We start from the raw sequence: 108660 nt of genomic DNA on the forward strand, positions 1-108660 counted from the left end.
GCGCCCGCGTCCGACATGTTCGGGCAGGCAATGGCGGCCGGCGGGCGGGCGCCGGTACGATAGGGCCTGTTTTCAGCACGACCGGACTGCCTTTGACCACCTCCATCTCGCCAGGCGCTTCTGCCGGCGCGCGGCTGCCGCGCCAGATTCCTTTCATCATCGGCAACGAGGCCTGCGAGCGTTTCAGCTTCTACGGCATGCGCAACATCCTGGTGCAGTTCCTGATCACCTCGCTGTTGCTGCAGGAAATCAGCGGGCCAGGGCGCGAAGCCGAGGCCAAGCACATCCTGCACAGTTTCATGATCGGGGTGTATTTCTTCCCGTTGCTGGGCGGTTGGCTGGCCGACCGCTTTTTCGGCAAGTACAACACCATCCTGTGGTTCAGCCTGGTGTATTGCGCCGGGCATGCCTGCCTTGCGCTGTTTGAGGGCAGCCGCGACGGATTTTTTCTGGGTCTGGGCCTGATCGCGCTGGGCGCAGGTGGCATCAAGCCGCTGGTGGCCTCGTTCATGGGCGACCAGTTCGACCAGTCCAACAAGCACCTGGCCAAGGTGGTGTTCGACGCCTTCTACTGGATCATCAACTTCGGCTCGCTGTTCGCCTCGCTGCTGATTCCGCTGGCGCTGAAGAATCTTGGCCCGGCCTGGGCATTCGGCATTCCAGGGATCCTGATGTTCGTGGCGACGCTGGTGTTCTGGCTGGGGCGCAAGCGCTATGTCCTGGTGCCGCTGCCGCCGAAGGACCCGCATGGGTTCGGCGCGGTGGTGCGCACTGCGTTATTGACGCACGCGCCCGGGCAGGGCCGTCCGGGCTTGATGCTGGCGGTCGTCTCGGTGTTGCTGGCGCTGGCCGGCTTCGCGCTGGTCGAGCAATTGGGCATCGTCGTGTGCCTGTGCATTGCGCTGGTACTGCTGCTGGCCGGAATCGGCGGCGGGACCTGGTGGCAGCTGGAACGTGCGCGTGGCACCCATCCGGATGTTGCGGTGGAAGGCGTGCGTGCGCTGTTGCGGGTGTTGGTGATCTTTGCGCTGGTGACGCCGTTCTTTTCGTTGTTCGACCAGAAGGCCTCGACCTGGGTGCTGCAGGGGCGCGAAATGACCATGCCAGCCTGGTTCACCGCTTCCCAGATGCAGGCGCTCAATCCGCTGCTGGTGATGCTGCTGATCCCCTTCAACAACCTGGTGCTGTACCCGCTGTTACGCCGTGGCGGCTGGGAGCCGACTCCGCTGCGCCGCATGACCAGCGGCATCGCCTTCAGTGGCGTGGCTTGGGTGGCGGTAGGCGCGATCCAGATGGTGATGGACGGTGGCGAGCCGATGCACATCGCCTGGCAGATCCTGCCGTACGCACTGCTCACCTTCGGCGAGGTGCTGGTGTCGGCCACCGGCATCGAGTTCGCCTACAGCCAGGCGCCGACGTCGATGAAGGGCGTGGTGATGAGTTTCTGGTATCTCACTACCACCGTCGGCAATCTATGGGTGCTGCTGTCCAACGTGGCGGTGCGCAATGCGACGGTGACTGCGCATATCGCCGATACTGGGCTCAGTGAAGCGGCCTTCTTGATGTTCTTCTTCGCGGCCTTCGCGTTCCTGGCGGCACTTGCCTTCGGCTTGTACGCACGCCGGTATCGCATGGTCGACAATTACCGTACTGCCTGAGGTCTGCATGATTACCCTGATCCTGATCGCCATCACCGGCATCGTCTCGTGGATGGCGTTCAACAATCGCAAGTTGAGCGACCGGCTGATCCTGTGGCCGCCGGCGGTAGACAAGCACAAGCAATACGATCGCCTGGTGACCTATGGCTTCATCCACGCCGATCTGGGGCACCTGATCTTCAACATGATCACGCTGTTCTTCTTCGGCCGGGTGATCGAGAACGTGATGGCCCAGCTCACCGGCAGCGTGCTGACCTATCCGCTGTTCTATCTGGCCGCACTGGTGGTCTCGATCCTGCCGAGCTACCTGAAGAACCAGAAGAATCCGAATTACCTCAGCCTGGGCGCATCCGGTGCGGTGTCGGCTGTGCTGTTTGCCTTCATCCTGCTGCAACCGTGGACGATCATCCTGGTGCTGTTCATTCCGGCCCCGGCGATTCTCTACGCGGTGTTCTATGTGGGCTACAGCCTGTGGATGGACCGCCGCGGCGGCGATCGCATCAACCACAGCGCGCATCTGGCTGGCGCTGCGTTCGGCGTGATGTTCATGCTGATCATGGAACCGCGCGTGTGGCAGGTGTTCCTGGAGCAGCTGTCCAACCCGCGCTTCGGCTGAGCGCGGCCGGCGATGGTGACGCTCGCCCAAGCTCAACGCGCTGGACGCTGCCGCGGTTAGAAAGTGAACTTTTGTGCGCGGCCAGCGTGTCCCTTCTGCAGGCCGAACGCGTGGTTGCCAGCTAGCGCGATGGGATGCCCGACGACTGCCGGCGTGTACGGACCGGAGCGTTGCGGGAAGCGGGTAAGAAGCCGGCCCGATACGGCCGAGCCATGTCAGACACGCGCGATGGCACGGTCTCGACAGACGTATTGGATGGGATCAACGACTGCACAGCGGATGAGGCCGCTGCGCAGCGATGCGCCAGCTCAGGCCGCGTTGCGTTCCTGATCGGCGCTGGATGCCACGCCGTAGGCCTGCTGCAGGCGCTCGTACACCGTATCGTTGAGCTGCGTGAAATCCGGATTGTGGGTGTCGCCCTTGAGAGCGAACTGGAACAAGCCCTCCAGCAACGAGCTGTCGCTGTCTGCGCTGTGTCCTGCCGAATCGTTGTTCATGCGGTGGCTCCTCGTAGGTAAGGCGAAGACGTCGCTGCTTCCGCACACCGGTTGCCGCGATTGCCTTCGGGTCAGCTATCGGCGCTCCCCGGGCGAACTTGAGGGCGCGTTGCGCAAGCTGCGCAGCCGATCACAGCATCGATCCACTTTCACGCAGGCGCGGCATCGCGCTGGTCACACTGCGCCTTACTTCTTGCTGGCGCAGAACTTGAGAGAGGCGTCGACAGTGCACGCAGAACACGATCCGGACCGGCAGCGTTTCAACATAGACACCGATGGACATCGCGCCGAGCTGGCCTATCGGCGCGAGGGTGAGATCATGACCATCACGCACACGCAGGTGCCGGACGCGATCAGCGGACACGGCGTTGCCGCGGCATTGGTCGAGGACGCTTTGACATTCGCACGGCAGCACGGTTTGAAGGTGATTCCGGCGTGCAGCTATGCCGATGCATATCTGCGGCGACATCCGCAGTATCACGATCTGCTGGCCTGACCAGCAGCGGTTCTTTTCGTAACACGATGCATATCAGGGGAGCGGGTGGTAATGGGGCGGTTGCTTGGATTCAAGGCAGTGCAGGGCTTGCTGGTGCTGGCCGTGTTGGCAGGGTGTACGCAGCGCGCACCGACAACGGCAGAGCCAAGTGCGCCAGCAGCCGATGCGGCGCCCGCGGCGGCGGCGCCTGCAGAGCCGACTGTCGTACAGAGCGGCCCGCTGGAAGATGTGATCGAACATGCACCGGCCTACATGGTGGGCATCAGCTATCCGCGCGGGCTGGATGCATATCCGGAACTCACTGCGCTCATTCGCGGCTATGCGCAGGATGCGCGTGCCGAACTGATGCAGGCGGTCTCCGGCCTGGGCAACGACAAGCCGCCGGCGCCGTATGAGCTGTCGTTGGCATTCGAAACCGTGTTGCAAACCCCCGATCTGATCGTGATTTCCGCCGACGGCAGCAGGTACACCGGCGGTGCGCATGGCGAGCCGCTGGTGGCGCGCTTCGTCTGGTTGGTCAAGGAGCGCAAGCAATTGACCGCACAGGCACTGATTCCGGATCCGGCAGGCTGGGAAAAGATCGGCCGGGAGGTCGCGGCGCAATTGCATGCAGCAGCGACCCAGCGTGTCCAGCAAGATCGCGTGCCGGTAGAAGAGCAGGCTGAGCAGGTGGCTTCGGCCGATCGCATGATTGCCGAAGGCACCGCAGCGCAGGCGGAGAATTTTGCGCAGTTCGTACCGGTATTGAATGCAAATGGGCAGATCACTGCCGTGCGCTTTGTATTTGCGCCCTATCAGGTTGGTCCCTACTCGGATGGCACGCAGATGGCAGAGGTCGCTGCCTCCACATTATTGCCTTCGGTCGCACCGGAATATGTACATCTCTTCGCGCGCTGAGGTGTCGCATCGCGCATGATGTGATTGAATGGCCCGGCCATTCAGCAACGTACTCCAACGGGTGATATGAGTAGTTTCGATCCAACCGCAAGTCGCGTGGACCACACCTGCGTGCGTTATCCGGCGTTCCCGCGGGAGCCGGCAATATTGGTGAGACTGATCAAGCATCTCTACAAGCGCCTGCATACGCTCGGGTGCGTGCGACTCAAGCCTTATGGCCTCAGTCCGCCGGAATACGAGATCTTGATGATGCTCTATGGCACACCGGAGCAATCGATCACTCCGACCGAGGTGGCCGAAGCCGCCAGCGAAAAGCCGGCCAACATCACCCGGCTGACCGATCAACTGTGCGAGAAAGGCCTGATCTCGCGCACCAGCAGCCCCGAGGATCGGCGCAAGATCGTACTGACGCTGCAGCCCGCAGGCTCGGCCTTGATCGAAAGCCTGTTGCCCGATGCCTGCACGCTGTTGCATGCAGAGACCGCCAGCATGAGCGAGGCCGAGCAGTTGCGTCTGGAGAAGCTGCTGAAAAAGCTGCTGGATGGCGTGGACGCGGTCGAACTCTAAGCACTGCGCGTTGCGCGTTGCGCGTGCGATAAGGCGTTGCAAACGCAGCCAGCAAAAGGCCGCCCTGATCGCTCAGGGCGGCGTGTCGGCTCATCGGTCCTCAAACAAGCACTTGCCGATACCATCGCGAGCAGCTGGATGTCGCGTCTGGTGTGCGAGATCGGCATGCCCGCAGGGGACATGCCGATCCTGTTGCCAAGCACGCGGCCCGATGACCGCGCGCGGATCGTGCAGCCGATCTACGGCTTGGACTGCGGCGATTCCGCAGTGGCACCATCGCCGCCTTGCGCGCTGAGGCCGCGCTTTTCGAGCAGCGGCTCGATCTGCGGCGCATGCCCGGCAAAGTTCTGGAACAGCTCCATCGCATCCACGCTACCGCCGCGCGAAAGCAGGGTCTTGCGGAAACGATCGCCATTGGCGCGGCTCAGGCCACCGTGCTGCTTGAACCACTGCTGGGTGTTGGCGTCCAGCACTTCCGACCAGATGTAGGCGTAGTAGCCTGCCGCGTAACCGCCCATGATGTGGCTGAAATACGGGGTCTTGTAGCGCGGCGGCACCGGCGCGTAGGCAATGCCGTCCTGCTGCAGCGCCTTGGCTTCGAATGCCATCACGCCGGCGGCGTCCGGTACCTGGCTGGCGCTGACCTGGTGCCAGTTCTGATCCAGCATCGCCGCACCCAGGTATTCGGTGGTGGCAAAGCCCTGGTTGAACTTGGATGCGGCAATCACCTTGTCCAGCAATGCCTGCGGCATCGGGGTGCCGTTCTGGTAATGCTTGGCGTAGTTCTTCAGGATGGATGGTTCGTCGGCCCACATTTCGTTGACCTGCGAGGGGAACTCGACGAAGTCGCGCGGCACGCTGGTACCGGAGAAATACGGGTATTTGACGTCGGAGAACATGCCGTGCAGCGCATGCCCGAACTCATGGAACATGGTGGTCACCTCATCCCAGGTCAGCAGCGTCGGCTGGCCGGCCGGCGGCTTGGGAATGTTGAGGTGATTGGCCACCACCGGCTTGAAGCCGGTCAGCTCCGACTGCGAGACGTACGAGTTCATCCATGCGCCGCCGCGCTTGGATTCGCGCGCATACATGTCGGCAATGAAGATCGCCAGCTGCTTGCCGTCCGCGTCGAACACGTCGTAGACGGTGATGTCGTCGCGGTAGGTCGGCAGGTCGGTGCGCTGTTTGAAGGTCAGGCCATATTCCTGATTGGCCGCATAGAACACGCCGTTTTCCAGCACGTTCTTCAGTTCGAAGTACGGCTTGAGCTGGGATTCGTCGAAGTTGTACTTGGCCTGGCGCACCTTCTCGCTGTAGTAGGCCCAATCCCAAGCTTCCAGTTTGAACGTCGGCTTGCGCGCGGCCTTTTGTTCCTTGTCGATCATGGCCTGCAGATCAGCGGCTTCGCGCTTGGCATTGGCCACCGCAGCCGGCGCCAGTTTGCCCAGCATCGCGTTCACCGCTTCGGGCGTCTTGGCGGTCTGGTTTTCCAGCGAGTAGGCGGCATAGGTGGGGAAGCCCAGCAGCTTGGCCTTGTCGGCGCGCAGCTTCATGATGCGCGACACCAGCGCGGTGTTGTCGTACTGGCCGCCGTGGCTGCCGCGCGACACCGAGGCGTCATAGATCTTCTTGCGCAGCTCGCGATTTTTCAGCTGGGTCAGCGGCGGCTGGCCGGTGGTGTTGAGCAAGGCGATGACGTACTTGCCATCGAGCTTGCGCGCCTTGGCCGCTTCGGCGGCGGCGGCAATCTGCTCCTGCGACAAACCGTCCAGCTGCTTGACGTCGTCCACGACCACAGCGGCAGCATTCACTTCGGCCAGCACGTTCTGGCTGAAGGTGGTGCCCAGGTTGGCCAGCTCGGCATTCATGGCCTTGAGCGTGGTCTTGTCGGCGTCGGAGAGCTTGGCGCCGTCGCGCACGAAGTCGCTGTAGTACTTCTCGACCAGGCGCACGCCTTGCGCATCCAGCCCCAGGGTGGCGCGTTGGTCGTACAAGGTCTGGATGCGTGCGAACAGCTTGCCGTTGAGCGAAATCGCATCGCGGTGCGCTGCGAACTTCGCCGAATAGTCGGCCTGCAACTTCTTGCGTGCGTCGTTGGTGTCTGCGCCCACCAGATTGAAGAACACCGTGGTGGCGCGGTCGAGCGTGGCGCCGCTCTTTTCCAGCGCGATGATGGTGTTGTCGAAGCTGGGCTTGGCTTTCTGGTTGGCGATTTTTTCCACTTCCTTCAACTGTTCGGCCATGCCGGCATCGAAGGCAGGTGCGAAATCGCTGTCCTTAATTTTGTCGAACTGTGGGTAATGCAGCGGCAGCGTGCTGTCGGCAAAAAAGGGATTGGCTTGGGTGGCGGCCTGCGTGGCAGCGGGGGCGGCGATGCTGTAGGACGGCATGGCAAGTCCCAGGGAGGCGGCCAGGGCAAAAGCGAGACGGGTGGTCAAGAGAGTTGCTCCAAAGTGCGAACCGCCGAGGCTAACCCAGCCCGTCGGGACAGGCGTGTGACAAAAGGCATGGCTGCCAAGCCAAGGCGACGCGATCAGGCGGGCACAACCGTTGCTCGCCCTGCAATCGCGCGAGTCGATGCAAGCTGGGCCTGTACCGCCGCCGGCAGTGTGCCCGTCGCACTTTGTGGCAGTACGCGCTAGCGGTCTTCGGGCGACCTCGGCGAGCTGCCGGGGCGTCTGCTTGACGATCCCGGCGTGTCGCGCGGCAGGCGATCTGCCGCACGACTGCCCTTCGCAATCTTTCCCCGCCGCATGGCCGTCGTGCAGGCGGCTACGGTACGCTGCCCGTCTCGCACACTGCAGGGCAACCATGAGCGACATCTCCACCTTCGCCTTCACCGACCTGGAAGGTCGCACCCAGTCGATGCGCGATTACGCCGGCAACGTCCTGCTGGTGGTCAATGTTGCCTCCAAGTGCGGGTTTACGCCGCAATACGCGGGGCTGCAGGCGCTGTGGCAGCGTTATCGCGAACGTGGGCTGGTGGTGATCGGCTTTCCGTGCGATCAGTTCGGCCATCAGGAGCCGGGCGATGCGGCGCAGATCCGCCAGTTCTGCTCGCTCGACTATGCGGTGGATTTTCCGCTGGCAGCAAAAATCGAGGTCAACGGCAACGGCGCGCATCCGCTGTGGCAATGGCTCAAGCACGAACAACGCGGTGTGCTCGGATCCGAAGCGATCAAGTGGAACTTCACCAAGTTCCTGGTCGGCCGCGACGGCCGCGTACTGGAACGTTATGCGCCCACCACCAAGCCGGAAGCGTTGGCCGCCGACATCGAGCGCGCGCTGGGCGCATGATCCGGCAGGGCATGGGAGTGGAACCGTAGGAGCGCACCCGCGCGCGACGAAGCTTTCCCGGTAACGCCTGGTCGCGCCCGGGGGCGCTCCTACGATCTCGGGTTCTTCAGATGAAACGCCGCGCCGCGCGGGTCTTGCACGCGTCGCATCACTTTTCGACGAATGCACGCTCAAACACGTAATGCCCCGGCGTGCCGATGCGCGGCGAGGTCTGGAAACCGCGGCTATCGAGCAGGGTGCGCAGGTCGGCCAGCATCTGCGGGCTGCCGCAGATCATGAAGCGGTCGTTGGCCGGATCCAGTGTCGGCAACCCGAGCGTCTGCTGCATGCGCCCATCGGCCATCAGCTCGGTCAAACGGCCTTGGTTGGCGAAGGCTTCGCGCGTGACCGCCGGGTAGTACAGCAATTTCTCGCGCAGCAGGTCGCCGAGGAATTCATGCTGCGGCAATTCGCGTTCGAAGTAATCGCGGTAGGCCAGATCCTGCACGAACCGCACACCCTGGGTGAGAATCACCTTGTCGAAACGCTCGTAGGTTTCCGGGTCCTTGATGATCGACAGCCACGGCGCCAGGCCGGTACCGGTGCCCAGCAGATACAGGTTGCGCCCGGGGTGCAGGTCGCTGATCAGCAGCGTGCCGGTGGGTTTCTTGCCGACCAGCACCTTGTCGCCGGGCTGGATGTGCTGCAGCCGCGAGGTCAGCGGGCCGTCCGGCACCTTGATGCTGAAGAACTCCAGATGTTCTTCCCAATTGGCGCTGGCGATCGAATACGCACGCAGCAACGGACGCGTTTCGGTTTCCAGCCCGATCATCACGAACTGCCCGTTTTCGAAACGGAAGCCGGCATCACGGGTCGTGGTGAAGCTGAAGTAGGCATCGGTCCAATGACGGACCTCAAGCACCGTTTCGGCGCCAAAAGCGGAAGACATACCGGTCGTGTCGTGGGAGGAGTACGCGCCAATTCTACCTCAAGCTGGCCAAATGAGATGAACTCTCATTTGGGTGCGGGGATTCGGGAGTCGGGATTGGGGATTCGCAATTCGCAAGAGCAGATCCTGGATCCTGAGCGCGCCGGGCTCGCGGATGAGCCGGCAGCTTTTACCAATCCCCAATCCCGAATCCCTGCCTCACCGATACCCCGCCGCCTGCAATTCGAACAATTCCGCATACCGGCCGCCCTGCGCCATCAGCTCTTCGTGGGTGCCGTTGGCCTCGATGCGGCCAGCAGCCAGCACCAGAATGCGGTCGGCCATGCGCACGCTGGAGAAGCGGTGCGAGATCAGCACGGCGGTGCGGTTGTCCGACAGCTCCTTGAAGCGCTGGAACACCTCGAATTCGCTGCGCGCATCCAGCGCGGCGGTAGGTTCGTCCAGGATCATCAGCTGCGCATCGCGCATGTAGGCGCGGGCGATGGCGATCTTCTGCCATTGCCCGCCGGACAGATCCACGCTGTTCTTGAAACGCCGCCCGATCAGCTGGTTGTAACCGTCGGGCAGGCTGTCGATCAGCTCGCCGGCCATCGCGCGTTGCGCGGCGGCGCGGATACGTGGCGTGTCGTCCATCGCGTCTACCTGGCCCACGCCGATGTTTTCGCCAACGCTCAGGTGATAGCGCACGAAGTCCTGGAAGATCACGCCGAGGTTGGCGCGCAGGTCGTCCAGGTCGTAGTCGCGCAGGTCGTGGCCATCGAGCAGGATGCGGCCTTCGTCGGGGTCGTAGAGCCGGGCCAGCAGCTTGACCAGGGTGGTCTTGCCGGCGCCGTTTTCGCCGACCAGCGCCAGCACTTCACCGGCGCGCAGTTCGAAATCCAGGTGCCGCACCGTCCACTGTTCCGCGTCCGGGTAGCGGAAGCCGACGTCTTCGAACACGAAGCCCTGGCGGATCGGGCGTGGCACCGGCAGTGCGTTCGGGCGCGAGCGGATTTCCGGCACGATGTTGAAGAACGAATACAGATCGTCCAGATACAGCGCCTGGCCTGCGACCTGCGAAAAGCCGATCAGCAAGCCTTCCAGCAATTGCCGCAGGCGCAGGAAACTACCGGCCAGGAAGGTCAGGTCGCCGATGCTGAAGTCGCCGCGCACCGTGCGCCAGGCGATGTAGCCGTAGGCCATGTAGTAGCCCAATGTGCCGAGCGCGGCCAGCAGCGCTCCCCACATTGCGCGCTTGCGTGCCAGCGCACGGTTGGCCTGGAAGAACTTGTCGGCCAGCCGGCGGTAGCGCGCGATCAGGAAGCGGTGCAGGTTGAGGATCTTGACTTCCTTGGCCGTCTCCACGCTGGCGCCGACCTGGCGCAGGTAATCGAGCTGGCGCCGTTCCGGCGTCCACTGGAAGTTGAGCGAATAGCCGAGCGCATTGAAATGCGCCTCGCCGATGAAGGCCGGAATCAACGCGACCGCCAGCAGCACGATCAACCAGGGTGCATAGACCACCAGGCCCACCGCCAGGCTGACCACGGTAATGGCGTCCTGCACCTGGCCGAACAGCTGGCTCATCAGGTTCATGCGGTTCATGGTCTGGCGTCGCGCGCGATCCAGCTTGTCCTGCCGGTCCGGGTCTTCGAAATCCTCCAGATCCAGCTGCGCGGCATGTTCCATCAGACGCACGCTGGCAGCGTTGTTGAACAACTCCGACAGCAGCGCATCGGCATAGCCGACCAGCCGGCCGAGCAGGTCCGAGCCGATCGCCAGCGCCAGTTCCAGCGCCAGCAGTTCCAGTAGCCGGTTCAGGCGGCCGCTGCCCAGGGCCTGCGCAAACGAGTCGAATGCCGACGGCTGGCCGACCAGGTGGATCGCCTCGTCGATGATCAATTTGCCGATGTACAGCGTCGCCACCGGCATCAGCGCGCGCAGCACGCGCAAGCCGATGCTGCTGGCACTCAGCCAGCGGCTGGTCTGCCAGATCTGCTGCAGGAACGGCGGTAGATTGCGCAGCGCATCCAGGCGCTCGCGCAGGGTAGGGCCGGTACGGGGAGCGGCAGGCGCAGTGGCGCCGGAACGGGAAGCTGACATCGCGCTAGTGTGCCGCGCCCGGCGTGGGCGCGGGGTGTTGGCTGGCGGCAGGAAAGGCCAGGGCCCGCGCGCAGGCGCGGGCTCGCCTTGGCGCACAGGGCTCACCGCCAGCCGGTGCGCCGGCAACGGTCCGTGGACTCGTCGCTTGCCATCACCGCAGCACGGCCGCAGCGCTGCGCCGACGACGACCGGCCAAAGGCCGCATCGGTCAATCGTAGCGATAGACGCCGCCGGACGCGCCTGCGGTTTGCTCTAAAATGCCCGGATTGCACCCCCGCCAGCCGTAGAGCCAGCCGTGACCTCGATCAAGCAGGAAGACCTCATCCAGTCCGTCGCCGATGCGCTGCAGTACATCAGCTACTACCACCCGGTCGACTACATCAAGAATTTGTCCGCCGCCTACGAGCGCGAAGAATCGCCGGCCGCCAAGGACGCCATTGCGCAGATCCTGATCAATTCGCGCATGTGCGCCGAGGGCCACCGCCCGATCTGCCAGGACACCGGCATCGTCACCGTGTTCCTGGAAATCGGCATGCACGTGCGCTGGGACGACGCCACCATGGGCGTGGAAGACATGGTCAACGAAGGCGTGCGCCGTGCCTACAACCATCCCGACAACAAGCTGCGCGCCAGCGTGCTGGCCGACCCGGCCGGCAAACGCACCAACACCCGCGACAACACGCCGGCAGTGGTCAACACCAAGATCGTGCCCGGCCACCATGTGGAAGTGATCGTCGCGGCCAAGGGCGGCGGTTCGGAGGCCAAGAGCAAGTTCGCCATGCTCAATCCGTCCGATTCCATCGTCGATTGGGTGCTCAAGACCGTGCCGACCATGGGCGCCGGCTGGTGCCCGCCGGGCATGCTCGGTATCGGTATCGGTGGCACCGCCGAAAAGGCGATGCTGCTGGCCAAGGAAGCGTTGATGGAACCGATCGACATCGTCGACCTGCAGGCGCGCGGCGCCTCCAACCGTGCCGAAGAGCTGCGGCTTGAGCTGTACGAAAAGGTCAACGCGCTGGGCATCGGCGCGCAGGGCCTGGGCGGCCTGACCACCGTGCTGGACATCAAGGTCAAGGATTATCCGACCCATGCCGCCAACTTGCCGGTGGCGTTGATTCCCAACTGCGCGGCCACTCGCCACGCGCACTTCACCCTGGACGGCAGCGGCCCGGTGATGTTGGATCCGCCGTCGCTGGAAGACTGGCCCAAGCTCACCTACAACCCGACCAATGCGCGCCGGGTGAATCTTGACACCATCAGCAAGGAAGAAGTGGCCAGCTTCAAGCCGGGCGAGACGATCCTGCTCAACGGCAAGCTGCTGACCGGCCGCGATGCCGCGCACAAGCGCATGATCGACATGCTCAACCGCGGCGAAACCCTGCCGGTGGATTTCACCAATCGCTTCATCTACTACGTCGGCCCGGTCGATCCGGTGCGCGACGAAGTCGTCGGCCCGGCTGGCCCGACCACCGCCACGCGCATGGACAAATTCACCCGGCAGATGCTGGAGCAGACCGGCCTGCTCGGCATGGTCGGCAAGTCCGAGCGTGGCGATGCGGCGATCGAGGCGATCCGCGACAACAAGGCCGTCTACCTGATGGCGGTCGGTGGTTCTGCGTATCTGGTGTCCAAGGCGATCAAGGCCGCCCGCGTGCTGGCGTTCGAGGACCTCGGCATGGAGGCGATCTACGAATTCGAGGTCAAGGACATGCCGGTGACGGTCGCGGTGGATTCCACCGGCGAATCGGTGCACAAGACCGGCCCGCGGCAATGGCAGTCGCGCATCGGCAAGATTCCGGTGGTGGTGGAGTAACGGCGGCGATCGAGCCGGCTGCACCGCCGTTGCGCGGGTGTGGCCGGTGCCGGTGAGCTGCAGGGACGATGCGCGCATGCGGCATCGTGTGGAGGGCGTCGTGATGTCGGTGCGCGCGCCGGCGCAGCGGTGATTGCACCACACAGGTCTTCGACAGCCCGGTAAAAACAACCACAATCGCCGTGAGCCGCGCAGGCTTTGCCCGCCTCGCGCGCCTGTTCCTACGGATCCCGGAGCCCGCATGGTCGCCACGCTGTACCACTCCCCCAGCACCGCAGCGTTGGTGGTGCATTGGCTGCTGATCGAACTGGATATTCCGCACGCACTGCACCCGCTGGATTTCGAACGCGGCGAGCACAAATCGCCGCAGTATCTGGCGCTCAACCCCGCCGGCGTGGTGCCCACGCTGGTGCTCGATGGTCAAGTGCTCACGGAAGCCGCAGCCATCGTGCTGCAGCTGGCCGATCTGCATCCGCAGGCCGGGCTGGCCCCGGCAGTCGGCACGCCGGAGCGTGCGGCGTACTACAAGTGGATGTTCTTCTGCGCCAACACCCTGCAGCCGGCGTACCGCGCCTGGTTCTACCCGAGCGAGCCGGCCGGGGCCGGGCAGACCGAGGCGGCGCAGATGCACGCCCGCCGCAAGCTCGAAGCGGCCTGGACCCAGGTCGATGCGCATCTGCAGGCCCACGGCCCATATCTGCTCGGCAAAACCGTGTCGGCGGCCGACTTCATGCTGACCATGCTGATGCGCTGGTCGCGCAACATGCCGCGGCCAACCGATACCTGGCCTGCGCTGCGGGCGCATGCAATGCGGATGAAGGCGCGCCCAGCGTTCCAGGAAACCTATCGCCGGGAGGGCCTGACGGACTGGACCTGAACCTGCGCTCGCGGACTGCGTCTTTTGATCGCAGACGCTCCATCCGGCCCGTTTGGTCGCGTCCGCCACATAGTACGATCGCGCCACCAACCACAGAGTAGGGGGCTCGTCCATGTCGCATTCCGCATCGCGTCGAAAATTGCTTCAGTGCGCCTGTTGCGCGCCGATCGCGGCCGCTGCCGCATCCCTGCCGTTCGCCTTGCGCGCGGCGCCGTCCAAGAAAACCGATTTGAATGCCGAGCAGGCGCTGCAGATTCTGCGTGACGGCAACAACGCGTTCGTCGAAAACCGCCCCAAGAAAGTGATCTCCGACAGCAAGCGCCGCCTGGAGCTTGCGCTGGGCCAGACCCCGTTCGTCATCCTGGTGTCGTGCTCGGATTCGCGCGTGCCGCCGGAGTTGCTGTTCGGCCGCGGCCTGGGCGAAATGTTCATCGTCCGCAACGCCGGCAATACTGTCGATACCACCGCGCTCGGTTCGATCGAATATGCGGTCAGCCAGCTCGGCGTGCCGCTGGTGGTGGTGATGGGCCACGAAAGCTGCGGTGCGGTGGCGGCGGCAGTGTCGGTCGTGGAGAACAACACGTTCTTCCCGGGCGCAATCGGCTCGATGATCGAGCCGATCGTTCCGGCGGTGCTGACCGCCAAGGCCAAGGGCGGTACCGACCTGCTGGCCGACTCGGTCAAGGCCAACGTCAAACGTACCGTCGACCGCTTGCGCGCGGCATCGGAGCCTGCGTTGCTCGAACCATTGCGTGCCGGCAACGTGCGCGTGGTCGGTGCGTACTACACCTTGCAGGACGGCAAGGTGGACTTTTTCGACGTCTGAGTCGATTGCAAGAAAGCTGCGGCAACAGCGGTGTTGCCGCAGCTGTGGGGAGTCCCAAGTGTCTTGCAAACAGGGTTTGTAAGAACAGGAAAGCCGGCATGCACGCATGCCGGCTTTTTGATTGGATTGACTCGGTGCGGCGTGTCGATTAACTCCGGCGCATGATGCGACGGGACCGCGACGTACGCGAATTCAGCTGACATCAGCGCCGGTCATGAGTTGCCGCAACTAGTCGCCGCGCCGACAGCGGCTCACAAAACGTAGTGGAGTCGCCAGCCACGAGGATGGCGCACAGGAATGGCAGTGTACGAGTTGTACATGCCATTCCGCGCACCGGCCGCATGCGGCCGGCGGTGAACGCAGTAGTTTTGTGAGCTGCGCTTTTAGAACCACTCCAGCAACGACACGCCCACACCGATATAGGTTGCCTTGTGGTTGTAGTCGATCATGCTTTCGCCGTAGCCATCGAATACCTGCACATGGCCGCGCAACAGGTTGGTGATGGGAAAGCCGTAGTCCAGCTGCACCGAACCGTGCGAGCGGTCGCCGCCACGCAGCGAATGGCGTGCGATCAGCGCGAATTCGTGACCATCCTTGTTGTACACCAGCGTCGCATCGCCGCGGCCCATGTAATCCTCGATATCAGGATTGTTGTCGTCGGCGCGGTCTTCCTTGATACGGAACCACGGGCGCAGTGTCAGCGCCCAGTTCTCCCGATCCAGTCCGAAGTTCAGGATCACCCGATTCCACGAGCGCGACAGCGGGTCGGCGCGCCCGTTGGACATGTGATTGAGGCTGATGCCGCTCATGCGGCCCTTCCAGCCGAAGATGCTGTAGTTGTTGCGAGAGACCAGCATCGCTTCGGGCTCGTAATTGGTCTCGCGGAACGGACGCGACGCATCGGCGTTGTAGGCCTGCCAGCGCGAGCTCTGGGTGTAGCCCATCCAGATATCGCCGTTGTCGCCGAACAGGTCTTCCACCACCTTGGTCTTGAAGCTGAGCTGGAACTTGAGCTCGGTGCTGTCCAGCTGCTGCGGCGTGTTGACCGAGTTGGCCGGATTGGGCGACTGCGGGGTGCGGTTGGTGTCGCTGGTCCAGAATGCCGGCAACAGGTATACCGGCTTGTAGCCGCGCAGTTGGAAGGTGCCCAGCTTGGAGTCCTTGGCCAGTTCCCAGCGTCGGTCCAGCAAGGAGCCACGGCCGGCATTGGCCACGGCTTCTTCTTTCGGTTGGTCCTGGCCGTCGGCGCGGAAGAAGTCGCCGACCCGGCTGATGGTGCGCGTATCGTCGGGCTTGGCCTCCTTCTGCTTGGCCAATTGCGCGGCGGCATCTGCCTCCGCGGTTTGCTGCGGCGTGTAGCCCAGTGCCTTGTCGTAGCAGGCCAGGCGAGCGGCATCGGACGTCACCGAGGTGCAGGCTTGCGGCGAGGCCGGCTGCGGTGCGATTTCCTGCGCATGGGCCAATGGCGCGGCGGCCAGTGCGATCAGCATCAGGGGGCGGGTGTGGTGCTTGGACATGGGCAGTCTGGCCGAGGGAAAGGCGCCAGGCAGGCGCAGAGATGCGCAGCTTAACGGTCGCGTCTGCATACGCCGTGTGTACACGGCGACATAACATTCGATCGAATCCGGTCGCTCAGTCTGTGCCTGCGACGTGTTGCCGTAGAGCGGGTATGCGCATGGAATGTGGCTGCCACGCGTCAGCGGAGTGAGCGCATGTGGCTGTTACGCGCGTCCTGGACTAGGAGCGCGTCACCGCCGTGGAGCCGTTCCAGAGCCCTAGAAAAACCAGCCGATGGCGAACACGCCCAGCATGCACAGGCCAAGCGCCAGTTTGGTGGCGGTGCCGAGCATGATGCCCACCCAGGTCCCGAGACCGACCTTGGTGGCCTGGCCGGACTTGCGTGTCTGGTAATACTCGCCAAGCCAGGCGCCAGCGAACGGACCGACGAACAGCCCGATCGGCATGAAGAAAATGCCTGCAATGCCCCCGATGACCGAACCCCATAACGCCAGCTTGCTGGCACCTACCTGCTGCGCCCCGTACAGCGTGGCCAGGAAGTCCACCAGGTACGACAGCGCGGTGATCAACCCCAGCACGACCAGCGTCACCCAGCCGATGTGGGTGAAATGGTCGGCCCAGGCGGCGACCAGCAGGCCGGCGAACACAAGGGGCAGGCCCGGCAGGGCCGGCAGGATGACCCCAGCCAGGCCGATCAGCACCAGCGCTGTGGCCAAGACGTAGTAAACGACGGCAGTGTCCATGAGGGTTACGCAGGTCCTAATTCAGGCTTGACAAAAAGGCGCAAGAGGTGCTTGAAAATTCATTTTGTGCGGGTTAAGTTGCAGCCGCTGCTGTTTGCAAAGGTCACCGTGAATCGTGGCCTGATGCGGTAGATCGCCTGATCCGCTACATCCTTGTACCTCGCTTCCTCCTTGCAATCACAGCCACCACCGCTAGTCCATCACAGTGTCGTAGGGAGTCAGTCGAGATGTCCAACATCGAACGCGAAAATGGTGTCGTGAAGTGGTTCAACGATGCCAAGGGCTTTGGATTCATCAGCCGCGAAAATGGCGAAGACGTCTTCGTGCATTTCCGCGCGATCCAGATCCAGGGCTTCAAGAGTCTCAAGGAAGGTCAGAAGGTCAGCTTCACGGTCGTGCAAGGCCAGAAGGGCTTGCAGGCCGATGCAGTGCAGGTGGTCTGAGCCGGTTGCCCGGAGCGCATCGGCCACGCAACAAAAAGGCCCGTCACCGGGCCTTTTTGTTGTCTGCAACCGTGTTGTCCGCGGCCCTTGCCAACTGGCGACGCATTGGCGCTGCGTCTGTGCCGCCGAGCCGATGGATCAGCGCAACACGACCTTGCCGTTGACCACGCGCACGTACGCATTCTCGCGCACGCCAGCCAGGTCGCGCTGGTTGACCACGATCACGCGGCCGTCGTCCATGCGCACCTGCACGTCGAAGCTGGAACTGGTGACATTGTTCTGGATGGCGTTACCTGCCAGCGCGCCGGCAGCGGCACCGGCGACGGCCGAAACATTCTTGTTGCCCGTGCTGCCGCCGGTTTCCTTGGAAATCTGGCGGCCGGCCACCGCGCCCACGATGCCGCCCAGCACGGCGCCAGTGCCGGTCGGCGCGGTGCGGGTCGGGCCGACTTCGTCGATCCGGGTCACGATGCCGCAATCCACGCAACGCTGCGTCTGCGAGTAGCCCTGGTCATAACCGCGGTCGCCGCGATAGCTGCCGTACTGGGGCTGTGAGGTGGCGCAGCCAACCAGGGTCGCGGTTGCAGCCAGGCCAATGACGAGCAGTCGGGTTTTCATGAGATCTCTCCGGGGTGGTTCGAAAAGGCGGCCGGGGCCGCGGCGACGCCATCCTGTGATGGTCCAGGTGAACGGCCTGCCAACTGCGACACTGCAGGCTTAACGAAACCCGAGCGTCGTATTCATCCAACCTCAGCGAAAGTCGCGATGGCAGGCCTCGCAGGCATCGGAGATGCGGGTGTGGAGTTGGCCCAGTTGACTGCAATCGGTCAGCGTTACGCCCTGGGCCTGATCCAGCGCGGCACGCAATGCCTGTGCGTGCTCGCCGAAGCGGCGGTCCTCGCCAATCGCAGGGAAGGCCGGCTCGACTTCGTCGGCCAGCAGGCGCAACGATTGCAGCCGTCGCTGTAGCTGCGCCGGCGCGCAGGCGACGCCTTCGCCCGGTCGCAATGCGCGTAATTGGTAGGCCATGATCTGCATCAGGCTGTCGGGCACCGGGTCGCGTCGCGCCTGTAGTGCGTTGGCCACCATGACCGTGGCGACCAGGCCGATCAGCAGGCCCAGCACCAGCATGAAGGCGTAGCGGGCCGCGCGGGATTGGGTGGGAGGCGGGGCGTGCATAAGGTGGCTCCTGGGACGCAACGTTCGTTGCGGCAGCGTGGGCGCGCCCTGGACGGGGCGCGTAAAATAGGCCGATGAAAGCACAATGGCGTGAACGCTTTGCCGGTATCGACCGGCTGTATGGGGTCGGCACCGTCGAGCGCCTGTCGGCGTGCCGCGTGGCGGTGGTCGGCATGGGTGGGGTGGGCTCGTGGGTGGTCGAGGCGCTGGCACGCACCGGGGTGGGGCACATTCGCCTGATCGATGCCGATGACGTGTGCGTGTCCAACACCAACCGGCAGTTGCCGGCGCTGGCTGGTCAGTACGGTCGCAGCAAGGCCCGCGCGATGGCCGAACGCTGCGTGGCGATCAACCCGGACATCGAAGCCGACGCGGTCGAGGCTTTCCTGACCTCGGGCAATATCGAGACCTTGCTGGGTGAGGACTTCGATCTGGTGATCGATGCCTGCGACAGCTTTCGGGTCAAGGTGGAAACCATCGCCTGGTGCCGTCGGCGCAAGTTGCCGCTGCTGACCGTGGGCGCGGCGGGCGGGCGCACCGACCCAACGCTGGTGCGCGTGCGCGATGTCTCGCGCACCGAGCACGATGCGATGCTGGCGCTGATCCGCAAGAAGCTGCGCAGCGAATTCAATTTTCCCAAGAACCCGCAGCGCTACTTTGGCGTGCCCGCGGTGTATTCGCTGGAAAACGTCAAATACCCGCAGGCCGATGGCAGCGTTTGCGGCATCCGTCCGCAGCTCGATGCCGATGCCACGCTCAAGCTGGATTGCGGGGCAGGGCTGGGCGCGGCCACGCATATCACCGGCACCTTTGCATTCGTGGCAGTGGGCAAGGCGCTGGAGATGTTGCTCAAGCCCAAGCCCAAGGCCGCGGCGCCGGCAGCCGAGGCGGTTGCGGCGTCGTGATGTTGCCTGCGCGCTGTCGTGCTGACCGGGCGCTCGCGCTGATGCGCACGCTGCGCTCAGCGCCGTAGGCCGAACAGGTTGCGTGCGTTGGCCGACGTGAGCGCGGCAATGTGCGCAGGGTCTTGCGCGCGGAGCTGGGCGATGCAGTCCAATACCGTGCGCAGATACGCCGGCTCGTTGCGTTGGCCGCGGTTGCCGGCGTCGGGCTGATCCGGCGCGTCGGTTTCCAGCAGCAGGTGCTGCAGCGGCATGCTGGCGACCAGCCTTCGCAAGCGATTGGCACGCGGGTAGGTCACCGGGCCGCCCAGACCGATCATGAAATCCAGTTTCCACAACTGCTGCGCCTGCTCGGGGCTGCCGGCAAAGCTGTGCACCACGCCGCGCAGGCCACCTATCGCCTTGATGCGGGCGATGACTTCTTCGGTGGCGCGGCGGGCATGCACGATCAGCGGCAGGTCGAAGCGCTTGGCCAACTGCAGCTGAGCATCGAAATAGGCGCGCTGCGCCTGCGCATCCAATCCGTCGACGAAAAAGTCCAGGCCGCATTCGCCGATCGCGCAGGGCCGCTCGCGTTCGATCCACTCGGCCAGCAGCTCCAGGTGTTCGGGGCGGTGCTGGTCCAGAAACAGTGGGTGCAGGCCATAAGCGGGGTAGAGACCAGGCGCCTGATCGCAGACCGCACGCAGGCCCGGCCAGCTGGCAGCAGTGATCGCCGGTACCACTTGCTGCATGACGCCCGCGGCGCGCGCGCGCGCGATCACCGCCGCGCGGTCGTGGTCGAATTCGCCTGCATCCAGATGGCAATGGCTGTCGATCAACTGCATCAGTCGCGGCGCGCCGGTGCCGGCATTGGCGACTTGCGGGTTTTCCAGTTGGCCAGCAGCAGCGTGGTCAGGCCGAACAGCACTTCGTCCAGGAACGGGATCGGGTCCGGCGCCACCACGTCGATCAGAAACAGGGCGGCAGCCAGCTTGAACAAGGTGGGATAGCGCAGCGTGCTGGCCCAGTCCAGCGCGCGTGCGGTCAAGGGATTTCGCATGCGAATGCTCCGGCTGTTAGAGATGCATGAAGTAACCGCTAGCTGAACTTAACCGTCGTGTTCATGAGCGAGCGCCTTTTCGTTCAGGGTTCCCATGCTGGAATCACGGCCGTCAACAACGCGGTGCGTCCGCAGGGAGCTGGTTATGAAGAGCAATACGACAACTATACTGGTCGCTGCTGGTGCCTTGCTGGTCGGAGGCGTCGCCACTGCCGCCTTCATGAATAACCGCCCATCGTCCGGCGATTTTGTCGCCAACGGCCAGCCGGCGCCGCGCGGCCTGGAATATGCCGATGTGGTCAAGGTTGCTCCCATCACCCAGCGCGAGCCGCAGTACGCGCAGGTGATCAATAGCAACGCCATTCGCGAAACCACCACCAGTACCTCGCCACGTGAGGTGTGCCGCGATGTCGTGGTGCAGGAGCGTCTGCCCGAGCGCGACGGTAACGTCGGCGGCACCGTGGCCGGTGCGGTCATCGGCGGCCTGATCGGCAATCAGGTCGGTGGCGGCAACGGCCGCAAGCTGGCGACTGCCGCAGGCGCGGTGGGTGGCGGCTTCATCGGTAACCGCATCGACCGCAACCACGTCGGTGGCCGGGTCGTCGATCGCACCGAGCGTCAATGCCATACCGAAAATGCCAACTCGCAGTCCTCGCGCGTGGTGGGCTACGACGTGACCTATCGCAATGCCGACGGCACCACCGGCACCATGCGCATGGACAGCAAGCCGGGCGAACGCATCTCGCTGGGCGACGCCGACAACGTGGTGGCCTATGACGTCACCTACCGCTACGACGGGTTTGAAAAGACCGTGCGCATGAACGACAAGCCCACCAGCGACCGGCTGCCGGTGGTCGATGGCCAACTGGTGACCCAGATGGCATCGACGGCGGGCGATTCCAACGTGCGCCAGGACGGTTTGAGCACCCGGCAGTAACGTGTAAGCCGCCGCGCCGCGCAGTCAGCGCAGCAGTGAGAAAAGAGCCGGCAATGCCGGCTCTTTTCGTTTGCGCCATTGCCGCACGGGTGCACTGCCATGTTCGGCCGGCAACTGGCAGATAATCGAGCTTTCAGCTTGCGATGGAAGCCAACATGCCGGTGCGCCCCGATGACCTGTTCGATGTACGCGCGCTGCTCACCGACGAAGAGCGGGCGGTGCAGGACGCTGTCGCGCGCTTTACCGACACGCGGGTAGTGCCGGCCATCGGCGATGCCTTCGATGCCGGACGCTTTCCGCGCGAGTGGATCCCGGAACTGGCGGAACTGGGGTTGCTGGGTGCCAGCTTGCCGCCGCGCGACGGCGGTGCGGGCCTGGGCGCGGTGTGCTACGGACTGATCTGCCAGGAACTGGAGCGCGGCGACAGCGGCCTGCGCAGCTTCGTCAGCGTGCAATCGTCGTTGTGCATGTACCCCATCCACGCCTACGGCAGCGACGAACAGCGGCAGCGCTGGCTGCCGGAAATGGCCGCCGGCCGGGTCATCGGTTGTTTCGGCCTCAGTGAGGCGCAGGGCGGGTCGGACCCGGCTGCGATGACCACCCGCGCGGTGCGCGAGGGCGATGGCTGGCGCTTGAATGGCGCCAAGCTGTGGATCACCAACGGCAGCATCGCGGGGCTGGCAATCATCTGGGCGCATACCGACGATGGCGTGCGCGGCTTTCTGGTCGAAACCGACAGCGCCGGTTTCAGCGCGCACGACATCAGCCACAAGATGAGCCTGCGTGCGTCGGTCACCTCGGGCCTGTTCCTGGACAATGTGTTCGTGCCCGAGCAGATGCGGTTGCCGCGGGCGGCCGGTTTGAAGGCGCCACTGAGTTGCCTCAACCAGGCACGCTACGGCATTGCCTGGGGGGCGATCGGGGCGGCGGTGGCCTGCCTGCGCGAGGCGCTGGCCTATGCCGGCGAGCGCATCCTGTTCGGCCGGCCGCTGGCCGCCACGCAAAGCGCGCAGATCAAACTGGCCGACATGGCGCGGCGGATTTCCACCGCCCAGCTGCTCGCCTTGCAGCTCGGGCGCTTGAAGGACGCCGGGACGCTGCAGCCGGAGCAGATCTCGCTGGCAAAATGGAATAATTGCCGCATGGCGCTGGATGTGGCGCGCGAATGCCGCGACCTGCTGGGCGCGGCCGGCATCACCACCGAGCATGTGGCGATCCGGCATGCGCTGAACCTGGAATCGGTGATCACCTACGAAGGCACCGAAACCGTGCATCAGCTGGTGGTGGGCCGTGCGCTGACAGGACTCAATGCGTTTTGACGAGGAGTGGGGCTTGATCAGCAGGGATGTGATGCGACGCCTGTGCGGCGTCTTCTGCACGATGTGGTTGTTGGCCGGCGCCGGGATCGTGCCAGCACGGGCCAATGAGGCGCCACGTATGGCGCCGACGCCGGGCTGGGTGGTGGCCGACGCCGTTCCCGATAGCGTGCCTGGCGCTGCCGGGCTGCGCTATGAACTGGTGTCCGACCAGATCGATCTGACCGGCCGCGTGCCGCAGGCTTACCGCCGGCTCAGCTACACCGTGCAACGGGCCAAAAGCCTGGAGGAAGCCGGGCAGATTTCCATCGACTACCAGCCGCAGTACCAGCAGCTGGAACTCAACAGCCTGGAGGTCTGGCGCGCCGGCAAGCGTATCGATATGCGCACGCAGGCGCACTACGCCAGATTGCGGCGCGAAAGCGGGCTGGAGAACGGCCTGATCGATGGTGCGCTGACGCTGTCGATCACCTTGCCGGATCTGCGCGTGGGCGATCGCGTTGACTATGGCGTGACCATCAGTGGCAGCAATCCGGTGTTCGGCAAGGGCTATTACGACGTGTTCGAAGCGCGCTACGGCGTGCCGCTGGGCGAGCGCCGGGTACGTGTGCGCTATCGGGCCGACATGCCGCTGCAGTGGCGCATCAGCGCGCCGGGGTTTGGCCGGAACGTGCGCACGCTCGATGGGGTGACGCAACTGGATATCGGGGCCAGCAATATCGCCGCGGTGCAGGAAGAAAAAGACGCGCCGGACGATGTGGACCCGTATGGCGTGATCGAAGTGTCCACCGCCGGCAGTTGGGATGAGGTGGCGGCCTGGGCGGCGCAGCTGTATCCGCGTGCATTCAACCAGACGCAGGTAGCCGCCAAGATGGCGCAGAGCCTGGGGTTGCGCAGCGACGACCCGCAGGGCGCGTTGTTGCGCGCCGTGGCGTTCGTGCAGGGCGAAATCCGTTACGTCGGCCTGGACATGGGCGAAAACTCGCACGCCCCGCACGCGCCCGAAGTAACGCTGCGCAACCGCTACGGCGACTGCAAGGACAAGGCGACGCTGCTGATCGCACTCTTGCAGCTGGCCGGCATCCGCGCCGAGCCGGTGCTGGTCAACAGCGACAATGGGCATGGGCTGGAGAAGCGGTTGCCCAGTCCGTACGCCTTCGATCATGTGGTGGTGCGGGCGCATCTGCCGCAGGGCGAGGTGTGGGTGGATGCCACGCGCGATCGCGAAGAGGGCCCGTTGGCCCAGCGGCGGCCACTGCCGTTCGTGCGCGGATTGCCCGTGATTGCAGGGCAGGACACGTTGGTTGAAGTGCCTGCGCCGATGCCTGCGTTGCCGCAGATCGAAGTGAACGAAGAAATCTCCATTTCGCTGCGCAAGCCGCAGCGCTGGGCAAGCTTCACGGTGGACACCATCTATCGCCAGGGCCGCGGCGAGCGTGTCGCCAGCAGCTTCGACGACGATGGTGCGCAGACGGTGGGCGAGCACTATCTGGAATTCATGCAGCAGTACTACACCGCGCTGACCCAGGTGAGCGTGCCAAGCATCGACGCTGCCGACCCGCTGAATGTGCGCACGCACGAAGCCTACCGGCTGGAGTGGCCAGCGAAGGAGGGCGATGAGCTGGGTTTCCCGTTGTTCCAGCTTGGCGAATGGATGGATGCGTTACCGAAAGAGCCGCGCAAGAGCCCGCTGGCACTGCGCGGACCGCGGCTGGCGCGGCAGACCGTGCGCGTGCACAGCGACCCGGCGACCAAGGTGGAGGCAGATACCCAAGTGGTCGCCAATCCGTGGTTCCGCTTTTCGCGCAGCATCGCGATGCGCGAGGGAAAGCTGGTCATCGTGGGCGAGTGGCAGCGCTTCACCGACCGTATTCCGGCCAATGGCGTGGCGCGCGCGGCTGCCGACATGGAACGCGCGCGCGACCTGCTGTACTTCAATCACGATCTCCGGCCGCAGCGGCGCACGCAGCCTCCCGACTGGCGTGCGCTCGGCTACCCGCTGGCCGGCTTGGTGGCCCTGGTGTCGTTGCTGGTGGCGTGCTTTTTCTGGTGGCGCGGCGGTGGCCTGGGCGGAATCATGTTCGATCCACATGCCACCGTGGCCCGGATGCCGCAGCATGCTCGGTTGCGCTGGAGCGCCTGGGCGGTGTTTGCGGCGACCACGCTGCTGTCGGCGTGGGTGTGGCTGCACGCGCTGCCGCTATGGGCCAAGGCCGGTGGGGTCATTGTTGTGGTTGCAATCGCCTTGCTGGGATGCGTGCTGCTCACGCAGATCCTGCGGTGGATGGGCAGCGGCGCCCAGCTTGGGCAGGTGTTGCCGGCGATGGCCGGCTGCGCCTTGCCGTGGCTGGTATGCCTGCTGGCGGCCGTGGTCGCGCTCAAGGGCCAGGTTGCATTGCTGCGCACCGGCGCGACCGATCCGGCCGGCATGGCGCAACTGGCGACATGCATCTTGCTGCTGATGCTGGGGGCGCTGTGGTGGTCGGTCTGCTCGGTGCAGGCCGTTGCCGCCGCTGCCGGCTGTGCGCGCACGCGTGCGTTCGGCGCCTGGGCGCTGACGGTGGCGGCACTGGGCATCCTGATCGCGGTGTTGAGTGTGCCGGTGGCGGTGGTGGCCTTGGCCTGACGCAGGTCGGCGCGGCAGTGCACGCAACCCTGGCATCGGTGCGCCGCTGCTGCGTGCAGGGCTTTGCAAAGGCACGCGGGGCTGTGACACTGCCAGCCCCCTCGTTGCTGCCGCGGAGCCAGCCAGATGTCGAGCGTGCGTCCCCCGTTGACCGTCCATGGCATGTCCAGTTCCGGCAATTGCTACAAGGTGCGCCTGCTGCTGGAACAGTTGGGCAGCCGCTATCACTGGGTCGAGGTGGACAGCGTGGCCGGGCAGACCCGCACGCCCGAATATCTGGCCAAGAACCCCAACGGCAAGGTGCCGATGGTCGAGCGCGACGATGGCCGCGTGTTGACCGAATCCAACGCGATCCTGTTCTGGCTGGCCGAAGGCACGCCGTATCTGCCCACCGATGCGTGGCAGCGCGCGCAGGCATTGAGCTGGATGTTCTTCGAGCAATACAGCCATGAGCCATATGTGGCAGTGGCGCGGTTCATCAGCCTGTGGACGCCGCGCGATGCCGCACGCCGCGCCGAGTTGCCGCAGCTGCGCGCGCGGGGCGAGCAGGCGCTGGCGGTGATGGAGCAGCATCTGCAGCAGCACACCTGGTTCACCGGCAGCGACTACGGCATCGCCGATATCGCACTGTTTGCCTACACCCATTGCGCCGAAGACGGCGGTTTCGATCTGGAGCGCTTGCCCGCGATTGGTGCGTGGATACAACGCGTGCAGGGCTTACCGCGTTTCGTGCCGATGCCGGCAGCTGCATCGGTGGCGGCATGAGCTGTCTGCGCGATCTGCACGTGGCTGATGGCCATACCGCTGCGTGCCGGGCAGACGCTTGTCTCTGCTCTCTTGCATCGCCATCGCCATCGTCATCGTCATCGCCATTCGCCGTGCGCCTGCTTGCGCGGATCCAAGGCGTCACGCGTGCCTGCGCCGCCCGTTTACCCGTGGCCGGCCGGCAGGAGCGCTGACGATGTGCGGATTGGCAGGAATGTTGCTGGCCTCGCCGCGCCTGCATGGCGAACAGCTCGATGCGCTGGTGCGGCCGATGGGGGCCGCCTTGCGCCACCGCGGCCCCGACGATGCCGGCACCTGGTGCGATGCACAGGCCGGCGTAGCGCTGGCGCATCAGCGCTTGAGCATTCTGGACCTGTCGCCGCTCGGCCATCAGCCGATGCGCTCGGCAGACGGCCGCTACGTGCTGGCCTACAACGGCGAGGTCTATAACTTCGCGCAGTTGCGCGCAGCGCTGTCCGCGCTTGGGCATCGCTTCCGCGGCCACTCCGATACCGAAGTGCTGCTGGCGGCCGTGGTGGAGTGGGGCCTGGACGAGACATTGACCCGCTGCAACGGCATGTTCGCCATTGCGTTGTGGGACGAGCGCGACAACTGCCTGTTCCTGGCCCGCGACCGCGTCGGCAAGAAGCCGCTGTACTACGGATGGGCTGGCGACACGCTGGTATTCGGTTCCGAACTCAAGGCCTTGTGGCAGCATCCGGATTTCGACAACGGCGTGGATCGCGATGCGCTCACGCTGCTGCTGCGGCTGGGCTATATCCCGGCGCCGGCCTGCATCCACGAGCACACCTTCAAGCTGATGCCCGGCCGCGTGCTGCGCATGGATGCACAAGCCGTTGCAGCCGGCGCGGCCGCGCATCGTCCCGATCAGGCGCAGCAACCGTTCTGGAACGCCCGCGAGGCGATGCAGCGCGCGCTGGCGACGCCGTTCACCGGTACCGACGCGCAGGCCGAAGAGCAGTTGGATAGCGTGCTGCGCGATGCGGTGGCTTTGCGCATGGTGGCCGATGTGCCGGTAGGCGTGTTTCTCTCCGGCGGCACCGACTCGTCCATCATCACTGCGATGATGCAGGCACAAAGCGCGCAGCCGGTGCACACCTTCAGCATCGGCTTCGAAGGCTCGCATCACGACGAAGCGCCGCTGGCGCGCGAAGTGGCCACGCATCTGCGCACCGACCACACCGAACTGTATGTCAGCGGCGCCGATGCGCTGGCGGTGGTGCCGGGCCTGCCGGACATGTTCGACGAACCCTTCGCCGATGCCTCGCAAGTGCCGACGGCGTTGGTCGCACGGCTGGCGCGCGGCGGGGTCACGGTGGCGCTGTCCGGCGATGGTGGCGACGAATTGTTCTTCGGCTATGGCCGGTATCAGCGCGCACTGCGCAATTGGCGCATGCATGGCCTGGTGCCGGGCCCGCTGCGTCGCCTGATGGCGGTGGCAGCGCGTCGCAATGGCGAATCTTCGCGCACCGGCGGCCTGGCCGCGCTGGTGGCCGAGGCCGGTGCACGTGGCATCGGCGACATCTACCGCAACCGCATTTCGCGCTGGCGCGATCCGGCCGCGGTGGTGCTGGGCGCCACCGAACCCGACAGTTTCTACAGCCTGGCCGACCCGCTGCATGGGTCCGGCACCCCGGCCGATGCGATGATGCTGGCCGATTTTGCCGCCTACCTGCCGGACGATCTGCTGTGCAAGGTGGACCGCACCACCATGGCGGTGGGGCTGGAAGCGCGCGCGCCGCTGCTGGACTGGCGCGTGGCCGAATTCGCCTGGTCGCTGCCGCTGTCGCTGAAATATCGCGATGGAGTGAGCAAGTATCTGCTCAAGCGCGTGCTGTGCCGCTACCTGCCGGACGCAATGGTGTACCGCGGCAAGCGCGGCTTCGGCGCCCCGGTCAGCGCATGGCTGCGTGGCGACCTGCACGGCTGGGCGGACGATCTGCTGGCGCACGGCGCCCTGCAGCGCGAAGGCGTGTTCGCCGCCGACAGCGTGGCCCGCCTGTGGCGCGACTTCAACGGTGGCGAGCGCAAATGGCATACGCATCTATGGACGGTGCTGATGTTCCAGGCATGGCAGGCACACTGGCGCGAACAGCGTGCGGCCGTGGTGCGCTGACACCTGTAGGTTGTGGTCTGCACACGGGCCGGCGTGGGCGAAATCCCCTCTGGACGGTGCCGCGCTCGCGTGCACGCACCGCCGCTTGCGCTACAGACGCCGGCGGCGTTTCACCGGCCCTGAGCATCCGGCTGGGTAGGGTGGGGCCCTGTTTCCACGGAGCATTCCCCATGAGCAAGCTCACCATTGCCGTGCTGGTCGGCAGCCTGCGCGCCGAGTCGTATAACCGCCAGCTGGCACGCGCGCTGGAGCACCTGGCCGGCGACAAGGCCGTGTTCGAGTACCTGGAGATCGGCGATATCCCGCTCTACAACCAGGACCGCGACGGCGATTATCCCGCCGAAGGCACGCGGCTGAAGCAGCAGATCCGCGCTGCCGATGCGGTGCTGTTTGTCACCCCCGAATACAACCGCTCCATTCCCGGCGTGCTCAAGAACGCCATCGACACCGGCTCGCGTCCCTACGGCGATAGCGCGTTTGCCGGCAAGCCGGCGGCGGTGGTGGGCATCTCGGTCGGCGCGATCGGTACTGCCACCGCGCAGCAGCATTTGCGTAACGTGCTGGCGTATCTGGATATGCAGGTGCTCGGCCAGCCGGAAGTGTTCCTGCAATACAAGGACGGCCTGTTCGGGCCCGACGACCAGATCGCCAACGCCGACAGCCGCAAGTTCCTGCAGGGCTTCATCGACCAGTTCCTGGGCCTGATCGGGCACCTTAAGCGCTGAGTTGACCACAGCGGCGCCGCGCGTCAATGCGGCGCTCCGTTGTGCCTTGGGCGAGGGCGGAAACCCAAGCGGCGCAAGGGTCTCGGCATCTGCGACGGCCGGCGCGTAGCACGTGGATGCACCGGCTATACACCAGTTATCCACAGAGTTGTGCATGGTCGCCGGCCGCGCCGATGACTATGCTTCCTGCCCTCGTCTCCCTGCGTCAGGTTTGTTTGTCCATGTCCGCTCGTCCTGGTTTCCGTTCCAAGCGCAGTCGCGATCGCGACGACGACGATTACGATCGTCCCGAGCCGCGTCTGGACCAGTTGCGGGTACCGCCGCATTCGGTCGAGGCCGAGCAGGCGGTGTTGGGTGGCCTGATGCTGGCGCCGGACGCGTTCGACCGCGTCAACGACCAGCTCACCGAAAACGACTTCTACCGGCGCGACCATCGGCTGATCTACCGCGCGATTCGCGAACTTAACGAGAAGGACCGCCCGTTCGATGCAGTGACCCTGGGCGAATGGTTCGAGTCGCAGGGCAAGCTGGAGCAGGTGGGCGATGGTGCGTACCTGATCGAGCTGGCCAGCACCACACCGTCGGCGGCCAACATCGCCGCGTATGCGGAAATCGTGCGCGACAAGGCAGTGCTGCGGCAGTTGATCGAAGTGGGCACCACCATCGTCAACGACGGCTTTCAGCCGGAAGGGCGCGACAGCGTCGAGTTGCTGTCCTCGGCCGAGAAGGCCGTGTTCAAGATCGCCGAGGCAGGCGCGCGTGGGCGCACCGACTTCGTGGCCATGCCCGGGGCATTGAAGGATGCCTTCGAAGAGCTGCGCAACCGCTTCGAAAACGGCGGCAACATCACTGGCCTGCCGACCGGCTACACCGATTTCGATGCGATGACCGCCGGCCTGCAGCCGACCGACCTGATCATCCTGGCGGCGCGTCCGGCGATGGGCAAGACCACCTTTGCGCTGAACATTGCCGAATACGCCGCGATCAAGTCCAAGAAGGGCGTGGCGGTGTTTTCGATGGAAATGTCGGCCTCGCAGTTGGCCATGCGCCTGATTTCCTCCAATGGCCGCATCAATGCGCAGCGCCTGCGTACCGGTGCGCTGGAAGACGAGGACTGGGCGCGCGTGACCGGCGCGATCAAGATGCTCAAGGAAACCAAGATCTTCATCGACGACACCCCGGGCGTGTCGCCGGAAGTGCTGCGTTCCAAGTGCCGCCGGCTCAAGCGCGAACACGACCTGGGCCTGATCGTCATCGACTACCTGCAGCTGATGTCGGTGCCGGGCAACAGCGAAAACCGCGCGACCGAAATTTCGGAAATCTCGCGCTCGCTGAAAGGCCTGGCCAAGGAGCTCAACGTGCCGGTGATTGCGTTGTCGCAGCTCAACCGCTCGTTGGAAACGCGCACCGACAAGCGCCCGGTGATGGCGGACTTGCGCGAGTCGGGCGCTATCGAGCAGGACGCGGACATGATCGTCTTCATCTACCGCGACGATTACTACAACAAGGAAAATTCGCCGGACAAGGGCCTGGCCGAAATCATCATCGGCAAGCACCGCGGCGGACCGACCGGCTCGTGCAAGCTGAAGTTCTTCGGCGAGTACACCCGCTTCGACAACCTGGCGCACGACTCGGTGGGCAGTTTCGAGTAAGCGCTGCCGGGGAACGGCCGGGTGGTCATCCACCGCCCGGCATCGCGCCATCGTTGCGCCCGCTGGCTTATGCTGCGCAGCCTCACCGTTTGCTGCCGAGCTCGTATGTCATACGCCATCGTCTGGTTCCGTCGCGATCTGCGTCTGGAAGACAACCCGGCCTTGCGCGCCGCACTCGATGCGGGGCATCACCCGATTCCGTTGTACATCGATGCGCCGCACGAAGAGGGCGAATGGACGCCTGGCGCCGCGTCGCGCACCTGGCGGCATCGTTCGCTTGCAGCGCTGGACGGTGCCCTGCGCGCGCTCGGCAGCGGCCTGGTCATTCGCTCCGGCAACAGCGCGCAGGTGCTCGATGAGGTGATCGCGCAGACCGGTGCGGTGGCGGTGTACTGGAACCGCAAGTACGAGCCGGCCACGCAGCCGCGCGATGCGCAGATCAAGCGCGATTTGCGCGAGCGCGGCATCGAGGTGCAGAGCTGCAATTGCGCATTGCTGTTCGAACCGTGGCAGTTGTCCACGCAGCAGGGCGGCCCCTACAAGGTGTTTACCCCGTTCTGGCGCAACGCGCTGACGCAGCTGCAATTGCCCGCCGCGATAGGTGCGCCGCGCAGTCTGCCGCCGCTGCCTGCGAGCTTGAAGACCGATGCGCTCGACACGCTGCAGTTGGTACCAGGCTTGCAGTGGGACCAGGGCTTCTGGGAGCACTGGCAGCCCGGCGAAGCCGGCGCGCACGAAATGCTGGAGATCTTTATCGACGGCGCGTTGTCGGGATATCGCGAAAACCGCGATCGCCCCGATCGCGTCGGCACCTCGCAACTGTCGCCGCATCTGCACTTCGGCGAGATTGCGCCGTGGCGGATTGCCAGTACCCTGGAGGCGCATCGCACTGCGCGCAATGGCGCGGAAATCGATGGCTATATCCGGCAGCTGGGCTGGCGCGACTTTGCGTATCACCTGCTGCATCACTTCCCGGACACCACCAACCAGAATCTCAACCCGCGCTTTGCAGGATTCGATTGGGCAACGGTCGATCCGGTTGCATTGCAGGCCTGGCAACGCGGCCGCACCGGCATTCCGATCGTCGATGCCGGCATGCGTCAGCTCTGGCATACCGGCTGGATGCACAACCGCGTGCGCATGATCGTCGCCAGTTTTTTGTGCAAGCATCTGCGTATCCACTGGATCGAAGGCGCGCGCTGGTTCTGGGACACGCTGGTCGATGCGGACCTGGCCAACAACACGCTGGGCTGGCAGTGGGTGGCCGGTACCGGCGCCGATGCGGCGCCCTATTTCCGCGTGTTCAATCCGGTGACGCAGGCAGAAAAATTCGACCCGCATGCGGCATACATCACGCGCTGGGTGCCCGAGCTGGGCAAGCTCGCGGTGAAGGAACGCTTCGCGCCATGGTTGCATCCATTGGCGCTGGCTCGCTTTGCACCGGAGTATCCGCGCAATCCGATCATTGGCTTGGCCGAGGGCCGCGATGCGGCGTTGGCCGCGTATGCGAAATCGCGCGCCTAGTCGCTGCTGATCGATGCGCGTGTGCCTGTTTCTGGACGGTGCTCGCAACGCTGTAGGATGAGCGAAACAGGGCATGGAATGCGCGCTGTGTACTGGCGTGCGCTGGCTCATGTGGCGGCGCACGTGTACGCGTCATCGCCGAAAACGTTTTCCTGAATGGCACACCCGTTACACGTGGGTTGCGGCAGTTTTCATCATGCGCCAGTCGCGTGGGCCTGTTTATCCTCGCGCACACGATTGAGCGCCGGATGGTCCGGCCATAGGAGAGCACCATGTCCCCAGCAGCCACCAAGAGTCTTGCCGTTGCATTGGCCAGCGTCATTGCGCTGTCCGCGTGTGCCACCGGCGGCTCGTATGTGCAGCGCGACCAATACGGCGAGCAGACGCAACAGCAGAATCGGACCGGCCGCAATGCGCTGATCGGTACCGCCATTGGTGTGGCTGCAGGCCTGCTCACCGGCGACAGCGCCACCGAGCGTCGTCAGCACGCAATGGTCGGCGCTGGCATCGGTGCACTGAGCGGCGCAGCAATTGGCCAGTACCAGGACCGCCAGGAGCGCGCGCTGCGTGAGCGCACCGCCAACACCGGTATCGAAGTACAACGCCAGGGCGACAACATCAGCCTGAACCTGCCCGACGGCATCACCTTCGACTTCGGCAAGTCGGCATTGAAGCCGCAGTTCTACACCGCGCTCAACGGCGTGGCCTCCACCCTGCGCGAGTACAACCAGACCATGGTGGAAGTGGTGGGGCATACCGATAGCGTCGGTAGCGATGCGGTGAATCAGCGCCTGTCCGAAGAGCGCGCCAGCGCGGTAGCGCAATACCTGACCGCGCAAGGTGTGCAGCGCGAGCGCATGGAAACCATGGGCGCCGGCAAGCGTTATCCGATTGCCGACAATACCACCGATGCCGGCCGCGCCAAGAACCGTCGCGTCGAAATCCGCCTGATTCCGTTGCGTGCCGAAGGCGCGGCCAGCAACACCGGCATGCGTTGAGGAGATGCAGTGAATCGTGGCGGGTCGGATGACTCACCTGCGATGTGCTGATGTACGCAACACAGGCCGCGAAAGCGGCCTGTTTTTTTGCTGCATGGTGGATCAAGAGCAGCGAACCAATCGCTTGGATTTAGAACGGCTGGTCTGCACGGCTTTGAGGTCTCGATCTTTCTCACGTCATCGGCGCGAATGTGTCGGCGTAACTGTGGAACTTCAAAGCGCGGATCTGGGTGTTATTGCAGGGCCCTTGCCCCCCACCATCGCGGGACATGCTGCAAGTAGGTCCATGTTAGCTCCGTGGCGGCATCCATGCCGCCAAGGGTCCCGCGACGGTGAGCGGGCAAGGGTCAGTCGAGTTGGTCGCTGTATTTGTGCAAGCGCTAGATGCGTTCGCTAGCGATTCAAGGAGGCGTGGCTAGCTCGCAATGCTCAGGCGAGAAGGTATCTCCACCCCTTTCCTACGATGGGCCGCTTTCCGCGCGACCGACCAACGTGCTGGTGCGGTGTTCTCGCCGGTTGCGGGAACGACGGCGGCATGGATGCCGCCATCGAGCCCCCATGGATGGGTTGACGGCGTGTCCCGCGAGCGGCGAGGGCACCGCGCGCGACCGAGTCGGCTTTGCGCTCATCGGGTGATCGCATCCGACGACGCCACGACGGACGTCTCGATCTTTTCCAACTCACCGCTGACGGCAATGAGATCATTTGCAAAGCGACCGAGCTATCGTCGGCTGTACGCGTGTGGTGACAGAGATGCATTCACTGGGTTGCATCGATGAACTTATGGACTGCGCCAGACGGCAACCACCGCCGGCGCAGTCGATCCGGCACTACGCCGTGACGTTTTCCAAGATTCGCTTGCCTTCGGCACGCAACTCCGCGTCTGCGCCCACTTCGACTTTCGCATCGTTGTCGGCCTTTTGTGCGGCCAGGCGGGCAGGGCACTGCGCCATCATGTAATCCGCATCGAAATTCATGCGCGTCACCAAAAAGTCCACGAACGCCCGCACTTTCGGCGACACCAATCGGCCGCCGGCGAACACCGCGTTGAAGTCCACCTCAGGCCCGGTCCAACCGGCCAGTACGCGACGCACCAGGCCCGATTGCACGAACGGTTTGGCCATCACATCGCCAGTCAGCAACAGGCCTTCGCCGCACAACACCGCACCGTTGAGCGCGGCCGGATCGTTGGCCACCATCAGCGGATTGACCGGGAAATCGCGTACATCGCTGCCGTCGCTGAGCGACCAGAAAAAGCGGTTGTTGTGCACGTTGCGGTTCTTGCGCAAGGCGAGCGTGCGATGGAATTGCAATTCGTCCGGATGCAGCGGCTCGCCATAGCGCTCGATGTAGGAGGGGCTGGCGAACACCTGGGTGCGCAAGCTGCCGAGCTTGCGCGCCACCAGATTGGAGTCGGGCAGCGCGCCAACGCGCAATGCCAGATCGGCTTCACCGCCGATCAGGTCCAGCTTCTCGTTGCCCAGATGCATGTCCAGCTGGATTTCCGGGTATTGCGCGTGGAATTCGCCCAGCAACGGCGCGATCCAGGTAATGCCCAGCGAATACGGCACGGTAAAACGCAGCCAGCCACGCGGGCCCGATTGCAGCTGTCCCACCGCGCTTTCGGCTTCTTCCAGTTCGCGCGCGATGCGCTGGCAATGTTCGTGGTACACCGAGCCGGCTTCGGTCAGGCCGATGCGGCGGGTAGTTCGATGCAATAGGCGCGCACCCAACCGGGTTTCCAGTTCCTGCACCTTGCGGCTGACGGTGGTCTTGGGCAGGCCAAGCGCATTGGCGGCGGCGATGAAGCTACCTTGTTCGACCACCTTGACGAAGATCAAGGTGTCGTTGAGATCGTGAGTCATGGGATGCCTTCCGGGGGTCAGGAGGGATTAGACCGCTTGCGGGACGATTATTCCCCTAAATCCGGACTAATCAAGTGCTGCTTTGAAGCCTAACTTATGCGGCATCCCCTCCATGCAGGAGCACGGCCATGTGGTTGTGCAACGTTTTCGGCGTGTCTTCCAGTCAGCGCAGTGCAATCGAAAGCGCCTTCGATCCGGTCGTTTCCACGGAAAAACGGTCGTACGACAGTGCCTTGCGCGAATTCTCCAGCTCGCCACGGCGGCAGGCTGGCGGCGCGCCTGCGCAGCGGACTGGACTGCAGGCGCGCTGGGCGCGCCGTGGAATTATCCCGATCTCGGGAGCGAAAATCCCATGAGCGGGATGGTTCAATCCGAGACGGCCGTCATTGGCGGCGCGGGCAACGTGGGCATGGGCATCGTCTCTGCATTGCTGGACGCCGGTATGCCAACGGTGGTGATTGGGCGCGACGCCGCCAAGCTGGATGCACTGCGTGCGCAGCACGGTCATTCCCCGCTGCTGGACATCGTGCAGGGATCGGTGGCCGACGATGCATCTGCGCAGCGCCTGGCCACCGAACTGGCCCAGCGGCAACGACCGCTGGGCGCGGTGATCGCCAGCCTGGGCAGCCCGCCCAAGGCTGGGCGGCTGGTGGATCGGCCGGTGGCCGCCCTGCGTCGTCGCCTGGAGCGCGACGTGCTGCCGCATCTGGCTGCCGCCCGTCACCTGCTGCCGCTGCTGGCCGAGGCCGACGGCGGCGGCCGCTATCTGCTGCTTGGTAGTCCGTGCGCGCTGCGCGCCTGGTCGGCGCATGGCGATCGTTCTGTTGCGGCCTCAGCCACCCGCATGCTTGCCCAGGTGTTGCACGAGGAAGCCAAGCCGTTGGGCGTCCGCGTGCAGTTGCTCTCGGTCGAGCAGCCGGTCTGCACGCCCGGCCGCGCCAAGGACGCCTGTCCGGAATGGATCCGCGCCGTGGACGTCGGCCGCGCCGCTGTTTCCCTGATTGCCGGGCCTGGCCAACCCGGACAAGCCATCGTGACCGTGAGTCGTCGCCCGCCGGCCGCACCGTCGGCCAGCCGGCTGGCCGGTCTGCAATTTCCCATCCCCACCCGAGAGATTTCCCCATGACCACGAACGCCACCCCGTTCCGTTTTCCCTTGCGTACCGTGTTGGCGGGCGCCGTGCTTGCGGTCGTGCTCGCCGGCTGCGGCAGCAAAGCCGCCGAGACCGGCGCACCGCCGCCGCCCAGCGTCAGCGTCGCGCCGGTGTTGATGAAGCAGATCAGCCAATGGGACGAATTCAGCGGCCGCATCGAGCCGGTGGAAAGCGTGGAACTGCGTCCGCGCGTGTCCGGCTATATCGACAAGGTCAACTACACCGAAGGTGCAGAGGTGAAGAAGGGCGATGTGCTCTTCACCATCGATGAGCGCAGCTACCGCGCCGAGTTCGCGCGTGCCAACGCGTCGCTGGTGCGTGCCCGCACCCAGGCCACGCTGGCACGTAGCGAAGCCACGCGTGCACGCAAATTGTCCGAGCAGCAGGCCATCTCCACCGAAACCTGGGAGCAGCGCCGCGCCGCCGCCGATCAGGCCGATGCCGACCTGCAGGCCGCCCAGGCCGCGGTGGACACCGCCAGGCTCAACCTGGATTGGACGCGCGTGCGCGCTCCCATCGATGGCCGCGCCGGGCGTGCGATGGTCACCGCCGGCAACCTGGTCACGGCCGGCGACAGCGCCAGCGTGCTGACCACCCTGGTGTCGCTGGACAAGGTATTCGTCTACTTCGATGCCGACGAAGGCACCTTCCTGCGCTATTCGCAGATGGCCCGCAACGGCGAGCGCCCGGACGAACGTGGCGGCGAGTTGCCGGTGCGGATCGGGCTGGTCGGCGAGCAGGGCTTCCCGCACACCGGTCGCGTGGATTTCCTGGACAACCAGGTGACCCGCAGCACTGGCACCATCCGCGTCCGCGCGGTACTGGACAACGCGCAACGGCAATTCACGCCGGGGTTGTATGCGCACGTGCAGTTGCTGGGCAGCGGCCAGTTCAAGGCCATGCTGGTCGACGAAAAGGCCGTGCTCACCGACCAGGACCGCAAGTATGTGTACGTGGTGGACAAGGACGGCAAGGCGCAGCGCCGCGATGTGGAGCTCGGCCGCAGTGCCGATGGTCTGCGCATCGTGCGTAGCGGCCTGGCCGCCGGCGACCGCGTGGTGGTCGATGGCGTGCAGAAGATCTTCATGCCCGGCATGCCGGTGGACGCCAAGACCGTGGCCATGGCGCCGGCGGCGGACAAGCGCACCGCTTCCAACTAGGGATCGCCAACGCGCGTTGCGCGCTGTCGCGCCTGCCTGGCGACAGCGCACCACCTGCAATGGCTGTACTGCTGTATCGCTGCATCACAGCTCATGACTGCCGGCCTCGTCATCAGGCCGGCCCGGGGCCGCTGTGCCGCGCCGCCATCCGGCGGCAACCTCTTTCAGGACCATCCCAATGGACTTTTCCCGTTTTTTCATCGACCGGCCGATCTTTGCCGCGGTGCTGTCGATCATCATCTTCGCGGCCGGCCTGATCGCCATGCCGCTGCTGCCGATCAGCGAATACCCAGAAGTGGTGCCGCCGAGCGTGCAGGTGCGCGCGGTGTATCCGGGCGCCAACCCCAAGGTCATCGCCGAGACCGTTGCCACGCCGCTTGAGGAAGCCATCAACGGCGTGGAAAACATGATGTACATGAAGTCGGTGGCCGGCTCGGACGGCGTGCTGGTGGTCACCGTGACCTTCAAGCCCGGCACCGATCCGGACCAGGCGCAGGTGCAGGTGCAGAACCGCGTCAGCCAGGCGCAGGCGCGTCTGCCCGAGGACGTGCGTCGCCAGGGCGTGACCACACAGAAGCAATCGCCGACGCTGACCATGGTCGTGCATCTGACCTCGCCCAAGGGCAAGTACAACTCGCTGTACCTGAGCAACTACGCCACCTTGAAGGTCAAGGACGAGCTGTCGCGCCTGCCGGGCGTGGGACAGATCCAGATCTTCGGTGCCGGCGACTACGCCATGCGCATCTGGTTGAACCCGGACAAGGTGGCCGCACGCGGGCTCACCGCCAGCGATGTGGTCGCCGCCATCCGCGAGCAGAACGTGCAGGTCTCCGCCGGCCAGCTCGGCGCGGAACCCATGCCCAACAAGAGCGATTTCCTGCTCTCGATCAATGCGCAGGGCCGCCTCACCACCGAAGAAGAGTTCGGCAACATCGTCATCCGCAGCGGCAACAGCGGCGAGATCGTGCGCCTGAGCGACGTGGCGCGCCTGGAGCTGGGCGCCGGCAACTACACCCTGCGGTCGCAGCTGGACAACCAGAACGCGGTGGGCATGGGCGTGTTCCAGTCGCCCGGTGCCAACGCGATCGAATTGTCCGATGCGGTGCGCGCCAAGATGGCCGAACTGGAAAAGCAGTTCCCGCAGGACATGGCATGGTCGGCCGCGTACGACCCAACCGTGTTCGTGCGCGATTCGATCAGCGCGGTGGTGCACACGCTGCTGGAAGCGGTGCTGCTGGTGGTGCTGGTGGTGATCCTGTTCCTGCAGACCTGGCGCGCTTCGATCATTCCGTTGCTGGCGGTGCCGGTGTCGGTGGTCGGTACGTTCGCTGCGTTGTACCTGCTGGGCTTTTCGATCAATACGCTGAGCCTGTTCGGTTTGGTGCTGGCGATCGGCATCGTGGTCGACGATGCGATCGTGGTGGTGGAAAACGTCGAGCGCAACATCGAAGAAGGCCTGAGCCCATTGGCGGCTGCCCATCAGGCCATGCGCGAAGTGTCCGGGCCGATCATCGCCATCGCGCTGGTGCTGTGCGCGGTGTTCGTGCCGATGGCGTTCCTGTCGGGCGTGACCGGCCAGTTCTACAAGCAGTTCGCGGTGACCATCGCCATTTCCACGGTGATTTCGGCGATCAACTCGCTGACCTTGTCGCCGGCGCTGGCGGCAATGCTGCTGAAGTCGCACGACGCGCCCAAGGATGGTCCGTCGCGGTTGATCGACCGTTTGTTCGGCTGGTTGTTCCGCCCGTTCAATCGTTTCTTCAACACCAGCTCGCACAAGTACCAAGGCGCGGTGTCGCGTGCGCTGGGCAAGCGGGGTGCGGTGTTCGTGGTCTACCTGCTGCTGTTGGTCGGTACCGGTTTCATGTTCAAGCTGGTGCCGGGCGGCTTCATTCCGACCCAGGACAAGCTGTATCTGATTGCGGGCACCAAACTGCCGGAAGGATCGTCGCTGGAGCGCACCAATGAGGTGATCCGCCAGATCACCCAGATCGCGCTGCAGACCGACGGTGTGGATCACGCAATCGCGTTCCCGGGCCTGAACCCGCTGCAGTTCACCAATACGCCCAATACCGGCACGGTGTTCCTGACGCTCAAGCCGTTCAGTCAGCGCAGCCGCACCGCCGCGCAGATCAATGCGGAAATCAACGCACGCATCAGCCAGATCCAGCAGGGCTTCGCGTTCGCCTTCATGCCGCCACCGATTCTTGGCTTGGGCCAGGGCTCGGGCTACTCGCTGTACATCCAGGACCGTGCCGGCCTGGGCTATGGCCAGTTGCAGAGTGCGGTGAATGCGATGTCCGGTGCGATCTCGCAAACGCCGGGCATGCAGTTCCCGATCGGTACCTACCAGGCCAACGTGCCGCAGCTCGATGCCAAGGTCGACCGCGACAAGGCCAAGGCGCAGGGCGTGCCGCTGACCAATCTGTTCGATACGCTGCAGACCTATCTGGGTTCGTCCTACATCAACGACTTCAATCGCTTCGGTCGCACCTATCAGGTGATCGCCCAGGCCGATGGACAGTTCCGCGATAGCGTGGAAGACATCGCCAACCTGCGCACGCGCAACGCCAACGGCGACATGGTGCCGATCGGCAGCATGGTCACGCTGGGCCAGACCTACGGCCCGGACCCGGTGATCCGCTACAACGGCTACCCGGCCGCCGACCTCATCGGCGAAGCGGACCCGCGCGTGCTGTCGTCCACCGAGGCCATGCAGAAGCTGTCCAGCATGGCGCCGCAGGTGCTGCCCAACGGCATGAACATCGAGTGGACCGACCTGAGTTATCAGCAGTCCACGCAAGGCAACTCGGCGTTGATCGTGTTCCCGATGGCGGTGTTGCTGGCGTTCCTGGTATTGGCTGCGTTGTACGAAAGCTGGACCCTGCCGCTGGCAGTGATCCTGATCGTGCCGATGACCTTGCTGTCTGCGCTGTTCGGTGTGTGGCTCACCAATGGCGACAACAACGTGTTCGTGCAGGTGGGTCTGGTGGTGTTGATGGGCCTGGCGTGCAAGAACGCGATCCTGATCGTGGAGTTCGCCCGCGAACTGGAAATGCACGGCAAGGGCATTGTCGAAGCCGCACTGGAAGCCTGCCGCCTGCGCCTGCGTCCGATCGTGATGACCTCCATCGCCTTCATCGCCGGCACGGTGCCGCTGGTGTTCGGCCATGGTGCCGGCGCCGAAGTGCGCTCGGTCACCGGCATCACGGTGTTCGCCGGCATGCTGGGTGTGACCTTGTTCGGCCTGTTCCTGACTCCGGTGTTCTACGTGGCGCTGCGCAAGTGGGTGACCCGTCGCGGTCCCGCAACACCGCCCGCGGTTGCGCACGATCACGCGCACGTCAACGCCTAAGCACGCGTCACTTCCCCCCTACATACATTCGAAGGATTTACACATGAGCAACACCAAGATCGCATTGGTCACCGGCGCAACCCGCGGCATCGGCCTGGAGACCGTTCGGCAATTGGCCACCGCCGGCGTGCACACGCTGCTGGCCGGCCGCAAGCGCGACGACGCCGTGGCCGCGGCCCTCAAGTTGCAGGCCGAAGGCCTGCCGGTGGAGGCCATCCAGCTCGACGTCAACGACGACATCAGCATTGCTGCGGCGGTGGGCACGGTGGAGCAGCGCCATGGTCATCTGGACATCCTGATCAACAACGCCGGCATCATGATCGAGGACATGCAGCGCACCCCGTCGCAGCAGAGCCTGGAGGTGTGGAAGCGTACCTTCGACACCAATCTGTTCGCGGTGGTCGAGGTGACCAAGGCCTTCCTGCCGCTGCTGCGTCGTTCGCTGGCCGGGCGTATCGTCAACGTGTCGAGCATCCTCGGTTCGCTGACCTTGCACAGCCAGCCCGGCTCGCCGATCTACGACTTCAAGATTCCTGCTTACGACGCGTCCAAGAGCGCGTTGAACAGCTGGACGGTGCATCTGGCCTACGAATTGCGCGACACAGCCATCAAGGTCAACACGGTGCATCCGGGTTACGTCAAAACCGACATGAACGGTGGCGGCGGCGAAATCGAAGTGGAGCAGGGCGCGCATAGCAGCGTGCAAATGGCGCTATTGGATGCCCACGGTGCCACCGGCAGCTTTACCCATCTGGGAGAGGTGTTGCCATGGTAAGAAACTTCCTGAGCGTGGCACTGGCTGCACTGGTGCTCAGCGGTTGCGCGGTCGGGCCGGATTACCGCCCCGATCCGCCGGCGGCGGTGACGCTGCAAGGCGTGCAAGACCCGGCATACAGCGCGCAGTCGCCGGTGGGCAACTGGTGGTCGCAGTTCGACGACCCGGTGCTGGAGCAATTGGTGCGCGACGCCTTGTTCGCCAACCACGACCTGCGCATCGCGGTGGCGCGCGTCAAGCAGGCGCGCGCGGTGTTCGTCGAGCGCCGCCTGGATCAGGCGCCGCATATCGCCGCGCAAGGCAGCTTCGATCGTCGCGAGCAGCAGCAGGTGATCGCCGGCAATCAGCGCTTTCTGACCGAGCAGACCACGCTCGGTCTGGATGCGGCCTGGGAGCTGGACCTGTTCGGCCGTCAGCGGCGTGCATCGGAGGCCGCGCGTGCCGACCTGGATGCCGAGCAGGCCAACCTGCAGGACGTGCAGGTCACCGTTGCTGCCGAAGTGGCGCGCAATTATTTCGAATTGCGCGGCACCCAGAAGCGCTTGGACGTCTCCAAGCGCACGCTCACCAACCTGCGCGACACCCAGAAGCTGACCCAGACCCGATGGGATCTGGGTGCCGGCAGCGAGCTGGACGTGCAGAGCAGCCTGGCGCGGTTGAAGGCGATCGAGGCGGATATTCCGCTGCTGGAAACCGCCGAGGCGCAATACCGCCACCGTCTGGCTGTGTTGCTGGGCCAGCAACCGGATGCGTTGGATGCCACCTTGGCCGCGCGCGAGATGCCGGCGTTCGCGCGCCCGCTGCCGCTGGGCGATACCGCCGGCTTGCTGCGTCAGCGTCCGGATGTGCGCGGCGCCGAGCGCCGGCTGGCGGCAGCCACCGCGCAAGTGGGCGTGGCCACTGCCGACCTGTTTCCGCGCATCAGCGTGAGCGGATTCGTCGGCTTCCTCACCGGCGACGCAGCCAGGTTGACCGAGGGCAACGCCAAGGCCTGGTCGGTGACCCCGTCGATCAGCTGGGCCGCCTTCGATTTCGGCACCGTGCGTGCGCGCTTGCGTGCCAGCAAGGCGCAGGCCGAAGGTGCGTTGGCCCAGTATCAGCAAACCGTATTGCTGGCGCTGGAAGACACCGAAAACGCGTTGATCGGCTATGGCCGCCAGCAGGCGCGCCTGGCCATCGTGGTGGAGCAGGCCAATGCCGCGCGGCGTGCCGAGCAGCTGGCGCAGATCCGCTACCGCGAGGGCTCGGAAGACTTCCTCACCCTGCTGGATGCGCAGCGCACCCAGCTGGCGGCCGACGATGCGTTGGCGCAGGCCGAAGCGGCGGTGAATGTCGGCGTGGTCGGCGTGTACAAGGCGCTCGGTGGCTGGAAGCAGGACCAAGCGCCTGCGGCACCGGTGGCCGTGGTCAATCGTTGAACGATGCGCGCGGGGCGGCCAGTGGGTCGCCCCGCAGTTCTGGCTGCAGCGTCAGAGCTAACGAGGCGGTCGAACGTGTGCGGGTGATGGTTGGCGATACCGGCCATGCATCCGACGCCATCGGTTCGGTCGCCTCTGACAGGTGCGCTACCGCCGCTTCATCAGCAACATTGCATTCGTGACCAATGCGATTACCCAGCTGCCAGCTGCGTGTGCCCAGGCGGACCCCTGCGCAGCAGGCATGCCGCCAGGCGCTTATTCGGCGACCCGCACGCTGTCGCGTCCGCCGTTCTTGGCCAGATACAGCGCTGCATCGGCACGCGAAAACCAGTCCTGCCAATGCGTTTCGCCATCGTGGCGCGCCGCACCCAGCGAGACTGTGATACGCCCACCGGGTCCGCGCAAGCCGTTGCGTATCACCTTGCGCAAGCGTTCGGTGGCCGCTTCCAGTTCGGCCAGCGAGCCGGCACGCAGCAGCACCACGAATTCTTCGCCGCCAAAACGGAACACCTGGTGCGGTTCGCGGACTTCGAAGCGCAGGATGGTGGCCAGATCCGAGAGCGCCGCATCGCCGGCGGCGTGTCCGTAGAGATCGTTGACCTCCTTGAAGTGATCCAGATCCAGGATGATCAGGCTGTTGAGCCGGTCGTGCGGTTGGCGTTGATCGATCTGGTGGGTCAGCGCACGTTCCAGCATGCGACGGTTGGGCAAGCCGGTCAGCGCGTCCAGCGAGGCCAGTTCTTCCAGATGCACGCGGTCGTCCTGCATCCGCAGCGAAAACGCGTAGCCCACCGCCAGCGTCACCAGCGTCACCACGATCGTCGACACACCCTGGCCGGGGCTGGTGATCAAGCCGGGCAAGAACAACAAGGCGGCCAGCAGCGGCAAGCTCAACAACACCGCACGTCGCGGCCCGCACAAGAAATAATTGGTGGCCAGCACCGGGAACAGCCACGGCAGGGCGCCATCGCCACCAGTCCAGCACGCCACCAGGCACCCGCCAACATTGATCGACGCCAGCCACACGCCGCCGGCGCCGGTGTCTTCGGCACTGCGCATCTGCCAGCCGCGCCATACCGCAAGCACGCCCAGCGCCGCGGTGACCAGGCACGCAACTACCTGACCGGTCATGGCCAAATACACCGCATAGAGGCAAAGCAACAGCGCGGTGATTGGCCCGAGCATCTTGACGATGCCGAGTCGAAAATCCCGCCGCAGGTGGAGGATCACAGGGAAGGTTCGATAGGAGTCGGCATCATTATCGGCGGAGTGCGGTCAAAGTTGAGCGTGTCTTCATCGCCGCAACGGGTAGGAAAGTGAAGCGTTGCAGCGCAAGGCTTCGCACATCCTTGACGGCGCTGCCGCAAACGTATCGTTTTGGTTGTCGGAGTCTGCCATGCCCACCCGCGAAGAACTGGCCACGCGCCTGGACGCGTTGCAGGAAGAGTTGCCCAAGTTGTCGGCAGATGAAGATGCGGATTTCGACTACCTGGATTTTCAGGCGCGTGCCGAAGCGATCCTGAGTAGTGCCGCGCAGGACGATGCCGACTATGTGCGCACGCGTATCGACGGCATGCTGGCCGGTGCGGGCCTGATCCCCACCGACGACGCGGGCCACGCCTGCGGCTGAGGCCTGGTCTTGGCATGAGCGCATGTGCCTGAGCGTTCGTCGCTGCAATGCGCGCGCCGGCGAATGATCCGAGCATCTTCGTTCAGGCGCTCGCACCCGGGTTCGCCAAGCGCGCGCGATGTGGATCTGAGCGTCGACCGCGCGACACAGGCCTCTGCGACAGACCGCAGCAGCACGCCCGGCTGCTTGCGTTCAGGCCACGGATGCAAGCACATCCGCGCTCACGACCTGATTGCGGCCACCCTGCTTTGCGCGATACAGCGCCGCGTCCGCCCGTTGCAGTAACGAGGCCACGGTGCTGGCGTGAGCGGGAAAGCTGGCCGCGCCGAACGAGGCGGTGACCTTCGGCAGACAGACGCCATCGCCCATGACCTGCAGGGCCTCGATGCCGGCGCGCAATTTCTCCGCCATCATGCACGCGGTTGGCAGATCGACTTCGGGCAGGATGATCGTCAATTCTTCGCCGCCGTACCGGCAGCAGATGTCCTCGCCACGCGTCTGCGCCAGCAACAATTCGCCAATGGCCGCCAGCACGCGGTCGCCGCCGCTGTGCCCGTGCAGGTCGTTGAACCGCTTGAAGTGATCCACATCCAGCATCAGCACCGACAAGGGCAGCTCGCGGCGCGTGCAGCGCGCCAACTCGTGACTGAGGGTTTCTTCCAGATAGCGGCGGTTGTACAGGCCTGTCAGCGGGTCGCGGATCGATTGCTGGCGCAGCGTTTCGCGCAGGCGCAGGTTGTGCAGCGCCAAGGAGAGTTGTTCTGCTGCCGCCTCGGCCACGGTCAGCGAGGCAAGATCGTCAGGGTCTTCGCTACGCAATGCCAGCATCCCCAGCTGCGTGCCCTGCGCCGATAGCGGAATACAGGCGGTGGCCGCATGCGCCGGGAGGTTGACGCCGGCATGCTGGCACAGCATGCCCTGGCCGGCGTCCATCACCACATGGGTGCGGTCGCGGCGCAGCGCCCAGCAGTTGTCCGGCGCGATGCTGGCACTGGCGTCGTCTGCCATCTCGCCCCAGGCGACCACCTGTTCGGCGCGATCGCGCGAGGCGCGTAGCAAGTAGACCGCGCCGGCGGCACCGGGAATCAGCGGTGCAATCGTGCGTGCAGTGATTTCCAGCGCTTCTTCGGCATCGCGGCAGTTCTGCAGCAACCCGGAGTAGCGTGCCAGCGCCTCCAGGCCAGCGGAGGTGCGTTCGAGTGCGGCAAACGACTCGATCAGGCGCTCGCTGGTCCGGCTGGCGTCGTTTTCGGCACGCGTACGCCGTTCCAGCTCGCGCGACAACAAGCGGTACGCCAACAGCATCACCAGCAAGCCACTGGCAATGCCGATCACGGTCACCCACAGCACCCACTGTGCGCTGCGGGTGGTGGCTGCATTGCGCCTGATCAGTTGCTGCCGCTCCAGCTCCGTCATGGTCTGCACCTGGCGGCGCAGCGATGAAGAGGTCTGGAACACCCCGCGCGCGATGGCAGCACGCGCGCCATCCAGGCCTTGCTTGCGATAGCTATGCAATAACTCGTCGATCTGCACCAGGCGCGCGTCCACCAAACGGCTCAGCACGACCACATTGCGCCGCTGCGTCGGGTTGTCCTGCACCAGGGCGTCCAGCCGCACGATGCGCTCGGGCAGGCGGCCGATCGCATCGGCATACACGCCCAGAAAGGCCTCGTTGTCGGTCAAGACATAGCCGCGCGCCGACGATTCCGCCGACAGCATGCCCGCCTGGATTTCGTCGATGCTGGCAATCACTTCCTGGGTGTGCGTCACCCAGCCGGCGTCCGACAGCGAACGCTGCGTCGTGAGGTACCCGCCCACGCCGATCAGGACAAAGATCAGCCCACCCACCAGCAAGGCCCCGGCAGCACGACGTTTGGTTCTTTTGGTCAACACCGCGTTCCCCCGGCACGATTGTCTGGTCGAGGCCGATGCAAGCCGCGTGCCTACGCTCCACTTCGCTTGCCGAGTCAGCTGGCAGACGGCACATTGCCCCCGGAAGCAGCGTCGTGGCGGTATGCTGGCAAGCAGTCACCGAAAAGGGCGCCCGTTGGTCATTTTTCTAGGCAATTACCAACTCACCTGTCATGCCGTCAAAGGCGATACCCCCGCCCATGGCTGGGTGGCAGGCTGGGATATTGCGCAGATCGGCATCGGCCGCGGCGCGAACCTGGCAGGCGCCGCGCTGTCGTCGACCTTTCCCGACCATCGCAGCGCCATGGCAGCCGCCCGGATTGCCGGCATGGTCACGCTGGAAGCCATGCACGCCAAGGCGCAAGAGCAGCGCGAGTACGCCTGAGCGGGAAGCCCTGACGGCTGGCACGCGATTTGCTCGGGTTTGATCAGGGCGCCGTCGAGCGTCTCTGGAGCAAGTGCAATGGAAGAGCCCAATAAAAGCGCACTGGCGTTGCTGCAACACGAAGCCAGCGCGTTGCTGGCCTTGTTCGATCAACTCCGCGGCGATGCCGCCCCGCGGTGTGCAGCTGCCGACGACCGGGCAGGGGCCCTCGTTCGTCGCGATGAGCCCGAACATGCCGCGCGCGTCACTAACTGACGCAGCGCGCGCAGTCTGCTTCGTCCTTCGCAATGGCCAACGTCTGACCTCTGCATCGGGAAATCCCGGCCTTGTCCGTTTATCTCTGGGGCGAGGTTGAAGCGGGTGGGCAGGGCCCCGGCACGCACTGACGCATGTCGGCGACGCGCAAGTGCCTTCGGTGACCTCGCTGTCAAACGAACGCCTCAATGGTGAGGCGGCTTATACCTTCTGGATCGCGATGGCACGCCTCGTCCACACAAAAGGAGGGCCGCTGCTGCCAGCGTTGCTGCCAAGCCTGGAACATGAGGATGGGCCAAAGATGCGTGTGCCACTTTCGTTGACCTGCGATGAACGCTTGCCAGAGATGCGTCACCACCCCGACGTCGAAGACGCCTTGCTCTTCGAGTTTTGAAGGTGTCAACAAGTCTTCAGCCCACTCGCGTAAGGGGCCGCGTAGCCAGCGGCCGACAGGCGCACCGAAGCCTCGCTTGGGTCGGTAGATAAGCTCCTGCGGCAGATACAGTTCGAGCAGGCGCTTCAAAATGTATTTTTGCTCCCCACGAACCATTTTGAGCTTGAGCGGAATCTGCCAGGCCAGCTGAAATACCTGCTGATCCAGGAAGGGGGAAGACGTGTTCAGGCCATGCAGCATGCACGCGCGGTCGACTTTGGTCATGAGTCCTTCCCCAAGTTCCATGGCAATGTCCATAAAGAGAACGCGCTCGCCTGGGGATCCGACGGTCAGCTGCTCCATGGGGGTGTCATAGATCGTGGGGTACTCCATGGAGCCAAGCACGGCGCAATGGGGGTTGCGCCAACGCGAGACCCTGAGCAGGTAGCTCTCTTCCACCGAGCGGCTGATCGTCTCCCCCACGGCCGCTCGCCATCCGCCCAAACGGGCCGACTCCTTCGTGTAGACGCCCCGGCGACGCAGCGAACAGCGCAGCGTGTCCGGGATCATGGAGGCCAGGCGCGCATTGCGCAGTGCACGCGCATACGCGGCATGGCCGAAGAACAATTCGTCGCCTCCATCGCCTGTCAGCATGTGACTGACTTGGCGGCGCGCGGAGCCTGCTGCAAGCAGTGTCGGAATCTGGGACGAGTCCGCAAAAGGTTCGCAAAACGCCTCCGATATCTCCGGCAGAATGGCCACGGCCTGCTGATCGCTGATGCGTTGTTGGAAATGCCGCGTACCTAAATGGCTTGCGACCTTTTGTGCCCAATCCATTTCGTCGTGGTCGGCATCCTCAAATCCGATAGTGACGGTATCGACAGGTGTTGAGCGTTGCGACTGCAGGAGGGACGTGATGAGGCTGGAATCGGTTCCTCCCGACAGGAATGAACCAGTCTTGCGATCGCTGACGCGGTCAACCGCCATCGAGAGCGCATCCTGCAGGCGGCTGATCGCACGCTCTTCGGTCACATGCTCTCTTGCTTGGATTAAGTTGCTGACATTTCTTTTCGGATGCCAGTAGCGCGCCCCCTCGCTGGGGTCGTGATGGGGCGCACCGCGTTCCACATCCAGCGTGCTGAAAACTTGAATGGTTCCTGCCGCTAGTTTGAAGATGCCTCGATGAATGCTATATGGCGATGGAATGTAGCCGTATCGCAGCAGGAGCGTCAGCGCATTCCGATCGAGCGAGTTACTGAAGCCGTGAGAGGAAGCGATTGCTTTGAGTTCAGAAGCAAACACAAGACCCTGATGTGTCCAGCCGTAGTACAGGCTGCATTGACCGATGCGGTCGCGCACTAGCGACAGCGTGTGTAATCGACGATCTAGAATGGCCAGGCAGAAGCTGCCATCGATGAGCGCTAGGGTTCGCTGCAGCCCCAACGACTGAATGCTTTGCGCGATCCTTGCGGCAGAGGTGTTGCTCTCACAAGCCTCTGGTGTGCTGTAAAGCGGCGAGAGGCCATTGGCGCGTCCAGCCAAAGCGACAAGATAACGACCATCGGCAGAAAAGCCCATGCGAGACCCCGGGGTGCCAGAGCTCCCGCATGCTGCAAGTACCAGGGGCGTGTCAACGACGGTTGCCACACACGCTTTATCTCCACGGTGCTTCATCACAGCAACCATCGCACTTCCACGCCGTCCTAGCGTGCTGCTGTCTTTGTGAGAATTTGGTTCCAACCACAATCCACAGATACCCGACATCTGACCCGTCCGCCCTTGACCATATAGAGAGGTGCACTGGGCCGGGCAACGCGACTTGCTGGCGACGTCGTTCCCGATCCGGTGCGGCGCGCATGGTGGGCTGGTCGTATGGGGATTCCGCCTGGAAATGATCAAGGAACGGTTGAGATGGCGCTGTTTTTTTGAGCGCTTTGCATCGATGTCGCTCCGGTGCGCTGCGTCATGTCGAGCGCGTGGATGGCCGCGTGCAACCAGGCGCAGCGATGACTCGAACAGGTGACAGATGGCGTTTGCCTGATCGCTCTCTCGCCCGCCACGTCGCCGGCAACCAATGACTGCGCCTGCGGAGATCGTGGCCGACAAGGCGCCCCGGCATCGGCTGATCGAGGTCGATATCGGGATGCCGGACCGCTTGCCGGTGCTGGCGGAATCCGAGCGCAGCTTTGGCGCGGCATATCGCAAGGTGGGCGAGGGCATCGTGGGGGTATCGACGTTGGCCATTGGCTGCATGCCCCCAGATGTCCCCAGCGTCGCATGGCGTGATACGTTCACCTGCGCACTGCGTCGCACATGAAAAAGGCCGAGAACCCTTGTTTTACGGGGGTTCCCGGCCTTCTCAGGACCTTGTGGGTCCGCTCATTGGTGGAGGTGGGCTCTACCGCCGATTCGCCGTAAGGCATTGAAGGGAAAGGTGTTGGCCTATCCCATCGCGGCAAGATGCCCCCACAGATACCCCCAGCTCAAGCCGCCTTGTCCCGCTGGGCGATTTGCTGGTTGATCCAGTCGGCGACCTCGGACTCCACCCATACCGACGATGTACCCAGGTGGAGAGGCTGCGGGAAGGTCTTATCCCGGATGCGGCTATAGAGGGTGGACTTCGACATGCCGACGCGCTCAAGCACATCGCGCAGCCGGAGCAGCCGCTGGGTGGCGGTCGGGGTGTTGCTCATCGCTTGGTCTCCTGTTGGTATGCCTGCCAGGCGGACTGCACCCGCTGGAAGGTATCGGCGTTGCCGCGATTGTCGGGATGGTGCTGCGAACGCAGCCGTCGGTAGCTGCCCTCCGGGTCGGCCGGGTCCAGGACATCGCGCCAGGACAGCGCAACCGGCGCGGGCAGGGCAGCGAAGCCGGTGAATGCCCGCTCCATCATGTCGGAACTGCCCCAGCGCTCGATGCCGCGAATAGCACCGATCGTCAGGGTGATAGCGCGCAGATTGGCCTCGCGCTTGGCGAACTTGTCGCAGGCCAGAACCATCTCCACACCCTTGCGGGTGAAGTAGACGGCGATGCCCTCGTCATCGTTGCGCGGCTGCTGGCTGTACGGCATTCCGTCCTGGCGCAGCTTGAGGTTGCTGCTGACGATGATGTTGCGCGCGCCGAGCCGGCCAAGCTCGTCTACCAGGTCGCGGAATGCGCGGTCGGTGGTCTGCGCCTTGAACGGACTGTGCGCGCGGAGGTGGCCGGGCGTGCGCGGCCAGCCTGCCGGCCAGGTCAGCGGGTAGCGTTGGTCGGGGCGCTCAGCCATTGCAGCCTCCCAGCACGCCGCGCTCGGCACTGCGCAGTGCTCGCGCCAGCTTTGGCGCCCACCAGGCCGGCTTGCCGATGATGGTGCCGGGGGGCATCTCGCGCTCCAGCCACTGGACGAACAATTCCGGCACGCCCGCGGCAGCAGGGGCTGCCTGCAGCTCGGAGAGGGCTTCCAGCATCTCGATCCAGTTGCGGATGGCGACCGGCGCATGGCCTTGCGTGACTTCGCAATCCTCTGCGACGCCAGCATAGTTGCGCATCGACGCGATGATGTCGGACAGAGTCGGCGTCTCGGGGGTGATGGTCGGGGTCATGCTGCTTTCTCCTGTTTCGCCAGCGCGGCGCGAAGCTGCTCGGCCTGGCCCTGGCATGTGTTGATGGCTTCTGCGCAGATGGCGCGCAGAGCCTGGTTCTCGGCGGTGACCCGCTCGATGTGGTCGGCGGCCATGGCCAGCTGCTGCCGGAGCAGATCCTTGGCCGGCTGTTTCATCCGGCGCGGCTCGCGCGGGAAGAGCTGGGGCTTCATGCGGCCTTGTCCGCGGCCGGTGCCGAGGCATCGAGAGCGTCGAACAGCCCGGGCATGCCGCGGTCCCGTGCAGCCGCCGCGCAGTAGGCTGCCGCGTCCAAGAAGTACTTTGAGTTGAGCTCAACGCCGTAGCCACGCCTACCGGCCTTCAGCGCCATGTACGGCACGGTGCCGATGCCTCCAAACGGATCAAGCACCAGCTCGCCGGCCATGCTGTGTTGCTCGATGCAGCGTTCAACGATGTCGAACTGGAGTGGGCAGAGGTGTTGCTCTTTGCCCTTGGCCGCCTGGCTGCTGTTGAGCGTGCGCATGCGGGTGATATCGGTCCAAACCTCGGGGTGCCAGGATTGAGGCTGCAGCAGCATGAAGGTGGTCGGCAGCCAGCCGGATCGGTCGACATGCTCGGCAATGCGCACGTCGTGGCGGAAGTCGTAGACGTCGGCCAGGCTGTGCTGTTTGAACAACTTGAAGACCGCCGACTGATCCAGGCCTTCCAGCTCCGCAGGCTGCAGCGGGCGGTCGCCGCTGCTGCGCCAGAAACCGTGCGCGTCATACTGCCAGCGCGGGCGGGTGTAGGTAGCTTTGTCCTTGGCCACGGGCAGGTCGGCGTAGCCGTTGCTGCGGTCGGTTGGGGGCTTCCGAAACTTCAGCACGTACTCGGGCATGCCGTTGCCCATGCGCGAGCCGTCCTTGCATTGCTCGGTCCAGCCCAAGCGATAGGTCTGGTTGTTCTCGCGCACCACGTCGGTCACCACCGTGACGCGCGAGAGGAATGCGAAGCCGTGCTTCTGGAAAGCCGCGATGCACTCGTCGGAGAACGGTTGCACCGTCTGGAAGCCGAAGCCATTGATGCCGCCGGGGGTGATCCGGTCCTTCACGTGGATGCACGCCACGCGGCCCGGCTTTAAGGCGCGGAGCAGGGCGGGGATCAGGAAGTCCATCTGCGCCCAGAAGTGCGCGTTGTCGTCCGTATGGCCGAAGTCGTTGTAGCTGGGCGTGTACTCGTATTGGGTGGCGAACGGGATGCTGGTCACGACCAGGTCGACGCTCTCGGGCTCCATACCGGTGACTTCCAGCACGCAGTCGTTGTTCACCATCGTGTAGCCGTCGCCGGCGGCCTGGACGCGCTCGACGCCCAGGGATCGCGCCAACATGCCGGCCATGGCTGCGTGCGACAGCCCAAACTCGCGGATGATCGCGGTCATTTTCTGCACCTGCTCCTCGTGTTGGCGCCACTTCCGTTCCAGCTGCCGGCGCACGTCGCGCTCGGCCTCGGTGTAGATCAGATCGATGCGGACCTCTTCGGTCTGCAGGAATCGGTAGAGGCGATGGATGGCCTGGATGAAGTCGGCGAATTTGAAGCCGATGCCCAGGAAGATTGCCCAGTGGCAGTGCCGCTGGAAGTTGCAGCCGGAGCCGAGCATCACCGGCTTGCCGGCCAACTCGGGGATGCTGCCGTCGGAGAACCCGATCACCAGCTGCTCGCGGTCATCGAGCTCCTGGGATCCGTAGACCGTGGCCAAGCCCGGGATCGCGCCCTCGAGCGCGCGCCGCTCGTCCTCGAGGTCGTGCCAAAGAATCCGGTGTGCGGCCGGGTCGTCCTGCCGTAACTCCAGAAGCTTGGCAACCCGTGCCGGCAGGCTGTCCCGCTTCTCGCGTGCAGCATCCTGCAGCCCCAGCGCGGTCGAACGGAACAGCTTGGCCTGGCCGTCCTTCTCGGTACCGGCCGCGGTGTGGTCGGTCGGAATCTCATGCCAGCGCACGTCCAGCGGCGGCAGCTCGTAGCCTTCGTCGCTGAACGACGGATCGAGATCGGACGGCTTCTGGACGAACAGCGCCCAGCTCGCGACCCACAACCAGAACTCTCGTTCCTTATGGGCATGCAGCGTCAGTTGATCGGCCTTCTCGCTGTTGCGGCGGAAGAACCGGGTCTTCGCCTGGCCGACATCCATCACGCCCAGGAAAGCCGCATAGGCCAGCAGCTCGATGTATTCGTTTGGGCTGGGCGTGGCCGTGGCCACGAACCGGTAGGGAATGCCAGCAGTCTTGACCCCTGTCGCGCGGTCGTCGCCTGCGATCGTGGCCATGAACTCGCGGAAGGTCTTCGTGCCGCCGAAACCGCGGAGGATCGCCGCTTCGTCCAGGCTGACGGCCACGAAGGCGCGCGGATCAAGCTTCCGATCGCGCACAGTCTCGTAGTTGGTCAGGTAGATGCCGCGCGGGTCGGTCGCTTCCTCGATCGCCCGGATGAACGTCACCGGCACGCCCAGCATTGCCGCGTCGCGCACGAACTCCTGCCGCACACCAAGCGGGATCACGATTAGCCCCATGCCGCCCGCGCGCTCGGAACCGATGCGCACGGCCTCGATCTGCATAACCGACTTACCCAGGCCGAATGCCGCGAACAGCGCACGCCGGCCTCCATCGAGAGCCCATTGCACTGCTGCGCGTTGGTGAGGCTTGAGGATCGCGCTGATCGCTGCCGGCTCGACCTGTACGCCGGTGCGCGGGGCCACGGCGGCCTTCGCGCGGAGAAAGCGGTCATAGGCGTCGAGGTTGGTCATGCGGCCGCCTGCATCAGCTGCGGCTGCTTATCGAGGTTGACGCTGGCAAGTGCGAACAGCGGTGGCGGGCTGACGCTGTTGCCGCACATGCGCACGGCAGCGCTCGTGCTGATCGCCCGGCCGTCAGCGGTGTGCGTGATCCGGTAACCGGTAGGGAAGCCCTGCGCGCGGAACAATTCGTGCGGCTTGAGCATGCGCAGGCCGATATCGACGATGACGTAGGGCGTGCCCTGGATCGTTACCGTGACCAGTGCCATGCGATCGCGTGTCGTCGCGGTATCCAGCGGCTCGCGTAGGTCGACCGCGATGCCGCTGCCGTAGTACTTCACCAGGAACGCGGCGACCTGCAGCGCGCCGGCCTGCTGCTCTGCGCTGAGCGTGCACTCGATCATCCCGTGGTGCACGGTACTGGCGCACACGGTGCCCAGCGGCTCGTCTGCTGCGTGCCCATGGGTGTTGTTGCGCAGTGTCACCACGTGCGCGGTCGCGAGCTGCTGCTGACTGCCTGTCGCGGTGATGGTGCTCATCGGGTCGCGTGCATCACGGCCGCCGCCTTCGTAGAAGCCGCCGTTCGCCTGCTCGAGGAATGCGCATGCGGCCGCGTGCTTTACGCCGCCGGCAACGACAGTGCCAAGCGGCTGCTGAAGGTCTAGGGCGCGTGGTGCCTGCCCCTGGCGTTCGCCGTAGCCGGTCTGCACCAGCACCGGTGCCACAAGCGCGGTGTCCGCCTTCGTGGTCATCGTGTAAAGCGGTTCGGCACCTGAGCGCGGCTCGGACTGGCCGGCGCGGCCGCCGACACCGGCGAGGATCGGCGCCACTGCCGAGAAATGGCCGCCCTTCACCCCGGCGCAGATCGTGCGCAGCGGTTCGTCGGCGCGCATGGTGCGCTGGTTGCTGGCGTTCGAGTGCTCGGTGATGAAGGGCGCCAGCTCTGGCGCAACCAGCATTAGCTCGCCGCGGTTGGCGGCGGTGATCGTGGGCAGTGGCGCCTGCACGTCGTTGACCCGGTCAGAGCCCTGGTGCGTGGCCGGCACGATGAAGGGGTCGGCCGACTGCAGCACGTGGCGCATGACGCCCTTGGCGATGCGGCGCAGCGTTGCGTCAGCGAGCGGCCGCTTCCGGGTGAAGATCGACGGGCAGGGGATGGAGAAGTCGAGGCAGTCGGCGGCGCGCACGCGCGGCTGCTGGCTGGGCGCGGTGCCGTGCGTCGGCGCCGGCCACACGATCGGCTCGCCATCGCGGCGCGCGAGCAGGAACAGTCGCTCGCGGCTGGTGCCGGCGCCGTAGTCGCTGGCGGTCAGCTTGCGCCACTCGACGCGGTAGCCCTTCGACTCCAGGGCAGCCACGAACTGACGCCAGGTGCGGCCGCTGTGGCGCTTGTCCGGCACCAGCTGCTGATTCGCCACCGGCACGCGCTCGCCACGTGCCGCCACCGTGCCGTCCATCTTCAGGACGCGGCCGGTCACCTTGCAGCGTTTGGCCACCAGCGGACCCCAGGTCAGGATCTGCCACACGTTTTCCAGCGACAGAATGCGCGGCGCGGTGTTCGTGCCGTCTCGCAAGTCGGCACGTAGCAGCTGGCCGATCCACTTCAGCGCGACCCATGAGAGCGCTCGCGTCTTGTGGCTGCGCGGCTGGCCGCCCTTGGCCTGGCTGAAGTGCGTGCAGTCCGGCGAGGCATGGAACCAGCCGATTGGACGGCCGGCGACGTCCTTGCGCGGGTCGGCGTGCCAGATATCTTCGCGGTGGTGGATCGTCAGCGGGTGGTTGGCCGCGTGCATGCCGATCGCCCACTCATCGTGGTTATAGGCCAGCGCCGGATCGATGCCCAACGCTTGCTTCAGCGCCTCGCTGGCGCCGCCGCCGCCCGCGAACAGGTCGACCACGATCTCGCCCGGGCGCAGGCACGACACCTGCGGAGCGGGGAAGTTGAAGGAGTGCGAGCCGTCAGCCACCGCGAGCCTCCCGCTGCGCTTCGTCGCGCAGTTCCTGCAGGGCGGGCACGTGCGTCAGCCGCACCAGCTCGTCGGTCTTGCCGGCATCGCGGGCACGGGCCAGCGCCCATTCCAGAGCAGCGAGGCGGTCATTCGGATGCATGGTCATGCTTCCTCCCACTTCCAGCCAAGCACGACGCGAACCGCGATGCGGTGCAACCAGCTTGGCTTCTTGAGCAGTGCAATTTTGAAGTTGATGCCAATGACGTAGTAGCCAGCGTGGCGCACCGGCTCCACTAGTTTGATAGTGCTCATGCGGTAACTCCCATTGCGGCCAGGTCGATCTCGTCCACGCGGTCGCGCAGTTGCCGGCGAGCGCGGCGCAGCTGCTTCGCGACATAGGCCGCATCGTCACTGCCGGTGAAGGTGAGCGCATGCATATGCAACGCGCTGCTGTGATCGCGGCGGAACATGCGCCAGGTGATGAAGGCGCCGTCGCTGGTGGGGAAGCGTCCCCAGGAAAAGGCGCCGTTACGCTTCGGCGCGCGGCGGGTGAGTTGGCGGGTCACAACGCTTCTTCCACGGGATTCGCGCAGCCGACACGCATATCCCAATTCGTCCAGAAGTAAATGCCACTGACGCGGACATAACCCAGCGCCTCGATCGGCGCAGCGATCTCAGTAGCGCGTACGCGCAAACCAGGTTTGTTCGGCTGAATCTCGGAATTCAACTCTGCGGGTCCAAGATTTCCCCATTCCTCACACACGAGACGGATCGGGGTTCGATCTTCTGGCGGCAGCCAACTCTCGCCACCGATCATGTACTTAAGTCCCTCCGGTGGCTGAGGTTCGATCTTGCTGATGATCTTCATGCTGCATTCCTCAGCAGGTGAGTGCGCTGCACCGGGCCATGCCACAGCGCAGCGACGTTGTTGAGCCGGATCTGCTCGGGATCACGGCGGATTGGTGCGAGCCTGGTCTGCGCCCGCTTGATGTCGTTCCGGCAGAGCACGCACACGTTGACGACGCGCCCGTTCTGCACCGGGAACTCGGAATCGCTGAGCGACCTTTCACAGCTGGAGCAGACGCGCGGCATCAGGCGGCCTGCTGATAGCTGCTGGTGGCGGCGCGCGCGAACACCTGCTGCATCGCGCTGAACATGGCCGGCATCTGGGCGGCGTCGTACAGCTTGGATGCACGCTCGGTGGTCACCGGCTGGAAGCCGAGCTGCGCCAGGCCGTCGGCGGTGATCGTCAGCGGGGCGATCTTGGCGTTGATGTCGCCGAGCTTGATGCGCACGACCTGGGCCGGTGCCGGCGCGGCCAGTGACTTGGCTGCCTGCGAGAGAGCGGGGGCCGCCGCCACCGGTGCCGACGCGACCACCGGCGCGGGCGCAGCAACAGCGGCTGGCGCCGGCGCAGCAACAATACGCGCTGCCTCGGCCTGGGCGTCGGCGCGACGCTGCGCTTCCTCGCGCTCCTGCTGCTCGCGCGCCAGCTTGGCCGCTTCCTCCTGACGGATCTTCTCGCGCTGCGCTTCCAGGCGCTGCTCGTCCACACGCTTCTGCTCCGTGATGCGCGCGGTGACCAGGTTGCGCAGATCCTCCGGCGACTTCGTGGCGCACAGCTGCACGCGGTCATGGAACAGGCCGGCGAACGTGCCCATCTCCATTTCCAGCACGCGCACGTTGGCGCGCACGCGCTCGGCCTGCTGGCTGGCGGCGATCTTGGCGTTGGCGGCAGCGGTGCCGACGGCATCCTGCATGCTGCTGATCGACTTCTTGCCCTTGATCACCGCGCCGATATCGGCCTGCAGCGAAGCCGGTACCGTCAGCGCATGCGCATCGAGTCCTGCGTTGATGGACGCATAGTGATCCCGCACCGCCTGCACGCCGTTGGCGACGATCTGGTTGCGGCGGTTGTCCTTCTCGACCTTGACCAGCTTGTCCAGCTCCAGGCGGACGCGGCGCGCTTCGGCGGCCACCTCGTCCATCGTCCGGAACACCGCGTCGATGTCGGCGGTCTGGCCGAGGATCTGCTGCTTCGTCGCTTCCAGCCGATCCTCAACGCCCTTGCACCACTTCACCGTCTGCTCGGCATTGGCAAAGTCATCGTCGGTCTGCAGGTCGCGGTTAATGCCGCTCAGCACAGCCATCGCCGATGCTTTGAACTCGGCGAGGTTGGACGCGGTCACCATGCCGGTCACGGCGATGTGCAGCGAGGGCAGCGTGTCCGGCGCGCGGCCGCTGATCACCGGTGCCGTTTTTTCGACATGTTCGTAGGCGGCTACGTCAGCCTCGAACTGCTCCCAGCCGGCGACGATGCGCGCGCGCAGCTCCGCACTCGGCGTGTACCAACAGTGGCGCTGCTCAACCAGCTCATCGCCGCGCCACTTCGACGCCATGAAGAGCACGCGCAGCGCGCCGGACACCATAGCCTGCTGCTCCATCTGCACCTGGTAGACCAGCGGCAGATCGGCGCCTTTACAGCCGTCGACCATCACACGGCGCAGGTCATCGTTGAGGCTCTTGTGCTCGAACGCGGTCTCCTCGAGCAGCGTCAGGCCGTCGAAGCTGGCCGAGTACTTCCCCTCGGTGCCGACGCACGGGTACAGGTCCTCGCCGATGATCTGCTCTGCGATCGGGCGTGCCAGCGCTTCGTAGCGGTGGCCATCGGCAAAGCGCTGCAGGGTGGCGTCGTCGTGTTCCTCACCAATGCCGGTGGCGACTTCGCGCACCAGCTGCGCGCGTGTCTTGTATGGGCTGCAGCCAAGCATCGCCGGCGCGTCGCTGGCGTTGAGGTGCGTGGCACGATGCTGGTGCCACGCATCGGTTCCTTGCTGAATGTTGATGGTCTTCATGCTGCCCTCGCGAAGTCTTGGTAGTAGTGACGCGCGGCGTCGGCATAGGCCTGCTGCGCTTGCTCGGCCGTATCGAAAGTGCCGAGGTGGTGGAGTTGCTTGTTCACAGAGATCCGCGCTTGATACCGGCCGCTGGGCAGGACTCGGACTCCTTTCGGGGTTTCCTTGCCACGGTCCCTGCGCCGATTGGCCTGGTTCTGTGGATTCGTGGCGATGCGGAGGTTCGAGATTCGGTTGTCAAGCGGACAGCCGTTGATGTGGTCAAGGTCGCCGGCCGGCCACTCGCCATGGACGTACAGCCATGCCAAGCGGTGGGCTTTGTATTTGCGGCCGTCAATCTTGATCAGCACGTAGCCCGTGGTGATCCCGCCAGCGATGTAGGCCTTCAACCCAGGGTGATACTTCGGAGGGTCGGCTCACTCGAAGAGGCCGCTCACTTCGTCGTAGGTGAGCAGTTCCTTCAGTCGCTGGCAGGTCAGCTCACTCACTGCTGGCCGTCCTCCGCAGCGGCTTCGTTCTGTGCCTCATCCACATCGGTTGGCGGATTGCGGATTTCCTTCAGCTGCTCGGCGGTGAACGTCGCCTTCGTCTGCAGCATTGCGATGAGGTCATCGGCGGTCTTCTTGCCGCTGGCGACGATGTCCCACCACTTCGGCAGGTTCGCGGCGAAGTCTGTTTCCGAGTAGGCGGGCAGCTGCTTTTCGGCCTGGCCCTCGATCGCGGCGCGGCCATGCTCAGCAGCCACTGCGCCTGCCTGCGGGATGTCCATGATTTCCTCGGCAATCGCCATGCCGCGCAGCACGTCAGTGAACACGTCACGGAGCGCGAACGCGCGGGCCCGCATCTGGCGCATACGCTTCGGGTACTGCGTCCAGGGACCTTGCTTGCCGACCAGGCCAGCCTTCTTTGCGTCCTCCATGCTGAAGGTCACCAGAGCTTCCTTCTCGCCCTTCCGCTTCACCTTGCAGTGAGCCGTGTCGTTGACGTCCCATTCCTCCACGAACTCACACACCGGCGAGTTCCGAACCAGCGCAAGCACCGCATCGCCCCAGAGCGCTGCACGGCCGTTGATGACAGCGATGTTTTGCAGCGCCTGGAGCGGCTTCAAACCCAGTTCCGCGCCCCACTGCATCGCGATCAGGCAATTCGCCGGCTTGCCTTTGAAGTCCTTCGGCACGAGGTCACTTTCTGCGAGGTAATCGGCAAAGGTGAGCGCCTGCTCGAACGTTTGTGGGCTGAGATCAAACTGCTGGCGCGGCTGGGCGACAAGCGCACCCTGTTGGTTCTGCGGAATCACGGCTACGTTGGTCACTGCAATCTCCTGCCGGCGGCGCCGGCGTGTTGTCGATGGGTGGAGGGGCCGGTGCTGATCTCCGGCGTGAACTATTTCCGGCCTAGTTGCACCCGTTGGGCTGGGGTCGTCGTCCGGTGTTACTGGTCGGTCGCGGCTTACCGGGCAGTTAGGCAACTTGTCTTACAGCCGCGCTTACTCCACCGACCATTCGCATCCCTCAATGCTGCGCATCAGCCTGCGCACTCCCTCCATAGCGGAGCGGCCTGGTCGTCGATACGACAGACAAGAACGCTCGTTGATCGCAAGCCGCTCCGCTATGGATAGGTGCCGGGTACGTCTCCGGCGCGGGACTCTCACCGCCGTGTTGTCCAGGGAAGGCAAGGCCTATAGCGCCTTGCCAACCGTGTTCCCTTGCTGTGCTTTTACGTCCAACGAAACTACCCAAGGGCTTCCAGACGGCCGGTCTTTCCCGGCTGTATAGGCTTTCGCCTTCCGCTCCTTCTTGCGCACGTATCGGCGGTGCGGGCGGTTCCCTTCCTGCCTTTAACGTCTGACCTTCGTGGGTCAATGCGCGGTGCGATCGCGTCCGTGGACACCTGCCACGGATCAGGGTTCGGGATCAGGCCGCGTCGGCGAGCGGGCGGTCTTCGACCTTGCGGTAGGGCCAGCGGAACGGATCGGCCTTGATCACCTTGTTGAAGTGGCCACCCTTCGACTCAGCCGCCTGCAGCGCGGCGAAGTCCTCGGCGGTCACGTTGTCGTAGTGGTAGAGCGAGGTGACTTCGCCCTTCCAGTTCTTGAAGCGCACCGCGAGGGTCTGGGTGTTGGCGTCGTGGCCGATCGCCGCGATCTGGCGGCTCTCGACATCGATCAGCGGAATGCGAGCGGGCGCGTTCATGCCGCAGCCTTCTGGCCAGCTTCGGCCAGGCGTGCAAGTTCGGCGGCCGCGTCTGCGGTTTCCTGTGCATCGAGCGTGTCACCGCCTTCGGTCAGGTCCTCGGCAACGGCGCCAGCACGCTTCGGTGCGATCAGCGTCAGCAACACGTCTTCGCGGATCAGCGCTTCCGACAGCTCGGCCAATTCCTGCGGCTCCACCTCAGCCGACGCAGTGAACGACATCGCCAAGCTGCCGCCTTCCTTCGGTTCGATCACGAAGCGCTTGAGCTTCACGTCAGCCAGGATGATGGGCTCGCCCGCTTCCAGCAGGCCGGCCAGGTGCATCTCGTAGCCGGTGAACTCGTGGCTCAACTTCAGCGGCTCCAGCGCGGGATGCTTTACTGCGGTGAGGCCATCACCGCCGATCTGCGGCAGATCCTGCTGCTCGCCCTTCGCCGGCTTGCGGAACAGGTCGTGCCGCAGCGTGGAGTCGAACGAATCGAGCGCTTCATTGCTGACGCTCAGGACAAACTTGATGTCGGCGGCCAGCTGGCGTTCTTCGCCGTGCCGCTGGATACGTTGGTTGACGTTGGCGATGGACGCCTCGTGCCTTTCGAGCTGAAACATTGGATACCTCGTCGGTGGTGCCGGCGGACCGGCGGGGATCAGCGGATGCCGCGGCGCGGCGGTTCCGGAAAATCGGGCGTGCTATCTGCGGCCGGCTGCGCCTGGTCGCGATGCGCGCTCGCTCGGGCGTTGCGCCAGCTCTCGGGCAGATGCAGCGCCAGGAAAAATGCGATCGCGTGTAGCGCTTGGGCGACCAGATCGGCGTCGCGGCTGTAGGCAAAGCAGCCGAACGCCACCAGCACAGAGATCAGCACGCACAACCACGCAAAGCTGGTGTAGCGGCGGCCGATCACGAGAACACCGCCTGGGCCACTAGCGTCAGCACAGCGCCCACAACCATGCAGACGATCGCGAACGGAATGTCCTCGCGCAGCATGTGGCGCTGGAACTCTTTCTCATTCATCTCATCCATCACGCCGCCTCCGGGCCGTCGAAGTAGGTCGTTGCCGACTCGTCCCGATCGCGCACGTGCTGCGATGCCTGCACGCGCAGAGGGCGAACGTTGTCGGGCTGGAAGGTACGCACCAGCTGCGCCACGGTGATCGCGCCATAGCCACGATCAAGCGCGATGTCGCGCACCAGGTCGGCGCCGCGCGCAGCGGTGGGGAAGGGGATGACGGCGCTCATGCGGCACCGCCTACGCGGACCAGGGCGGCGGTAAGCCGATCAACCGCGGCTCGGTAATCCCGGAGCGGGGCGGCTCGCAAGCGCGCAAGCCCCTCAATCCCTGACGCTGCCTCGATCAGCTCGGCCACAGCAGCGTGGGCCACCACACACTCGTCCGGTGTGGGGTATGCGCACAGAGTGGTGTGGTGCGCAGCATCGAACCTACGAATAACCGCCAGCACATCGACAGGGGCGCTCATGCCTCTGCCTCCATCTCGAAGCCATGAGAAGCCAACTCGGCTTTCCCAGCACGCAGCTCGCGCGCATAGCCGTCCTCGCGCTCATGTGCTCGCGTGGTGGTGTCGACCACCGATCCGTCCGGGCGCGTGATGGTTCGGCCGCCACGCGCACACCGGTTGATCGAGTAGCCGAGGTGATCCCAGATGCCGTTCGGGCCGCATTGCGGGATGGTCTTCATGCCGCCACCCGCCACGGCATCACGGCGACCGGCGCCGGCTTGGCTTCGTACACCGTCAGGTAGTGCTGCACCGCCTCGATGCGCGAGCAATCCACGTCGTCCATGCGGTCGGTGATCAGCTGCGACAGGTAGTCGGTAACGGCGTTGCGCAGGATCTCGGCAGCGCCTTCGTCGTTGCCTTGGGCAAGGTGGCCGGCGATCAGGGCCAGCTGCTCGGTCGTCAGCTCGCCCAGCGCCTCGCTCAGTACGCTGCCATCGCGGTGCAGGGCCAGCGCCAGAACGTCGGCGCGCTCGTCGGACAGCTCATGCCGGCTGCAGGTCGCGCAGCCGCATTGCGGGTAGTACGGGTGGCAGCGGGTGCTGGACATCTACGTTCTCCGTCGCACGTCCCCGGCGGGATCCGGGTGGTTCGTTGCGATGGGGAGACGATACAACCAAGGTTGTACGTTTGCAACAACTAAAGTTGTTAATCAGGACAAATTTTTTGAGGGAGCTTGCCTAGCCCCCTCGTCAGCCTTACAGACAGCCCGATGTGAGGGCTCTAAAGCGCGGCAGATATCCTTTGACTGCAAATCCCGCGCGCAACGTCGTGCGCTCCTCGATGACGCTCCCGCCAGCTTTAGACGGCGTGATGTCCAAAATATAGGTCGGGTAATTCGTCAGAGCCGCCACCGTGTAACGCGGCCCATTGGCGTAGGCCTTGGCGCCATCGAATTGAATGGCCTCGAAGCCACGCGCGCTGTCGTTAAACGCTGCGACGACGCATTCGCTTAATGCTGCTGGAGGCTTGGCGGACGTATAGGTTGCATCTGCCGGCGCTGCTCGCATGTCGTCAACAGAGGTTGTCGAACAGGATGCAAATGCAGCTGCGAAGCAAAGAACAGCCAGTGGTTTCGGCAAGAATCTGAGTGGCGATCGGGTCACAGGAAGTCCTCTGTTGTATCTCTCACAAGGCCAGCTTCATCGAACGCTATTCCCTCGACACGGCACTCTCTGCCACGTTCCATTTTGGTCAATAGCTCGGTGAGCTCGTCATCTGAAAGGCATTCAATGATCCCATTCACATGGATCGTTTCTTGACGAACGAGCCACTTGAGCCAGTACATCGTGCCGAGATCGTTGATCCGGGTGTACAGGACATCCCGCTGCAAAGCGTTCATACGCTTGTAGGCGTTAGATCCCTCGCTACTGGCCACCGCTAAATGCCTGGGGCCGGTGAGCGTGCTCGTGATTCCCATGTTCGCTGCTACCTGCCGCGCCATGATTTCTAACTGCGCCCTGCTTATCGCCATTCATCTACCTCACTTAATCGAACGAAGCTCGACGGCCACCTCAGTTGCTGCTTGGTCAAGCGCTGAGCCATTCATGATTTGCTCCACGCCATAACGTTGGACGGCAGCCCCGGCTTCGGTGAGGAGAGCGATATAGCGCTCCCCGTCGATGCGTTCGGTCGTCCGATCCTGGACCAAGCGGGCAATGGTGACCGCTGCGGCCATGATGTCTCGGATGGATCCCGCAGATTGAGACTCGGTCGCACGCAAGCCCTCGATGGACATGGGGCCTTCCTCTGTTGCAAGCCATTCCGGCCTGACGCCGCATGCAAGTGCAATCTCAGTCAGCTTTCGAGATGTCTTCGATGTGCCGGATAAAAGCTTCTGAATGGCCTGCTGACTTACGCCAACGCGCTTTGCCAGCGAGTCCTGGGTTAGGCCTGAGTGGCGCATGGCTTGGGCGAGGCGATCACGGATTTCCATTGGGGAAGCGTGACAACAGGCGTTGTAGCCGGCAAACAACATTGGTTGTTGACTAATACAACCAGGGTTGTATTCTGGGCGCATGGACACGACCCCCTTAGAGCGAGCAGTAGAAGCAGCCGGCGGACAAAGCGCCCTGGCCCGACTCCTTTCGACAGACTTGCGCGCCGTGAGACAGGGCCATGTCTGGGCTTGGATCAATCGAGGCCACGCGGTGCCTGCCGAGTTCGTGATGAAGATCGAAGCGGCCACCGGCGTCTCGCGCCACGACCTTCGCCCGGACGTCTTCGGCCCGTCGCCGGCCAACCCCGCAGGGGAGGTGGCCGATGCAGCGTAGGCATGCCCCCATCAGTTCAGCCGAGCGGGTAATAGACGGGCCCGGCAGCCGGCGTTGCGTTATCACCCGAGCCGCTTCCGCCGACGAAAAGCTCTTTTCCGCAGTGGTTGCATACCCGGTAGACGGCGCCACCGAACTTGGGCGCCGGCTGGAGCACGCTTCGGAGCCCGTCACGGTCCCAGCAGATCTGACAGAGATGGTGCTGCGGATGCGTGATTTCTGGATCGCTCTCCCCGCCAGCCTGGATGTCGACGGCGTATGCAAGCGAGCCGTTTCCGATATCGACAAGCGGGTAGCTGTCCTTCTTCGCGATGGCTTCTTTGAGTTCTCGCAGCTCCTTTGCGGTCTCGAAGTTCTCTTGCTGGAGCTGCAGGAGCATGACGTTGTGGCTGAGCAAACCCTGTTGGGCTGCGAGCAATTGCTCGTTGATTTGCGCGAGAGCCGCGGCCGACTCGTTGAAATCTCGAATGCCGACAGCAGCCTTGGCCAGCGTTTGAGCTGCACCGAGTGAACTAATGACCAAGTTGATTGAACCGAAGTCCATGTCGCCCTCCTTGCAGGGCTGCGCGCGTGGTAGCCGCAGCGTACCGCAAGGGGGGCGACGCCTCTTCGCTTCACGTCTCAAGCCTTCCGTAGCAGCCGAACGTCCATCCGTTCGTTGACCCACCGCAGCGCGAACACGCTGCCCTTCCACCGAATGATCGTCGTGACATTCGGCGCTCGCTTCCTCGCTGCTCTGAGCCGTTTCTGTAGTGCGTCCATGGCGCACATCCTGGCCAGGGCAGGTGTCCTAAACCACGTTCAGGTATCCCGCCCGTGAACATCGCAGACGCAGCACACAAAACCGTTCTCGACTATCCCGGTGGCAGTGTGGCCCTGGCCACCCGCCTCATCTCCACCAACGACCGCGGCGAAGAGAAGCCGATGTCGGCTGCGGTCCTCCGCAGCAAGGTCAACCCGAATACCCGCACGCACCACCTGACCCTGGCCGAAGCCAGCGAGATCATGGGCCTGACGGGCGACTACCGGATCCTGCATGCGCTGGCTGCCGAGCACGACTTTATCGTCCAGGCTGCCGACGCGCCTGCCGCTGGCGACGTGATCACCGCGCTACTCAAGGCGTCCTCGCTGAAGGGCATGTTGTCCGCGCTGATCGCCAAGGCGATGGAAGACGGTCGCATCACGCCGAACGAGGCGAGGGCGATCGCCGAGCTGTGTGGCGATCTGCAGGCGATGGTGGCCGAGGTCGCGCAGCAGGCCTGGTCGGCGGCCAACCAGAGGGCCGCAGCATGATCCTGCAGCTGATCGAAGACTGGCGCCGGGAGCGCCGCATCCGCAGGCTGGGGGCGCTGCTGAGGCAGGCGCAGGGCGACGGCAAGAAGGCAGTTGCACGCGCCTATTGGCTCGACATGAAGCGCGAGTGCGAAGGCCGTAGCGATCGTCAGGTGAAGCGCATGGAGCGGGCAGGGCGGTTGGTATGAGCACGCTGATCATGTCCAAGTGCTGGCCGATGGCCATGCCGCCGTCGCCCAAGGCGGTGCTCATTTCCCTGGCCGACAACGCAAACGACCAGGGCCACTGCTGGCCCTCGATTCCAACCATCTGCGAGCGCACGTGTCTCAGCGAGCGAACAGTGCACAGCGCCATCCGCTGGTTGGAGTCTGTCGGCCTGGTCGCTGCTGACCGTTCGAATGGTCGCCACACGCGCTACGTCATCACCCCAGATGCCTACCAACCCCCGCAGCAGTTGCACCCCCGCAGCAGCTGCACCCCCGCAAATGCCGCAGTCGAACCACCGCAAAATCTGCACAAACCACCGCAAATGCCGCAGTCACCCCCGCAGCAGCTGCGGTCTAACCGTAAAGAACCTAAAAGCAACAACAGCGAAGCATCCGCCAGTGCCTCGCCGAAGAACCGCATGCAGACCTTCGACAGCTGGAATGCGTCGCTTGGTGACGGGGATGCGATCCGTGCTGACGACCCGGTGTTCGAGTGGGCTGACAAAGCGGGCATCCCCGATGAGTTCATCGAGCTTGCCTGGCTGTCCTTCGCCGATCGCTACAGCGGTGATGGCAAGCGCTATGCCGACTGGCGCGCAGTCTTCCGCAACGCAGTGCGCGGCAACTGGCAGAAGATCTGGTTCCTGCACCCGGCGACCGGCTACACGCTGACCACGACCGGCGAGCAGTACCGCCGTGTTCGCGATGCCGAAACGCAAGCAGGGCAGGTGGCCGCATGAGCACGATCCACGATTACGACCACCACGCCGACGAGTCGCAGTTTCTCGACCAGCTGGACGCCGAGCGCGCCGAGAGCGCGTCTATGTGGCACGGCCGGCCATCGGAAGCACTGCGGTTGCCTCCGCACAGCGTGGAAGCCGAGCAAGCGGTGCTTGGCGGCCTGATGCTGGTCAACCGTGCATGGGACGACATCGCCGACCTGGTGGAGGAGCGTGACTTCTACCGCCGCGACCACATGCTGATTTTTCGCTCGATTCGCGAGATGGCCACCGCGAACCCGCGCCGCCCATTCGACGTGGTGACCATGGGCGACTGGTTTGAGGCGCAGGGGCTGCTGGAGCAGGTTGCCGATGGCGCGTACCTGATCGAGCTTGCCAGCACCACACCGTCGGCAGCCAACATCCGGGCCCATGCGGAGATCGTCGCGGACAAAGCGCGCTTGCGTCGACTGATCGAAGTCGGTACCGAGATCGCCAACTCAGGCTTCAACCCGGAAGGCCAGAGCAGTGTTGAGCTGATCGGCGCCGCAACATCGCGCATCGGCGCGCTGATGGACAGCCAGCCATGCGAACTTGAATCCGTCGCGCCGGTGATGGATCGCGTCTTCGAACGCCTGGGCGAGCGCTCCCGCGACGGCGGCGGCATCCACGGCATCACTACCAGCATCGACGACCTCGATACGCTGCTGGGTGGCCTGAAGCCGGGCGGCCTGTACGTGCTGGCGGCGCGCCCGAAGATGGGCAAAACCACGCTGGCCCAGAACATCGCCGAGCACGTCGCACTCCGCCTGCGCAAAGCGGTCGCGGTCTTCAGCTTCGAAATGCAGGCCGAGGAGCTGGGCGACCGCATGCTGGCGTCCGTCGGCGGCATCGACGGCAACCGGATCCGCTCCGGCGACCTGGACGACGTGGACTGGACGAACGTCACCAGCGCGATGCGCAAGCTGCGCGCGGCGGACATCTTCGTCAGCCGGCCACGCCGCGCACGCGTCGAGCATGTCAGCTCGCAGGCGCGCAGGCAGCATGCCCGCAAGCCGCTTGGCCTCATCGTCATCGACTACCTGCAGCTGATGGAGATCCAGGGCGACAACCGCGCCAACGGCGTGGGCGATATCAGCCGGGGCTTGAAGCTGCTGGCCGGTGAGCTGGGCGTGCCGGTGCTCCTGCTGTCGCAACTCAATCGCAAGTTGGAGGACCGCCCCGACAAGCGCCCGCAGCCTGCGGATCTGCGTGACTCCGGATCGATCGAGCAGGACGCCGATGCAGTGATCTTCATCTACCGCGACGAGGTGTACCACCGCGACAGCCGCTGGAAGGGCACCGCCGAGCTACTGGTTCCGCTGCAGCGCAGTGGCCCGCCTGGCGAGGTGCGCGTGCTCTACATGCCGGAGCGCTTCAAGTTCCAGAACCTGCCCGAGTACTGGGAGCCGGCGCCGATCGAAAGCGACGACGGCAAGCCGGTCCCGCGCTCGCGCGGCTTCCGCAACCTCAAGCCGCGCACGCCGCGGCAGGACGTCGACGCATGACCATGACTGCTGCAGCAAAGAAGATCCGCGCCAAGCGCGCATCGCGTCCCATCTATGCGCTGATCGAGCGCGTGGTGGTGATGGACACCGGCGAGGAGCGGTTGGCCATGCTCGCCGAGCATCCGGTCGACCGCGAGCTGATGAAGCAGCGCGGCTACCGGCGCGGCCAGGAGGTGCGGCTGGAAATCAAGGCACCGCGCGACGCCTGGCGCCACCGGCTGCTGCACAAGATCGGCCAGCTGATGGTCGAGAACGTCGACGGCTGGGAAGCACTGGACACGCACGAGGCGGTGAAGCGCCTGCAGCGCGAGGCCTGCGTGTGCTGCGAGCAGGTCGACATGGATGCCACTGCGGTGGTTTCGGCAGTGCTGGCTGCGTCAGATGCAGCCTTCGGTCCCGGCGCGGCAAAGCTGCTGCGCGAGGTGCTGCCGCGGATCGAGACGATCCCCGTGACCGTCGCGCGCTCGCTGGCATTCGATTCGATGGATGAGGACGAGTTCCGCCGGCTGTTCGAGGGCATCACCCAGCACATCGGCATGCACTACACGCACGTGATGCTCGACGAGGTCGTCGCCGAGTTCTGGCTGATGGCCAACGGGCAGGGCACACAGCCGGCGCAGGCTCGGAGGGCTGCATGAAGGCCGTCCAGCACCTGGTCAGCGTCAGCGGCGGAAAGGACAGCACCGCTACGTATCTCAAGGCGATCGAGTCGGGGAGGCCGTTTCAAGCAGTATTCGCCGATACGGGCAACGAGCACGAGATCACCCTCGAATATGTGGCAACGCTGGCGCAACGCACCGGCGGCCCAAGCATCGACACGGTTCGCGCCGACCTGACTGCTGACCTGGCACGCCATCGCGATTACATCCTGCGCGTCTGGCCTCTGCAGGGCATCCCGCAGGAGATCGTCGATCGGTCCGCAGCACTTCACACGCCGAGCGGCAATCCGTTCGTTGATCTGTGCATCCTGAAAGGCCGATTTCCATCACGCGGCGCGCAGTTCTGCACAGAGGAGCTGAAGGTTCTTCCCATCGTCGAGCAGCGTGTGCTGCCGATGCTAAAGTCAGGGCCGGTCCTGCAGTGGGTCGGCATCCGAGCCGAAGAGAGCGAGAACCGCGCAAAACAGCCGCTCTATAACCGGCACGAGTCCGGCTCGTACCTATGGCGCCCGATCTTCGATTGGAAGCTCAAGGACGTTTGGGCATATCACTCGCGACACGGGATTCTTCCCAACCCTCTGTACGCCATGGGGTTCGGTCGTGTCGGTTGTTTCCCGTGCATCAATTGCCGAAAGGACGAGCTTCGTCTGATCGCAGACCTCGCGCCGGAGCACATCGAGCGCATCGCCGAGTGGGAGGCCATCGTCGCGATGGTCAGCAAGCGCCAGTCCGCCACGTTCTTCGCGCCCATGAAGGACCCTACCGATGCGGACACGCCGGGCGAGTACTCGCGGATCCACAAGGTTGTGGAATGGAGCCGTACCGGGCGTGGCGGCCGGCAGTTCGATCTTTTCTTCCAACAACAACCGGGCGGCGGCTGCACCTCAGACCTTGGTCTTTGCGAATTGGCGGAGGCCGCATGAGGCGCGCAATCAAGCCGGCGACGCGCGCCGAGCAGGCCTACCAAGACGCCGCGCGCGCACTCGGCTGCGTCGTGTGCCGCTGGCGCATCGCAGCCGGCCTACAGCGCGCCATCCAGTGCGGCCACACGGAGATTCACCACCGCAACCTCGGCGACCTGCACGGCCAGAAGCAGATCGGCCAGCACGCGGTCGTCGCACTCGGCGCCTGGCACCACGACGGCGACCAGATGCCCGGCATGACCCGCGACCGCATGCGCGAGGTCTTCGGACCCAGTTTCAAGCACCACGCCCGCGAATTCCGCGCCTGGACAGCCGAAGTCCTGGGGGATCTGGGGCGCGGTACCGCGGCATGGCAGGCGTTGCAGGACATCTATCTTGAGAGGGGATCAAATGAAAAATTGCTTCGAATGCATGGTTGATGGGTGCCTGGGCGAAGTCATCGCCAGGCGCTTGTGCAAGAGGCACTACCAGCGCGCTGCGCGGGAAGGCCGACTTCCGGGCAAAGCCCGGTTGCAGACGGTAAGACAAAGGCTCGAGCGCTATTGCATGCCCGTGACAGAAACAGGTTGCTGGTTGTGGACTGGAGCAACCGACACTCTCGGGTATGGCTTGATAACAGTTGCCAGGCAGAAATCCGGCGCTGCTCACAGGGCGGCCTACGCGGAGTTAGTCGGGCCAATCCCTCGCGGAATGGCCGTTTGCCACAGATGCGATACCCCGAGCTGCTGCAACCCCGAGCATCTTTTCCTTGGCTCCCAAGCAGAAAACATGCGAGACGCCAGCGCTAAGGCGCGGATATCGGCATGTCGGCTCACTCATCAGCAGGCGTTGGAAGTTCGAATGTCCAAGGAGGCAACGTCGGCGATAGCGCGACGACTCGGAGTGGCACTCCACGTGATCTACAAGTGCCGCAGAGGGGTGACTTACCCCGCAACCTCAATTCTAAAGAACAGGGTGACCCAGTGAACCAGCAGCAATACGAGAACGCCCGGCTCGCCGGCCACCGCGCGCGTCAGGCCAGCAAGAAGCGCGACGACTCACCGAAGTACGCCATGGGCGAGGAGGGCGCGCTGCTTCGCGAGGCGTGGCGCGAAGGTTGGGACGAGGCTGATGCGGAGCGGAGGAAGGCGGCATGAGCATCCAGCAATCAGCGAAGCTGATCTCGAACGGCGATCAGCGTGTGGAGCGTCTGACGAAGCGCGAGGAGTTTGCGAAGGCGGCAATGCAGGGCATCGTCGGCAGCATCCAGGACGAGGACGGCTACAACCGTTTGGCGCGGCACGCGGCCGTGAACGACATGAAGGTCAGCCAGTGGATCGCGCACGACGCGGTGAAGCAGGCAGACGCACTGCTGGCCGAACTGGAGAAGCAGGCATGACGGCTACCCCAATCCGATTTGAGGGCAAGGTATTCGCCAGCGCCGCCGAATTCTCGCAAGCCTATCCGGCCTATGCGCGGTGCATCGACGCAATCCGCGACGGCGCCGAGACGATTGTTGAGGTGGAGCGGCGGGTCGCCGCCGGCAAGCAGAAGGCGGCCACCAGCACACGCGTGCGGGCAAAGCACGCCTACGCGCTGAAGGCGGGTGCGCGATGACCCTGCGCGTGGTGTTCGGAATTGACCCCGGCATGTCCGGCGCCGTTGCCACACTGATCGACGGCGAGGCTGGCCCGATCCTGGACATGCCGGCAATGACGGTGGGCAAGAAGCAGGAAGTTGATGCGCGTGCGATCGCGGTCTTCATCCGCGAGGTCCGCAGCCAGCACCCGGGCGCGGTATTCGCGGGATGCGTGGAGCGCGTTCGGGCGATGCCGCCGCAGGGGGACCGGAAACCGGGTGCGCAGTCGTCGATGAACTTCGGCGAGAGCTACGCCAAGGCCAAGGCGGTGCTCGAGGTGATGGGCATCCCCTTCAGCCTGGCCGAGCCGCAGAGCTGGAAGCGCCATTTCGGGCTGATCGGTCGGGACAAGGATGCATCGCGGCAGCTGGCCATCCGCCGCTTCCCGTCCGCCGCGCCGCAGCTGCAGCGCAAGAAGGACGACGGCCGCGCCGAGGCGCTGCTGCTGGCCCTGTGGCACGAGCAGAAGAGCCAGCCGGGAGCCCTCGCTGCATGACGCTCAACCCGACGAACCTGAGCCGGCCCGAGGCGTACTACGAAAAGCTGCTGCGGAAACGGTACGCGGCGGCAGTGCGCAAGCGCGGGCTGTGCGCGTTCTGCAGCTGCCGCGATCGGACGCTGGGGATCGTGCACTGCCAGGGCAACGAGAGCAGGCAGATGGGGATGTGCCAGGACGACGGCAGGCTGCCGCAGTTCCGGCTGGATGATCAAACGTTGGAGGAATTTCGCCATGCGGCGTAATGAGGATCCGCTGCTCGCTGAGCTGCGCCGGTGGGGATACGCCCACGCAAACCGCTACACCCTGAGCCGCGCCGACCGCAGCCGGCATGTGCTGGAGAACGCCAAGGACTATGCGCCCAAGACGGTGGAGCAGGCCTTCCGCGAGCTGGTGGAGCGCGATGGCCGGCAGCGGCGTCGCTTCATGGCCGAGCGGGCTGGGCTGACAGCGCTCGGCGAGATCCCAGCCTGGGCCGTAGATCCGGTGCGCGCGCGGAACGACGCCGACCGGCCGCACGATAATCCGGAGGTCGCCGTCGACATCGGCATCCCCGATGACCTGCGTTGGATCGACCGGGCGCTAGCGTCAATGAGCAGGCAGTTCCCGCTGCGCGTGCTGGTGGTGCGCACCGAGTTCACCGTGGCGGCGAGCCAGGCTGTGAAAGCCCGCATGGTGGCAGAGCAGTACGGTGGCACGGTTTCGATATGGCAATACCGACGGGAGCTGCAGCGCGGGATAGACTTCATGGGCGGCAGGATGGCCGCGTGACCCGGGACGCTTATGCCAGACTTCAGCTGGTTGAATGAAATACCCGATGAGGTGTGTGAGCGGCACGGCGAGGGCCGCCGTAGATCCTTTCCGCTCGACCACTTTCTTCAGCGTAGCAATGTGAGTCCCAATTCTGATTGGCGTGCAGGCTTCGACGTTTGGGGAGCATCCCAGGAGCGCCGATATCAGCAGTTCCCTGCGCCCAATGCGGCAGACGGAACCCAGCTTGCCTTCATTGTGTGGGGCCCGTGGCAACACAGGTCTTGACCGTTGACAGTTGCGCACCGAAATGGTCTGATTCTGCAACTGTCAAAAGTTCCCACTGAAACCCGGCCAAGCGCCGGGTTTTCGCGTTTCTGGGCCCAACACCGACCGCTGCCAGCGTGCCAGGTCCTCGTCGAGAAGCGAGGCGCTGCGCGCCGGGATCGCGCACGGGCCGGCGACATGGCGCCGCCCACCCATCCGCCGGCGGCGGTCGGTACCTATCGGAGAGCACTGCCGCGGTCTGCCCAGCTGGACGGGACCAGCGCGGCGCAGCGGACCTGCTGAAGGGACAGGACCACCGCGGCGGTGCTCGCCGTTCTTCAATGCCCGCATCCCAGACCGGATCAACCCTCGTGCCTAGCCGGCAGCGGGGCGGGCACCTATCGCCGCTTGGACTGGGAGTACCCGGTCGCGGCACCTCCGGCTCGTCGAGAGACGCCCGGGTGACGGCTGCACATGCAGCGCCGGAACCGTAACCGGCACCTATTTCCGCCGCCGACGCGCGGCTCCAGCCCTGCCAGCCGGCGGGGCTTTTTGTTTGGAGGCAGCAATGGCGGTCATCACGCCCGAACAAGCCGGTGGCCGCAACGTCGTGGCTTTCCTGGACATGCTGGCGCATTCCGAGGGCACGTCCACCAGCTCGGCTACGAAGAACGACGGGTACGACGTCATTGTCACCGGCGCCGATCGTGAGCCGGAGATCTTCACCGACTACAGCCGGCATCCGTTCGCCGGCGGCCGCAAGTCGAAGGCGATCAACTCGAAGGGTCTGACCAGCAACGCGTCTGGCCGCTACCAGTTCATGCTCAAGGATTACGCGCACTACCGCGACCTGCTGAGGCTGCCGGACTTCGGCCCGCTCTCGCAGGACCGGTGGGCGCTGCAGCTGATCAAGGAGCGGCGCGCGATCGCCGACATCCAGGCCGGTCGCTTCGTGGAAGCGGTGGCGAAGGTGCGCAACCTGTGGGCCAGCCTGCCGGGCGCCGGCTACGGCCAGCCCGAGCACGCCATCGAGAAGCTCATCGCCGCGTACAAGAAGGCCGGCGGCAAGGTCGGGAGCGCATGACGATGCCGGACCTGGACGACGAAGCCCTGCTAACCGCAGAGCGCGAATCGCTCAACGAGGCCGTGCTGCTGCTGCAGGAATGTTGGGGCCGGACAACCCGCCCACGTCGCGACAGCCGGCACGTTCTGCGTCTGGGCTACGGCCGGGCGATCGAAACCCGTGAGCAGAGTGAGCGCGCCGCCACCCTGGAGCTGACCGAGGACGTCATGGAAGCCCAGGAGACATTGCGCGGTCGATTCTTCGAGCTGCTGGCGGTGCACCCGGAGATGCGCGGCTCGCTGCCGTACATCATCGCCATCGCCGACATCATCGGCGCCACGGTGGTACGCGACAGCGCCGACCTGTGGGCAGCGGCACGCAAGGGCGACTGGCTTGAGTTCGGCTCAGTGATCCAGGAGTTCCGCTGGGAGATGTTCAGCGATGCCACCGAGCGCGATAAGCGCGCAGTGTCGCGCCTGGTCATGCGCTTGGTGATGGGAGCATCGGCGGTCACGCCATGACCTTCATCACCCGAAACATGGGCACAGCACGACTCGGCATCGCCCTGATCGTGTTCCTGCTCTACGGCTTGGCCATTGCGGTGCTCGTCAACTCGGAAATCCCGGCGGGCAATAAGGACGTGCTGATGTTGCTCCTAGGCAACCTAGGCCCGCTGATGGGTGCCATCGGTGGCTACTACTACCGGGCGCAGCGAGAGGCTGGCTCCTGACATGGCCGACAACTGGGACCGCGGCCTGCCGCCGCCACGCGATCCACCCGGCTGGCTGATCACCACGCTGTGCGGCCTGCTGCTGGCCGCGCTGGCCTGGATCTGGATCGCCTATACCAACGCAAGGATCTGACCATGCGCATCATCAAGCAGGGCCGTCACCCGTCGGTCGGGGACACGCACGAGAGCACCTGCCGCACCTGCGGCACCGTCTTCGAGTGGAACACCAACGAGGCCATTCGCCAGCCCGACCAGCGCGAGGGCGACTATTTCAAGATCGCCTGTCCGCTGTGCGGTGCGTCGGCGACCAAGGCGGTATCGGAGAAAGCGCCGTGAACCGCACGGCGATCGCCATCATCGCCGCGCTTGTGTGGTCGGGGGCCATGTTCGGTGCCGGCTGGGCCTGGCGCGGTGATCGTGCCGAGGGGGCCACCAGCAAGCAGGAGGCAGGGGCCGCCCTCGGCGCCCTGGCCGGGGAGCAGGCCGCCCGATCGACCGAACACCAACAGGCCGAGGCATTGGCCGACATTGGAGCCAAGCATGAAGAAGACCGGCAGGCGGCCCAGGCCGTCCCTGATGCTGTTGTGGCTGACCTGCGCAGTGGTGCTCTCAGGCTGCGGGACGGGTGGGCCAGCTGTGAAACCCAGCGCCTCACCGAGGCTTCCGCCGGCGCCGCCGAACGTGATGCGGCCGCCGAGCGCCGAGACGAGTTTGCGGGCGCTGTTGTTCGAGTCGGCCGTGACGCCGACGACCAGCTCCGCGCCTGCCAAGCCGTAGTGGCCGCTGACAGGAGCAGTCCAGATCTCTCTGCCAGCGGCGGAGCAGCGCCCCGACAAGTTGGGGAATGACCTGGGCGGCCACGTTGATCAGCATCGTTTCGATAGTTGCCATGTTGTTCCGAGTGGTTGGGGTGGTGTGAGGCAGCCTCCGTCAGGTGACCTGACGAAATCCCGCCATTTGCATCTGAAGACGTGAAGACCCAGCGGTGTTCCCCGTCTCGTATGTGCCGCTTTGACGCGACGCCACCTTCGCCCGTGGGCTTACCGCGATCCACCGGAGAAATTTCCGCTTTCCTTTCACCGGCCCCACCCGGGGAGCCAGACCCATGCCCAAGAAGAAACCCAAGCCCAACGCGCGTGCGACGCCCGGGCTGACCCAGAAGCAGCAGCGCTTCGTGGTCGAGTACCTGAAGGACCAGAACGCAACCCAGGCGGCCATCCGCGCCGGGTACAGCGAGAAGACCGCCAGGAGTGTCGGGTCGGAGAACCTGACCAAACCCGACATCGCCGCCGCCATCCAGAAGGCGCAGGCCAAGGTCGCCCAGCAGGCAGCCGTGACCGTGCATTCCCTGGCTGCAGAGCTGGAGGAAGCCCGGGGCATTGCCCAGGGAGAGAAGCAGGCGTCCGCGATGGTCGCCGCCACCATGGGCAAGGCAAAGCTGTACGGCCTCGCCGTCGAGCGCCATCGCCATTCCGGTGCCATCGGCACCTACGACCTGAGCAACGTGTCCGACGATGACCTCGATCGCCTTGAATCGATCCTCGGTCCGCTTGCCGTCGCTGGCGGAGATCCGAGCGGAGAGGGCCAGGCGGGAGGCTGAGCGGGAGCGCCTGCGCATCGCTGAGGATGTCGAAGGCATCCGGGCGCGGTCGCAGTCGCTGGAGGGCTTCATTCGCGAGCACTGGCACGTGCTTGAACCGACCCGGCCGCTCAAGATCGGCTGGGCACTGCGGGCGATGTGCCTGCACCTGGAGGCGGTCACAGAGGGTCGCATCCAGTTCCTGCTGATCACCGTGCCGCCGGGCATGATGAAGTCGCTGGTGCTGGTGTTCTGGACTGCCTGGGAGTGGGGTCCATGCGGCCGCGCCGACCTGCAGACGCTGGCCACCTCCTACAGCCAGCCGAACGTCCTGCGCGACAACCTGAAGCTGCGGCGCCTCATCGAGAGCGACCAGTATCAGGCGGCGTGGCCGCTGAAGCTGCGCGGCGACCAGAACGCCAAGGGCAAGTTCGAGAACACCGGCAACGGCTTCAGTGAGGCCAGACCCTTCAGCTCGATGACGGGCGGACGCGGCGACCGGGTCAAGGTCGACGATCCGCACTCAACCGAAACAGCCGAGAGCGACGCCGAGCGCAAGACCGCCGTCCGCATCTTCCGCGAGGGCATCACCGACCGACTCAACGACATCACGTCGTCGGCCATGGTCATCATCATGCAGCGCCTGCACCAGCAGGACATTGCAGCGGTGGCGATGGAGCTGGATCTGGGCTTCGTCCACCTCAACCTCCCGATGGAGTTCGAGGAAGAGCGGACGGACAAGGACGGCAAGAAGAGCGGCGGTCCGTGCCGCACCTACGTCGACGGCAAGCTGTTCTTCGAGGATCCGCGCACCCAGGAGGGTGAGCTGCTCTTTCCGGAGCGCTTCCCCCGCGCCGAGATCGAACGGCTGAAGCGCGCCAAAGGCACCTACGCGTATGCCGGCCAGTACCAGCAGCGGCCAACACCGCGCGACGGTGGCTCGTTCAAGCGGGATTGGTTCGAGGTCGTGGAAGCGGCACCGGCCATCTCGACCGCGCGCAAGGTTCGGCGCTGGGACTTCGCCGCCACCGATCCGAAGGAGAAGACCAGCAGCGATCCCGACTACACGGTCGGCCTGCTGCTGGGCGAGGCTGGCGGCATCTACTACGTGCTCGACGTGGTGCGCGACCAGGTGTCGCCCGCTGGCGTGGAGCGGATGCTGACGAACACCGCGCGGCAGGACGGCAGAACGATCAAGGTGCGCATCCCGCAGGATCCTGGCGCCGCCGGCAAGTCCAACGCCGCGCACCAGATCAAGCTGCTGGCCGGCTGGGACATCAAGGCCGCGATCGAGTCCGGATCGAAGGAGGTCCGCGCAACACCGGTGGAGGCACAGGCCGAGGCCGGCAACATCAAGCTGGTGAATGGCCCCTGGGTGGCCGCCTTCCTCGACGAGATCGCCGAGTTCCCCAACGCCAAACACGACGACCAGGTCGACGCGCTCTCTGGCGCATTCGCTGAGCTGGTCACAGGCAGCACCTACAACCTTGGAAACGCACTCTGATGGGCAAGCTCGCACAACTGAAAGACGGGCTGGTCAATCTCGTGGCCAACCTGGGCACCTCGCGCGACAAAGCGCTGCACAGCCACTACGCGCTCGCGCCGCTGAGCGACATTGATGCCAGCAACGCCTATCGCGGCACGTGGCTCGCTCGCAAGATTATCGACATCCCTGCGCTCGACGGCTGCCGCAACTGGCGGACGTGGAATGCCGATCAGACTCAGATCAGCGAGCTCGAGGCGGAGGAGAAGCGGCTGGGGCTGCAGGTGAAGCTGCTGGAGGCGCACATCAAGGCGCGGTTGTTCGGTGGCGCTGCGATCTACATCGGTACCGGCGACTCGGATGTCAGCAAGCCGCTGGACCCGACGCGCTTGAGGAAGGAGGGCGTCAAGCACCTCAACGTGCTGACCAAGCGCATCCTGACTGCAGGCGAGCTGGATCGGGACGCCGAGTCGCCCAGCTTCGGCCGTCCTGCGTTCTACACGCTCACCTCGGCACGAGCCGGCCAAGTCGAGATTCATCCCTCGCGGCTGGTCATCCTGCATGGTGCCCATCGGCCGGATCCGGATATCGATCACGGTGACGGCTGGGGCGACTCGGTCCTGATGGCGACCAGCGACGCGGTGAAGCAGGCGGACAGCACGAGCGCCAACATCGCCAGCCTGGTATTCGAGGCGAAGGTCGATGTGCTGAACATCCCGAACCTCATGTCGCAGCTGGCAGATCCAGCGTATGAGGCGCAGCTGCTCCAGCGCTTGCAGCTCGCGGCGATGGCCAAGGGCATCAACGGCATGCTGGTGCTGGATGGGGAGGAGACCTACACGCAGAAGTCTGCGTCCTTCGGCGGATTGGTCGATGTGATGCTGGCCTTCCTGCAGCAGGTGTCGGGCGCGGTGGATATCCCGCTAACGCGTCTGCTGGGCCAGTCGCCCGGTGGCTTGAACAGCACCGGCGACAACGACATCCGGAACTACTACGACCGCATCAAGTCAGGCCAGGAGCTCATCTACACGCCGGCCATGTCGGTGCTGGATGAGTGCCTGATCTACTCGGCGCTCGGCAGCCGACCCAAGGACGTGTTCTACAGCTGGCGCAGCCTGTGGCAGACCAGCGACACCGAGCGCGCCACCAACGGCAAGACCACGGCCGACACGATCAAGACCCTCGCCGACACCAAGCTCATTCCCGATGAGGTGCTGGCCGAGGTGGCGGTGAACATGCTGACCGAGGCGGGCGTAGCGCCTGGCCTGGAATCGGCGATGGACGATTTCACCAGGGCGAATCCGGACTGGCAGGAGGATCAGGACGAGGAGGAGCGTGCAGCGGCCGCGCTGGCTGCTACGCAGGGCAAGCAGGGCAACCCGCTGACCGACGCCGAGCCTCGCTCGCTGTATGTGCGCCGGGACGTGCTCAACGCGGCGGAGATCGAAGCCTGGGCACGGGAGCAGGGCATCACGGACATCGCCGACGACCTGCACGTGACGGTGGCCTATTCGCGCCAGCGTTTCGACTGGATCAAGGCGGGCAACGCGAGTGAGTGGAGCAGCGATAGCAGTGGTGAGCTGATCATTCCGCGCGGTGGGCCGCGCGCCATCGAGCCGTTAGGCGGTATGTCGGCGGTGATCCTGTTCGCGTCCACGCAGCTCGCTTGGCGCCATGAGGAGATCGTCCGGGCAGGCGCCTCGCACGACTTCCCGGACTACATGCCGCACATCAGCCTGACGAAGTCGCCCATCGACCTGTCGAAGGTTGAGCCGTACCGGGGCCGCATCGTGCTGGGCCCGGAAATCTTCGAAGAGATCCGCGAGGACTGAACCATGTTTCTGAAAGATCGAGTCTCGGTGACGGCGCCACGCCGCACCGCGGACGGCTACCTCGTGGCCGATGCAAAGGTGGCGCGCACTGGCATCCAGGAATACCTGGGCTCGGAGGTCGGCAAGCCGGAGATGCCGATCGTGCGGCTGTACCGGCCACCCGAAGAGGTCTTCTCCGACGCAACGCTGCGCAGCTTCGCGCACCGGCCCATGACCAACGACCACCCGCCGGTGATGGTCGACGCGAGCAACTGGAAGCAGTACGCCGTCGGCCAGACGGGCGACGAGGTGCGGCACGACGACAAGTTCGTGCGCGTGCCGCTGGTGCTCATGGACAAGGCGGCCATCGCCGACTGGGAGGCCGGCAAGGTCGAGCTGTCGCAGGGCTACACCGCAGAGATCGTCTTCGAGGATGGCGTGACGCCCGAAGGCGAGCCCTACGACGCCGTGCAACGAAACATCCGCAACAACCATCTCGCGCTAGTCGACCGGGCGCGCGGTGGTGAACACCTTCGTATCGGCGACGACAACCATCAGAGGAACACTTCAATGCCTGACATCAAGACCCGGACCGTCCTGGTCGATGGGCTGTCCGTCGAGACCACCGACGCCGGCGCCCAGGCCATCGACAAGCTGCAGCGCCAGCTCTCCGACTCCAACGCAGTTGCCGCGCGCCAGGCGACCGACCACACCGCGGCCCTCGCGCTCAAGGATGCCGAGATCGCCAAGCGCGACGCCGCCATCGACGACCTGAAGGGCAAGGTGTTGGACGCCGCTGCCCTGGATGCGCGCGTGCAGGCGCGTGGTGACCTGCTGGCCACGGCCAAGGCAATCCACGACGCCGACTATCGCGGCAAGAGCGATGCGGACGTTCGCAAGGCTGCTGTCATCGGCAAGCTCGGTGACGCCGCCATCGCCGGCAAGGGCGACGCCTACATCGAGGCGCGCTTCGACATCCTCGCCGATGGCGTGAAGCCGTTCGATCCGGTCACGCGCGCACTGAGCGATGGCGCCGCACACCGCACCGTCGTGCAGGACAACGGCTACGCCGCGTCCGTCGCCGGCCTCGATTACCGCACCAAGAACCAGGGGGCCTAAGTCATGGCACTGCAAACCAACTACCCGGAGATCCAGCCTGCAGCCACGCGCGGCATGCAGGCCACGATGCTCCCGTCCACCATCATCTCTCGTACTGTCGAGGACGTCGTCGGCCTCGCGTTCGGCCTGGCCGTGGCACAGGGCGCGACGGATAAGGGCATCGTCACGTTCGGCGGCGCCAACCTGAAGTTCGTCGGCATCACGCTGCTGGATCGCTCGGCCACGGGCCTGGACCTGTTCCCGCAGCGTGCATCGGCGCGCGTCATCACCAAGGGCGACATCTGGGTGACCGCCTCGGTCGCCGTCGCCGCCGGCGATCCGGTGTACCTCACCGCAGCCGGCGCGTTCACCAACGTCGCCACCAACAACACCGCCATCACCGGCGCCCGCTGGGACACCAGCACCACCGCGGCAGCCCAGCTGGCCGTTGTCCGTCTCGGCTAAGGAGCCTATCCGCATGCGTGCACATCCACTCTTCGACGCCCAGGTGGTCATGGGCTTCGTGGTCTCGCAGACCACCATCATCGAGCCCGGCGTCTACCGGACCGTCTACCCGGACATCCAGTACCGGGACCTGATCCCGGTCGATACGTCCGGCAGCGAGTTCGCCACGTCGGTCACCTACTACTCGCAAGACCAGTACGGCAAGGCTGACTGGATCAACGGCAACGCCGACGATATCCCGAAGGCCGGCACCAACCGCTCGCAGTTCCAGACCGGCGTGCACACCGCTGGTATCGGCTACGGCTACGGCTGGGAAGAAATCGGCCGCGCACAGCTGCTCGGTATCAACCTGCCCAACGAGGACGCAGCCGTCGCGCGTCGTGCATCCGAGGATATGGTCGACCGCGTCGCGCTGTTCGGCGACGCCAGCAAGGGGTTCAGCGGCCTGTTCAACGCAGCAGGTGTCACTCCGGTAGCGGCACCCACTGGCGACTGGCCCAACGCCACTCCCGACGAGATTGTCGGCGACATGAACCAGGCGCTGTTGAATGTGTTCAATGGCACGAACACCGCAGCGATCGCAGATCGACTGTTGCTTCCCTGGTTGCGCTACCTGCTGATCGCCACTCGCAAGATGAGCGACAACAGCGACATGACCATCCTGCAATGGTTCTTGGCGAACAACGTTTACACCGTGCAGACAGGGCAGCCACTGACCGTGCGCGGCCAGCGCGGCCTGGACACTGCAGGTGTCGGCGGCGTGCCCCGCATGGTCGCGTACCGCTACGACGCCAACGTGCTGAAGCTGCACATGCCGATGCCGCACCGCTTCCTGCCCGCGTGGCAGTCCGGCCCGTTGCGCTGGGACATCCCGGGCGTGATGCGCCTGGGCGGCCTGGACGTGCGCCTCCCGAAGCAGGTCGTCTACGTCGACGGCATCTGATCCACAACGGCCCCGCGCGGCACAGGCGGGGCCACACCGGAGCATGCAATGAAGATCAGCAACAACCACAAGACGCCGCTGGCGTTGCCGGACGGCACCGAGATCATTCCCGGCTCGCCGGCCATCGTGCCCAACTGGCAGGCCATCAAGAAAAACGCCGTCGTGCAGGCGTGGCTCGCCGCGAACATCCTCACCGAGTCGGAGGACGACACCGCGCCGTTCCTGCTCGGCACGTTCAACCTGCCCGACAGCATCCTGCTCATCGAAGGCGGCGATAGCGTCACGCGCGACGATGTCGTGCAGCACGCGTTCAAGGCCTCGGCGCTGTCGCTGGAGGACTGGAATTCGCTGGACGAAGTGGACCGCGAGGCACGTATCAGCGCATCGCTCGACGCGCTGAAGGCCGAAGCCGCTGCTGCCGCTCAGGCGGTGATCGACGCGAAGGCCGCAGATGACCAGAAGAAGGTCGATCTGATCGCCAAGCTGGAAGCCGGCGGCATCAGGCACGACAAGCGCTGGGGCTTGGAGAAGCTGCAGGCCGCGCTGGACGACGCCGAGAAGCCCAAGACCGGGAGCTGACCATGTACGGCACGCTGGAAGGAGCAGACGCGTATCACCTGGTCCGTGGCAACGCAGCATGGGCGGCAGGCAGTGAGGAGGCCCGCAGGGCGTCCCTGGTGCGCGGTACCGACTACATCGACGGCCGGTACCGGGTGCTGCTGTCTTCGGGCCGGTGGCAGTCGATGTTCCCCGGCGTGCGTACCCAGGGGCGGGGCCAGCCGAACGAATGGCCCCGCACAGGCGCAGTGGATTACGACGGCAACCCGATCGCCGCCGACGCAGTGCCGATCGAGGTGGAGCACGCGGCGTACGAAGCAGCGCTGCGCGAGCTGATCGAGCCCGGCAGCCTATCGCCGGACTACGTCGCGAGCGCGCAGGTCACGCGCGAGAAGGTCGGCCCGATCGAAGTCTCATACGGTGCCAGCACAGCTGCAGGCAGCACGCCGAACCGTCCGGTCATTCCGGGCATCGACGAGATCCTGGCGCCGCTGCTGCGTCGCCCGATGGTGATGCCAGCCATGAGGGTGGTCTGATGGCCGCCGCGCTCTATGCACGACTGGAAGCGACCGCTCGCAGGCTGATCGGTGGCTACGGATACGCCACACAGCTGGAGCGCGACGGCGCCATCACCGGGCCGCCGCACAACCCGCAGCAGGGGCCGCCAACGCGGCACGACTGCAAGGTGGTGGAAGTCGATTACAGCCTGACCAACCGCGACGCCACGTTGGTGCTGCAGGGGGACAAGCTGGGGCTGATCTCCACCGATGTGGCCATTGAACCGACGAAGGACGACAGGATCCTGCTCGGCGGCGTGCTGTATCGCTTCATTGACCTGCAGCCGCTGTCACCAGGCGGGCAGATCCTCCTCTTCGAATTTCACGCGAGACGCTGATGGCCGCAACGACTTCCCGCCAACTTGAACAGCTGGCGGCGAAGCTGGAGCCGGCCATTGCGCGCGCGTTCCTCAAGGCGATATCCGAGGTCACCAGTCAGGCAGGCGTGCAGCTCATCGCGGACCTGCTGCAGGCCGGGCGGATCGACGACGTGCTCACCGTGATGGGGCTGGACGAGCCGCGCTTTGCGGATCTGGGCGAAGCGCTGCGCAACGCCTACGCGGCAGGCGGGCAGCAGGGGGTGTCGGAGATGCCGAAGATGCGGCTCAGCCTGGATCCGATCATCACCGGCAACTACAAGCCACGGCAGGACGTGCGTTCGCCCGCACTGCGTCCGAACTTCGACCTGCGCAACCCCACCGCCGAGGCATGGCTGCGCGACAAGTCCAGCAACCTCATCACCGGCATCGTCAACGACCAGCGCACGCTGATCCGCAATGTACTGGAGAGCGGCATGGTCGCCGGCCGCAATCCTCGTCAGAGCGCGCTGGACATCGTGGGGCGCGTGGGAGACACGGGCCGGCGCACCGGCGGCGTGCTGGGCCTGACATCGCAGCAGGGTCAGTTCGTGCAGAGCATGCGCGGAGAGCTGGCCAGCGGTGACCCGAAGGAGATGGCGAAGTACTTCGGCCGTAAGCGCCGCGACAAGCGCCTCGACGGCATCGTCAAGCGCGCCATCGCTGCCGGCAAGCCGGTATCGCAGGCGGACATCGACAAGATCGCCGGGCGCTACGCCGACCGGCTGCTGCAGCTGCGTGGCGAGATGATCGCGCGCACCGAGTCGATCACCAGCATGAATGCCGGCCGCGAAGAGGCGTACCGCCAGCAGATCGAAGCGGGTGCGCTGGCGCCGGAGAACGTAACCGGCACCTGGTCGGACACAGGTGATGAGCGAACCCGGCACACTCACAAGGCGATGAACGGGCAGAAACGAGCATTCGGTGAGCCATTCCAGTCGCCCAGCGGCGCGCTGCTGAACTATCCGGGCGACGCGAGCCTGGGTGCAGGCCCGGAGGAGATCGTCGGCTGCCGCTGCACGAAGCAGTATCGGATCGACATGACGGCGGAGGTGCTACGTGGCAAGCAAGTTCGGTGACCAAGTCAGGGCCTTCGCGGAGAAGGCGAAGCAGCGACAGACGGCGATCTTCCGCGAGTCAGCGCAGGCGGTGATGGACCAGGCGAGTACGCCCAAGGCCAAGGGCGGCAAGATGCCGGTGGTCACTGGCACGCTGCGCAACTCAAGGGCGGCGTCGAAGGACGGCCCGGCGACATCGGAGAGCGGCGACCCCGCCATGGTCTTCGCATCCCTGCAGCTTGGCGAGCGCGTCTGGGCCGGCTGGACCGCTGCGTACGCGCTGCGCATGGAGCACGGGTTCAGTGGCAAGGACAGTCTCGGCCGGCAGTACGAACAGGCGGGCAACGGCTTCATGCGCGCTGCTGCGCAGAACTGGGACTTCATCGTCAACGAGGTCACCGCGAAGGTGAAGGCACGCATCCCATGAGCGACACCGCGATCTATGACGCCTTCGCCGGCCTGGTTGGCGCCTTCGCCGCGAGTATCGGCGTGCCGTGCTCCTATCCGGGCATTGGCTTCACTCCGCCGACCAGCGGATCCTGGCTCGAGCTGCAGTGGTTCCCCAACCAGACCCAGAATTACGGCATGGAGGACGACGGGCCGTCGCTGATGCAGGGCTTCGGCCAGCTGGCGGCGTGCTATCGGCCAGGCGCCGGCATCATGGTCGGCACGCAGCTCACCGACCAGATCATCGCGGCATTCGGCAAGGGAACGACCTTCGCCGGCATGTGCGTGTACCGCATGCCCTGGACCTCAACCATCATTCAAGACCCGGAGCGGCACATGCATCCGGTGACCATCATGTGGCGCGGCTTCGTGTAGCAGCCAACCGCAGTAGTTCCCCAACCCCGCCCCGTGGCGGGTTTTTTTATGCCCAACGCGAGGAGATATCAGCAATGGCTGAGGCACAAACCAACAGCGGTTCCAAGCTTTACATCTGCGCCACGCCGCAGAACAGCGACCTGACCAAGACACAGTTCGAAGCGTTGACCTACGTGCAGGTCAAGAAGGTCGGCAGCGTCGGCGAGCGCGGTCTCACCACCAATATCGTTACCTACGACACGTGGGACACGGCGGTATCGCTGAAGGGCAAGGGCATCTCGAATGCCGGCGACCCCGAGGTGGAGATGGCGCGCGACCTCGCAGACCCGGGCCAGATCGCCATGCGTGCAGCTGGCCAGCCAACGGTAACCAGCGCCTATGCGCTGAAGGTCGAGCGCCCGTCCGGCGAAATCGAATACCTGCGCGGCCTGGTTACCGGTCCTCGCACGCCTGGCGGTCGCAACGAGGACTTTGTGCTGCACGTCTACTCGCTGGCCCTGAACCAGGTGCCCGTCGAAGTGCCGGCGCCCACCACCCCGTAACCGTACAGCAGGGGATAGGGCGGCCGCCTGACAAGCCGGATCTGATCCGGCCGGCTTCCCCTGCTTCACCTCCCGGATCGATCGCAAAGGATCACCCATGACCGAATTGACCACCATCGTGGCCGCCGAGCGCGCCATCGACATCAAGCACCCCGCCACCGAGGTTCCTGTGGGCCTGCGCATCACGCTGCTGCCCGACACCCACCCGAAGGTGCGCGAGGCCAGCCGGAGGGCGCTGGACGACCGCCTGCAGGGCAAGGGCAAGGTGACCGCCGCCAAGATGGAGCAGGGCCGCACCGACATGCTGATCGCCTCTGTGGGCGCCTGGGAGTGGCTGGGCGACCTGACCTTCCACGGTGCCAAGCCGCCGCTCACCGACGAATCCCTGCGCAAGGTGCTGAAGGAACTGCCGTGGATCGGCGACCAGCTGGAGGTGGAGCTGGGTAACCGCGCGGAGTTTTTTCGCAGCGCTGAAGACGCGGATAGCTGACGCCACGTATCTAAGCGTCCGGTACGACATGCCGGACGCGAAGGGCGAGACACGACGCGCGCGCAATGCGCGCTTCGAGCAGCCGACGCCAGAAGTCGACATGCCGGAAGAGGCGGCGCACGTCTGGGATTGGTTCTGGCTGCTCTCCGGACGGCGCCGTAGCGGTCCTGAGGCCCTGTCCTATGCCGAGCTGCGCGCGTGGCAGGAGATGGCCGCCTGCGATGTCCTGCCGCAGGAGGTGGCAATGCTCATGGCGATGGATGACGCCTACCTGCGCGCTGTGCGCGAAGAACAAGCCGCGGCCCGTGAGCGCACGCCCGACCCTGGCAACACTTGGAGCTGATTGATGGATATCGCCGAACTTGGCTTTCGGGTCGATTCGAGTGGCCTGGTGGAGAGCACCAAGGCGCTCGATCAGAACGCCGCCGCCGCCGACAAGGCCAGCGGTTCAGCGGATCGGCTGGAGCGCTACTTCCAATCGATGTCGCGCTCGATCGACCGATCCGCGGTGGTGCTGGGTGATCGCTTGGGCGGTGCGCTGGATCGCATCGGCATCGGTACCGGCACGGTCATCACCGAGCTGCAGGGGCTCAACCGCGCGCAGGCGGAAATCGTCAGCGCGCTGGTGGCCATGGAGAGCCGTCTGACCGGTACCGCCGCCGGCTTGAAGGCCTACAGCTCCGCAGGCAAGGAGGCTGCAGCCGGTGCCACGGCCTCCACCACCGCATCGCAGAAGCTCGAGCAGCAGCTGGAGCAGCAGGAGGCGCGCTACCGCAGCGTTGCGCAGCAGGCCATGGCGTATGCGGAGGCGCAGCGCACCGCCAACGTGTCGGATCGCGCACTGGCCGAGGCGGCACGTGATTCGGCTGCCGGCATCGACCATCAGGCGGCGGCGCTGTCGCGCGCAGGCACGGAGCAGGAGCGCATGGTGGCGCGTGCGCGTGCGTTGCAGGAGGCCGAGGCGCGCACCACCAATCAGGCCAGGGAGGCGGCGCGCGCAGCTGAGGTGCAGGAGCTCAACCTCAAGCGCCTGCTCGCGCAGATCGACCCCACCGTGGCCGGGCTAAACCGCCTGGCCGACATGGAGGAGCGGCTGGAGCGTGCCGGCGACCTCGGGCTGATCAAGCCGCAGGTGATGCAGCAGTACCAGGCGCAGATCGAGGCAAGCAGGCAGGCGCTGCTCAAGTCGAAGAACACCAACGAGCAATACGCCATGTCGGCGCGCCAGACGGCAGCGGCAATGCGGATGATCCCGGCGCAGATGACGGACATCGTCACCAGCATCGTGAGCGGCCAACCGATTTGGATGGTAGCGATCCAGCAGGGTGGCCAGCTGAAGGACCAGCTTGGCGGCATCGGCCCGGCTGCGAAGGCCGTGTCCTCCTATGTGCTGGGCATGGTCAATCCGATGACATTGTCGGCTGCCGCCGCAGTCGCGTTAGCGGTGGCGCTGAAGCAAAGCCAGGATGAGCTGTTCGACTTCCAGAAGAACCTGATCCTCACCGGCCGCAATGCGGATATCAGCGGTGGCCAGTTCCGCGGCTTGGTTTCGGATCTGGACAAGCTGGCAGGTGTGACGCGCGGCGGCGCTGTGGATGCGCTGACAGCCGTCGCTGCTTCCGGCCAGTTTGCCGGCAAGCAGTTCTTGATGGTCGCCGAGGCGGCTGCCCGCATGGAGTCTTCCACCGGCCAAGCCAGCAGCAAGACCGTCGAGGCGTTCCAGCGCATCGCGCGTGATCCGGTAGATGCATTGGTGGAGCTAAATAAGCAGGAGGGCTTTCTCACCGCGGCGCAGCTGTTGCGTATCCGCACACTGCAGGAGGAGGGCCAAGAGCAGCAGGCTGTTGCTGAAGCGCTGCAGATCTACTACGAGCGGTCGATCAATGTCGCCAATCAGGCCGAGGCAGCAATGCCGAGTTTGGTGAAGTGGTGGCGAGATGTGAAGGACGAGGTCGGCGGTGCGTGGGGCGAAGTGATGACCTTCAGCACTGAGCTGGAAAAGCTCGGCGGGAAGCTAAAGAACTTGCTCCCAGCGTCTGGCCTTCAATTCGACATGATCACTACGCTCGCGTCGCCCAAGGCTCAGATGCAGCGATTGAACTCGCTCATCGGCGGTTCTCGTCTACCTACACCGATCTTTGAAGTGCAGGCAGATGGGCGCAAGGCGATTGAAGATATGGCCAAGGTCTACCAAGAGCAGGACGTAGCGGCCAAAGCAGCATCGGAAGCACTCACCACGCGGCTTGCCGGGCTTGATCGTGAATCGGCCAAGCTGGCCGCCCGCAACAAGATCATCGAGCTTTACAACAAGCTGGAAGGCGCGCGCGACGCGAAGGGGAACCCTGATTCGCGGTTGTCCGACGGCTCCATGCAACGCCTCATCGCGCAATCCAACGCGCAGATCGACAAGCAGTTCAACCAGCGGGAAGGCGTCGGCAAGGCGAACACGGACGACAACGCGGCGCAGAGCTTCATCGCCAGCGTGCAGCGGCAGATCACCGCCAACCAGCAGCTGGCCGAGAGCGGCGACAAGGTATCGGCCAGCGACCGACTCGTGATCCAGGCTCGGCAGTTGCTTGCCGACAAGACCAATACGATGACGGCGGCGAGCAAGCAGCTGCTGCAGGCGATGATCCCGCAGCTACAGGCGAGTGATGCACAGGCCGAGAAGGCGAAGCAGACGCAGCGTGATCTGGTGGCGCAGGCGGCCTTTACCGAGCGGCTGGCGCAGCTGGAGAAGCAACGGCAAGAGCAGTCTGATGTCGATCTGATGGGCATCGGCCGCGGCGCTGATGCCACGCAGATGCTGCAGCGGCAGTTGGACATCCAGCGGGAGTACTTGCGCGAGCGGGAGAAGCTGGAGAAGGAGCAGCGCGGCCAGAACCCACTCAGCGACGGCGAGTACCAGAACGAAATCGCCCTGCTCGAGGCGAGCAAGCAGCGTTCGCTGGAGATCGAGCGGGACTACCAGCAGCAGCGGATGGCGATGCTGGGTAACTGGCGGACTGGCTTCACTCGCGTCTGGGAGGACTACGCGTTTTCCGCTGCGAACGCCTCGGATCTGGCGGGTTCCGCCCTGTCCAACGGCCTCAGCGCGGCGGAGGATGCATTCGTCCGCTTCGTGCAGACGGGCAAGCTGTCGTTCTCGGATCTAACCAAGTCGATCCTGGCGGATCTGGCGCGCATTGCCGCAAGGCAGGCGATCGTCGGGGCCATCGGCTCCATCGTCGGATCCTTCGCGGGTGCGGCGGCCGGCGGCGCATGGACTGGCACCAGCGCGGGCGCAGGCAGCAACCTCAACTTCGGCAACAACGTGGACAGCTTCACCGGCAGCAGCTGGGCGAGCTTCGGCGGTGGCCGTGCTGGCGGTGGCGACGTGTCCAATTCGTCGATGTACGAGGTGGGCGAATTCGACCGCCCGGAAATCTTCAATGATCGGCGCGGGCGCAGCTACCTGATCCCCGGCAACGACGGCACGGTGGTGCCGATGCATCAGCTGGCATCCGGCAACGGCGGCGGCTCTGCTACTCCAACCGTAAACGTGAGCATCAACACCGTGGTCCAGAGTGATGGAAGTAGCACCACATCGGCCACCACCGGTGACGACAACGCGATGGGCCGCGCGCTCGCGAAGTTGATCGAACCAGAGGTGAAGCGGGTGCTGGTGCAACAGATGCGGCCAGGCGGCCTGCTGACGGGAGCGCGCTGATGGCGGATGTCTTTCCATGGAAGCCCACATCGCAGAGCAGTGGCACCGCGACCGGTGTGGTCAAGCGCGCAGAGTTCGGCGACAGCTACAGCCAGTCCTCTGCCGACGGCATCAACCCGATCAAGCGCTCCTACCAGGTGACCTTCACTGGCCCCGAAGCGCGCATGAATGAAATCGCCGCGTTTCTTGACGCACACATCGGTATCTCGTTCCTCTGGACGCCAAGGATCGGCGGCCAGGGCTACTACCAATGCGACGGCTACAGCGACCGAGGAGAGGGCGGCGCGATGCTCTCCATCAGCGCCACCTTTGAACAAAAATTTCAGCCGTAAGGAAACTACATGGCACGTCAGGTCATTGATCTTGATACACCCCAGTCCGGTGGTGAGCGCGGGGATGCTCCCCGCGTTGCTTTCACCAAAGTAAATGAAAATTTCGCCGAGAACTACACATCACTTGCATTGCTGAAGAGCGCGTCGCGCGCAGATATCCTGGGAATTGTTTCGCAGTCAGGCGGTACTGCTACTGGTGCTGTGATGGAAAGGGGCAGCAACGCCAACGGATCCTACTGGCGATTTGCCAATGGCATGCAGGTATGCATAAGGGGATTCGGGCCTTTTAATCTGGCAACCGGCGCTGTCTACAACAGCGGGACGTTGACCTTCGCCGCTGCTTTCTCCGGGGCGCCGCAAGTTGCGCTGCACATCAACTGCAGCTTCCCCTATTACGTCACTGGTAACTGCGAGGGGGGGGTAACAGCGACCGCCGTCGCCGCTTCAATTCGCAACGGTTATACCGGGGCGATCAACGGTATCTACGCCGGAATCATTGCCGTGGGGAGTTGGTTCTGATGCGGATCACCATAATTGCGCAGAGGTCCGATGCGGAGCTCTCGGTCTCCTGTGCGGACGACGTTCTAACAATCAATGGCGAACAATTTGATTTCGGGCCGTTGCCTGACCACTGCGAGCTGCCTCACGGCGCTGTTGCATCCCCGTTTGTTGTTGGATCGGTCCGAAAGGAGAACGGCATTGTCTCCCTGGCGCTGGCTTTTCCCTATGCAGCAGACGAAGAGCCGTGGCAGACCTATACGATCGAGCTTGAATCAGGTGAGGTGAGCCGATGAGCAACATCGACTTCAATCGCGTGATCACCCCCGAGATAAAGCAGCGCGAGCTCCACGAGTCTCTCCTCACGGGCGTTTCGGGATGGCTAGATGACACTGTTAAGGCTCGTGGCTATGACAACATCGTGTCCTGCGTCAGCTACGCCAACAGCACTGACGCGCAGTTCCGTGCCGAAGCTGCAGCGGCAATTGCCTGGCGTGATGCGGTCTATCGGACGTTATACGAACTACAGGCAGCTCCCCCAGAAGGAGTGACGTCAATCGAGCAAGTCGTCGGCTTGCTGCCGAATCCTCAGAGCTTCGGTTGGCCCGCATGAGCATCCTCGCCGACATCCAGACCCTGGAGCCTGGCGCGCGTGTGACTTTGTTCGAACTGGATGCCACATCTCTCGGCGCCGACTCGCTGTTGTTCCACCCGCACCTGCAGTCCACACCGATCGTTTGGCAGGAGAGGCTCTACACGCCATGGCCGGTCGAAGCATCAGGTTTCGAGGTGACCAGTGATCAGCAGCCAACGCCCAGGCTGCGCGTTGGCAACGTGAACGGAACGATCGCTGCGCTCTGCCTGCTTTTCGACGATCTGGTTGGCGCGCGTGTGGTGCGTCGCCGGACGCTGACGAAGTACCTGGACGCGGTCAACTTCGCCGGCGGAAATGGAACGGCAGATCCGAACGAGCATTTTGCCGACGACATCTGGCTGATCGAGCGCAAGGTCTCCGAGGACAACGAGGTCGTGGAGTTCGAGCTGGTCTCCCCGGCGGACTTCGCAGGCGCGTACTTGCCGGGGCGTCAGATCCTCGCAGGCATGTGCGGGTGGCTTCTTCGCGGTGGCTACCGTGGACCGTATTGCGGATACAACGGCCCGGCTGTAGCGGACGCGAACGACCAACCTACAGACGATCCAGCGCGTGACGTCTGCGGGGGGAGGCTGGGCAGCTGCAAGCTGCGCTATGGCGCGAACAATCCGCTGCCCTATGGCGGCTTCCCGGCGGCAGGTCTCCTGCGCACCTGATCGCGCGGCCTCAAATTCAACTATCTCCGGCCCGCCACGTGCGGGCTTTTTCATGGGCGAGACATGGAACAGACGACCTTCGAGGCAATCAAAGCGCACGTTTCTGCGGAGTTCCCGCGCGAGGCTTGCGGCCTTGTCGTGGCCACCGCAGAGGGCGAGCGCTATATCCCCTGCCGCAACACCGCCGACACCGCGAGTGAGCACTTTCGGCTGCCTGGTGAGGACTACGCCGAGGCCGAGGACCAGGGCGAAATCCTGGCGCTGGTCCACAGCCACCCCAACGCGCCGGCAACGCCGAGTGACGCGGACCGGGTCATGTGCGAACTGAGCGAGCTGACCTGGCACATCGTCAGCGTCGGGCAGATCGACGGCGTGCCGGCGTGCGGCGATGTCCAGACAATCATGCCGAGCGGCTACACCGCGCCGTTGGTGGGCCGTCAGTTCGCCCATGGGGTGTTGGACTGCTACACGCTGCTGCGCGACCTCTACGCGCGCGAGCTCGGTATCCACCTCGGCAACTACGACCGCGCCGACAAGTGGTGGGACAGCGGCGGCGACCTTTACCTGCAGAACTTCGCCAAAGAGGGGTTCGCCGAGATCACCGATGAGCCGCTCCCTGGCGATGTGTTCCTGATGCAGGTTCGCTCACCGGTGATCAATCACGCCGGCATCTATCTCGGCGACGGCCAGATGCTGCACCACCTGCATGGCCGGTTGTCCGAGCGCGTGGTGTACGGCGGCTACTGGGCTGAGCGCACCGTCAAGGTGATCCGCCATCGCGACATGCAGGGCCGGCACGCTGCCGCATTGGAGAGCATCACGTGAACACCAAGATCCGCACCGTGCGGCTGTACGGCGTGCTCGGCGCGCGTTTCGGTCGCAGCTTCCGGCTGGCAGTCAGTAGCTCCGCAGAAGCGATTCGGGCGCTCTGCGTCCAGATCCCTGGACTCGAGCGCTTTCTGATGGAGTCGAAGGATCGTGGCATGGCCTTCGCTGTGTTCATCGGACGCCGGAACCTGCGGGAGGATCAGCTGGATGATCCGCCCGGTAACGACGAGATCCGCATCGCACCGATCCTCATCGGCTCCAAGAGCGGCGGCGTGTTCCAGGCCATCTTGGGCGTCGCGTTGATTGCGGTTGCTGCAATCGCAACTGGTGGTGTTGGCGCCGCCTTCGCGGCCTCAGGTGTGTGGGGTACGGCCGCTATGGTCGGTCTATCGCTCGCGATCGGTGGCGTCGCGCAGATGCTGGCGCCTCAGGCCAAAGGGCTTGGGACAAGCGAGCGACCCGAGAACCAGCCCAGCTACAGCTTCAACGGCCCGGTGAACACCCAGGCGCAGGGCAATCCGGTGCCGGTGGCTTACGGCCGTGTGTGGGCCGGTGGCGCAATCATCAGCGCGGGTATTTACGCGGAGGATCAGGCATGAACGCGATGGTTGATATCCGTGGCGCGAAGAAGGGCGGCAGCGCCGCGCGCCAGCCCGTGGAGTCTCCGGACAGCCTGCAGAGCATTGCTTACGCCAAGATCCTGCTCGCGGTGAGCGAAGGCGAAATCGGCGGGCCGGTGAACGGACTGCAATCGATCTACCTGGATGGGACGCCGCTGCAATCTCCGGACGGCAGTTTCAATTTCCAGAACGTGCGGGTGCAGATGCGTTCCGGCACGCAGGACCAGGAGAGCATCGCCGGCTTCCCGGATGTCGAGAACGAGATTGCCATCGGCGTGGAGCTGACCAGCGAAACGCCCGTGGTGCGTACCGTGTCCGGTGCCGAGCTGTCCTCGGTTCGTATCCGCGTCGCAACCCCGACGCTGCAAAAGACCGATACCAGCAATGGAGACATTACCGGCTATCGCATCACCTACGCCGTCGACATCGCGACCGATGGCGGCGCTTACTCGACAGTCCTCACCGACACGATTTCGGGCAAGACCACGTCGCTCTATGAGCGCAGCCGTACTGTCGATCTGCCGCCAGGGAGCCAGTGGCAGATTCGAATCCGCCGGCTGACGCCGAACGCGAACAGCAGCACGATCGGCGACGTGATGTACGTGCAGGCAATCACAGAGATCATCGACGCGAAGCTGCGCTATCCCAACACGGCGCTGCTGGCGATCGAGCTGGACGCAAGCCAGTTCCAGGCGATCCCGACTGTGGCCAGCGACAACGATGGCCGCATCATCCAGGTGCCGAGCAACTACAACCCAGACACGCGTAGCTACAGCGGGATCTGGGATGGCACCTTCAAGTCGGCATTGAGTGACAACCCGGCGTGGGTGTTCTTCGACATCGTCACGCAGGACCGCTTCGGCATGGGCAACACCATCCCGATGGCCTGGGTTGATCGTTGGCGGCTTTATCAGATTGCGCAGTATTGCGATGAGTTGGTGAGCGATGGCTTTGGCGGCATGGAGCCGCGCTTCACGTGCAATGTTTACCTGCAGACGAAGGCGGATGCGTGGCGCGTGCTGCAGGATCTGGCTGCCGTGTTCCGAGGCATCACCTATTACGCGCAGGGACAGGTGCTTGCCTCGGCCGACATGCCGATGGACCCGGTATACTCGTACACCAAAGGCAACGTGATCGACGGGAAGTTCACCTATTCGGGCTCCGCACGGAAGACTCGATACACGGTTGCGCTGGTGTCCTGGAACGACCCGGCCGACTTCGGTAAGGCCAAGGTTGAGCCTGTGCAGTACTTGCCGGGCATCGCGAAGTACGGTGTGCAAGAAGTTGAAGTGACAGCGTTCGGCTGCACATCGAAAAGCCAAGCGCAGCGCGTCGGCAACCACATCCTGCTGTCGAACAACCTGGAGACCGAGACAGTCAGCTTTGGCGTGGGCCTGGAGGGCACGATTGCTCAGCCGGGCCAGATCATCGAAATAGCGAACCCGGATCGGGCTGGGCGTCGCAATGGCGGTCGTATTCGGTCGTCTACCGGGCAGTCGGTGGTCATCGATGCGGTACCGGCAGATCTCGCACTGGGTGACAGCTTGCGCGTCCTCAATCCCAGCGAAGGCCGCAGCGAGTCGCGCACCATCACTGCGATCAATGGCACGACGATCACGGTCAGCGTGCCTTTCAGCGAACCCCCGCGCGCTCAGTCGGTGTGGCTGGTGGAGAACTCGGATCTGGCGCTCGAGACGTTCAAGGTGCTGTCTGTTGCCGAAGGGGAGGGCATCACCTACTCAATCACCGCGCTGAAGCATGTGCGTGGGAAATTTGCCTACATCGACACAGGTACAAAGCTTGAGTTGCCGCCGATCAGCGTCATCCCCCCGAGTGTGCAGCCCCCGCCGACCAACGTCCGGCTATCTTCGAACAGCTTCGTGGAGCAGGGTATCGCGCAGCATGTGCTCACGATCGCGTGGGATCCCGCCGATAAGGCGATCGCATACGACGTCGAGTGGCGCCGGGACGACATGGATTGGGTCAAGGCGGGCCGCGCGACCACGGCTAACCTCGATGTGCGGGGCATCTACGCCGGGCAGTATCTGGCGCGCGTGCGTGCGGTCAATGCCCTCAACGCGGTATCAATGCCGGCGCTGTCGGCGCTGACCGAGATCACCGGCAAGACCGAGCCGCCGCCGTCGCTGGCCAGCCTCACCGCAGCCGGCATCATCTTCGGCATCGACTTGGCGTGGTCGTTCCCGCAGGGAGCAGCGGACACCGAACGGACGGAAATCTGGTACGGCCCAGCCAACAACTTGGCCGGCGCGGTCAAGCTGGGCGACTTCGCCTATCCGCAGGCGCGGCACTCCATGCTAGGCCTGGCCGCCGGCGCGCGCTTCTTCTTCTGGGGCCGTCTGGTGGACCGCAGCGGCAACATCGGGCCGTGGTATCCGCTGACCAATGGCGTCATGGGTGAGAGCAGTACCGATGCCACCGCGATTCTGGAGTACTTGGCCGGCAAGATCAGCGTCACCGAGCTCGCGCAGGAGTTGCGCAAATCGATCGAATCCATCTCTGACCTTGTTCCGTTGGTCTGGGATCCGGAAGCCATCTACGCAAGCGGGCAGACCGTTGTGTATGCCGGGGTAATCTGGAGTTGGACAGGGGACGAGCCCGGCAACGAAGAGCCACCCGGTACGCGATGGAAGAACGTTGGCACGGCGATCGAGGAGGCTGGTGCAATTGTTGGTCGTGTCCAAGATATAGAGCTCAGGATCGACGATCCGGAAACAGGCCTGGCCGCAGTCGGTTCCCAGACGCGAGGCCTCGTCGCACGCTTCAGCTCCTGGTTCGCAGGCGATACGACGGGCGGGGTTGGCACTATGCCTGGATATGCCGGAACGATCAGCGTTGAGTCGGTTATTGCCAGTGGCGACTATGTCCAGGCAAAGCGCATCGATACCGTGCAGGCGTCGCTCGGCGAAACGAATGCCAGCGTGCAGCAGGTCTCTCAGACGGTTCTCTCGTTGAATGGCAAGGTGTCTGCCACTTACAGCGTGCGGGCGCAGATCACCAGCGCTGGTCAGATCTACATGGCCGGCATGGGCGTCGGCGTGGAGCAGCAAGCAGATGGCAGCTACCAAAGCCAGATCCTCATGCAGGCCGACCGCTTCGCGGTGATCAACGTGGCCAACAATGCGGTGACTTCGCCGTTCGTAATCCAGGGCGGGCAGACGTTCATCAACCAGGCGCTGATCGGCAATGCCTGGATCACCAATGCCATGATCGGCGACACCATCCAGTCGAATGGCGTAGGCGCGAATGGCCAACCTCGCTGGAAGCTGGACAAAAACGGCACGCTCTCGATGAACGGTGCGAACAACGGAGGCTTCATGACGCTCAACGAGCAGGCGCTGCGCTTCTGGAATGCGGCCGGCACCGTCGCTTTGTTCGAAGCCGGTGAGCTGCTCTGATGGCGCGCGGCATCCGTCAGCGAGATCCGACAGGCAACATTCTGATAGACATCTCCACGCGCATCACCAGCAAATTCGGAGTGGTCAGCATCGCGGCCGGCTCCAGCGGCTCGGTTGCCGTCCCGGCTCTTGGCACCAACGAGATTTATTTCTGGTTCTCCGCCAGCAGTAGCGCCCAGTTTGCCCAAGCGCCGCTGTTCACCGTGGACGAGCAGGCCGGCACGATCAGCTGGAACTACGGCGGAGGCAGCAACATGGGCACGCAGATCGGCGGCGTGCTCACATACGGGAGGTATTGAATGGCTCTTGGCGTGAGGATCCTTCCCGAGGGCGGGAACATCATCCAGATCGACACGCGCTACGAAAACCTCGCGTTGAAGCAGAAGGGCACCGTCACCGCTGTCGGTGCCAGTTCGGGTGGTGCAGCCCAGGGCATTGGCTTCGCCACTGTCACCGTTGGCGGTGGCAACTCTCCGCTGATCGCCGTCACCTGCGCCTCGTTCGTTGGCCTTCGCAATCGATCCCAGAACGGGAGCACTTTTACCTTCGAGCTTGTGTGCGAGACGGCCAATACGGAAATCCAGTACTACGTTTTTGACACGACCGATGTGGCGCAAATGGCCTTTGTCATGAGCAAAGGCGTGCGGTTCCGCGACCCGGCCACGGGCCGCGTTGCTTTCGACTCGCGTTACAAGTACATGCGGGTGATCGGACGCATGCGTGCCACCGCAGGGACTGCGCAAACTGACTTTCCAACCCAGGCTGACGGGGTAGCGATCGCGCTGGGGCACACAGGTGCTTCATACACCATCCTGAGCGGACTTATTGGGGGCGGTCCTCGCTGGTCGATGGATCGCCTTGCCTATGTTGCCGGGGTTCGTTACACGCTGGGAACGGCGTCAGCAAAGGGCATCAATACGTACTACGACCATGCCGAGGGCAACCAGGGCACTCCACCGGCGCCGCCCGGCACGTTCGGGACAATGCAGGTGGATTGCCTGCTGCTCAACGTCCGCAATTACTGAGCCGGCGTGATGCGCCGCACGCCGGTGCGGTCCTGGAACTTTATGCTCCAGGGGGTTATCAGGTAGCCGGGCCGGCGGTAATAGATGGCCGGCATGTGGTCCTCGCGCGCGTCCTTCGCGATGCCATTGACCAGCACATAGGGCGCGGCGGTCTTCGGCACCTCGCACCACTCCTTTCGCCCGTCGGTTTTGAGCGCCAGGGTGTAGGGGCCGGCGCCCTGGATCTGGCCGCACACGATGGTTCGGGAAGTCACCGAGGCTGCGCGGGCGCGCGGCGCGATCCGGGTGACGAATGCATCCAGCGTCTCGCCGGCGGTGGACGTTTCCTCATACAGCTGGACGGTGCGGTCGAAGTGGCTGGTTTCGCCAGCGGCGGCAGGGATGGCGACGCCAATAAGCGCCGCGGCGGCGGTGATCAGCAGTGCGTGCATTACGTTCTCCGAGTGTGCTGCGCCGGTCACTGCCGGCGGCCCGAGGTCATCTCGACGCAGGGCCAAGATGCATGGCCAGCACACGCAAAAAAACGTTCATTTGAGCTATGCCTGTACGGCGTGCCAGGTCGGAGAAATCCGACGCGGCTGTGCGGGCCATGCCGATATGGTGGATCCCATATCGCTGCCAATCTTCAGTTGCCGGACCCGGGACCGCTGGTCGCTCAACCCGGGAGCGCCTGAGCAGCGCCAAGCCGGTACCCTAGACGTAGCCTTGAAGGTCGTCATGTGTGAGCACGCCCAGACGATGGCCCCAGGACGTGACCAGCTCGACAATCACCGTTGCCTCGGCGGGGAACGCATACAGCAGCTCCGCTTCGAACTGGTTGAGCACTTCCAGCGGCTCGGAAGCGCACGCCAGCCGCTGCTGCAGCTGTTCGAAGAGGCTGGGGGTAGTGGTGTCCATGCGCGCAGTCTACGGCCCCCTGTCTCACGCCCTGAGACGGCCGTGCCGATACTGCGGGCATGGACAGAGCCCAACTCCGAACCCATCTGGAAAATCTCGATGCCGCGGTGCCGGCGCTGTTGAAGAGCAGCCCCGACCGTTGCCACTTCTGGCAGGCCTTTGCCGGCATGGCGGACGTCATTGAGGACGGCGCCATCACGGGCGAGGATGCCCAATTCGTCTCCCGGCGGCTCGATGAGATCTTGGTCTGGCATGGCCTCCAAGATACCGACCGCGACTGTTGAGAGGCGGCCATGTGTTACTCCGCGCAGATCCGAGCCGAGTTCAAAGAGTTCCAGCGGGCGTTCGGCGCCGTGATGGACATCGACACCTATGTGAAGACCTTCTGGTGGGGCGAGGGCGCCCAGGCGAGGCGGATCAAGGCCCCACGCGCGATGGTGCGTGAGCTGCTGGAGATCGGCCCGCCCGAGCTGCAGGAGAACCTTCGCGCAGCCGATGCGGCAGAGGCTGAAACGCTCACCCTTGAGATCTTCGACCAGAAGCGCCGTGTCGGCGATGCCGAGCGGGCGCTGCAGCTCAAGGAAACGAAGAAGGCGCGCGAGGACGTGCGCATCGGCACGAACAAGGTCCAGCAGGCCCAGCGGCGCCTCGATACGCTTAAGGGCACGCGCGGCCAGGACGACAGCCGCATATTCCCGGGCGTCTACTGCCCGGTGTTGGTGGTGGAGAACGGCCAGCGTGTCGCCAAGCCGATGCGCTACCAGTGCCGCCCGGCCGGCACGCCGGCGATGTACGACCGAAAATTTCCCGGCACCTATAACGCCCGCCGCGACAACTTGGAAGGGTTCTGGCGCCGGCAGTTCGGCTACACCCACGGGCTGATGGTGGCCGACCGGTTCTACGAGAACGTCGAAGGCCCAGACGGGCAGAACCAGCGTATCGAGTTCGTGCCGCGCACCGGCGAGCCGATGCTGGTGGCATGCCTCTGGTCGCACTGGCGCGATCCCGCAGGCGTCGAACCGGACCTGCTGTCGTTCGCGGCGATCACCGACGAGCCGGAGCCCGAGGTCGCCGCCGCCGGCCATGACCGGACGATCATCAACATCAAGCCCGAGCACGTCGACGCCTGGCTCAATCCTGACCCGGCCAATCTCCAGGCGCTATACGCCATCTTCGACGACAAGCGTCACCCGTTCTACGAACACCGGCTAGCAGCGTGACCAGCAGCAGCCACAACCAGGATAGATAGCCATGCCATCCCGATCTGCGCACCGCGCTGCGCTTCAGCGATCTAAGGAGCCGAGCGTCATTGCTCCCGAAGGTGTGACGCTGCCGCCTCTCCCTCCCAACATGAACTGGCACAACCCTGTCATCGGCGGGGACGTCGATCGAGGCGAATGGTGCCTTTTGCGTGTCGGTCCAGGAGGGGCAGATGTCCTGGCAAGGGTTCGGCGCAATGGGGCGAGTGAGGCCGATGTGTCCCTGATGATCGCCGGAAGCCCAGTAATACCGCCGCCTGTGACGCTGCCAATCGCTCAGGCTTTCGAAGTGGCGGCCGAGTTCGCGCGCAACTCGTCAAGGTAATCGGCCCATCGCTGCATCATGCGCACGCGCTCCGCGAGGTGTGTTGTGCGGTTGTAAGCCCGGCCGTTGGGATCCTTCACTGCGTGCGCCAGCTGGTGCTCAATGATGTCCGGCCGGAAGCCAAGGATCTCGTCAAGGATGGTGCGGGCAGTGGCGCGGAAGCCGTGGCCGGTCACCGTGCCTACCTCGTAGCCCATGCGGCGCAGTGCCGCGTTCACCGCGTTGTCCGACATCGGCCGCAGCTTCGTCCTGGTGCTGGGGAAGAGGTAGCGGCCGGCACCGGTGAGCCGCTGCAGGTCCGAGAGGACAGTCAGCGCCTGGCGCGAGAGCGGGACAACGTGGGGCTGGCGCATCTTCATCTTGTCGGCAGGGATATTCCACCTGGCGGCCTCGATGTCGAATTCCGACCACTCGGCCTGCCGTAGCTCGCCCGGCCGCACGAACAGTAGCGGCGCCAGTACCAGGGCGCAGCGCGTGACGTGGCTGCCCTTGTAGCCGTCCATGGCGCGCAGCAGCGGCCCCAGCTCATCCGGATCGGTCACTGCCGGCAGATGGCGCTCCGGTGTCGGCTTCAGCGCGCCGCGCAGATCCGCCACTGGGTTGCGGCTGGCACGCCCGGTGGCGATGGCGTATCGCATGACCTGGCCGCAGTTCTGCATGATGCGATGTGCCGACTCGAAGGCGCCGCGCTTCTCGATGCGTCTGGCCACCGCCAGGAATTCGGGCGCTTCCAGTTCCGCCGCCGGCCGCGCGCCGATGTAGGGGAACACGTCGTTCGTGAACCATCCGACGACCTTCACGCGGTACCCATCCACCCAGTTGCGCTTTTCCAGCCACTCGTTGGCGATCACTTCGAAGGTGTTGGCGCCGAGGATTGCACGCGCAGCCGTTGCTGCTTTCCGGTGCTCGCCTGGGTCGATGCCCTGAGCCAGCAGCTGGCGCGCGTCGTCCCGCCGCTGCCTGGCCAGTGCCAGCGGCACGTCTGGGTAGACGCCGATGGCCAGCCGTTTTTCCTTGCCGCCGAATCGATACTTCAGGCGGAACCAGCGCCCTCCCTTGGGCGAGAGCTCCAGATACAACCCGTCGCTGTCGTACAAGCGCTGGGTCTTCGCGGTAGGTTTGGCGCGGCGTATTGCGAGATCGGTCAGTGGGGGCATCTGGTCGGCAGGTGGGGGCAGGTGCCCCAAAATATGCCCCCACCGTCGCATAGCCTGATACGTTCACGTGCGCACTGCTCTGCACATAAAAAAGGCCGAGAACCCTGATTTTACGGGGGTTCCCGGCCTTCTCCGGATCTTCAAGATCCGCTCATTGGTGGAGGTGGGCGGAATCGAACCGCCGTCCGGAAGCACTCCATCCCCAGCACTACATGCTTAGCCCTCCGTTAGATCTCGTTCCCAGGCAGCACGGTTGGCAAAGCGCACCTGGAAACCAGCCTGCTTTATCTGACCGGTAGCTGACAGGCAGCCACTACCGATGGTTCCGTGATAATGACCCTACACCTACGAGCACGGGCACAAGTAGGTTCGGGGGTTCGCCTTAGGCGGCTGTAGAACTACAACTAAAGCCAATTAAGCGGCGATAGCGAAGTCCGAACCGTAGTTGTCATCGTTGGCAACTAAAAGTTTGCTGCTGGATTAACGAGGAAAGCTGCCCCCTCGGCATGCGCCAAGCGACTTCGCGACCCCCGTCGAAACCAGTGCACCCCCGGGGAAAGCAATAAAACGCTGACCGGGTCAGTGTAGGGATCGGCGCGCCCTGTCACAAGTGGTGAGATGCGCAACGCTTACAGTGGCTTCAGTCCCGTACCGAACGGAACAGTCTGCATACGAAGGAGCGAAGCGATGGCGACAGGCAAGCCCCCACGTTCGAAACCTGCACGCGCGCTGCCGCGCAAGGCGGCTGCAAGCACGCAACAACCGGCGCGGCCGCGCGCTGCGCGCGCGCAGCAGGCCGGGACCCAGGAGTCCACAGCGACCCGCGTGCAGGGCAAGGCGCGCACGGTGATCTACATCCATGGCATCGGCAACAAGCCGCCGGCCGATGTGCTGCGTTGTCAGTGGGACAAGGCGTTGTTCGGGCGGCCCATGGGCGAGCGCACGCGGCTGGCGTACTGGGTCAATCGCGAGCGGTATCCAGTGGCCGAGCCGGGCAATTGCGATGCGCGCGATGTGGGGCCGGCGCTCAATCAAAGCGTGCAGCGCGCCTTGAGTACGCTTGGCCTGGTGCCGGGCGAACAGGACCTGCACTTGTTGGCAGACGCGCTGGCGCAGAGCGAGCAGGAACGCACCGATCTGCATCGGCTGCTGGACGAGCTTCAGGGCACGTCCGTGTCCGGCAGCGTGCAGGCCAAGGGCGCCATCGATGCGATCAACCGGGTGTTGCTGCGGCTGATTTCGGCTGCATTGTTGCAGGATGTGCATGACCTGTTCTTCGTGCCGGAACGTGCGGCGTTGATGCGCGAGAGTCTGGCGCAGCGGCTGCGCGCAGGGGGCGGGCCATTCGTGGTGGTGGCGCACAGCCAGGGGTCGATGATCGCCTTCGATGTGCTGCGCCAGCTGAAGGCCGCCGATTGCGAGGTCAGTTTGTTCCTCACCCTGGGTTCGCCACTGGGCTTGCCGCAGGTGCGCAGCATGTTCAAGCGCTGGACTGGCACGCGCAAATTGCCGTTTCCCGAGTGCGTACAGCGCTGGATCAATGTGGCCGAAACGCGCGACCCGATCGCGCTGGACCCGGACCTCACCGACGACATCGCCAATGCCCAAGGACGTTTCGAGAACCTGGCCGCTGCGCGTTTGAACCCGGACTGGCAGCACAACCCGCATTCGGCTTCGGGCTATCTGTCCATTCCGCAGGTGCGCGCCGCGGTGCGCCAAGCCGTGGGTGTGGGCTTCGATCAGCCGGTGTCCAATGCAGTGCTGATCAAGGACCTCAGCGAGCAGCTCGAAGCGCATGGCCCTGAGTACCGGCACGATGTGCTGATCGAGCTGGATCGGCGCGTGTTGGGGAACGACCCTGCCGGTGTGCGCGCATTGCTGTTGCAGCATGTGCGCGAAGCCGCTGCGCGTACCACCGGCCTGAGCGGCGATGCGCTGGATGAGGCGATCGAGCTGGAAGACAGCCTGCAGCGTTTCGTGTCTGCGCGGCTGACCCGATTCGAGATCGAGTCGCTGCAGGATCGCTACCGCGCGTTGGGCTTTCGGCGGGTATGGCGCGATGCCGGAAAACGCGCGTTGATCCATGTGTCGGGCAATGTGCTGCATGCCGATGCGGCACGCACGGCGTATCGCGCACGCGGGCAGCAGATCGGTTGGGCGGTGATGGATACCGGCATCGTGGCCGATCACCCGCATTTTTTCGTCAAGGGTGAACGCGACACCGTGGTGGCACAGTGGGATTGCACGCGGCGCGGCGCGCCCAAACGGCTGACCCGCGCCGATGGCACGGCGTTTACCCGGCTCGATCGGCATGGCCACGGCACGCATATCGCCGGCATCATCGCCGGCCAGTGCCGCGCGTCGATCCCGGAGGCGGGCGGCACGCCCGGCCGTCCGCTGGAATTTTCCGGCATCGCGCCGGATACCCAGCTGTATGGCTTCAAGGTGCTCGACAATGCCGGAAACGGCCGCGATTCGTGGACGATCAAGGCGGTGCAGCAGGTGGCCGACATCAACGAGCGTGCCGGCGAGCTGGTCATCCATGGCGTCAATCTGAGCCTGGGCGGCTGCTTCGACCCGGAGAGCTACGGTTGCGGGTTTACGCCGTTGTGCAACGAATTACGCCGGCTGTGGCGGCAAGGCGTGCTGGTGGTGGTCGCGGCCGGCAACGAAGGCCTGGCCTGGTTGATGCGCAACGACGGTGACGCATATGCCGCCAACATGGATCTGTCGATCAGCGACCCGGGCAATCTGGAAGACGCCATCGTGGTCGGCTCAGTGCACAAAAGCAGCCCGCACAACTATGGCGTGTCGTATTTTTCCTCGCGCGGGCCGACCGCCGACGGCCGCAGCAAGCCGGATGTGGTCGCGCCAGGGGAGAAGATCCTGTCGGCCTACTACGACTTCGACCCGAACGACCCGACCAGCCTGATGGTGGAGATGAGCGGCACCAGCATGGCCGCACCGCATGTCTCCGGCGTGCTGGCCGGCTTCCTGTCGGCGCGCCGTGAGTTCATCGGCTTCCCCGATCGGGTCAAGCAACTGCTGCTGGATACCTGCACCGACCTGCAGCGCGACCGCTATGTGCAGGGCAGGGGAGTGCCGAATTTGATGCGGATGCTGGGAGCGACGTGATCCGGAGCCGTGAGTCGGGATTGGGGATTGGAGATTGGGGATTGGCAAGAGCGGTGTGGCTTAGCCTCGCCGCTCTGCAGGTGTGGATCGCAGGACAGCAGTGCAAAAGGCCACGCACAGCCGCTCTAACCAATCCCTAATCCCGAATCACCAATCCCCGCTCATCACGCATCGCGGTTATGCCGCCGCATCACGCGCTGCTTGTCGCGCTGCCAGTCGCGGTCCTTGGCGGCGTCGCGCTTGTCGTGATTCTGCTTGCCCTTGGCCAGGGCGATTTCCAGCTTGACCTTGTTGCTGCTCCAATACAGCGCGGTAGGCACCAGGGTGTAGCCTTCGCGCTCCACGCGGGTGAGCACCTTGTCGATCTCGGCCCGGTGCAGCAGCAGTTTGCGGTCGCGCCGTTCCACTGGCACCGTGTGGGTGGAGGCCTGGATCAGTGGCGTGATCTGTGCGCCGATCAGGTAGATCTCGCCGGAGCGCACATAGGCATAGCCGTCGACGATGTTGGCGCGGCCGGCGCGGATCGCCTTGACCTCCCAGCCCTGCAGTGCCAGGCCGGCTTCGTAGCGTTCTTCCAGGTGGTATTCGTGGCGCGCACGCTTGTTCAACGCGATGGTTTTCGTGGCCTTCGCGCCGTTTGCTTTATCCTTGGTCTGTTTCTTGCTCATCCGCCCATTGTCGCCGATTCGGTGTCGTCAAACGATCTTCCGTCTTTCACAAGTTAGCGAATGCCTACCATCCGTCGCAGCGCCCTGGTCGAACACAGCGCCTCCCGCATGTTCGATCTGGTCAATGATGTCGCCGCCTATCCGCGCCGCTTCGGCTGGTGCGACGCTGCCAATGTGCTCGAGCAGGACCAGGCGCACATCGTGGCGCGCCTGGATTTGGGGCTGGGGTCGTTCCGCACCTGGTTCACCACCGAGAACATCCTTGAACGCCCGGAGCGCATCGTCATGCACCTGCGCGATGGCCCGTTCAAGCGCCTGGAAGGCCTGTGGGAGTTCCAGGCGCTGGGCGAGGGCGCCTGCAAGGTGAGTCTGACCCTGGAGGTCGAAACCAGCTCGCGGCTGCTTGGCCCGGCGCTGGCGCTGGGGTTTCAGGGCCTGGCCGATCGCATGGTCAATGATTTCGTGCGCGTCGCCGACCGCGGCGACGTCTAGGTTGCGCAGCGGCATGCGCATCGAAGTCGTGCTGGCCTGGCCGGATCGCTACAGCTCGGTACACCTGGAATTGCCTGAAGGCGCAACGGTGGCCGAAGCCGTTGCCATGTCCGATCTGGCGGTGGAGCGGGCCCCCGCCGCGTATGCGGTGCACGGGCTGATCGCGCGGCCGGAGCAGGGGTTGCGCGACGGCGACCGGGTCGAATTGCTCAGGCCGCTGTTGCTGGATCCGAAGGAAGCCCGCCGCAGGCGTGCCGGACCAAGCAAGAAAGCCGGCCCCAACCGCTAGCGATTGCCAGCGCTGCGACGACGCAGACTCGCTGCAACGCCATCACTGCTGACGGCGTGTCTCGAAGAATCAGCCGTGTTGGTTGAGTTCGAACGAGCGCGCTTGGACTAAGACATGCGACAGACAGCACGATGGATCGGTCCTGGGAGTCAGCGCTGTAGAGTCACTGAAGCGCTCTGTTGGCATCAGGCAAAACGAAAAACGCATCCGTTCGAAGGGATGCGTTTTGGGTCCGATCAGGCGATCACGAGACCGCCCGGTAACCGCATCAACGGCCGCGTTGCTTCTTCTTGTCACGGGCCAGGTTGCGGCCAAACTGCTTGGGCGCGGCTTTGGCCAGTTGCTCGTCCTGCGACGGGAAATAGTCGCCTTCCCAGCGTGCGACCTGTTCGTTCTCGAAGAACACGGTGAAATTCTTGATCTCGGTACGCGCCAGACGGTCCACGCGCTGCGTGGAGGTGTAGTCCCAGCGCTGGGCATGGAACGGGTCGGGGATCGAGGGCGTGCCCAGCAACGCACTGACCTGCTGCTTGCTCTGGCCTACCTGCAGTTGCTCCACGGCGTTCTGTTTGATCAGATTGCCCTGGTAGATCGGCTGCTTGTAGATGATGCCGCAGCCAGCGGTGGAAAGAGCAATGGCGGCGACCAGCAGGAGATTACGCATCGGGGATTAAGTGCTGAGGAAATCACGCCGATGATACACTTCCGCCGGTCGCCGCGACCCGTTTGATGGCAGCTGGCGCTAAATCGCCAATGAACGGAGAACGTATGGAAACCCACGACCTGCGCAAAGTCGGGCTCAAGGTGACCCATCCGCGCATGCGGATCCTGGAACTGCTCGAACAGAAGAGCAATCAGCATCACCTCAGCGCAGAAGACATCTATCGCCAACTGCTCGATCACGGCGACGAGATCGGGCTGGCGACGGTCTACCGGGTGCTGACCCAGTTCGAGGCGGCCGGCCTGGTGCTGAAGCACAATTTCGAAGGCGGGCAGGCCGTCTACGAGCTGGACCGCGGCGGTCATCACGACCATATGGTGGACGTGGATACCGGTCATGTGATCGAGTTCGAGAGCGAGGAAATCGAGGCGCTGCAGCGCCAGATCGCCGCCAAGCACGGCTACGAACTGGAAGAGCACTCGCTGGTGCTGTACGTGCGCAAAAAGCGTCCGCGCTGAGCTGGGTGTCCCCATGCAGCCATGACCGTTACAAGGCGGCCCAGGCCGCCTTGTGCGTTCTGGGGGCGTGTTGGCGGATTCGATGCACGACCTTCCCCCATCAGCCTCGGGCACCTTCCCCCGCCAGCGGGGATAAGCAAGCCTTGTCGGCGAATGCTGGGGCTTGGCTGGCGGGGAGGGAGCGGGTCAGCTGAGCGAGGAAACCTCGCTGACGAGGGCCGGCAGTTGTCAGTGGAAAGGAGCCTCTCGCAAGCGGACGAAGGTTGCGGGGCCGCCCAGGTTGCCTGAGTGCATGGAGACGGCCTAGGGAAGCTCCACGTGGCCGATTGGTAGCGGCAACCTATGCATCCACAGCGTCGGTGGGCCACGCGTGATTACCGCTACCGGCGCACCGGCGCAACAGCACCAACAGTGCCGGCTGCCCTGATCAAGCCCTTCGCGCTGGCTTGCGAACGACCAGTCCCGCTCAGGCGCTCTGCAGCAGCTTGCGGGCGGCCGCGCGCGCTTCCTTGCTCACTTCCACACCACCCAGCATGCGTGCCAATTCTTCCTGGCGGGCCTGCGGGCCGAGCAGTTCGACCGCACTCTGGGTCATGCCGTCCACCGGCGCCTTGCTGACCCGGTAATGCGCGTGGCCCTTGGCGGCGACCTGCGGCAAGTGGGTAACGCACAGCACCTGGCGCTCTTCGCCCAGCGCGCGCAGCTTCTGCCCGACGATGTCGGCCACCGCGCCGCCGATGCCCGAATCCACTTCGTCGAACACCATGGTGGGCACGCTGTCCAGGCCCAGCGCCGCCACTTCGATGGCCAGCGAAATGCGCGACAGCTCGCCGCCGGAGGCGACCTTGCGCAAGGCGCGCGGGGGCTGCCCGGCGTTGGCGGCGACCAGGAATTCCACCCGTTCGGCGCCATTGGGGTCCGGCCGGGGGCTCTCGTGCGGCTGTAGCTGGATCAGGAACTGCCCGCCGCCCATGCCCAACTCGCCGATCAGCGCGGTGGTCGCGGCCGACAACGCCTCGGCGGCGGCG

At 64.6% G+C, this 108660-nt stretch carries 127 protein-coding genes, 1 other RNA gene and 1 pseudogene (1 of these 129 only partly in view); 83 read left to right on the plus strand and 46 right to left on the minus strand.

The genetic code is table 11. From position 1 onward, the window contains the following. Positions 1-92: 92 nt before the first annotated feature. Positions 93-1658, plus strand: a complete 1566-nt coding sequence (locus AC1POX_RS07855; RefSeq protein ID WP_083347991.1) for a POT-type proton-dependent oligopeptide transporter — start codon at positions 93-95, stop codon at positions 1656-1658. A gap of 7 nt (positions 1659-1665) precedes the next feature. After that, positions 1666-2274, plus strand: a complete 609-nt coding sequence (locus AC1POX_RS07860; RefSeq protein WP_003483519.1) for a rhomboid family intramembrane serine protease — start codon at positions 1666-1668, stop codon at positions 2272-2274. 308 nt (positions 2275-2582) lie between these two features. On the opposite strand, the gene AC1POX_RS07865 is transcribed toward AC1POX_RS07860, so the two are convergent. Further along, positions 2583-2771, minus strand: a complete 189-nt coding sequence (locus AC1POX_RS07865; protein WP_005911777.1) for a hypothetical protein — start codon at positions 2769-2771, stop codon at positions 2583-2585. Between the two features lie 226 nt (positions 2772-2997). Here AC1POX_RS07865 and AC1POX_RS07870 point away from each other — a divergent pair, with 226 nt between their 5' ends. The 3 genes from AC1POX_RS07870 (at position 2998) to AC1POX_RS07880 (ending at position 4731) form a co-directional block, all read left to right on the plus strand. Continuing rightward, positions 2998-3267, plus strand: coding sequence for a GNAT family N-acetyltransferase (locus AC1POX_RS07870; protein ID WP_057681604.1), 270 nt, complete (start codon positions 2998-3000; stop codon positions 3265-3267). A 51-nt stretch (positions 3268-3318) separates the two neighbouring features. Beyond that, the gene (locus AC1POX_RS07875) at positions 3319-4164 is read left to right on the plus strand and encodes a DUF3298 and DUF4163 domain-containing protein (RefSeq protein ID WP_089141322.1); all 846 of its coding nucleotides are present in this window, start codon (positions 3319-3321) and stop codon (positions 4162-4164) included. A gap of 66 nt (positions 4165-4230) precedes the next feature. After that, complete coding sequence (locus AC1POX_RS07880) at positions 4231-4731, plus strand: MarR family winged helix-turn-helix transcriptional regulator (RefSeq protein WP_008571407.1); 501 nt, start codon at positions 4231-4233, stop codon at positions 4729-4731. Positions 4732-4970: 239 nt separating this feature from the next. Here AC1POX_RS07880 and AC1POX_RS07885 read toward each other — a convergent pair whose 3' ends face one another. After that, positions 4971-7169: a M3 family metallopeptidase gene (locus tag AC1POX_RS07885; RefSeq protein WP_372356935.1), complete on the minus strand. Its 2199-nt coding sequence runs from the start codon at positions 7167-7169 to the stop codon at positions 4971-4973. Between the two features lie 373 nt (positions 7170-7542). Between AC1POX_RS07885 and AC1POX_RS07890 the strand changes: the two genes are divergently transcribed. Next, on the plus strand, positions 7543-8028 hold the full coding sequence (locus tag AC1POX_RS07890) for a glutathione peroxidase (protein ID WP_008571409.1): 486 nt from the start codon (positions 7543-7545) through the stop codon (positions 8026-8028). Positions 8029-8176: 148 nt separating this feature from the next. Here the strand turns inward: AC1POX_RS07890 and AC1POX_RS07895 are convergent, their stop codons facing one another. Beyond that, positions 8177-8956 (minus strand): ferredoxin--NADP reductase, encoded by a 780-nt coding sequence (locus tag AC1POX_RS07895; protein WP_008571411.1) that lies wholly within the window; start codon positions 8954-8956, stop codon positions 8177-8179. A 198-nt stretch (positions 8957-9154) separates the two neighbouring features. Beyond that, positions 9155-11035 (minus strand): ABC transporter ATP-binding protein, encoded by a 1881-nt coding sequence (locus tag AC1POX_RS07900; RefSeq protein WP_218495696.1) that lies wholly within the window; start codon positions 11033-11035, stop codon positions 9155-9157. 295 nt (positions 11036-11330) lie between these two features. Here AC1POX_RS07900 and AC1POX_RS07905 point away from each other — a divergent pair, with 295 nt between their 5' ends. From AC1POX_RS07905 to AC1POX_RS07915, 3 genes are all read left to right on the plus strand, one after another. Continuing rightward, complete coding sequence (locus AC1POX_RS07905) at positions 11331-12848, plus strand: fumarate hydratase (RefSeq protein ID WP_372165661.1); 1518 nt, start codon at positions 11331-11333, stop codon at positions 12846-12848. 241 nt (positions 12849-13089) lie between these two features. Continuing rightward, entirely contained in the window at positions 13090-13725 is a 636-nt protein-coding gene (locus AC1POX_RS07910; protein WP_014089778.1) for a glutathione S-transferase family protein, read from the plus strand. A gap of 187 nt (positions 13726-13912) precedes the next feature. Next, a complete protein-coding gene (locus tag AC1POX_RS07915; RefSeq protein ID WP_029819060.1) occupies positions 13913-14551 on the plus strand; it encodes a carbonic anhydrase in 639 nt (212 codons plus the stop codon). 383 nt (positions 14552-14934) lie between these two features. On the opposite strand, the gene AC1POX_RS07920 is transcribed toward AC1POX_RS07915, so the two are convergent. Beyond that, positions 14935-16068 (minus strand): phospholipase A, encoded by a 1134-nt coding sequence (locus tag AC1POX_RS07920; protein WP_277574970.1) that lies wholly within the window; start codon positions 16066-16068, stop codon positions 14935-14937. Between the two features lie 258 nt (positions 16069-16326). Beyond that, positions 16327-16812: a DUF456 domain-containing protein gene (locus AC1POX_RS07925; protein ID WP_372356936.1), complete on the minus strand. Its 486-nt coding sequence runs from the start codon at positions 16810-16812 to the stop codon at positions 16327-16329. Positions 16813-17039: 227 nt separating this feature from the next. Between AC1POX_RS07925 and AC1POX_RS07930 the strand changes: the two genes are divergently transcribed. Next, entirely contained in the window at positions 17040-17255 is a 216-nt protein-coding gene (locus tag AC1POX_RS07930; protein WP_003483561.1) for a cold-shock protein, read from the plus strand. 138 nt (positions 17256-17393) lie between these two features. On the opposite strand, the gene AC1POX_RS07935 is transcribed toward AC1POX_RS07930, so the two are convergent. Further along, positions 17394-17873: a glycine zipper 2TM domain-containing protein gene (locus AC1POX_RS07935; RefSeq protein WP_007966687.1), complete on the minus strand. Its 480-nt coding sequence runs from the start codon at positions 17871-17873 to the stop codon at positions 17394-17396. Positions 17874-18005: 132 nt separating this feature from the next. Then, positions 18006-18434: a hypothetical protein gene (locus AC1POX_RS07940; RefSeq protein WP_372356937.1), complete on the minus strand. Its 429-nt coding sequence runs from the start codon at positions 18432-18434 to the stop codon at positions 18006-18008. A 74-nt stretch (positions 18435-18508) separates the two neighbouring features. Between AC1POX_RS07940 and AC1POX_RS07945 the strand changes: the two genes are divergently transcribed. Beyond that, positions 18509-19339 (plus strand): tRNA threonylcarbamoyladenosine dehydratase, encoded by an 831-nt coding sequence (locus AC1POX_RS07945; RefSeq protein ID WP_057681597.1) that lies wholly within the window; start codon positions 18509-18511, stop codon positions 19337-19339. A gap of 56 nt (positions 19340-19395) precedes the next feature. Here the strand turns inward: AC1POX_RS07945 and AC1POX_RS07950 are convergent, their stop codons facing one another. Together AC1POX_RS07950 and AC1POX_RS07955 are read right to left on the minus strand one after the other, a co-directional pair. Further along, a complete protein-coding gene (locus tag AC1POX_RS07950) occupies positions 19396-20163 on the minus strand; it encodes a TatD family hydrolase (RefSeq protein WP_014089783.1) in 768 nt (255 codons plus the stop codon). Then, positions 20163-20378, minus strand: a complete 216-nt coding sequence (locus tag AC1POX_RS07955; RefSeq protein ID WP_014089784.1) for a DUF6116 family protein — start codon at positions 20376-20378, stop codon at positions 20163-20165. Before AC1POX_RS07955 ends, AC1POX_RS07950 begins: the two co-directional genes overlap by 1 nt. A gap of 145 nt (positions 20379-20523) precedes the next feature. On the opposite strand from AC1POX_RS07955, the gene AC1POX_RS07960 reads away from it, so the two are divergent. The 9 genes from AC1POX_RS07960 (at position 20524) to AC1POX_RS08000 (ending at position 33058) form a co-directional block, all read left to right on the plus strand. After that, the gene (locus AC1POX_RS07960) at positions 20524-21315 is read left to right on the plus strand and encodes a glycine zipper 2TM domain-containing protein (RefSeq protein ID WP_011346932.1); all 792 of its coding nucleotides are present in this window, start codon (positions 20524-20526) and stop codon (positions 21313-21315) included. 143 nt (positions 21316-21458) lie between these two features. Next, positions 21459-22634: an acyl-CoA dehydrogenase family protein gene (locus AC1POX_RS07965; RefSeq protein ID WP_014089785.1), complete on the plus strand. Its 1176-nt coding sequence runs from the start codon at positions 21459-21461 to the stop codon at positions 22632-22634. A gap of 61 nt (positions 22635-22695) precedes the next feature. Next, a complete protein-coding gene (locus AC1POX_RS07970) occupies positions 22696-25257 on the plus strand; it encodes a DUF3857 domain-containing protein (protein WP_057681595.1) in 2562 nt (853 codons plus the stop codon). 126 nt (positions 25258-25383) lie between these two features. Continuing rightward, a complete protein-coding gene (locus AC1POX_RS07975) occupies positions 25384-26022 on the plus strand; it encodes a glutathione S-transferase family protein (RefSeq protein WP_011346936.1) in 639 nt (212 codons plus the stop codon). Between the two features lie 196 nt (positions 26023-26218). Next, complete coding sequence (gene asnB, locus AC1POX_RS07980) at positions 26219-28159, plus strand: asparagine synthase (glutamine-hydrolyzing) (protein ID WP_014089787.1); 1941 nt, start codon at positions 26219-26221, stop codon at positions 28157-28159. 170 nt (positions 28160-28329) lie between these two features. Continuing rightward, the gene (locus AC1POX_RS07985) at positions 28330-28884 is read left to right on the plus strand and encodes an NADPH-dependent FMN reductase (RefSeq protein WP_014089788.1); all 555 of its coding nucleotides are present in this window, start codon (positions 28330-28332) and stop codon (positions 28882-28884) included. A gap of 221 nt (positions 28885-29105) precedes the next feature. Further along, on the plus strand, positions 29106-30536 hold the full coding sequence (locus AC1POX_RS07990; RefSeq protein WP_003483586.1) for a replicative DNA helicase: 1431 nt from the start codon (positions 29106-29108) through the stop codon (positions 30534-30536). Between the two features lie 105 nt (positions 30537-30641). Continuing rightward, positions 30642-32060 (plus strand): cryptochrome/photolyase family protein, encoded by a 1419-nt coding sequence (locus tag AC1POX_RS07995; RefSeq protein ID WP_057681592.1) that lies wholly within the window; start codon positions 30642-30644, stop codon positions 32058-32060. 272 nt (positions 32061-32332) lie between these two features. After that, positions 32333-33058 (plus strand): YiaD family glycine zipper/OmpA-like lipoprotein, encoded by a 726-nt coding sequence (locus AC1POX_RS08000; RefSeq protein ID WP_057681591.1) that lies wholly within the window; start codon positions 32333-32335, stop codon positions 33056-33058. 830 nt (positions 33059-33888) lie between these two features. Here the strand turns inward: AC1POX_RS08000 and AC1POX_RS08005 are convergent. Further along, positions 33889-34923, minus strand: a complete 1035-nt coding sequence (locus AC1POX_RS08005) for an XC_2801 family transcriptional regulator (RefSeq protein WP_005925689.1) — start codon at positions 34921-34923, stop codon at positions 33889-33891. Positions 34924-35051: 128 nt separating this feature from the next. On the opposite strand from AC1POX_RS08005, the gene AC1POX_RS08010 reads away from it, so the two are divergent. The 6 genes from AC1POX_RS08010 to AC1POX_RS08035 all read left to right on the plus strand — a co-directional run bounded on the left by AC1POX_RS08010 (position 35052) and on the right by AC1POX_RS08035 (position 42784). Continuing rightward, complete coding sequence (locus AC1POX_RS08010; RefSeq protein ID WP_031421913.1) at positions 35052-35279, plus strand: hypothetical protein; 228 nt, start codon at positions 35052-35054, stop codon at positions 35277-35279. Further along, on the plus strand, positions 35276-36049 hold the full coding sequence (locus AC1POX_RS08015) for an SDR family NAD(P)-dependent oxidoreductase (RefSeq protein WP_218531867.1): 774 nt from the start codon (positions 35276-35278) through the stop codon (positions 36047-36049). The genes AC1POX_RS08010 and AC1POX_RS08015 overlap by 4 nt, the downstream gene beginning before the upstream one ends. Next, positions 36046-37236: an efflux RND transporter periplasmic adaptor subunit gene (locus AC1POX_RS08020; RefSeq protein ID WP_008577270.1), complete on the plus strand. Its 1191-nt coding sequence runs from the start codon at positions 36046-36048 to the stop codon at positions 37234-37236. Before AC1POX_RS08015 ends, AC1POX_RS08020 begins: the two co-directional genes overlap by 4 nt. 178 nt (positions 37237-37414) lie before the next feature. After that, complete coding sequence (locus tag AC1POX_RS08025; protein ID WP_008577268.1) at positions 37415-40591, plus strand: efflux RND transporter permease subunit; 3177 nt, start codon at positions 37415-37417, stop codon at positions 40589-40591. A gap of 43 nt (positions 40592-40634) precedes the next feature. After that, entirely contained in the window at positions 40635-41366 is a 732-nt protein-coding gene (locus AC1POX_RS08030) for an SDR family oxidoreductase (protein WP_008577266.1), read from the plus strand. After that, positions 41360-42784: an efflux transporter outer membrane subunit gene (locus AC1POX_RS08035; protein WP_372356938.1), complete on the plus strand. Its 1425-nt coding sequence runs from the start codon at positions 41360-41362 to the stop codon at positions 42782-42784. The genes AC1POX_RS08030 and AC1POX_RS08035 overlap by 7 nt, the downstream gene beginning before the upstream one ends. A 255-nt stretch (positions 42785-43039) precedes the next feature. On the opposite strand, the gene AC1POX_RS08040 is transcribed toward AC1POX_RS08035, so the two are convergent. Continuing rightward, complete coding sequence (locus tag AC1POX_RS08040) at positions 43040-44014, minus strand: GGDEF domain-containing protein (protein ID WP_005919921.1); 975 nt, start codon at positions 44012-44014, stop codon at positions 43040-43042. 94 nt (positions 44015-44108) lie between these two features. On the opposite strand from AC1POX_RS08040, the gene AC1POX_RS08045 reads away from it, so the two are divergent. Further along, the gene (locus AC1POX_RS08045) at positions 44109-44414 is read left to right on the plus strand and encodes a hypothetical protein (protein ID WP_057681589.1); all 306 of its coding nucleotides are present in this window, start codon (positions 44109-44111) and stop codon (positions 44412-44414) included. Positions 44415-44606: 192 nt separating this feature from the next. On the opposite strand, the gene AC1POX_RS08050 is transcribed toward AC1POX_RS08045, so the two are convergent. Beyond that, entirely contained in the window at positions 44607-46262 is a 1656-nt protein-coding gene (locus tag AC1POX_RS08050) for a sensor domain-containing diguanylate cyclase (protein WP_033479294.1), read from the minus strand. A 199-nt stretch (positions 46263-46461) separates the two neighbouring features. Here AC1POX_RS08050 and AC1POX_RS08055 point away from each other — a divergent pair, with 199 nt between their 5' ends. Both AC1POX_RS08055 and AC1POX_RS08060 read left to right on the plus strand, forming a co-directional pair. Then, positions 46462-46710 (plus strand): hypothetical protein, encoded by a 249-nt coding sequence (locus tag AC1POX_RS08055; protein ID WP_014089797.1) that lies wholly within the window; start codon positions 46462-46464, stop codon positions 46708-46710. Positions 46711-46788: 78 nt separating this feature from the next. Then, positions 46789-46965 carry a hypothetical protein gene (locus tag AC1POX_RS08060; RefSeq protein ID WP_338334513.1) on the plus strand — a complete coding sequence of 59 codons (177 nt, stop codon included), beginning with the start codon at positions 46789-46791 and terminating at the stop codon, positions 46963-46965. A 172-nt stretch (positions 46966-47137) separates the two neighbouring features. Here the strand turns inward: AC1POX_RS08060 and AC1POX_RS08065 are convergent, their stop codons facing one another. Further along, entirely contained in the window at positions 47138-48916 is a 1779-nt protein-coding gene (locus tag AC1POX_RS08065; RefSeq protein ID WP_338334512.1) for an asparagine synthase-related protein, read from the minus strand. 517 nt (positions 48917-49433) lie between these two features. On the opposite strand from AC1POX_RS08065, the gene AC1POX_RS08070 reads away from it, so the two are divergent. Further along, positions 49434-49655 carry a hypothetical protein gene (locus AC1POX_RS08070; RefSeq protein WP_008577251.1) on the plus strand — a complete coding sequence of 74 codons (222 nt, stop codon included), beginning with the start codon at positions 49434-49436 and terminating at the stop codon, positions 49653-49655. A 166-nt stretch (positions 49656-49821) separates the two neighbouring features. Here the strand turns inward: AC1POX_RS08070 and AC1POX_RS08075 are convergent, their stop codons facing one another. The 24 genes from AC1POX_RS08075 to AC1POX_RS08190 form a co-directional block, all read right to left on the minus strand. Further along, positions 49822-50031, minus strand: coding sequence for a helix-turn-helix transcriptional regulator (locus tag AC1POX_RS08075; RefSeq protein ID WP_047130252.1), 210 nt, complete (start codon positions 50029-50031; stop codon positions 49822-49824). Further along, positions 50028-50606: a J domain-containing protein gene (locus AC1POX_RS08080; RefSeq protein ID WP_047130253.1), complete on the minus strand. Its 579-nt coding sequence runs from the start codon at positions 50604-50606 to the stop codon at positions 50028-50030. The genes AC1POX_RS08075 and AC1POX_RS08080 overlap by 4 nt, the downstream gene beginning before the upstream one ends. Next, the gene (locus tag AC1POX_RS08085; RefSeq protein WP_065031523.1) at positions 50599-50922 is read right to left on the minus strand and encodes a hypothetical protein; all 324 of its coding nucleotides are present in this window, start codon (positions 50920-50922) and stop codon (positions 50599-50601) included. Before AC1POX_RS08085 ends, AC1POX_RS08080 begins: the two co-directional genes overlap by 8 nt. Then, positions 50919-51134 carry a hypothetical protein gene (locus AC1POX_RS08090; protein ID WP_104605286.1) on the minus strand — a complete coding sequence of 72 codons (216 nt, stop codon included), beginning with the start codon at positions 51132-51134 and terminating at the stop codon, positions 50919-50921. Before AC1POX_RS08090 ends, AC1POX_RS08085 begins: the two co-directional genes overlap by 4 nt. Beyond that, entirely contained in the window at positions 51131-53698 is a 2568-nt protein-coding gene (locus tag AC1POX_RS08095) for a DNA methyltransferase (RefSeq protein ID WP_372356939.1), read from the minus strand. The genes AC1POX_RS08090 and AC1POX_RS08095 overlap by 4 nt, the downstream gene beginning before the upstream one ends. Then, positions 53695-55653 (minus strand): DNA cytosine methyltransferase, encoded by a 1959-nt coding sequence (locus AC1POX_RS08100; protein ID WP_372356940.1) that lies wholly within the window; start codon positions 55651-55653, stop codon positions 53695-53697. The genes AC1POX_RS08095 and AC1POX_RS08100 overlap by 4 nt, the downstream gene beginning before the upstream one ends. Further along, the gene (locus tag AC1POX_RS08105) at positions 55646-55801 is read right to left on the minus strand and encodes a hypothetical protein (protein WP_158506622.1); all 156 of its coding nucleotides are present in this window, start codon (positions 55799-55801) and stop codon (positions 55646-55648) included. The genes AC1POX_RS08100 and AC1POX_RS08105 overlap by 8 nt, the downstream gene beginning before the upstream one ends. Then, on the minus strand, positions 55798-55947 hold the full coding sequence (locus tag AC1POX_RS08110) for a hypothetical protein (protein WP_372356941.1): 150 nt from the start codon (positions 55945-55947) through the stop codon (positions 55798-55800). Before AC1POX_RS08110 ends, AC1POX_RS08105 begins: the two co-directional genes overlap by 4 nt. Next, positions 55944-56201: a hypothetical protein gene (locus AC1POX_RS08115; protein WP_372356942.1), complete on the minus strand. Its 258-nt coding sequence runs from the start codon at positions 56199-56201 to the stop codon at positions 55944-55946. The genes AC1POX_RS08110 and AC1POX_RS08115 overlap by 4 nt, the downstream gene beginning before the upstream one ends. After that, positions 56198-56503 (minus strand): hypothetical protein, encoded by a 306-nt coding sequence (locus AC1POX_RS08120; protein ID WP_372356943.1) that lies wholly within the window; start codon positions 56501-56503, stop codon positions 56198-56200. The genes AC1POX_RS08115 and AC1POX_RS08120 overlap by 4 nt, the downstream gene beginning before the upstream one ends. Next, positions 56500-56727 carry a hypothetical protein gene (locus tag AC1POX_RS08125; RefSeq protein ID WP_016850481.1) on the minus strand — a complete coding sequence of 76 codons (228 nt, stop codon included), beginning with the start codon at positions 56725-56727 and terminating at the stop codon, positions 56500-56502. Before AC1POX_RS08125 ends, AC1POX_RS08120 begins: the two co-directional genes overlap by 4 nt. Then, on the minus strand, positions 56727-58490 hold the full coding sequence (locus AC1POX_RS08130; protein ID WP_372356944.1) for a YqaJ viral recombinase family protein: 1764 nt from the start codon (positions 58488-58490) through the stop codon (positions 56727-56729). Before AC1POX_RS08130 ends, AC1POX_RS08125 begins: the two co-directional genes overlap by 1 nt. Then, positions 58487-58879 carry an HNH endonuclease signature motif containing protein gene (locus AC1POX_RS08135; RefSeq protein ID WP_372356945.1) on the minus strand — a complete coding sequence of 131 codons (393 nt, stop codon included), beginning with the start codon at positions 58877-58879 and terminating at the stop codon, positions 58487-58489. The genes AC1POX_RS08130 and AC1POX_RS08135 overlap by 4 nt, the downstream gene beginning before the upstream one ends. A gap of 95 nt (positions 58880-58974) precedes the next feature. Continuing rightward, a complete protein-coding gene (locus tag AC1POX_RS08140; protein ID WP_372356946.1) occupies positions 58975-59802 on the minus strand; it encodes a hypothetical protein in 828 nt (275 codons plus the stop codon). Between the two features lie 601 nt (positions 59803-60403). Then, positions 60404-60682 (minus strand): KTSC domain-containing protein, encoded by a 279-nt coding sequence (locus AC1POX_RS08145; protein WP_371893604.1) that lies wholly within the window; start codon positions 60680-60682, stop codon positions 60404-60406. Further along, a complete protein-coding gene (locus AC1POX_RS08150; RefSeq protein ID WP_372356947.1) occupies positions 60679-61287 on the minus strand; it encodes a hypothetical protein in 609 nt (202 codons plus the stop codon). The genes AC1POX_RS08145 and AC1POX_RS08150 overlap by 4 nt, the downstream gene beginning before the upstream one ends. Before the next feature lie 38 nt (positions 61288-61325). Further along, positions 61326-61580, minus strand: coding sequence for a hypothetical protein (locus AC1POX_RS08155; RefSeq protein WP_372356948.1), 255 nt, complete (start codon positions 61578-61580; stop codon positions 61326-61328). Continuing rightward, positions 61577-61699 (minus strand): hypothetical protein, encoded by a 123-nt coding sequence (locus tag AC1POX_RS08160; RefSeq protein WP_372356949.1) that lies wholly within the window; start codon positions 61697-61699, stop codon positions 61577-61579. Before AC1POX_RS08160 ends, AC1POX_RS08155 begins: the two co-directional genes overlap by 4 nt. Next, on the minus strand, positions 61699-61914 hold the full coding sequence (locus AC1POX_RS08165; RefSeq protein ID WP_372356950.1) for a hypothetical protein: 216 nt from the start codon (positions 61912-61914) through the stop codon (positions 61699-61701). The genes AC1POX_RS08160 and AC1POX_RS08165 overlap by 1 nt, the downstream gene beginning before the upstream one ends. A 235-nt stretch (positions 61915-62149) precedes the next feature. Further along, positions 62150-62371 carry a hypothetical protein gene (locus tag AC1POX_RS08170; RefSeq protein ID WP_127159240.1) on the minus strand — a complete coding sequence of 74 codons (222 nt, stop codon included), beginning with the start codon at positions 62369-62371 and terminating at the stop codon, positions 62150-62152. Then, on the minus strand, positions 62368-62739 hold the full coding sequence (locus AC1POX_RS08175; RefSeq protein WP_372356951.1) for a hypothetical protein: 372 nt from the start codon (positions 62737-62739) through the stop codon (positions 62368-62370). The genes AC1POX_RS08170 and AC1POX_RS08175 overlap by 4 nt, the downstream gene beginning before the upstream one ends. Before the next feature lie 148 nt (positions 62740-62887). After that, positions 62888-63271, minus strand: coding sequence for a hypothetical protein (locus AC1POX_RS08180; protein ID WP_481108599.1), 384 nt, complete (start codon positions 63269-63271; stop codon positions 62888-62890). A 20-nt stretch (positions 63272-63291) separates the two neighbouring features. Continuing rightward, positions 63292-63609, minus strand: a complete 318-nt coding sequence (locus tag AC1POX_RS08185; RefSeq protein ID WP_372356953.1) for a hypothetical protein — start codon at positions 63607-63609, stop codon at positions 63292-63294. Positions 63610-63672: 63 nt separating this feature from the next. Further along, positions 63673-64125, minus strand: coding sequence for a helix-turn-helix domain-containing protein (locus AC1POX_RS08190; protein WP_481108600.1), 453 nt, complete (start codon positions 64123-64125; stop codon positions 63673-63675). 82 nt (positions 64126-64207) lie between these two features. Between AC1POX_RS08190 and AC1POX_RS08195 the strand changes: the two genes are divergently transcribed. Beyond that, positions 64208-64462 carry a transcriptional regulator gene (locus tag AC1POX_RS08195; protein WP_372356955.1) on the plus strand — a complete coding sequence of 85 codons (255 nt, stop codon included), beginning with the start codon at positions 64208-64210 and terminating at the stop codon, positions 64460-64462. A 16-nt stretch (positions 64463-64478) separates the two neighbouring features. Here AC1POX_RS08195 and AC1POX_RS08200 read toward each other — a convergent pair whose 3' ends face one another. Next, positions 64479-65006 (minus strand): hypothetical protein, encoded by a 528-nt coding sequence (locus AC1POX_RS08200; RefSeq protein ID WP_372356956.1) that lies wholly within the window; start codon positions 65004-65006, stop codon positions 64479-64481. A 326-nt stretch (positions 65007-65332) separates the two neighbouring features. Here AC1POX_RS08200 and AC1POX_RS08205 point away from each other — a divergent pair, with 326 nt between their 5' ends. From AC1POX_RS08205 to AC1POX_RS08430, 46 genes and pseudogenes are all read left to right on the plus strand, one after another. Beyond that, positions 65333-65755 carry a phage regulatory CII family protein gene (locus tag AC1POX_RS08205; protein ID WP_372356957.1) on the plus strand — a complete coding sequence of 141 codons (423 nt, stop codon included), beginning with the start codon at positions 65333-65335 and terminating at the stop codon, positions 65753-65755. Beyond that, entirely contained in the window at positions 65752-65943 is a 192-nt protein-coding gene (locus AC1POX_RS08210) for a hypothetical protein (protein ID WP_372356958.1), read from the plus strand. Before AC1POX_RS08205 ends, AC1POX_RS08210 begins: the two co-directional genes overlap by 4 nt. Then, entirely contained in the window at positions 65940-66701 is a 762-nt protein-coding gene (locus AC1POX_RS08215; RefSeq protein ID WP_372356959.1) for a helix-turn-helix domain-containing protein, read from the plus strand. The genes AC1POX_RS08210 and AC1POX_RS08215 overlap by 4 nt, the downstream gene beginning before the upstream one ends. Beyond that, a pseudogene (gene dnaB / locus AC1POX_RS08220) lies at positions 66698-68113 on the plus strand (replicative DNA helicase); the annotation flags it as partial. The gene AC1POX_RS08215 and the pseudogene dnaB, both read left to right, overlap by 4 nt. Positions 68114-68307: 194 nt before the next feature. After that, complete coding sequence (locus AC1POX_RS08225) at positions 68308-68865, plus strand: hypothetical protein (protein WP_372357147.1); 558 nt, start codon at positions 68308-68310, stop codon at positions 68863-68865. Then, complete coding sequence (locus tag AC1POX_RS08230; RefSeq protein ID WP_372356960.1) at positions 68862-69809, plus strand: phosphoadenosine phosphosulfate reductase domain-containing protein; 948 nt, start codon at positions 68862-68864, stop codon at positions 69807-69809. Before AC1POX_RS08225 ends, AC1POX_RS08230 begins: the two co-directional genes overlap by 4 nt. Then, on the plus strand, positions 69806-70228 hold the full coding sequence (locus AC1POX_RS08235; RefSeq protein ID WP_372356961.1) for a hypothetical protein: 423 nt from the start codon (positions 69806-69808) through the stop codon (positions 70226-70228). The genes AC1POX_RS08230 and AC1POX_RS08235 overlap by 4 nt, the downstream gene beginning before the upstream one ends. A 127-nt stretch (positions 70229-70355) precedes the next feature. Next, positions 70356-70775 (plus strand): HNH endonuclease signature motif containing protein, encoded by a 420-nt coding sequence (locus AC1POX_RS08240; protein WP_372356962.1) that lies wholly within the window; start codon positions 70356-70358, stop codon positions 70773-70775. After that, complete coding sequence (locus tag AC1POX_RS08245; protein WP_164739496.1) at positions 70772-70945, plus strand: hypothetical protein; 174 nt, start codon at positions 70772-70774, stop codon at positions 70943-70945. The genes AC1POX_RS08240 and AC1POX_RS08245 overlap by 4 nt, the downstream gene beginning before the upstream one ends. Continuing rightward, positions 70942-71187: a hypothetical protein gene (locus tag AC1POX_RS08250; protein WP_372356963.1), complete on the plus strand. Its 246-nt coding sequence runs from the start codon at positions 70942-70944 to the stop codon at positions 71185-71187. Before AC1POX_RS08245 ends, AC1POX_RS08250 begins: the two co-directional genes overlap by 4 nt. Further along, complete coding sequence (locus AC1POX_RS08255; RefSeq protein ID WP_372356964.1) at positions 71184-71405, plus strand: hypothetical protein; 222 nt, start codon at positions 71184-71186, stop codon at positions 71403-71405. Before AC1POX_RS08250 ends, AC1POX_RS08255 begins: the two co-directional genes overlap by 4 nt. Beyond that, the gene (locus AC1POX_RS08260; protein WP_372356965.1) at positions 71402-71923 is read left to right on the plus strand and encodes a RuvC family protein; all 522 of its coding nucleotides are present in this window, start codon (positions 71402-71404) and stop codon (positions 71921-71923) included. Before AC1POX_RS08255 ends, AC1POX_RS08260 begins: the two co-directional genes overlap by 4 nt. Then, positions 71920-72168 (plus strand): hypothetical protein, encoded by a 249-nt coding sequence (locus AC1POX_RS08265; RefSeq protein WP_372356966.1) that lies wholly within the window; start codon positions 71920-71922, stop codon positions 72166-72168. Before AC1POX_RS08260 ends, AC1POX_RS08265 begins: the two co-directional genes overlap by 4 nt. Beyond that, positions 72131-72694, plus strand: coding sequence for a hypothetical protein (locus AC1POX_RS08270; protein WP_372356967.1), 564 nt, complete (start codon positions 72131-72133; stop codon positions 72692-72694). Before AC1POX_RS08265 ends, AC1POX_RS08270 begins: the two co-directional genes overlap by 38 nt. An 814-nt stretch (positions 72695-73508) precedes the next feature. Next, on the plus strand, positions 73509-74024 hold the full coding sequence (locus tag AC1POX_RS08275; protein ID WP_372356968.1) for a glycoside hydrolase family 24 protein: 516 nt from the start codon (positions 73509-73511) through the stop codon (positions 74022-74024). Beyond that, entirely contained in the window at positions 74021-74524 is a 504-nt protein-coding gene (locus AC1POX_RS08280; RefSeq protein ID WP_127159223.1) for a hypothetical protein, read from the plus strand. Before AC1POX_RS08275 ends, AC1POX_RS08280 begins: the two co-directional genes overlap by 4 nt. Continuing rightward, positions 74521-74733: a hypothetical protein gene (locus tag AC1POX_RS08285; RefSeq protein WP_047130278.1), complete on the plus strand. Its 213-nt coding sequence runs from the start codon at positions 74521-74523 to the stop codon at positions 74731-74733. Before AC1POX_RS08280 ends, AC1POX_RS08285 begins: the two co-directional genes overlap by 4 nt. A gap of 1 nt (position 74734) precedes the next feature. Further along, positions 74735-74866 (plus strand): hypothetical protein, encoded by a 132-nt coding sequence (locus AC1POX_RS08290; RefSeq protein WP_258077845.1) that lies wholly within the window; start codon positions 74735-74737, stop codon positions 74864-74866. A 2-nt stretch (positions 74867-74868) separates the two neighbouring features. Further along, positions 74869-75069: a CpXC domain-containing protein gene (locus AC1POX_RS08295; RefSeq protein ID WP_372356969.1), complete on the plus strand. Its 201-nt coding sequence runs from the start codon at positions 74869-74871 to the stop codon at positions 75067-75069. Further along, positions 75066-75581, plus strand: coding sequence for a lysis system spanin subunit (locus tag AC1POX_RS08300; RefSeq protein ID WP_372356970.1), 516 nt, complete (start codon positions 75066-75068; stop codon positions 75579-75581). Before AC1POX_RS08295 ends, AC1POX_RS08300 begins: the two co-directional genes overlap by 4 nt. 257 nt (positions 75582-75838) lie before the next feature. After that, positions 75839-76333 (plus strand): terminase small subunit, encoded by a 495-nt coding sequence (locus AC1POX_RS08305; RefSeq protein WP_372356971.1) that lies wholly within the window; start codon positions 75839-75841, stop codon positions 76331-76333. Continuing rightward, positions 76248-77816 (plus strand): phage terminase large subunit, encoded by a 1569-nt coding sequence (terL, locus tag AC1POX_RS08310; protein ID WP_372356972.1) that lies wholly within the window; start codon positions 76248-76250, stop codon positions 77814-77816. The genes AC1POX_RS08305 and terL overlap by 86 nt, the downstream gene beginning before the upstream one ends. Beyond that, positions 77816-79627, plus strand: a complete 1812-nt coding sequence (locus tag AC1POX_RS08315; RefSeq protein WP_372356973.1) for an anti-CBASS protein Acb1 family protein — start codon at positions 77816-77818, stop codon at positions 79625-79627. The genes terL and AC1POX_RS08315 overlap by 1 nt, the downstream gene beginning before the upstream one ends. A 3-nt stretch (positions 79628-79630) precedes the next feature. Further along, entirely contained in the window at positions 79631-80725 is a 1095-nt protein-coding gene (locus AC1POX_RS08320; RefSeq protein ID WP_372356974.1) for a DUF2213 domain-containing protein, read from the plus strand. Positions 80726-80728: 3 nt separating this feature from the next. Further along, positions 80729-81169: a structural cement protein Gp24 gene (locus AC1POX_RS08325; RefSeq protein WP_372356975.1), complete on the plus strand. Its 441-nt coding sequence runs from the start codon at positions 80729-80731 to the stop codon at positions 81167-81169. Between the two features lie 13 nt (positions 81170-81182). Then, positions 81183-82112: a DUF2184 domain-containing protein gene (locus tag AC1POX_RS08330; protein WP_258077184.1), complete on the plus strand. Its 930-nt coding sequence runs from the start codon at positions 81183-81185 to the stop codon at positions 82110-82112. 48 nt (positions 82113-82160) lie between these two features. Beyond that, on the plus strand, positions 82161-82691 hold the full coding sequence (locus AC1POX_RS08335) for a hypothetical protein (RefSeq protein ID WP_372356976.1): 531 nt from the start codon (positions 82161-82163) through the stop codon (positions 82689-82691). Between the two features lie 2 nt (positions 82692-82693). Then, a complete protein-coding gene (locus tag AC1POX_RS08340; protein WP_372356977.1) occupies positions 82694-83206 on the plus strand; it encodes a DnaT-like ssDNA-binding protein in 513 nt (170 codons plus the stop codon). Then, positions 83206-83565 carry a hypothetical protein gene (locus AC1POX_RS08345; protein WP_127159215.1) on the plus strand — a complete coding sequence of 120 codons (360 nt, stop codon included), beginning with the start codon at positions 83206-83208 and terminating at the stop codon, positions 83563-83565. Before AC1POX_RS08340 ends, AC1POX_RS08345 begins: the two co-directional genes overlap by 1 nt. Then, positions 83565-84662, plus strand: coding sequence for a phage minor head protein (locus AC1POX_RS08350; protein WP_372356978.1), 1098 nt, complete (start codon positions 83565-83567; stop codon positions 84660-84662). The genes AC1POX_RS08345 and AC1POX_RS08350 overlap by 1 nt, the downstream gene beginning before the upstream one ends. Then, a complete protein-coding gene (locus tag AC1POX_RS08355) occupies positions 84643-85068 on the plus strand; it encodes a hypothetical protein (RefSeq protein ID WP_372356979.1) in 426 nt (141 codons plus the stop codon). The genes AC1POX_RS08350 and AC1POX_RS08355 overlap by 20 nt, the downstream gene beginning before the upstream one ends. Further along, positions 85065-85463 (plus strand): phage tail terminator-like protein, encoded by a 399-nt coding sequence (locus AC1POX_RS08360; RefSeq protein WP_372356980.1) that lies wholly within the window; start codon positions 85065-85067, stop codon positions 85461-85463. The genes AC1POX_RS08355 and AC1POX_RS08360 overlap by 4 nt, the downstream gene beginning before the upstream one ends. Before the next feature lie 74 nt (positions 85464-85537). Continuing rightward, a complete protein-coding gene (locus tag AC1POX_RS08365; RefSeq protein ID WP_016850920.1) occupies positions 85538-86005 on the plus strand; it encodes a hypothetical protein in 468 nt (155 codons plus the stop codon). A 97-nt stretch (positions 86006-86102) separates the two neighbouring features. After that, positions 86103-86495 (plus strand): hypothetical protein, encoded by a 393-nt coding sequence (locus AC1POX_RS08370; RefSeq protein WP_372356981.1) that lies wholly within the window; start codon positions 86103-86105, stop codon positions 86493-86495. 28 nt (positions 86496-86523) lie between these two features. Continuing rightward, positions 86524-86838: a phage tail assembly chaperone gene (locus tag AC1POX_RS08375; RefSeq protein ID WP_372356982.1), complete on the plus strand. Its 315-nt coding sequence runs from the start codon at positions 86524-86526 to the stop codon at positions 86836-86838. A 3-nt stretch (positions 86839-86841) separates the two neighbouring features. Beyond that, the gene (locus AC1POX_RS08380; RefSeq protein ID WP_372356983.1) at positions 86842-90204 is read left to right on the plus strand and encodes a phage tail tape measure protein; all 3363 of its coding nucleotides are present in this window, start codon (positions 86842-86844) and stop codon (positions 90202-90204) included. Continuing rightward, a complete protein-coding gene (locus AC1POX_RS08385; RefSeq protein ID WP_371893640.1) occupies positions 90204-90536 on the plus strand; it encodes a phage tail protein in 333 nt (110 codons plus the stop codon). Before AC1POX_RS08380 ends, AC1POX_RS08385 begins: the two co-directional genes overlap by 1 nt. 9 nt (positions 90537-90545) lie before the next feature. After that, positions 90546-91055: a hypothetical protein gene (locus AC1POX_RS08390; protein WP_372356984.1), complete on the plus strand. Its 510-nt coding sequence runs from the start codon at positions 90546-90548 to the stop codon at positions 91053-91055. Further along, positions 91055-91330 carry a hypothetical protein gene (locus AC1POX_RS08395; protein WP_372356985.1) on the plus strand — a complete coding sequence of 92 codons (276 nt, stop codon included), beginning with the start codon at positions 91055-91057 and terminating at the stop codon, positions 91328-91330. Before AC1POX_RS08390 ends, AC1POX_RS08395 begins: the two co-directional genes overlap by 1 nt. Continuing rightward, positions 91327-91647 carry a hypothetical protein gene (locus tag AC1POX_RS08400; protein WP_372356986.1) on the plus strand — a complete coding sequence of 107 codons (321 nt, stop codon included), beginning with the start codon at positions 91327-91329 and terminating at the stop codon, positions 91645-91647. Before AC1POX_RS08395 ends, AC1POX_RS08400 begins: the two co-directional genes overlap by 4 nt. Then, the gene (locus tag AC1POX_RS08405) at positions 91644-92342 is read left to right on the plus strand and encodes a phage minor tail protein L (RefSeq protein WP_372356987.1); all 699 of its coding nucleotides are present in this window, start codon (positions 91644-91646) and stop codon (positions 92340-92342) included. Before AC1POX_RS08400 ends, AC1POX_RS08405 begins: the two co-directional genes overlap by 4 nt. Before the next feature lie 63 nt (positions 92343-92405). Beyond that, complete coding sequence (locus AC1POX_RS08410; protein WP_372356988.1) at positions 92406-93167, plus strand: C40 family peptidase; 762 nt, start codon at positions 92406-92408, stop codon at positions 93165-93167. Next, positions 93164-93769 carry a tail assembly protein gene (locus tag AC1POX_RS08415; protein WP_372356989.1) on the plus strand — a complete coding sequence of 202 codons (606 nt, stop codon included), beginning with the start codon at positions 93164-93166 and terminating at the stop codon, positions 93767-93769. Before AC1POX_RS08410 ends, AC1POX_RS08415 begins: the two co-directional genes overlap by 4 nt. Then, complete coding sequence (locus AC1POX_RS08420) at positions 93766-97206, plus strand: TipJ family phage tail tip protein (RefSeq protein ID WP_372356990.1); 3441 nt, start codon at positions 93766-93768, stop codon at positions 97204-97206. The genes AC1POX_RS08415 and AC1POX_RS08420 overlap by 4 nt, the downstream gene beginning before the upstream one ends. Next, on the plus strand, positions 97206-97505 hold the full coding sequence (locus AC1POX_RS08425) for a hypothetical protein (RefSeq protein ID WP_046932045.1): 300 nt from the start codon (positions 97206-97208) through the stop codon (positions 97503-97505). The genes AC1POX_RS08420 and AC1POX_RS08425 overlap by 1 nt, the downstream gene beginning before the upstream one ends. A 12-nt stretch (positions 97506-97517) precedes the next feature. Further along, the gene (locus AC1POX_RS08430; RefSeq protein ID WP_372356991.1) at positions 97518-98231 is read left to right on the plus strand and encodes a hypothetical protein; all 714 of its coding nucleotides are present in this window, start codon (positions 97518-97520) and stop codon (positions 98229-98231) included. Here AC1POX_RS08430 and AC1POX_RS08435 read toward each other — a convergent pair. Further along, entirely contained in the window at positions 98225-98662 is a 438-nt protein-coding gene (locus AC1POX_RS08435; protein ID WP_372356992.1) for a hypothetical protein, read from the minus strand. The genes AC1POX_RS08430 and AC1POX_RS08435 overlap by 7 nt on opposite strands. Positions 98663-98924: 262 nt before the next feature. Beyond that, complete coding sequence (locus tag AC1POX_RS08440) at positions 98925-99128, minus strand: hypothetical protein (RefSeq protein ID WP_372356993.1); 204 nt, start codon at positions 99126-99128, stop codon at positions 98925-98927. A 59-nt stretch (positions 99129-99187) separates the two neighbouring features. Here AC1POX_RS08440 and AC1POX_RS08445 point away from each other — a divergent pair, with 59 nt between their 5' ends. After that, positions 99188-99412, plus strand: a complete 225-nt coding sequence (locus tag AC1POX_RS08445) for a hypothetical protein (protein WP_102256204.1) — start codon at positions 99188-99190, stop codon at positions 99410-99412. A 9-nt stretch (positions 99413-99421) separates the two neighbouring features. Next, the gene (locus AC1POX_RS08450) at positions 99422-100348 is read left to right on the plus strand and encodes an SOS response-associated peptidase family protein (protein WP_372356994.1); all 927 of its coding nucleotides are present in this window, start codon (positions 99422-99424) and stop codon (positions 100346-100348) included. 315 nt (positions 100349-100663) lie between these two features. Here the strand turns inward: AC1POX_RS08450 and AC1POX_RS08455 are convergent, their stop codons facing one another. Beyond that, positions 100664-101920 (minus strand): tyrosine-type recombinase/integrase, encoded by a 1257-nt coding sequence (locus tag AC1POX_RS08455; protein WP_372356995.1) that lies wholly within the window; start codon positions 101918-101920, stop codon positions 100664-100666. Positions 101921-102024: 104 nt separating this feature from the next. Continuing rightward, positions 102025-102421: a transfer-messenger RNA gene (ssrA, locus tag AC1POX_RS08460) on the minus strand. Between the two features lie 135 nt (positions 102422-102556). Between ssrA and AC1POX_RS08465 the strand changes: the two genes are divergently transcribed. Then, positions 102557-105004 carry a S8 family serine peptidase gene (locus tag AC1POX_RS08465; RefSeq protein ID WP_372356996.1) on the plus strand — a complete coding sequence of 816 codons (2448 nt, stop codon included), beginning with the start codon at positions 102557-102559 and terminating at the stop codon, positions 105002-105004. Between the two features lie 164 nt (positions 105005-105168). On the opposite strand, the gene smpB is transcribed toward AC1POX_RS08465, so the two are convergent. Continuing rightward, a complete protein-coding gene (gene smpB, locus AC1POX_RS08470; protein WP_005913721.1) occupies positions 105169-105672 on the minus strand; it encodes an SsrA-binding protein SmpB in 504 nt (167 codons plus the stop codon). Positions 105673-105732: 60 nt separating this feature from the next. Between smpB and AC1POX_RS08475 the strand changes: the two genes are divergently transcribed. Then, positions 105733-106164 (plus strand): type II toxin-antitoxin system RatA family toxin, encoded by a 432-nt coding sequence (locus AC1POX_RS08475; protein WP_008577248.1) that lies wholly within the window; start codon positions 105733-105735, stop codon positions 106162-106164. A gap of 1 nt (position 106165) precedes the next feature. Beyond that, on the plus strand, positions 106166-106453 hold the full coding sequence (locus AC1POX_RS08480) for an RnfH family protein (RefSeq protein WP_008577246.1): 288 nt from the start codon (positions 106166-106168) through the stop codon (positions 106451-106453). A gap of 268 nt (positions 106454-106721) precedes the next feature. Here the strand turns inward: AC1POX_RS08480 and AC1POX_RS08485 are convergent, their stop codons facing one another. Continuing rightward, entirely contained in the window at positions 106722-107117 is a 396-nt protein-coding gene (locus AC1POX_RS08485; RefSeq protein ID WP_008577244.1) for an outer membrane protein assembly factor BamE, read from the minus strand. A gap of 104 nt (positions 107118-107221) precedes the next feature. Between AC1POX_RS08485 and fur the strand changes: the two genes are divergently transcribed. After that, complete coding sequence (gene fur, locus AC1POX_RS08490) at positions 107222-107632, plus strand: ferric iron uptake transcriptional regulator (RefSeq protein ID WP_005988392.1); 411 nt, start codon at positions 107222-107224, stop codon at positions 107630-107632. A 466-nt stretch (positions 107633-108098) separates the two neighbouring features. Here the strand turns inward: fur and recN are convergent, their stop codons facing one another. Continuing rightward, positions 108099-108660: the final stretch of a DNA repair protein RecN gene (recN, locus tag AC1POX_RS08495; protein WP_372356997.1), read on the minus strand. Its footprint extends 1103 nt past the window's final position; the window shows 562 of its 1665 coding nt (coding positions 1104-1665); the start codon falls outside the window, past its right edge — the gene reads right to left on this strand; its stop codon occupies positions 108099-108101.

This window comes from Xanthomonas sp. NCPPB 3442, from assembly GCF_056725145.1.

Excerpts from the sequence above, each read along its gene's own strand:
- AC1POX_RS08110 (WP_372356941.1), bottom strand. The coding sequence starts at position 55,947 with ATGAGCACTATCAAACTAGTGGAGCCGGTGCGCCACGCTGGCTACTAC.
- AC1POX_RS08445 (WP_102256204.1), top strand. The coding sequence starts at position 99,188 with ATGGACAGAGCCCAACTCCGAACCCATCTGGAAAATCTCGATGCCGCG.
- AC1POX_RS08315 (WP_372356973.1), top strand. The coding sequence starts at position 77,816 with ATGGGCAAGCTCGCACAACTGAAAGACGGGCTGGTCAATCTCGTGGCC.
- AC1POX_RS08475 (WP_008577248.1), top strand. The coding sequence starts at position 105,733 with ATGCCTACCATCCGTCGCAGCGCCCTGGTCGAACACAGCGCCTCCCGC.
- AC1POX_RS07990 (WP_003483586.1), top strand. The coding sequence starts at position 29,106 with ATGTCCGCTCGTCCTGGTTTCCGTTCCAAGCGCAGTCGCGATCGCGAC.
- AC1POX_RS08085 (WP_065031523.1), bottom strand. The coding sequence starts at position 50,922 with ATGACCCCGACCATCACCCCCGAGACGCCGACTCTGTCCGACATCATC.
- AC1POX_RS08235 (WP_372356961.1), top strand. The coding sequence starts at position 69,806 with ATGAGGCGCGCAATCAAGCCGGCGACGCGCGCCGAGCAGGCCTACCAA.
- AC1POX_RS08450 (WP_372356994.1), top strand. The coding sequence starts at position 99,422 with ATGTGTTACTCCGCGCAGATCCGAGCCGAGTTCAAAGAGTTCCAGCGG.
- AC1POX_RS08345 (WP_127159215.1), top strand. The coding sequence starts at position 83,206 with ATGGCCGCCGCGCTCTATGCACGACTGGAAGCGACCGCTCGCAGGCTG.
- AC1POX_RS07935 (WP_007966687.1), bottom strand. The coding sequence starts at position 17,873 with ATGAAAACCCGACTGCTCGTCATTGGCCTGGCTGCAACCGCGACCCTG.
- AC1POX_RS08150 (WP_372356947.1), bottom strand. The coding sequence starts at position 61,287 with ATGTTTCAGCTCGAAAGGCACGAGGCGTCCATCGCCAACGTCAACCAA.
- AC1POX_RS08275 (WP_372356968.1), top strand. The coding sequence starts at position 73,509 with ATGGCGGTCATCACGCCCGAACAAGCCGGTGGCCGCAACGTCGTGGCT.
- AC1POX_RS08190 (WP_481108600.1), bottom strand. The coding sequence starts at position 64,125 with ATGGAAATCCGTGATCGCCTCGCCCAAGCCATGCGCCACTCAGGCCTA.
- AC1POX_RS08250 (WP_372356963.1), top strand. The coding sequence starts at position 70,942 with ATGAGCATCCAGCAATCAGCGAAGCTGATCTCGAACGGCGATCAGCGT.
- AC1POX_RS07880 (WP_008571407.1), top strand. The coding sequence starts at position 4,231 with ATGAGTAGTTTCGATCCAACCGCAAGTCGCGTGGACCACACCTGCGTG.
- AC1POX_RS08210 (WP_372356958.1), top strand. The coding sequence starts at position 65,752 with ATGATCCTGCAGCTGATCGAAGACTGGCGCCGGGAGCGCCGCATCCGC.
- AC1POX_RS08240 (WP_372356962.1), top strand. The coding sequence starts at position 70,356 with ATGCCCGTGACAGAAACAGGTTGCTGGTTGTGGACTGGAGCAACCGAC.
- AC1POX_RS08165 (WP_372356950.1), bottom strand. The coding sequence starts at position 61,914 with ATGAGCGCCGTCATCCCCTTCCCCACCGCTGCGCGCGGCGCCGACCTG.
- AC1POX_RS08465 (WP_372356996.1), top strand. The coding sequence starts at position 102,557 with ATGGCGACAGGCAAGCCCCCACGTTCGAAACCTGCACGCGCGCTGCCG.
- AC1POX_RS08120 (WP_372356943.1), bottom strand. The coding sequence starts at position 56,503 with ATGAAGATCATCAGCAAGATCGAACCTCAGCCACCGGAGGGACTTAAG.
- AC1POX_RS07920 (WP_277574970.1), bottom strand. The coding sequence starts at position 16,068 with ATGTCCAAGCACCACACCCGCCCCCTGATGCTGATCGCACTGGCCGCC.
- AC1POX_RS08270 (WP_372356967.1), top strand. The coding sequence starts at position 72,131 with ATGATCAAACGTTGGAGGAATTTCGCCATGCGGCGTAATGAGGATCCG.
- AC1POX_RS08330 (WP_258077184.1), top strand. The coding sequence starts at position 81,183 with ATGCGTGCACATCCACTCTTCGACGCCCAGGTGGTCATGGGCTTCGTG.
- AC1POX_RS08280 (WP_127159223.1), top strand. The coding sequence starts at position 74,021 with ATGACGATGCCGGACCTGGACGACGAAGCCCTGCTAACCGCAGAGCGC.
- AC1POX_RS08340 (WP_372356977.1), top strand. The coding sequence starts at position 82,694 with ATGTACGGCACGCTGGAAGGAGCAGACGCGTATCACCTGGTCCGTGGC.
- AC1POX_RS08365 (WP_016850920.1), top strand. The coding sequence starts at position 85,538 with ATGGCTGAGGCACAAACCAACAGCGGTTCCAAGCTTTACATCTGCGCC.
- AC1POX_RS07940 (WP_372356937.1), bottom strand. The coding sequence starts at position 18,434 with ATGCACGCCCCGCCTCCCACCCAATCCCGCGCGGCCCGCTACGCCTTC.
- AC1POX_RS07925 (WP_372356936.1), bottom strand. The coding sequence starts at position 16,812 with ATGGACACTGCCGTCGTTTACTACGTCTTGGCCACAGCGCTGGTGCTG.
- AC1POX_RS08025 (WP_008577268.1), top strand. The coding sequence starts at position 37,415 with ATGGACTTTTCCCGTTTTTTCATCGACCGGCCGATCTTTGCCGCGGTG.
- AC1POX_RS08375 (WP_372356982.1), top strand. The coding sequence starts at position 86,524 with ATGCCGGACGCGAAGGGCGAGACACGACGCGCGCGCAATGCGCGCTTC.
- AC1POX_RS08090 (WP_104605286.1), bottom strand. The coding sequence starts at position 51,134 with ATGAAGCCCCAGCTCTTCCCGCGCGAGCCGCGCCGGATGAAACAGCCG.
- AC1POX_RS07950 (WP_014089783.1), bottom strand. The coding sequence starts at position 20,163 with ATGCAGTTGATCGACAGCCATTGCCATCTGGATGCAGGCGAATTCGAC.
- AC1POX_RS08400 (WP_372356986.1), top strand. The coding sequence starts at position 91,327 with ATGAGCAACATCGACTTCAATCGCGTGATCACCCCCGAGATAAAGCAG.
- AC1POX_RS08455 (WP_372356995.1), bottom strand. The coding sequence starts at position 101,920 with ATGCGACGGTGGGGGCATATTTTGGGGCACCTGCCCCCACCTGCCGAC.
- AC1POX_RS08000 (WP_057681591.1), top strand. The coding sequence starts at position 32,333 with ATGTCCCCAGCAGCCACCAAGAGTCTTGCCGTTGCATTGGCCAGCGTC.
- AC1POX_RS07895 (WP_008571411.1), bottom strand. The coding sequence starts at position 8,956 with ATGTCTTCCGCTTTTGGCGCCGAAACGGTGCTTGAGGTCCGTCATTGG.
- AC1POX_RS08020 (WP_008577270.1), top strand. The coding sequence starts at position 36,046 with ATGACCACGAACGCCACCCCGTTCCGTTTTCCCTTGCGTACCGTGTTG.
- AC1POX_RS08285 (WP_047130278.1), top strand. The coding sequence starts at position 74,521 with ATGACCTTCATCACCCGAAACATGGGCACAGCACGACTCGGCATCGCC.
- smpB (WP_005913721.1), bottom strand. The coding sequence starts at position 105,672 with ATGAGCAAGAAACAGACCAAGGATAAAGCAAACGGCGCGAAGGCCACG.
- AC1POX_RS08080 (WP_047130253.1), bottom strand. The coding sequence starts at position 50,606 with ATGGCTGAGCGCCCCGACCAACGCTACCCGCTGACCTGGCCGGCAGGC.
- AC1POX_RS08325 (WP_372356975.1), top strand. The coding sequence starts at position 80,729 with ATGGCACTGCAAACCAACTACCCGGAGATCCAGCCTGCAGCCACGCGC.
- AC1POX_RS08230 (WP_372356960.1), top strand. The coding sequence starts at position 68,862 with ATGAAGGCCGTCCAGCACCTGGTCAGCGTCAGCGGCGGAAAGGACAGC.
- AC1POX_RS08350 (WP_372356978.1), top strand. The coding sequence starts at position 83,565 with ATGGCCGCAACGACTTCCCGCCAACTTGAACAGCTGGCGGCGAAGCTG.
- AC1POX_RS07955 (WP_014089784.1), bottom strand. The coding sequence starts at position 20,378 with ATGCGAAATCCCTTGACCGCACGCGCGCTGGACTGGGCCAGCACGCTG.
- AC1POX_RS07970 (WP_057681595.1), top strand. The coding sequence starts at position 22,696 with ATGTGGTTGTTGGCCGGCGCCGGGATCGTGCCAGCACGGGCCAATGAG.
- AC1POX_RS08395 (WP_372356985.1), top strand. The coding sequence starts at position 91,055 with ATGCGGATCACCATAATTGCGCAGAGGTCCGATGCGGAGCTCTCGGTC.
- AC1POX_RS07965 (WP_014089785.1), top strand. The coding sequence starts at position 21,459 with ATGGAAGCCAACATGCCGGTGCGCCCCGATGACCTGTTCGATGTACGC.
- fur (WP_005988392.1), top strand. The coding sequence starts at position 107,222 with ATGGAAACCCACGACCTGCGCAAAGTCGGGCTCAAGGTGACCCATCCG.
- AC1POX_RS08160 (WP_372356949.1), bottom strand. The coding sequence starts at position 61,699 with ATGGATGAGATGAATGAGAAAGAGTTCCAGCGCCACATGCTGCGCGAG.
- AC1POX_RS07910 (WP_014089778.1), top strand. The coding sequence starts at position 13,090 with ATGGTCGCCACGCTGTACCACTCCCCCAGCACCGCAGCGTTGGTGGTG.
- AC1POX_RS07975 (WP_011346936.1), top strand. The coding sequence starts at position 25,384 with ATGTCGAGCGTGCGTCCCCCGTTGACCGTCCATGGCATGTCCAGTTCC.
- AC1POX_RS08265 (WP_372356966.1), top strand. The coding sequence starts at position 71,920 with ATGACGCTCAACCCGACGAACCTGAGCCGGCCCGAGGCGTACTACGAA.
- terL (WP_372356972.1), top strand. The coding sequence starts at position 76,248 with ATGACCTCGATCGCCTTGAATCGATCCTCGGTCCGCTTGCCGTCGCTG.
- AC1POX_RS08425 (WP_046932045.1), top strand. The coding sequence starts at position 97,206 with ATGGCGCGCGGCATCCGTCAGCGAGATCCGACAGGCAACATTCTGATA.
- AC1POX_RS07860 (WP_003483519.1), top strand. The coding sequence starts at position 1,666 with ATGATTACCCTGATCCTGATCGCCATCACCGGCATCGTCTCGTGGATG.
- AC1POX_RS08225 (WP_372357147.1), top strand. The coding sequence starts at position 68,308 with ATGGACACCGGCGAGGAGCGGTTGGCCATGCTCGCCGAGCATCCGGTC.
- AC1POX_RS07985 (WP_014089788.1), top strand. The coding sequence starts at position 28,330 with ATGAGCAAGCTCACCATTGCCGTGCTGGTCGGCAGCCTGCGCGCCGAG.
- AC1POX_RS08420 (WP_372356990.1), top strand. The coding sequence starts at position 93,766 with ATGAACGCGATGGTTGATATCCGTGGCGCGAAGAAGGGCGGCAGCGCC.
- AC1POX_RS08060 (WP_338334513.1), top strand. The coding sequence starts at position 46,789 with ATGGAAGAGCCCAATAAAAGCGCACTGGCGTTGCTGCAACACGAAGCC.
- AC1POX_RS08170 (WP_127159240.1), bottom strand. The coding sequence starts at position 62,371 with ATGAAGACCATCCCGCAATGCGGCCCGAACGGCATCTGGGATCACCTC.
- AC1POX_RS08360 (WP_372356980.1), top strand. The coding sequence starts at position 85,065 with ATGAGCGACACCGCGATCTATGACGCCTTCGCCGGCCTGGTTGGCGCC.
- AC1POX_RS08105 (WP_158506622.1), bottom strand. The coding sequence starts at position 55,801 with ATGACCATGCATCCGAATGACCGCCTCGCTGCTCTGGAATGGGCGCTG.
- AC1POX_RS07995 (WP_057681592.1), top strand. The coding sequence starts at position 30,642 with ATGTCATACGCCATCGTCTGGTTCCGTCGCGATCTGCGTCTGGAAGAC.
- AC1POX_RS08335 (WP_372356976.1), top strand. The coding sequence starts at position 82,161 with ATGAAGATCAGCAACAACCACAAGACGCCGCTGGCGTTGCCGGACGGC.
- AC1POX_RS08405 (WP_372356987.1), top strand. The coding sequence starts at position 91,644 with ATGAGCATCCTCGCCGACATCCAGACCCTGGAGCCTGGCGCGCGTGTG.
- AC1POX_RS07865 (WP_005911777.1), bottom strand. The coding sequence starts at position 2,771 with ATGAACAACGATTCGGCAGGACACAGCGCAGACAGCGACAGCTCGTTG.
- AC1POX_RS08095 (WP_372356939.1), bottom strand. The coding sequence starts at position 53,698 with ATGACCAACCTCGACGCCTATGACCGCTTTCTCCGCGCGAAGGCCGCC.
- AC1POX_RS07930 (WP_003483561.1), top strand. The coding sequence starts at position 17,040 with ATGTCCAACATCGAACGCGAAAATGGTGTCGTGAAGTGGTTCAACGAT.
- AC1POX_RS08390 (WP_372356984.1), top strand. The coding sequence starts at position 90,546 with ATGGCACGTCAGGTCATTGATCTTGATACACCCCAGTCCGGTGGTGAG.
- AC1POX_RS08185 (WP_372356953.1), bottom strand. The coding sequence starts at position 63,609 with ATGGGAATCACGAGCACGCTCACCGGCCCCAGGCATTTAGCGGTGGCC.
- AC1POX_RS08075 (WP_047130252.1), bottom strand. The coding sequence starts at position 50,031 with ATGAGCAACACCCCGACCGCCACCCAGCGGCTGCTCCGGCTGCGCGAT.
- AC1POX_RS08030 (WP_008577266.1), top strand. The coding sequence starts at position 40,635 with ATGAGCAACACCAAGATCGCATTGGTCACCGGCGCAACCCGCGGCATC.
- AC1POX_RS08370 (WP_372356981.1), top strand. The coding sequence starts at position 86,103 with ATGACCGAATTGACCACCATCGTGGCCGCCGAGCGCGCCATCGACATC.
- AC1POX_RS08410 (WP_372356988.1), top strand. The coding sequence starts at position 92,406 with ATGGAACAGACGACCTTCGAGGCAATCAAAGCGCACGTTTCTGCGGAG.
- AC1POX_RS08295 (WP_372356969.1), top strand. The coding sequence starts at position 74,869 with ATGCGCATCATCAAGCAGGGCCGTCACCCGTCGGTCGGGGACACGCAC.
- AC1POX_RS07890 (WP_008571409.1), top strand. The coding sequence starts at position 7,543 with ATGAGCGACATCTCCACCTTCGCCTTCACCGACCTGGAAGGTCGCACC.
- AC1POX_RS08130 (WP_372356944.1), bottom strand. The coding sequence starts at position 58,490 with ATGAAGACCATCAACATTCAGCAAGGAACCGATGCGTGGCACCAGCAT.
- AC1POX_RS08200 (WP_372356956.1), bottom strand. The coding sequence starts at position 65,006 with ATGGACTTCGGTTCAATCAACTTGGTCATTAGTTCACTCGGTGCAGCT.
- AC1POX_RS08215 (WP_372356959.1), top strand. The coding sequence starts at position 65,940 with ATGAGCACGCTGATCATGTCCAAGTGCTGGCCGATGGCCATGCCGCCG.
- AC1POX_RS08305 (WP_372356971.1), top strand. The coding sequence starts at position 75,839 with ATGCCCAAGAAGAAACCCAAGCCCAACGCGCGTGCGACGCCCGGGCTG.
- AC1POX_RS08260 (WP_372356965.1), top strand. The coding sequence starts at position 71,402 with ATGACCCTGCGCGTGGTGTTCGGAATTGACCCCGGCATGTCCGGCGCC.
- AC1POX_RS08065 (WP_338334512.1), bottom strand. The coding sequence starts at position 48,916 with ATGGGCTTTTCTGCCGATGGTCGTTATCTTGTCGCTTTGGCTGGACGC.
- AC1POX_RS08435 (WP_372356992.1), bottom strand. The coding sequence starts at position 98,662 with ATGCACGCACTGCTGATCACCGCCGCCGCGGCGCTTATTGGCGTCGCC.
- AC1POX_RS08485 (WP_008577244.1), bottom strand. The coding sequence starts at position 107,117 with ATGCGTAATCTCCTGCTGGTCGCCGCCATTGCTCTTTCCACCGCTGGC.
- AC1POX_RS07945 (WP_057681597.1), top strand. The coding sequence starts at position 18,509 with ATGAAAGCACAATGGCGTGAACGCTTTGCCGGTATCGACCGGCTGTAT.
- AC1POX_RS08010 (WP_031421913.1), top strand. The coding sequence starts at position 35,052 with ATGTGGTTGTGCAACGTTTTCGGCGTGTCTTCCAGTCAGCGCAGTGCA.
- AC1POX_RS07960 (WP_011346932.1), top strand. The coding sequence starts at position 20,524 with ATGAAGAGCAATACGACAACTATACTGGTCGCTGCTGGTGCCTTGCTG.
- AC1POX_RS08440 (WP_372356993.1), bottom strand. The coding sequence starts at position 99,128 with ATGGACACCACTACCCCCAGCCTCTTCGAACAGCTGCAGCAGCGGCTG.
- AC1POX_RS08320 (WP_372356974.1), top strand. The coding sequence starts at position 79,631 with ATGTTTCTGAAAGATCGAGTCTCGGTGACGGCGCCACGCCGCACCGCG.
- AC1POX_RS07875 (WP_089141322.1), top strand. The coding sequence starts at position 3,319 with ATGGGGCGGTTGCTTGGATTCAAGGCAGTGCAGGGCTTGCTGGTGCTG.
- AC1POX_RS08290 (WP_258077845.1), top strand. The coding sequence starts at position 74,735 with ATGGCCGACAACTGGGACCGCGGCCTGCCGCCGCCACGCGATCCACCC.
- AC1POX_RS08195 (WP_372356955.1), top strand. The coding sequence starts at position 64,208 with ATGGACACGACCCCCTTAGAGCGAGCAGTAGAAGCAGCCGGCGGACAA.
- AC1POX_RS08175 (WP_372356951.1), bottom strand. The coding sequence starts at position 62,739 with ATGTCCAGCACCCGCTGCCACCCGTACTACCCGCAATGCGGCTGCGCG.
- AC1POX_RS08145 (WP_371893604.1), bottom strand. The coding sequence starts at position 60,682 with ATGAACGCGCCCGCTCGCATTCCGCTGATCGATGTCGAGAGCCGCCAG.
- AC1POX_RS08125 (WP_016850481.1), bottom strand. The coding sequence starts at position 56,727 with ATGCCGCGCGTCTGCTCCAGCTGTGAAAGGTCGCTCAGCGATTCCGAG.
- AC1POX_RS07900 (WP_218495696.1), bottom strand. The coding sequence starts at position 11,035 with ATGTCAGCTTCCCGTTCCGGCGCCACTGCGCCTGCCGCTCCCCGTACC.
- AC1POX_RS08015 (WP_218531867.1), top strand. The coding sequence starts at position 35,276 with ATGAGCGGGATGGTTCAATCCGAGACGGCCGTCATTGGCGGCGCGGGC.
- asnB (WP_014089787.1), top strand. The coding sequence starts at position 26,219 with ATGTGCGGATTGGCAGGAATGTTGCTGGCCTCGCCGCGCCTGCATGGC.
- AC1POX_RS08380 (WP_372356983.1), top strand. The coding sequence starts at position 86,842 with ATGGATATCGCCGAACTTGGCTTTCGGGTCGATTCGAGTGGCCTGGTG.
- AC1POX_RS08035 (WP_372356938.1), top strand. The coding sequence starts at position 41,360 with ATGGTAAGAAACTTCCTGAGCGTGGCACTGGCTGCACTGGTGCTCAGC.
- AC1POX_RS08255 (WP_372356964.1), top strand. The coding sequence starts at position 71,184 with ATGACGGCTACCCCAATCCGATTTGAGGGCAAGGTATTCGCCAGCGCC.
- AC1POX_RS08385 (WP_371893640.1), top strand. The coding sequence starts at position 90,204 with ATGGCGGATGTCTTTCCATGGAAGCCCACATCGCAGAGCAGTGGCACC.
- AC1POX_RS08005 (WP_005925689.1), bottom strand. The coding sequence starts at position 34,923 with ATGACTCACGATCTCAACGACACCTTGATCTTCGTCAAGGTGGTCGAA.